The sequence below is a fragment of the Streptomyces sp. NPDC059897 genome (assembly GCF_042730865.1).
Taxonomy (GTDB): domain Bacteria; phylum Actinomycetota; class Actinomycetes; order Streptomycetales; family Streptomycetaceae; genus Streptomyces.
Window position 1 is genome coordinate 1 of record NZ_JBHWKQ010000020.1, and the last position, 113,252, is coordinate 113,252.

At 70.8% G+C, this 113,252-nt stretch carries 102 protein-coding genes (1 of these 102 running past the window's edge); 54 read left to right on the forward strand and 48 right to left on the reverse strand.

What is annotated here, in order from left to right:
- Nucleotides 1-92: 92 nt before the first annotated feature.
- Both ACFV9W_RS22140 and ACFV9W_RS22145 read right to left on the reverse strand, forming a co-directional pair.
- Nucleotides 93-503, reverse strand: coding sequence for a hypothetical protein (locus ACFV9W_RS22140; protein WP_385763701.1), 411 nt, complete (start codon nt 501-503; stop codon nt 93-95).
- A 126-nt stretch (nt 504-629) separates the two neighbouring features.
- Nucleotides 630-1,841 (reverse strand): pyridoxal phosphate-dependent aminotransferase, encoded by a 1,212-nt coding sequence (locus ACFV9W_RS22145; RefSeq protein WP_385763448.1) that lies wholly within the window; start codon nt 1,839-1,841, stop codon nt 630-632.
- Between the two features lie 251 nt (nt 1,842-2,092).
- On the opposite strand from ACFV9W_RS22145, the gene ACFV9W_RS22150 reads away from it, so the two are divergent.
- A complete protein-coding gene (locus ACFV9W_RS22150) occupies nt 2,093-2,710 on the forward strand; it encodes an alpha-ketoglutarate-dependent dioxygenase AlkB (RefSeq protein ID WP_385763450.1) in 618 nt (205 codons plus the stop codon).
- 76 nt (nt 2,711-2,786) lie between these two features.
- Nucleotides 2,787-3,425, forward strand: coding sequence for a hypothetical protein (locus tag ACFV9W_RS22155; protein ID WP_385763452.1), 639 nt, complete (start codon nt 2,787-2,789; stop codon nt 3,423-3,425).
- Between the two features lie 9 nt (nt 3,426-3,434).
- Here the strand turns inward: ACFV9W_RS22155 and ACFV9W_RS22160 are convergent, their stop codons facing one another.
- Together ACFV9W_RS22160 and ACFV9W_RS22165 are read right to left on the reverse strand one after the other, a co-directional pair.
- A complete protein-coding gene (locus ACFV9W_RS22160) occupies nt 3,435-5,039 on the reverse strand; it encodes an amidohydrolase family protein (protein ID WP_385763454.1) in 1,605 nt (534 codons plus the stop codon).
- Nucleotides 5,040-5,266: 227 nt separating this feature from the next.
- Nucleotides 5,267-6,538: an amino acid deaminase gene (locus ACFV9W_RS22165; RefSeq protein WP_385763703.1), complete on the reverse strand. Its 1,272-nt coding sequence runs from the start codon at nt 6,536-6,538 to the stop codon at nt 5,267-5,269.
- 253 nt (nt 6,539-6,791) lie between these two features.
- Between ACFV9W_RS22165 and ACFV9W_RS22170 the strand changes: the two genes are divergently transcribed.
- From ACFV9W_RS22170 to ACFV9W_RS22195, 6 genes are all read left to right on the forward strand, one after another.
- A complete protein-coding gene (locus ACFV9W_RS22170) occupies nt 6,792-7,778 on the forward strand; it encodes a sugar kinase (RefSeq protein ID WP_385763705.1) in 987 nt (328 codons plus the stop codon).
- Complete coding sequence (locus tag ACFV9W_RS22175; RefSeq protein ID WP_385763456.1) at nt 7,775-8,548, forward strand: IclR family transcriptional regulator; 774 nt, start codon at nt 7,775-7,777, stop codon at nt 8,546-8,548. Before ACFV9W_RS22170 ends, ACFV9W_RS22175 begins: the two co-directional genes overlap by 4 nt.
- Before the next feature lie 52 nt (nt 8,549-8,600).
- Nucleotides 8,601-9,011, forward strand: a complete 411-nt coding sequence (locus ACFV9W_RS22180) for a RidA family protein (protein WP_385763458.1) — start codon at nt 8,601-8,603, stop codon at nt 9,009-9,011.
- A 141-nt stretch (nt 9,012-9,152) separates the two neighbouring features.
- Complete coding sequence (locus ACFV9W_RS22185) at nt 9,153-10,634, forward strand: GntP family permease (RefSeq protein ID WP_385763460.1); 1,482 nt, start codon at nt 9,153-9,155, stop codon at nt 10,632-10,634.
- Between the two features lie 84 nt (nt 10,635-10,718).
- Nucleotides 10,719-11,243 (forward strand): hypothetical protein, encoded by a 525-nt coding sequence (locus tag ACFV9W_RS22190; RefSeq protein WP_385763462.1) that lies wholly within the window; start codon nt 10,719-10,721, stop codon nt 11,241-11,243.
- Nucleotides 11,244-11,315: 72 nt separating this feature from the next.
- Nucleotides 11,316-12,647, forward strand: coding sequence for an Nramp family divalent metal transporter (locus ACFV9W_RS22195; protein ID WP_385763464.1), 1,332 nt, complete (start codon nt 11,316-11,318; stop codon nt 12,645-12,647).
- 63 nt (nt 12,648-12,710) lie between these two features.
- Here the strand turns inward: ACFV9W_RS22195 and ACFV9W_RS22200 are convergent, their stop codons facing one another.
- Entirely contained in the window at nt 12,711-13,748 is a 1,038-nt protein-coding gene (locus ACFV9W_RS22200) for a chitinase (protein WP_385763466.1), read from the reverse strand.
- Nucleotides 13,749-14,029: 281 nt separating this feature from the next.
- Between ACFV9W_RS22200 and ACFV9W_RS22205 the strand changes: the two genes are divergently transcribed.
- The 7 genes from ACFV9W_RS22205 (at nt 14,030) to ACFV9W_RS22235 (ending at nt 21,047) form a co-directional block, all read left to right on the forward strand.
- Nucleotides 14,030-14,971 (forward strand): hypothetical protein, encoded by a 942-nt coding sequence (locus ACFV9W_RS22205; RefSeq protein ID WP_385763468.1) that lies wholly within the window; start codon nt 14,030-14,032, stop codon nt 14,969-14,971.
- Between the two features lie 46 nt (nt 14,972-15,017).
- Nucleotides 15,018-15,737, forward strand: a complete 720-nt coding sequence (gene cpaB / locus ACFV9W_RS22210; protein ID WP_385763470.1) for a Flp pilus assembly protein CpaB — start codon at nt 15,018-15,020, stop codon at nt 15,735-15,737.
- Between the two features lie 94 nt (nt 15,738-15,831).
- Nucleotides 15,832-17,415, forward strand: a complete 1,584-nt coding sequence (locus tag ACFV9W_RS22215) for a CpaE family protein (protein WP_385763472.1) — start codon at nt 15,832-15,834, stop codon at nt 17,413-17,415.
- Nucleotides 17,412-17,798 (forward strand): TadE/TadG family type IV pilus assembly protein, encoded by a 387-nt coding sequence (locus ACFV9W_RS22220; RefSeq protein ID WP_385763474.1) that lies wholly within the window; start codon nt 17,412-17,414, stop codon nt 17,796-17,798. The genes ACFV9W_RS22215 and ACFV9W_RS22220 overlap by 4 nt, the downstream gene beginning before the upstream one ends.
- Nucleotides 17,799-17,810: 12 nt before the next feature.
- The gene (locus tag ACFV9W_RS22225; protein ID WP_385763476.1) at nt 17,811-19,184 is read left to right on the forward strand and encodes a CpaF family protein; all 1,374 of its coding nucleotides are present in this window, start codon (nt 17,811-17,813) and stop codon (nt 19,182-19,184) included.
- Nucleotides 19,181-20,137 carry a type II secretion system F family protein gene (locus tag ACFV9W_RS22230; protein WP_385763478.1) on the forward strand — a complete coding sequence of 319 codons (957 nt, stop codon included), beginning with the start codon at nt 19,181-19,183 and terminating at the stop codon, nt 20,135-20,137. Before ACFV9W_RS22225 ends, ACFV9W_RS22230 begins: the two co-directional genes overlap by 4 nt.
- Before the next feature lie 7 nt (nt 20,138-20,144).
- On the forward strand, nt 20,145-21,047 hold the full coding sequence (locus tag ACFV9W_RS22235; RefSeq protein ID WP_385763480.1) for a DUF5936 domain-containing protein: 903 nt from the start codon (nt 20,145-20,147) through the stop codon (nt 21,045-21,047).
- 6 nt (nt 21,048-21,053) lie between these two features.
- On the opposite strand, the gene ACFV9W_RS22240 is transcribed toward ACFV9W_RS22235, so the two are convergent.
- The 3 genes from ACFV9W_RS22240 to ACFV9W_RS22250 are packed head-to-tail and all read right to left on the reverse strand — an operon-like array spanning nt 21,054 to nt 23,713.
- Complete coding sequence (locus ACFV9W_RS22240) at nt 21,054-21,749, reverse strand: hypothetical protein (RefSeq protein ID WP_385763482.1); 696 nt, start codon at nt 21,747-21,749, stop codon at nt 21,054-21,056.
- Between the two features lie 4 nt (nt 21,750-21,753).
- Nucleotides 21,754-22,134, reverse strand: coding sequence for a hypothetical protein (locus ACFV9W_RS22245; RefSeq protein ID WP_385763484.1), 381 nt, complete (start codon nt 22,132-22,134; stop codon nt 21,754-21,756).
- A 58-nt stretch (nt 22,135-22,192) separates the two neighbouring features.
- Nucleotides 22,193-23,713, reverse strand: coding sequence for a zinc ribbon domain-containing protein (locus tag ACFV9W_RS22250; RefSeq protein ID WP_385763486.1), 1,521 nt, complete (start codon nt 23,711-23,713; stop codon nt 22,193-22,195).
- A 293-nt stretch (nt 23,714-24,006) separates the two neighbouring features.
- Here ACFV9W_RS22250 and ACFV9W_RS22255 point away from each other — a divergent pair, with 293 nt between their 5' ends.
- The 4 genes from ACFV9W_RS22255 to ACFV9W_RS22270 are packed head-to-tail and all read left to right on the forward strand — an operon-like array spanning nt 24,007 to nt 26,068.
- Entirely contained in the window at nt 24,007-24,228 is a 222-nt protein-coding gene (locus ACFV9W_RS22255) for a hypothetical protein (RefSeq protein WP_385763487.1), read from the forward strand.
- 41 nt (nt 24,229-24,269) lie between these two features.
- Nucleotides 24,270-24,836 carry a pilus assembly protein TadG-related protein gene (locus ACFV9W_RS22260; protein ID WP_385763707.1) on the forward strand — a complete coding sequence of 189 codons (567 nt, stop codon included), beginning with the start codon at nt 24,270-24,272 and terminating at the stop codon, nt 24,834-24,836.
- A 21-nt stretch (nt 24,837-24,857) separates the two neighbouring features.
- Nucleotides 24,858-25,445 (forward strand): hypothetical protein, encoded by a 588-nt coding sequence (locus tag ACFV9W_RS22265; RefSeq protein WP_385763489.1) that lies wholly within the window; start codon nt 24,858-24,860, stop codon nt 25,443-25,445.
- Between the two features lie 2 nt (nt 25,446-25,447).
- The gene (locus ACFV9W_RS22270) at nt 25,448-26,068 is read left to right on the forward strand and encodes an OmpA family protein (RefSeq protein WP_385763491.1); all 621 of its coding nucleotides are present in this window, start codon (nt 25,448-25,450) and stop codon (nt 26,066-26,068) included.
- A gap of 29 nt (nt 26,069-26,097) precedes the next feature.
- Here the strand turns inward: ACFV9W_RS22270 and ACFV9W_RS22275 are convergent, their stop codons facing one another.
- The gene (locus ACFV9W_RS22275) at nt 26,098-27,408 is read right to left on the reverse strand and encodes a cytochrome P450 (RefSeq protein WP_385763493.1); all 1,311 of its coding nucleotides are present in this window, start codon (nt 27,406-27,408) and stop codon (nt 26,098-26,100) included.
- Between the two features lie 207 nt (nt 27,409-27,615).
- Between ACFV9W_RS22275 and ACFV9W_RS22280 the strand changes: the two genes are divergently transcribed.
- Both ACFV9W_RS22280 and ACFV9W_RS22285 read left to right on the forward strand, forming a co-directional pair.
- Nucleotides 27,616-28,479 (forward strand): methyltransferase domain-containing protein, encoded by an 864-nt coding sequence (locus ACFV9W_RS22280; RefSeq protein WP_385763495.1) that lies wholly within the window; start codon nt 27,616-27,618, stop codon nt 28,477-28,479.
- 63 nt (nt 28,480-28,542) lie between these two features.
- The gene (locus ACFV9W_RS22285; RefSeq protein ID WP_385763497.1) at nt 28,543-29,235 is read left to right on the forward strand and encodes a DUF6882 domain-containing protein; all 693 of its coding nucleotides are present in this window, start codon (nt 28,543-28,545) and stop codon (nt 29,233-29,235) included.
- A 31-nt stretch (nt 29,236-29,266) separates the two neighbouring features.
- Here the strand turns inward: ACFV9W_RS22285 and ACFV9W_RS22290 are convergent, their stop codons facing one another.
- Complete coding sequence (locus ACFV9W_RS22290; RefSeq protein WP_385763499.1) at nt 29,267-29,617, reverse strand: ArsR/SmtB family transcription factor; 351 nt, start codon at nt 29,615-29,617, stop codon at nt 29,267-29,269.
- Nucleotides 29,618-29,697: 80 nt separating this feature from the next.
- Between ACFV9W_RS22290 and ACFV9W_RS22295 the strand changes: the two genes are divergently transcribed.
- Nucleotides 29,698-31,641 (forward strand): heavy metal translocating P-type ATPase, encoded by a 1,944-nt coding sequence (locus ACFV9W_RS22295; RefSeq protein ID WP_385763501.1) that lies wholly within the window; start codon nt 29,698-29,700, stop codon nt 31,639-31,641.
- A gap of 483 nt (nt 31,642-32,124) precedes the next feature.
- Here the strand turns inward: ACFV9W_RS22295 and mgrA are convergent, their stop codons facing one another.
- Nucleotides 32,125-33,162 carry an L-glyceraldehyde 3-phosphate reductase gene (gene mgrA, locus ACFV9W_RS22300; protein WP_385763502.1) on the reverse strand — a complete coding sequence of 346 codons (1,038 nt, stop codon included), beginning with the start codon at nt 33,160-33,162 and terminating at the stop codon, nt 32,125-32,127.
- Nucleotides 33,163-33,270: 108 nt separating this feature from the next.
- Here mgrA and ACFV9W_RS22305 point away from each other — a divergent pair, with 108 nt between their 5' ends.
- The 4 genes from ACFV9W_RS22305 to ACFV9W_RS22320 all read left to right on the forward strand — a co-directional run bounded on the left by ACFV9W_RS22305 (nt 33,271) and on the right by ACFV9W_RS22320 (nt 38,302).
- Nucleotides 33,271-34,044 carry an isoprenyl transferase gene (locus ACFV9W_RS22305; RefSeq protein WP_385763504.1) on the forward strand — a complete coding sequence of 258 codons (774 nt, stop codon included), beginning with the start codon at nt 33,271-33,273 and terminating at the stop codon, nt 34,042-34,044.
- Between the two features lie 304 nt (nt 34,045-34,348).
- Nucleotides 34,349-35,674, forward strand: coding sequence for a PhoH family protein (locus tag ACFV9W_RS22310; protein WP_385763506.1), 1,326 nt, complete (start codon nt 34,349-34,351; stop codon nt 35,672-35,674).
- 399 nt (nt 35,675-36,073) lie between these two features.
- Nucleotides 36,074-36,814, forward strand: coding sequence for a lytic transglycosylase domain-containing protein (locus ACFV9W_RS22315; protein ID WP_385763508.1), 741 nt, complete (start codon nt 36,074-36,076; stop codon nt 36,812-36,814).
- 108 nt (nt 36,815-36,922) lie between these two features.
- Nucleotides 36,923-38,302 carry an AI-2E family transporter gene (locus ACFV9W_RS22320; RefSeq protein ID WP_385763510.1) on the forward strand — a complete coding sequence of 460 codons (1,380 nt, stop codon included), beginning with the start codon at nt 36,923-36,925 and terminating at the stop codon, nt 38,300-38,302.
- A gap of 79 nt (nt 38,303-38,381) precedes the next feature.
- Here the strand turns inward: ACFV9W_RS22320 and ACFV9W_RS22325 are convergent, their stop codons facing one another.
- Together ACFV9W_RS22325 and ACFV9W_RS22330 are read right to left on the reverse strand one after the other, a co-directional pair.
- Nucleotides 38,382-38,912: an alkyl hydroperoxide reductase gene (locus ACFV9W_RS22325; RefSeq protein ID WP_385763512.1), complete on the reverse strand. Its 531-nt coding sequence runs from the start codon at nt 38,910-38,912 to the stop codon at nt 38,382-38,384.
- Nucleotides 38,913-38,914: 2 nt separating this feature from the next.
- Nucleotides 38,915-39,469, reverse strand: a complete 555-nt coding sequence (locus tag ACFV9W_RS22330; RefSeq protein ID WP_385763514.1) for a peroxiredoxin — start codon at nt 39,467-39,469, stop codon at nt 38,915-38,917.
- A gap of 132 nt (nt 39,470-39,601) precedes the next feature.
- Between ACFV9W_RS22330 and ACFV9W_RS22335 the strand changes: the two genes are divergently transcribed.
- Nucleotides 39,602-40,564, forward strand: coding sequence for a LysR substrate-binding domain-containing protein (locus ACFV9W_RS22335; protein WP_385763516.1), 963 nt, complete (start codon nt 39,602-39,604; stop codon nt 40,562-40,564).
- Between the two features lie 6 nt (nt 40,565-40,570).
- Here ACFV9W_RS22335 and ACFV9W_RS22340 read toward each other — a convergent pair whose 3' ends face one another.
- The 5 genes from ACFV9W_RS22340 to ACFV9W_RS22360 all read right to left on the reverse strand — a co-directional run bounded on the left by ACFV9W_RS22340 (nt 40,571) and on the right by ACFV9W_RS22360 (nt 45,509).
- The gene (locus tag ACFV9W_RS22340) at nt 40,571-42,967 is read right to left on the reverse strand and encodes an FtsX-like permease family protein (RefSeq protein ID WP_385763518.1); all 2,397 of its coding nucleotides are present in this window, start codon (nt 42,965-42,967) and stop codon (nt 40,571-40,573) included.
- Nucleotides 42,964-43,662 carry an ABC transporter ATP-binding protein gene (locus ACFV9W_RS22345; protein ID WP_385763520.1) on the reverse strand — a complete coding sequence of 233 codons (699 nt, stop codon included), beginning with the start codon at nt 43,660-43,662 and terminating at the stop codon, nt 42,964-42,966. The genes ACFV9W_RS22340 and ACFV9W_RS22345 overlap by 4 nt, the downstream gene beginning before the upstream one ends.
- Nucleotides 43,659-44,186, reverse strand: coding sequence for a PadR family transcriptional regulator (locus tag ACFV9W_RS22350; RefSeq protein WP_385763522.1), 528 nt, complete (start codon nt 44,184-44,186; stop codon nt 43,659-43,661). The genes ACFV9W_RS22345 and ACFV9W_RS22350 overlap by 4 nt, the downstream gene beginning before the upstream one ends.
- Nucleotides 44,187-44,364: 178 nt before the next feature.
- A complete protein-coding gene (locus ACFV9W_RS22355) occupies nt 44,365-44,577 on the reverse strand; it encodes a hypothetical protein (RefSeq protein ID WP_385763524.1) in 213 nt (70 codons plus the stop codon).
- Nucleotides 44,574-45,509, reverse strand: coding sequence for an SPFH domain-containing protein (locus ACFV9W_RS22360; protein ID WP_385763526.1), 936 nt, complete (start codon nt 45,507-45,509; stop codon nt 44,574-44,576). The genes ACFV9W_RS22355 and ACFV9W_RS22360 overlap by 4 nt, the downstream gene beginning before the upstream one ends.
- Before the next feature lie 287 nt (nt 45,510-45,796).
- Between ACFV9W_RS22360 and ACFV9W_RS22365 the strand changes: the two genes are divergently transcribed.
- A complete protein-coding gene (locus ACFV9W_RS22365; RefSeq protein ID WP_385763528.1) occupies nt 45,797-48,031 on the forward strand; it encodes a transglycosylase domain-containing protein in 2,235 nt (744 codons plus the stop codon).
- Nucleotides 48,032-48,036: 5 nt separating this feature from the next.
- On the opposite strand, the gene ACFV9W_RS22370 is transcribed toward ACFV9W_RS22365, so the two are convergent.
- Both ACFV9W_RS22370 and ACFV9W_RS22375 read right to left on the reverse strand, forming a co-directional pair.
- Nucleotides 48,037-49,296: an amidohydrolase gene (locus ACFV9W_RS22370; RefSeq protein ID WP_385763530.1), complete on the reverse strand. Its 1,260-nt coding sequence runs from the start codon at nt 49,294-49,296 to the stop codon at nt 48,037-48,039.
- On the reverse strand, nt 49,293-50,570 hold the full coding sequence (locus ACFV9W_RS22375; protein ID WP_385763532.1) for an MFS transporter: 1,278 nt from the start codon (nt 50,568-50,570) through the stop codon (nt 49,293-49,295). The genes ACFV9W_RS22370 and ACFV9W_RS22375 overlap by 4 nt, the downstream gene beginning before the upstream one ends.
- Nucleotides 50,571-50,658: 88 nt before the next feature.
- On the opposite strand from ACFV9W_RS22375, the gene ACFV9W_RS22380 reads away from it, so the two are divergent.
- Nucleotides 50,659-51,696, forward strand: a complete 1,038-nt coding sequence (locus ACFV9W_RS22380) for an Lrp/AsnC family transcriptional regulator (RefSeq protein WP_385763534.1) — start codon at nt 50,659-50,661, stop codon at nt 51,694-51,696.
- Here the strand turns inward: ACFV9W_RS22380 and ACFV9W_RS22385 are convergent.
- The 5 genes from ACFV9W_RS22385 to ACFV9W_RS22405 all read right to left on the reverse strand — a co-directional run bounded on the left by ACFV9W_RS22385 (nt 51,693) and on the right by ACFV9W_RS22405 (nt 58,506).
- Entirely contained in the window at nt 51,693-52,157 is a 465-nt protein-coding gene (locus ACFV9W_RS22385; protein WP_385763536.1) for a hemerythrin domain-containing protein, read from the reverse strand. The two genes, ACFV9W_RS22380 and ACFV9W_RS22385, sit on opposite strands and share 4 nt — an antisense overlap.
- Nucleotides 52,158-52,167: 10 nt before the next feature.
- Nucleotides 52,168-54,174, reverse strand: a complete 2,007-nt coding sequence (locus ACFV9W_RS22390) for a SpoIIE family protein phosphatase (protein WP_385763538.1) — start codon at nt 54,172-54,174, stop codon at nt 52,168-52,170.
- A gap of 418 nt (nt 54,175-54,592) precedes the next feature.
- Nucleotides 54,593-55,270 carry a DUF402 domain-containing protein gene (locus ACFV9W_RS22395; RefSeq protein WP_385763540.1) on the reverse strand — a complete coding sequence of 226 codons (678 nt, stop codon included), beginning with the start codon at nt 55,268-55,270 and terminating at the stop codon, nt 54,593-54,595.
- A 73-nt stretch (nt 55,271-55,343) separates the two neighbouring features.
- On the reverse strand, nt 55,344-56,741 hold the full coding sequence (locus tag ACFV9W_RS22400) for a class II fumarate hydratase (RefSeq protein WP_385763542.1): 1,398 nt from the start codon (nt 56,739-56,741) through the stop codon (nt 55,344-55,346).
- A gap of 88 nt (nt 56,742-56,829) precedes the next feature.
- Nucleotides 56,830-58,506 (reverse strand): fumarate hydratase, encoded by a 1,677-nt coding sequence (locus ACFV9W_RS22405; protein ID WP_385763544.1) that lies wholly within the window; start codon nt 58,504-58,506, stop codon nt 56,830-56,832.
- Between the two features lie 189 nt (nt 58,507-58,695).
- Between ACFV9W_RS22405 and ACFV9W_RS22410 the strand changes: the two genes are divergently transcribed.
- Both ACFV9W_RS22410 and ACFV9W_RS22415 read left to right on the forward strand, forming a co-directional pair.
- On the forward strand, nt 58,696-59,382 hold the full coding sequence (locus ACFV9W_RS22410; protein ID WP_385763546.1) for a DUF1707 domain-containing protein: 687 nt from the start codon (nt 58,696-58,698) through the stop codon (nt 59,380-59,382).
- Between the two features lie 170 nt (nt 59,383-59,552).
- Nucleotides 59,553-59,918 (forward strand): WhiB family transcriptional regulator, encoded by a 366-nt coding sequence (locus tag ACFV9W_RS22415; RefSeq protein WP_385763548.1) that lies wholly within the window; start codon nt 59,553-59,555, stop codon nt 59,916-59,918.
- An 85-nt stretch (nt 59,919-60,003) separates the two neighbouring features.
- On the opposite strand, the gene glpX is transcribed toward ACFV9W_RS22415, so the two are convergent.
- Entirely contained in the window at nt 60,004-61,038 is a 1,035-nt protein-coding gene (gene glpX, locus ACFV9W_RS22420) for a class II fructose-bisphosphatase (protein WP_385763550.1), read from the reverse strand.
- A gap of 213 nt (nt 61,039-61,251) precedes the next feature.
- On the opposite strand from glpX, the gene ACFV9W_RS22425 reads away from it, so the two are divergent.
- Complete coding sequence (locus ACFV9W_RS22425; RefSeq protein ID WP_385763552.1) at nt 61,252-61,785, forward strand: DUF4245 domain-containing protein; 534 nt, start codon at nt 61,252-61,254, stop codon at nt 61,783-61,785.
- A gap of 71 nt (nt 61,786-61,856) precedes the next feature.
- On the opposite strand, the gene ACFV9W_RS22430 is transcribed toward ACFV9W_RS22425, so the two are convergent.
- The 4 genes from ACFV9W_RS22430 to ACFV9W_RS22445 form a co-directional block, all read right to left on the reverse strand.
- A complete protein-coding gene (locus tag ACFV9W_RS22430; RefSeq protein ID WP_385763554.1) occupies nt 61,857-62,447 on the reverse strand; it encodes a malonic semialdehyde reductase in 591 nt (196 codons plus the stop codon).
- 139 nt (nt 62,448-62,586) lie between these two features.
- Nucleotides 62,587-62,835, reverse strand: a complete 249-nt coding sequence (locus ACFV9W_RS22435) for an exodeoxyribonuclease VII small subunit (protein ID WP_385763709.1) — start codon at nt 62,833-62,835, stop codon at nt 62,587-62,589.
- A gap of 14 nt (nt 62,836-62,849) precedes the next feature.
- Nucleotides 62,850-64,076 (reverse strand): exodeoxyribonuclease VII large subunit, encoded by a 1,227-nt coding sequence (xseA, locus tag ACFV9W_RS22440; protein ID WP_385763556.1) that lies wholly within the window; start codon nt 64,074-64,076, stop codon nt 62,850-62,852.
- A 66-nt stretch (nt 64,077-64,142) separates the two neighbouring features.
- Complete coding sequence (locus ACFV9W_RS22445) at nt 64,143-65,531, reverse strand: APC family permease (protein ID WP_385763558.1); 1,389 nt, start codon at nt 65,529-65,531, stop codon at nt 64,143-64,145.
- A gap of 75 nt (nt 65,532-65,606) precedes the next feature.
- On the opposite strand from ACFV9W_RS22445, the gene ACFV9W_RS22450 reads away from it, so the two are divergent.
- Together ACFV9W_RS22450 and ppgK are read left to right on the forward strand one after the other, a co-directional pair.
- On the forward strand, nt 65,607-66,671 hold the full coding sequence (locus ACFV9W_RS22450) for a 4-hydroxy-3-methylbut-2-enyl diphosphate reductase (protein WP_385763560.1): 1,065 nt from the start codon (nt 65,607-65,609) through the stop codon (nt 66,669-66,671).
- Between the two features lie 29 nt (nt 66,672-66,700).
- Entirely contained in the window at nt 66,701-67,450 is a 750-nt protein-coding gene (ppgK, locus tag ACFV9W_RS22455) for a polyphosphate--glucose phosphotransferase (protein ID WP_385763562.1), read from the forward strand.
- A gap of 30 nt (nt 67,451-67,480) precedes the next feature.
- Here ppgK and ACFV9W_RS22460 read toward each other — a convergent pair whose 3' ends face one another.
- A complete protein-coding gene (locus ACFV9W_RS22460) occupies nt 67,481-68,110 on the reverse strand; it encodes a DUF6542 domain-containing protein (protein WP_385763564.1) in 630 nt (209 codons plus the stop codon).
- A 161-nt stretch (nt 68,111-68,271) separates the two neighbouring features.
- Here ACFV9W_RS22460 and ychF point away from each other — a divergent pair, with 161 nt between their 5' ends.
- From ychF to ACFV9W_RS22480, 4 genes are all read left to right on the forward strand, one after another.
- Nucleotides 68,272-69,360, forward strand: coding sequence for a redox-regulated ATPase YchF (gene ychF, locus ACFV9W_RS22465; protein ID WP_385763567.1), 1,089 nt, complete (start codon nt 68,272-68,274; stop codon nt 69,358-69,360).
- Between the two features lie 104 nt (nt 69,361-69,464).
- Nucleotides 69,465-69,749 carry a hypothetical protein gene (locus tag ACFV9W_RS22470; protein WP_385763569.1) on the forward strand — a complete coding sequence of 95 codons (285 nt, stop codon included), beginning with the start codon at nt 69,465-69,467 and terminating at the stop codon, nt 69,747-69,749.
- On the forward strand, nt 69,731-70,144 hold the full coding sequence (locus tag ACFV9W_RS22475) for a DNA-binding protein (RefSeq protein WP_385763571.1): 414 nt from the start codon (nt 69,731-69,733) through the stop codon (nt 70,142-70,144). The genes ACFV9W_RS22470 and ACFV9W_RS22475 overlap by 19 nt, the downstream gene beginning before the upstream one ends.
- A gap of 175 nt (nt 70,145-70,319) precedes the next feature.
- The gene (locus tag ACFV9W_RS22480; protein WP_385763573.1) at nt 70,320-71,321 is read left to right on the forward strand and encodes a helix-turn-helix transcriptional regulator; all 1,002 of its coding nucleotides are present in this window, start codon (nt 70,320-70,322) and stop codon (nt 71,319-71,321) included.
- 31 nt (nt 71,322-71,352) lie between these two features.
- On the opposite strand, the gene ACFV9W_RS22485 is transcribed toward ACFV9W_RS22480, so the two are convergent.
- The 6 genes from ACFV9W_RS22485 to ACFV9W_RS22510 all read right to left on the reverse strand — a co-directional run bounded on the left by ACFV9W_RS22485 (nt 71,353) and on the right by ACFV9W_RS22510 (nt 79,058).
- Nucleotides 71,353-71,634, reverse strand: a complete 282-nt coding sequence (locus ACFV9W_RS22485; protein ID WP_385763575.1) for a DUF7010 family protein — start codon at nt 71,632-71,634, stop codon at nt 71,353-71,355.
- Between the two features lie 165 nt (nt 71,635-71,799).
- Nucleotides 71,800-73,320 carry an APC family permease gene (locus ACFV9W_RS22490; RefSeq protein WP_385763577.1) on the reverse strand — a complete coding sequence of 507 codons (1,521 nt, stop codon included), beginning with the start codon at nt 73,318-73,320 and terminating at the stop codon, nt 71,800-71,802.
- A gap of 110 nt (nt 73,321-73,430) precedes the next feature.
- Complete coding sequence (locus ACFV9W_RS22495; RefSeq protein ID WP_385763579.1) at nt 73,431-74,795, reverse strand: aspartate aminotransferase family protein; 1,365 nt, start codon at nt 74,793-74,795, stop codon at nt 73,431-73,433.
- Between the two features lie 26 nt (nt 74,796-74,821).
- On the reverse strand, nt 74,822-76,150 hold the full coding sequence (locus ACFV9W_RS22500; protein ID WP_385763581.1) for an ArgE/DapE family deacylase: 1,329 nt from the start codon (nt 76,148-76,150) through the stop codon (nt 74,822-74,824).
- Nucleotides 76,147-77,622, reverse strand: a complete 1,476-nt coding sequence (locus ACFV9W_RS22505) for an aldehyde dehydrogenase (protein WP_385763583.1) — start codon at nt 77,620-77,622, stop codon at nt 76,147-76,149. Before ACFV9W_RS22505 ends, ACFV9W_RS22500 begins: the two co-directional genes overlap by 4 nt.
- Nucleotides 77,619-79,058: a purine-cytosine permease family protein gene (locus ACFV9W_RS22510; RefSeq protein WP_385763585.1), complete on the reverse strand. Its 1,440-nt coding sequence runs from the start codon at nt 79,056-79,058 to the stop codon at nt 77,619-77,621. Before ACFV9W_RS22510 ends, ACFV9W_RS22505 begins: the two co-directional genes overlap by 4 nt.
- Before the next feature lie 113 nt (nt 79,059-79,171).
- On the opposite strand from ACFV9W_RS22510, the gene ACFV9W_RS22515 reads away from it, so the two are divergent.
- A complete protein-coding gene (locus tag ACFV9W_RS22515) occupies nt 79,172-79,783 on the forward strand; it encodes a TetR/AcrR family transcriptional regulator (protein WP_385763587.1) in 612 nt (203 codons plus the stop codon).
- A gap of 3 nt (nt 79,784-79,786) precedes the next feature.
- Here ACFV9W_RS22515 and ACFV9W_RS22520 read toward each other — a convergent pair whose 3' ends face one another.
- From ACFV9W_RS22520 to ACFV9W_RS22545, 6 genes are read right to left on the reverse strand one after another with little or no spacing between them, the layout of a single operon-like run.
- Nucleotides 79,787-80,704, reverse strand: coding sequence for a LysR substrate-binding domain-containing protein (locus ACFV9W_RS22520; RefSeq protein ID WP_385763589.1), 918 nt, complete (start codon nt 80,702-80,704; stop codon nt 79,787-79,789).
- A gap of 42 nt (nt 80,705-80,746) precedes the next feature.
- The gene (locus ACFV9W_RS22525; RefSeq protein ID WP_385763591.1) at nt 80,747-82,081 is read right to left on the reverse strand and encodes an MFS transporter; all 1,335 of its coding nucleotides are present in this window, start codon (nt 82,079-82,081) and stop codon (nt 80,747-80,749) included.
- 2 nt (nt 82,082-82,083) lie between these two features.
- The gene (locus ACFV9W_RS22530) at nt 82,084-83,238 is read right to left on the reverse strand and encodes a M20 family metallopeptidase (RefSeq protein ID WP_385763593.1); all 1,155 of its coding nucleotides are present in this window, start codon (nt 83,236-83,238) and stop codon (nt 82,084-82,086) included.
- The gene (locus tag ACFV9W_RS22535) at nt 83,235-83,912 is read right to left on the reverse strand and encodes a DUF1028 domain-containing protein (protein WP_385763595.1); all 678 of its coding nucleotides are present in this window, start codon (nt 83,910-83,912) and stop codon (nt 83,235-83,237) included. Before ACFV9W_RS22535 ends, ACFV9W_RS22530 begins: the two co-directional genes overlap by 4 nt.
- Nucleotides 83,913-83,914: 2 nt before the next feature.
- The gene (locus ACFV9W_RS22540; protein WP_385763596.1) at nt 83,915-84,364 is read right to left on the reverse strand and encodes a RidA family protein; all 450 of its coding nucleotides are present in this window, start codon (nt 84,362-84,364) and stop codon (nt 83,915-83,917) included.
- A 10-nt stretch (nt 84,365-84,374) separates the two neighbouring features.
- On the reverse strand, nt 84,375-85,661 hold the full coding sequence (locus ACFV9W_RS22545; RefSeq protein WP_385763598.1) for a flavin-containing monooxygenase: 1,287 nt from the start codon (nt 85,659-85,661) through the stop codon (nt 84,375-84,377).
- Nucleotides 85,662-85,818: 157 nt separating this feature from the next.
- On the opposite strand from ACFV9W_RS22545, the gene ACFV9W_RS22550 reads away from it, so the two are divergent.
- The 4 genes from ACFV9W_RS22550 to ACFV9W_RS22565 all read left to right on the forward strand — a co-directional run bounded on the left by ACFV9W_RS22550 (nt 85,819) and on the right by ACFV9W_RS22565 (nt 90,068).
- Nucleotides 85,819-86,820: an Lrp/AsnC family transcriptional regulator gene (locus tag ACFV9W_RS22550; protein WP_385763600.1), complete on the forward strand. Its 1,002-nt coding sequence runs from the start codon at nt 85,819-85,821 to the stop codon at nt 86,818-86,820.
- A gap of 88 nt (nt 86,821-86,908) precedes the next feature.
- Nucleotides 86,909-88,342, forward strand: a complete 1,434-nt coding sequence (locus ACFV9W_RS22555) for an amidase (RefSeq protein WP_385763602.1) — start codon at nt 86,909-86,911, stop codon at nt 88,340-88,342.
- Between the two features lie 38 nt (nt 88,343-88,380).
- Nucleotides 88,381-88,611, forward strand: a complete 231-nt coding sequence (locus ACFV9W_RS22560) for a hypothetical protein (protein ID WP_385763604.1) — start codon at nt 88,381-88,383, stop codon at nt 88,609-88,611.
- Nucleotides 88,608-90,068 (forward strand): sodium:solute symporter, encoded by a 1,461-nt coding sequence (locus ACFV9W_RS22565; protein ID WP_385763606.1) that lies wholly within the window; start codon nt 88,608-88,610, stop codon nt 90,066-90,068. The genes ACFV9W_RS22560 and ACFV9W_RS22565 overlap by 4 nt, the downstream gene beginning before the upstream one ends.
- Here ACFV9W_RS22565 and ACFV9W_RS22570 read toward each other — a convergent pair.
- Nucleotides 90,005-92,626 (reverse strand): discoidin domain-containing protein, encoded by a 2,622-nt coding sequence (locus ACFV9W_RS22570; protein ID WP_385763608.1) that lies wholly within the window; start codon nt 92,624-92,626, stop codon nt 90,005-90,007. The two genes, ACFV9W_RS22565 and ACFV9W_RS22570, sit on opposite strands and share 64 nt — an antisense overlap.
- A gap of 245 nt (nt 92,627-92,871) precedes the next feature.
- Between ACFV9W_RS22570 and ACFV9W_RS22575 the strand changes: the two genes are divergently transcribed.
- From ACFV9W_RS22575 to argG, 8 genes are all read left to right on the forward strand, one after another.
- Nucleotides 92,872-93,987 carry a threonine synthase gene (locus ACFV9W_RS22575; protein WP_385763610.1) on the forward strand — a complete coding sequence of 372 codons (1,116 nt, stop codon included), beginning with the start codon at nt 92,872-92,874 and terminating at the stop codon, nt 93,985-93,987.
- Nucleotides 93,988-94,169: 182 nt separating this feature from the next.
- Nucleotides 94,170-94,922 (forward strand): GntR family transcriptional regulator, encoded by a 753-nt coding sequence (locus tag ACFV9W_RS22580; RefSeq protein ID WP_385763612.1) that lies wholly within the window; start codon nt 94,170-94,172, stop codon nt 94,920-94,922.
- Nucleotides 94,923-95,138: 216 nt separating this feature from the next.
- Nucleotides 95,139-96,857 (forward strand): purine-cytosine permease family protein, encoded by a 1,719-nt coding sequence (locus tag ACFV9W_RS22585; protein ID WP_385763614.1) that lies wholly within the window; start codon nt 95,139-95,141, stop codon nt 96,855-96,857.
- A 232-nt stretch (nt 96,858-97,089) separates the two neighbouring features.
- Nucleotides 97,090-97,284 carry an SPOR domain-containing protein gene (locus ACFV9W_RS22590; RefSeq protein ID WP_385763616.1) on the forward strand — a complete coding sequence of 65 codons (195 nt, stop codon included), beginning with the start codon at nt 97,090-97,092 and terminating at the stop codon, nt 97,282-97,284.
- Between the two features lie 127 nt (nt 97,285-97,411).
- Nucleotides 97,412-97,819, forward strand: coding sequence for a (deoxy)nucleoside triphosphate pyrophosphohydrolase (locus tag ACFV9W_RS22595; protein ID WP_385763617.1), 408 nt, complete (start codon nt 97,412-97,414; stop codon nt 97,817-97,819).
- A gap of 144 nt (nt 97,820-97,963) precedes the next feature.
- On the forward strand, nt 97,964-98,389 hold the full coding sequence (locus tag ACFV9W_RS22600; RefSeq protein WP_385763619.1) for an ATP-binding protein: 426 nt from the start codon (nt 97,964-97,966) through the stop codon (nt 98,387-98,389).
- 187 nt (nt 98,390-98,576) lie between these two features.
- The gene (locus ACFV9W_RS22605; protein ID WP_385763621.1) at nt 98,577-101,357 is read left to right on the forward strand and encodes a SpoIIE family protein phosphatase; all 2,781 of its coding nucleotides are present in this window, start codon (nt 98,577-98,579) and stop codon (nt 101,355-101,357) included.
- Between the two features lie 101 nt (nt 101,358-101,458).
- Nucleotides 101,459-102,904, forward strand: a complete 1,446-nt coding sequence (gene argG / locus ACFV9W_RS22610) for an argininosuccinate synthase (protein ID WP_385763623.1) — start codon at nt 101,459-101,461, stop codon at nt 102,902-102,904.
- A 92-nt stretch (nt 102,905-102,996) separates the two neighbouring features.
- Here argG and ACFV9W_RS22615 read toward each other — a convergent pair whose 3' ends face one another.
- From ACFV9W_RS22615 to ACFV9W_RS22630, 4 genes are all read right to left on the reverse strand, one after another.
- On the reverse strand, nt 102,997-103,770 hold the full coding sequence (locus tag ACFV9W_RS22615) for a succinate dehydrogenase/fumarate reductase iron-sulfur subunit (RefSeq protein ID WP_385763625.1): 774 nt from the start codon (nt 103,768-103,770) through the stop codon (nt 102,997-102,999).
- On the reverse strand, nt 103,767-105,698 hold the full coding sequence (locus tag ACFV9W_RS22620; protein WP_385763627.1) for a fumarate reductase/succinate dehydrogenase flavoprotein subunit: 1,932 nt from the start codon (nt 105,696-105,698) through the stop codon (nt 103,767-103,769). Before ACFV9W_RS22620 ends, ACFV9W_RS22615 begins: the two co-directional genes overlap by 4 nt.
- Entirely contained in the window at nt 105,698-106,540 is an 843-nt protein-coding gene (locus ACFV9W_RS22625; RefSeq protein ID WP_385763629.1) for a hypothetical protein, read from the reverse strand. Before ACFV9W_RS22625 ends, ACFV9W_RS22620 begins: the two co-directional genes overlap by 1 nt.
- A gap of 68 nt (nt 106,541-106,608) precedes the next feature.
- On the reverse strand, nt 106,609-106,905 hold the full coding sequence (locus ACFV9W_RS22630; RefSeq protein ID WP_385763631.1) for a hypothetical protein: 297 nt from the start codon (nt 106,903-106,905) through the stop codon (nt 106,609-106,611).
- 329 nt (nt 106,906-107,234) lie between these two features.
- Between ACFV9W_RS22630 and ACFV9W_RS22635 the strand changes: the two genes are divergently transcribed.
- The 3 genes from ACFV9W_RS22635 to ACFV9W_RS22645 all read left to right on the forward strand — a co-directional run.
- A complete protein-coding gene (locus ACFV9W_RS22635; RefSeq protein ID WP_385763633.1) occupies nt 107,235-109,631 on the forward strand; it encodes an ABC transporter family substrate-binding protein in 2,397 nt (798 codons plus the stop codon).
- Between the two features lie 174 nt (nt 109,632-109,805).
- Complete coding sequence (gene typA / locus ACFV9W_RS22640; RefSeq protein WP_385763635.1) at nt 109,806-111,713, forward strand: translational GTPase TypA; 1,908 nt, start codon at nt 109,806-109,808, stop codon at nt 111,711-111,713.
- Between the two features lie 644 nt (nt 111,714-112,357).
- Nucleotides 112,358-113,252, forward strand: the 5' portion of a protein-coding gene (locus ACFV9W_RS22645) for an ABC transporter permease (protein ID WP_385763637.1). Its footprint extends 137 nt past the window's final position; only the first 895 of its 1,032 coding nucleotides appear in the window; the start codon lies at nt 112,358-112,360; its stop codon lies beyond the right edge, outside the window.

Genomic DNA, 113,252 nt, shown 5'->3' on the forward strand with positions numbered 1-113,252 from the left:
GTGGGGGCCCGGGCGGGTATTGCGCGTTGTCAATTTACCCGGGGGGGCGGGGCCCCCCCCCCCCCTTCTTCATGTCTGCATGTTCACGTCGGTCACACAGCGACGAGATCCCCCGCGGAGGCGTGCGCCTCCATGCGCCGCGCCGCCAGGATCGCGGCCGCCGTGTCCGCGCGGGACGCCGCGACCACCAGGGCGCGGCCCGCGAGGGCGTGCGCCCGCTGGTGCAGCGATGCGACGTGCGGCTCGTGGACCGAGGCCGCCACGGCCGAGCGGACCGGGGTGTGGCCGCCGCGGAGCCGGGCGACCTGTGCGGCCAGTGCGTCGGCCGCCTCGTCCAGGTCGGCCGAAGGGCCCAGTGCGCGCAGCTCGTCGGTGATCGCGAGCAGCGCGCTCAGGTGCCCGGCGAGCTGGATGTCCAGCTCCTCCTCGCGGGAGCGGTGCGGGAATTCGCCGCTGTCGGCCGCCGTCGAGTGGACCGACTTGGTGCGGATCGGCTCGTACATGGGGGGCCTCCAGGGCATGCGTGTCAGCTTGGCCTCCATCGTACCTTAGATCGTGTCTAAGTTAGAACCTGTCCAAAGTAGGAGTGTCACGACTGGAGTAGTGCTGTCACGACTGGCGCAGCGCCGTCACGGCTGGCTGTACCCGTCCAGGAAGTTCCCGATCCGGGTGACCGCCTCCGTCAGCTGCCGGGTGTCGGGCAGTGTGACGACGCGGAAGTGGTCGGGCTCCGGCCAGTTGAAGCCGGTGCCGTGCACCACCATGATCTTCTCGGCCCGCAGCAGGTCGAGCACCATCTGCCGGTCGTCCTTGACCTTGAAGACCTTCGGGTCGAGGCGCGGGAACAGGTACAGCGCGCCCTTCGGCTTCACGCACGTCACGCCGGGGATCTGCGTCAGCAGCTCGTACGCGACGTCCCGCTGCTCCTTGAGGCGCCCGCCGGGCAGCACCAGATCGTTCACCGTCTGGCGTCCGCTGAGCGCCGCGACGACGCCGTGCTGGCCCGGCATGTTCGCGCACAGGCGCATGTTGGCGAGGATCGTGAGGCCCTCGATGTACGACTCCGCGTGCGCGCGCGGCCCGGAGATCGCCATCCACCCCACCCGGTAGCCGGCCACGCGGTACGCCTTCGACATGCCGTTGAAGGTGAGCGTCATCAGGTCCGGGGCGATGGCGGCGGTCGGGGTGTGCGTGGCGCCGTCGTAGAGGATCTTGTCGTAGATCTCGTCGGAGCAGACGAGGAGGTTGTGGCGGCGGGCGATGTCGGTGATGCCGCGCAGCATCTCGTCGCTGTATACGGCGCCGGTGGGGTTGTTGGGGTTGATGACGACGATCGCCTTGGTGCGGTCGGTCACCTTGCGCTCGATGTCGGCGAGGTCCGGCATCCAGTCCGACTGCTCGTCGCAGCGGTAGTGCACGGCGGTGCCGCCGGAGAGCGAGACGGCGGCGGTCCACAGTGGATAGTCGGGCGCCGGTACGAGCACCTCGTCGCCGTCGTCGAGCAGCCCCTGCATGGCCATCACGATCAGCTCGGAGACGCCGTTGCCGATGAAGACGTGCTCGACGTCGGTCTCCACGCCGAGGGTCTGGTAGTGCATCATCACGGCGCGGCGGGCGGCGAGCAGGCCCTTGGCGTCGCCGTAGCCGTGCGCGTCCCCGAGGTTGCGGAGCATGTCCTCGAGGATCTCGGGCGGGCACTCGAAGCCGAACGCCGCCGGGTTGCCGGTGTTGAGCTTCAGGATGCGGTGCCCTGCCGCCTCCAGCCGCATCGCTTCCTCGAGAACCGGGCCCCGGATCTCGTAGCAGACGTTGGAGAGCTTGGTCGACTGGATGAGCTGCATCCCCAAACTTTACGGCCGCGTTTCGGAATGCCGCGCACCCTTTGTCGGCCGCTGGAGCGGTCCCGGCGGCGCCGGTTACGGATGCGGTGGCACGGGGTGCCGGATACCTCCGGAACGGCGGGTTCCGGGGTGGGCGCGGCTTTGATGGGGCGGGTCGGCGGGGTGGGTGAGATGGGCCACGCCCTCGCCCGCACGGGCGGCACGGAGCGACTAATCGAGCGAATGTTCGAAACATTGGTTACGGTGGAGACATGCTTCAGGGATCGCTGTTCGACCAGGGGGAGGCGGTGGCGCTCGGGCCGCTCGACGATGTGCGTCGCACCGTGCTCGGGGACGGGGCCTGGATCGATGTGTTGCCGGGGTGGCTGGGTGGGGCCGATGAGGTGTACGAGCACCTCGCGACCCGTGTGCCCTGGAAGGCCGAGCGGCGGCAGATGTACGAGCGGATGGTCGACGTGCCGCGGCTGCTCAAGTTCTACGGGGCGGGGGAGCGGCTGCCGCACCCCGTGCTCGACGCGGCGCGGGACGCGCTGTCGGCGCACTACGCGCGGGAGTTGGGCGAGCCGTTCAGCACGGCGGGCCTGTGCCACTACCGGGACGGGCGGGACAGTGTCGCCTGGCACGGTGACCGGATCGGGCGCGGCGCCCGTGAGGACACGATGGTCGCCATCCTGTCGGTGGGCACGCCGCGCGACCTCGCGCTGCGGCCCGTCGGTGGCGGTCCTGTCGTGCGCAGGGCGCTCGGGCACGGCGATCTGATCGTCATGGGCGGGTCCTGCCAGCGGACCTGGGAGCACGCGATCCCCAAGTCGGCCCGCGCGGCCGGGGGCCGGATCAGTGTCCAGTTCCGGCCGCACGGGGTGCGTTGAGGCCGGTTCGCGCGGTCTGTGAAGGTATCGCCGACGGCTGTCCCAGGGACCCCCACAGTCCCTACACTTCGCCCTCATGTCCTCGCAGCACCCTCGTCCCGGTGACGAGCCCGTCGTTCCCGGCGTCGTCTACGACCCGGACAGGGCGGCCCACGCGTACGACGGGTACGTGGATCCGGCCGCCGCGCACGGCTGGCAGGAGCCGGCCGACGCCGCGGGCGACACGGCCCCGCTCCCGCGCGTACCGGCCAAGGGGCCCGCGCACGCGCGCGACAACGCGGTGTTCGCCGGCGGCTCCGGCCGTCGGCGCCGCCTCATGCGGGTCGGCGGCGTCACGCTCGGGGGTGTCTGTGTCGTCTTTCTCGGCGCCGTCGTCACCGGGCTGTTCGGGTCGGATCCGTCGAGCGGGCCGCTGCCCTGGAGCGGCGACGAGGACGCCAGGAAGCAGCGGGCCGAGCACTCGGCGCCCGCGTCGACGGGCCCCGCGCCCGACCCGAGCGGCTCCGTTTCGCGGCCCGGCCCGTCCGCCACGCCGACCGGCACGGCCGGACCCTCGGCGAAGGAGAAGGCCGCGGACCCGGCCGCCTCGCCGTCGACGTCCACGACCGCGGCGCCCACGGCCACGGCGTCCACCACCGCACCCGCCCGGGGGAACTCCGGGAACAACCCCGGACGGGGGAACACCTCACCGGGAGCCGGAAAGGGCCCCAAGTGACGGCGGCGCTCAGCCGCTGACGGTCCTGCGCACCGAACGGCCCGCGAGGACGTCCGTGCGCTTGCCGTCCTCGATCACGAACTTTCCGTCGACGAGGACGTGCGGGATGCCGACCGGCAGCGTCCGCGGCGCCTCGAACGTGGAGCCCGCCGCCACCGTCTCCGGGTCGAAGAGGACCAGGTCGGCGCGGTAGCCCTCGCGGACCAGGCCGCGGTCCGGCAGGCGCAGGCGGGCCGCCGGACGCGAGGTCAGATGGGCGACCGTCTCCTCGAGCGACATGACGCCGAGGTCGCGGGCGTAGTGGCCGAGGTAGTGCGGGAACGTGCCGTACGCGCGCGGGTGCGGCTTGTAGCCCTGGAGGATGCCGTCGCTGCCACCGGTGTGCACCGGGTGCTGCATGATCGCCCGCACGTTCTCCTCGTGGCCGACGTGCTGGAGGATCGACGAGCCGAGCTTGTCGCTGATCAGCAGGCGGCGCGCGGTGACCCACGGGGCCTCGCCGCGCTCGGCGGCGGCCTGCGCGACCGTCTTGCCGACGCAGGACGCGAGGCCCGGGTCGGAGACGCCCGAGATCTCGATCTTGTCCCACTCGATCGGTACGCCGTGGCAGCCGTCCGCGCCGATCTCCTCCACGTGGTGGCGGATCCGCTCGGCCGTCTCGTCGTCCTTGAGCCGCGCGAGGGTGGCGTCGGGGCCCCCCTCGTTGGCCCAGCTCGGCAGCATCGCCACGAGCGTCGTCGCGCCGGGGGTGTACGGGTACGTGTCGAGGCTGATGTCGGCGCCGTCCGCGATGGCCCCGTCGAGGAGGGCCAGCAGGTCGACGCCCTTGCCCTTGTTCACGCCGAAGTTCATGGTGGCGTGCGCGAGGTGCAGGGAGCAGCCCGCGGTGCGGGTCAGCTCCACCATCTCCCGGTACGCGTCGAGCGCGCCGGCGCCGTAACTGCGGTGGTGCGGGCAGTAGTAGCCGTCGTACTGGGCCACGACCCGGCACAGCTCGGTGAGTTCGGCGTCCTTGGCGTACATGCCCGGGGTGTAGGTCAGCCCGGAGGACATTCCTACGGCGCCCTGCTCCATGCCCTCGGCGACGAGCCGCTTCATGTGGTCCAGCTCGGCCGGGGTGGCGTCCCGGTCGTCCCAGCCGACGGCGTACATCCGGACGGTGCCCTGCGGGATCAGGTACGCGGCGTTCACCGCGATGCCCTGCCGGTCGATGCGGTCCAGGTACTCGCCGACCGTGCGCCAGTCGAAGTCGATGTCCGAGCCGTCGCCGTTCCAGCCGGTGATGGCCTGGCGGACCTGGGCGAGGGTGCGGTCGTCCACGGGGGCGTAGGAGAGGCCGTCCTGGCCGAGGACTTCGAGGGTGACGCCCTGGGCGGCCTTCGCGCTGTGGTCCGGGTCGCGGAGCACGGCGAGGTCGCTGTGCGCGTGCATGTCGATGAAGCCGGGGGAGAGGACGAGGCCTTCGGCCTCGATGGTGCGGGTGCCGCTGGGGCGGGGGCCGTCCCCTTCACGTCGGATCTCGGCGATCCGGCCGTCCTTCACGGCCACGTCGGCGCGGTACGAGGAGTCGCCGCTGCCGTCGATGACGCGGGCGTCGCGGATGACCAGGTCCATGGGGGTGCCTCTCTGGGGCGGATGGTGCGGTTCTGCCGTGTCGGGGTTGGGGCCGTCGTGTCGGCGTGCGGCACCGGGGTGCCGCCTTGCCCACCCTGCCGCCCAAGGCGGCAGATTGCCCAAGGCGGGGGCGGCATGATCAAGCCCGCTTGTCGGACGAGAGCCCGCGGGGTCCGGGGCGGAGCCCCGCGGCCTGGGCGGCGGTGCGGGCCGAGGTCGACGGGTGCCTAGAAGTACGTGCGGATGTAGTCCACGACCGTGCCGTCCGATTCCACCAGGGGGATCAGCTGCCACTTGTCGAAGGACGTGCACGGGTGCGAAAGACCCATGCCGAGCCAGTCGCCCACCTCGACGTCGGCGCCCGGCTCCGTACGAACCCATCCGTGCTGGTCGGAGAGCCCGGTCACCGCGACACCCGTGGCCTCGCGCACCTCGCCGGTCCGCGCGTCCCGCACGACCTGTGCCTCGGGCAGGTCGATGTCGTACGCGGCGTCCCGCTTGCCCGCGTTGGTGAACGCCTGCCCGTCGTTCGGCCGGGATACGAACTGCGCCCACAGCCGGAACGCGGGCTCAAGGGCACCCTCCTCCGGGACCCGGTTGAACGGGGTCAGGTGCCGGTAGTGCCCGTCGTCGTGCGAGACGTACGCGCCGGAGCGCAGCAACTTCAGGACAGGGACGCTCAGTTCGGGGATCTCGGCGAACACGTCCGCCACCGCGTCGAACCACGCGGAGCCGCCCGCGCTCACCACGATCTCGTCGAGGCCGGAGAAGCGCCCCGCCTTGTCGAAGTCCGCCGCGAGCGTCACGAGGCGGCGCAGCCAGGCGCGCACCCGCTCGCCGTCGGCGTCCGGCACCTCGCCCTCGTAACCCGCGACACCGGCCAGGCGCAGCTTGTCGGCCGAGGCAACCGCGTCCGCGATCTCCGCGCAGTCCGCCTCGGAGCGGGCGCCGGTGCGCGCGCCGTCGCCCGCGCCCAGCTCCACCACGACGTCGACCGGGCGGCCCGCGCCGGCCTCGGCGAGCGCGGCCTGCATCAATTCGACGCCGCGCACGGAGTCGACGTAGCAGATGAAGCGGAAGGACGGGTCGGCGTCGAGCTCCTTGGAGAGCCAGCGCAGCGCCGACGGGTCGACCAGCTCGTTCGCCAGGAAGATCCGGTCGATGCCGAACTCCCTTGCCACGCGCACCTGGTGCGGCACCGCGAGGGTGATGCCCCACGCGCCGTGCTCCAGCTGCCGGTGGAAGAGCTGCGGGGCCATCGACGTCTTGCCGTGCGGGGCGAAGGCGAGGCCGTGCCGGGCCGAATAGGCCTCCATGAGCGCGAGGTTGTGCTCCAGGCGCTCGGCGGAGAGGGCGAGGACGGGCGTGGTGAAGCCGTCCGTGAAGAGGTTCAGGCGGCGGGCGGCCAGCTCGCCGACCGTCGCGCCGTCCGCCTCGGGCGGCAGTCCCTTGAAGCGGAAGTCCACCCGCTCCGTCGCCAGCTCCTCAAGACGAGCGATACGGCGCTCGACGGCATTGTCGGCGTTCTGGGCGGTCACGGCGCCTCCTCCAGGCAGCCCGTTGCACCATTTGCAACGGTCATTGCGTATGTCGCTTCATGCTGTCTAACATCCGAGCCAATGTCGGGTCAACGGAGCCCGAAGACCCCTGCCGCGAGGAGTGCGACCCACCGTGACCGCCACCGGACCCGCAGTACCGACCAGCGCCGGCGATGTCGTCGATGGCGCCGATGTAGTCGCGCTCGGCGAGTCCATGGTCACGTTCCGGCCCACCGTCCCCGGGCGGCTCGCCGACGTGCCCTCGTTCGATCGCGGGATCGGCGGCGCCGAGTCCAACGTGGCGTGCGTCCTGGCAGCCGCCGGGCACCGCTCCGCCTGGGTCAGCCGGGTCGGCGCCGACGGCTTCGGCGACCACCTCGTGGAGGCCATCGGCGCGTACGGCGTCGACACCTCCGCCGTCCGCCGCGATCTGCACCGGCCCACCGGCATCTACTTCCGCACCGCGGGCGACCGGGCCACCGCCGCCCACGAGGTCGCCTACTACCGCGCCGGGTCCGCCGCCTCCGCGATGTCCACGGCCAACCTGGACCTGGACGCGCTGCGCTCCGGCCGGATCCTGCACCTGTCCGGGATCACCGCCGCGCTCTCCGGCAGTTGCCTCGGCCTGCTGCGCGAGCTGACCGCCCCGCGCGCCGGCCGCCCCCTCGTCTCCTTCGACGTCAACTACCGGCCCGGCCTGTGGGCCGGGTCGGCCGAGGGCCCCGAGGTGCTCCTGGAACTCGCGCGCGGCGCCGACATCGTGTTCGTCGGCGACGACGAGGCCGAGGACGCCTGGGGCATCACCGGCGGCCCCGACGCCATCCGCGACGCGCTGCCCGAACCGGCGCTGCTCGTCGTCAAGCGCGGCGCCGACGGAGCGGTCGCGTACGACGCCGACGGACGCCACGAGGAGCCCTCGCCGCGCGTCGACGTCGTCGCCGCCGTGGGCGCGGGCGACGCCTTCGCCGCCGGATTCCTCTCCGCCACCCTGCGCGGACTGCCCGTCGCCGAACGGCTGCGGCACGGCCACCTCTGGGCCGCCGTCGCCCTCACCGAGCCCGGTGACCTCGCCGCCCCGCCGAGCCGCGCCCGGGCGGACCGCCTGGTCGGCCTCGACGCGGACCGGTGGGGGACACTGCACGTCGGCCCCGGTTGGGCAGCAGCCGACGACGGGGCGGACGAGGAGGTACGTACGCCATGAGCCAGACCGTCGACCGCGCGCTCAGCATCCTGCCGCTGCTCGCCGAGGGACCCGCCGACCTGGGACAGGTCGCCGACCGTCTCGGGGTGCACAAGTCCACGGCGCTGCGCCTGCTGAGGACGCTGCACGAGCACGGCCTGGTCTACCGCCAGACCGACCAGCGCTACCGGCTCGGCGCCCGCCTCTTCGCGCTCGCCCAGGAAGCCGTCGAGAACCTCGACGTCCGCGAGATCGCCCACGCACACCTCGTCGAACTCAACGAGAAGGTCGGGCACACCGTCCACCTCGCGGTGTACGCGGAGAACGAGGTCCTCTACATCGACAAGGTCGAGAGCCGCTACCCGGTGCGCATGTACTCGCGCGTCGGCAAGCCGGTCGCCATCACCGTGGCCGCCGTCGCCAAGCTGCTGCTCGCCGACCTCTCCGAGGCCGAGCGCCGCGCCCTCGCGGAGAAGCTCGACTACCCCATGTACACGGCCCGTTCGACCCCCAACGCCGCAGCGTTCCTGCGGGAGCTGGAGAAGGTGCGCGAACAGGGCTGGGCCACCGACCTCGGTGGCCACGAGGAGTCCATCAACTGCGTCGGCGCCCCCATCCGCGGCGCGGACGGCCGGGTCGTCGCCGCCATGTCGGTCTCCGCGCCGAACGTCGTCGTCACCGCAGAGGAACTCCTCACCCTGCTCCCGCTGGTGCGCCGCACGGCGGAAGCCATCAGCAGGGACTACTCCGGCACCCCCGCGAAGCAGTCCCCGGCAAGCCCCCCTCAGTAACACCCCTCAGTAGCACCCCTCAGTAACACCCCTCAAAAGAAAGCCAGTTCACATGTCTGAGAAGACCGCCCTCACGCCCGCCACCCACACCACCCCGCCGGCGAAGTTCTCGCACGGCGTCAAGAAGGGCAACATCCTTCAGGTCGCAGGCCAGGTCGGCTTCCTGCCGGCCGAGGAGGGCAAGGCCCCGACCCCCGCGGGCCCGACCCTCAAGGAGCAGACCCTCCAGACCTTCGCCAACGTCAAGGCGATCCTCGAAGAGGGCGGCGCGAGCTGGGACGACGTCATGATGATGCGCGTCTACCTGACGGACGTCGACCACTTCGCCGAGATGAACGCCATCTACAACGAGTATTTCGAGGGCCAGGGCCTCAAGGAGGCCCCCGCCGCCCGCACGACCGTCTACGTCGGTCTGCCCAAGGGCCTGCTCATCGAGATCGACGCGCTCGCCGTCCTGAGCTGAGCCCCCTGAGCCCACCGGGCTCCATCTGAATCGCGCACGTCGTCACGGTGCGGCCGCCCCCGAGGGGGCCGCACCGCGATCCCTCCTGCCTGGAAACGCTGGAAACGCCCCACACTCCCCCATGTACTTACGAGGTCAACGATGTCCCCGTACGCCACCCTCGCGTCCGCCGCCGCGGACCAGCCAGAGCACACCGGTGGTCTGCTCCTCCTGATACCCGGCACCGCCGGCCTGCTCACCGCCGCCGTGCTCGGCATCGTGCTGCTGCTCTTCCTGATCATCAAGGCCAGGCTGCAGCCCTTCGTGGCCCTCCTGACGGTCTCCATCGCCGTCGGCCTCGCGGCCGGCCTCTCCGTCACGGAACTCTTCGGCACCGTCCAGAAGTCCGCCGCCACCTCCGTCATCGAGGACGGAATGGGCGGCACCCTCGGCCATATCGCGATCATCATCGGCCTGGGCACCATGCTCGGCGCGATCCTCGAGGTGTCCGGCGGCGCCGAAGTACTCGCGTCCCGCCTGATCAACCTCTTCGGGGAGAAGCGCGCCCCGCTCGCGATGGGCCTCACCGGCCTGATCTTCGGCATCCCCGTCTTCTTCGACGTCGGCATCTTCGTGCTCGCGCCGATCGTCTACGCGGCCGCCAAGCGCGGCGGCAAGTCGATCGTCCTCTACTGCATGCCGCTGCTCGCCGGCCTGTCGATGACGCACGCGTTCCTGCCCCCGCACCCGGGGCCCGTCGCCGCGGCCGGTCTGCTCCGCGTCGACCTCGGCTGGGTCATCCTCATGGGCATCGTCTGCGGCATCCCGGCCGTGCTCGCCGCCTGGGCCTGGTCCGCCTGGATCGGCAAGAAGATCTTCGTGCCCGTGCCGCAGGACATGGTCGAGGCCGCCGACGAGGCGAAGGCCGCGCTCGCCGAGGAGCAGCGCAAGGACGGCATCACGCCCCGCGAGGACCCGGTCCCGCTCGGCCTCGTCTTCACGATCATCGCCATCCCGCTGGTGCTGATCCTGGCCGCCACCTTCTCCTCGATCGCCATGGACCCCTCCACGGCCCGCTCGGTCATCGAGTTCTTCGGCAACCCGTTCGTGGCGCTCACCATCGCGCTGTTCGCCGCCTACTACCTGCTCGGCCTGCGCCGCGGCTGGTCCCGCAAGTCCCTGGAGACGGTGTCCACCGCTTCCCTGAAGCCGGTCGCCAACATCCTGCTCGTCGTCGGCGCGGGCGGGGTCTTCGGCGCCGTCCTGCAGGCCAGCGGCATCGCGCAGGCGCTGTCCGACACGTTCAGCAGCATCGGCCTGCCGATCATGGTCCTCGCGTATCTGATCTCGCTGGTGCTGCGCGTCGCGCAGGGTTCGGCGACGGTCGCCATCGTCACCACGGCCGGCATCGTCGGCCCGCTGCTCCAGGCCGGCGACTACTCGCAGCCGTACACGGCCCTCGTCATCATGGCGATCTCGGCGGGCTCCATCTTCGCCTCGCACGTCAACGACGGCGGCTTCTGGATGGTCTCCAAGTACTTCGGGATCTCCGAGCGGGACACCCTGCGCACGTGGACGGTCCTGGAATCGGTCCTCTCGATCGCCGGGTTCGTGGTCGCGCTGGTGCTCAGCTTCTTCGTCTAGCGCCCCGCGCCCAGCGCCCCGAGCCTGTGCCGCACCCACCCCTGGGGGAGGTGCGGCACAGGCTTGTCCGCCATACTTCCGCCCGTGGAGCAGCGTATGGAGAACGAGAAGGTCACGCCCGTCACCGGTGCCGGCTTCGACCCGGCTCACATCCCCGGCCTGACGCCCCCTGTCCGGGAGCCGGAGGCCGAGGAGGCCACGGAGGCCACGGAACCGGCGAAGGAGGTGACGCCGGAGCCCGAAGAGCCGGAAGCGGCCGAAGTGGCCGAAGCGGCCGAAGCGGCCGAGGAGGTCGAGGAGGCCGAAGAGGTCGCAGCGGAGGCCGAGGCCGACGCCGACGGCCCCGTCATGGAGGCCAAGGACCGCCGCGGCTCCATCACCGTCGACGCGAAGGGCGTCCGCTTCACGCTGGACGACCAGGAGGCCGACTTCACCTGGGACGAGATCAGCGCGGTCGAGTTCGGCACCACGCGCAAGCGCCTCACGGTGACGGTCCACATGCCCAACAGCCGCTGGTTCCCGAACGACGTCGAGGCCCCCGACAAGGCCCGCCTCACCGAGTGGACGGACCAGCTGGACAAGGCGCTGGACACGTACTTCGAGGAGTGAGTTCCTGCTTCGAGGGGTGAGTTCCTGACGGGCCTCTTGCCAGCGGCGCCGCTTTGCGCACCCTTGGTGTTCATGGCGGACACCACGGGCACCCCAGGAACCGGCAGCACCACCTCCTCCGACCCAGGCCCCCGCAAATCCAGTTGGAAATACATCGGCCCCGGCATCGTCGTCGCCGCGACGGGTGTCGGGGCGGGCGACCTCGTCGCCACCCTCATCGCGGGCAGCAACTTCGGCTACACCCTGCTCTGGGCCGCCGTCCTCGGCTGCCTCGTCAAGATCAGCCTCGCGGAGGCGGCGGGCCGCTGGCACCTGGCCACGGGCCGCACCCTCTTCGACGGCTGGGCGAGCCTCGGCAAGTGGACCACGTACTTCTTCGTGATCTACGTGGTGATCTGGGGCTTCGTGTACGGCGCGGCGGCGATGTCGTCGAGCGGACTGCCGCTCCAGGCGCTGTTCCCCGACGTGTTCCCGGCCGACTGGTCGATCAAGCCGTGGGCGATCCTGTCCGGCGTGGTCGGCCTGGTCTTCGTCTGGCTGAACAAGTACAGCGTCTTCGAGAAGGTCATGACGGTGCTCGTCGGCGTCATGTTCGTCGTCACCGTCTATCTGGCGATCCGCGTCACCCCGAACCTCGGCGACGCGTTCGCGGGCCTGCTCCCGGTCCTCCCCGACGAGAAGGACTCGATCCTCAACACGCTGGGCCTGATCGGCGGCGTCGGCGGCACGATCACGCTCGCCGCCTACGGCTACTGGGTCAACGCGAAGGGCTGGACCAACACCTCCTGGATGAAGGTGATGCGCCTCGACAACCGGGTCGCGTACATCACCACCGGCATCTTCGTCGTGGCGATGCTGTTCGTCGGCGCGGAACTGCTGCACGCGTCGCACACGGCGATCGCCGAGGGCGACAAGGGGCTCGTCGACCTCTCTAAGATCCTGGAGGCCGAGTACGGCACGGCGACGGCGAAGCTCTTCCTGGTCGGCTTCTTCGCGACGTCCTTCACCTCGCTGATCGGCGTCTGGCACGGCGTGAGCCTGATGTTCGCCGACTTCGTCGAGCGCTACCGGCTCTCCCGCGTCGTCACCGGCGAGGAAGTGGCGCGCGGCGACCGCGAGAAGGGCTGGCCGTTCCGCGCGTTCCTGCTGTGGATGACGTTCCCGCCGATCATCCTGCTCTTCCAGGGCCAGCCGTTCCGCCTGGTCATCATCTACGGAGTCCTGGGCGCGGCCTTCATGCCGTTCCTGGCGCTCACCCTGGTCTGGCTCCTGAACTCCTCGCGTACGCCCGCCAGTTGGCGCAACGGCTGGCTGAGCAACAGCATGCTGACGCTCGCGGGCCTGCTGTTCGTCGTCCTGTGCGTGAAGCAGATCTGGGACCAGCCCTGGTCGGAGTTCTTCTGATCCGTACGGGGCCCGGGTGCGGGCAGCGCCGCCGGGGGAGCGGTGGCGCTGCCCGCGCGGGGGCTACAGGCCGTCGACGTGCGGTCCGACGGCCGAGGACCACGCGTTGCCGGAGCTGGCGTCCCAGTTGGTCGACCAGGTCATCGCGCCGCGCAGGCCCGAGTAGGTCTTCGACGGCTTGAACGAACCGCAGTTCGTGCCCTTGGTGAGGCAGTCGAGCGCGTCGTTCACGACGGAAGGCGCCACATACCCGCCGCCCGCCGCGCTCGACGAGGCCGGCGTGCCGATGCCGACCTGCGAGGGGTCGAGCCCGCCCTCCAGCTGGATGCAGGCGAGGGCGGTGAGGAAGTCCACCGTCCCCTGGCTGTAGACCTTGCCGTCGCAGCCCAGCATCGAACCGCTGTTGTAGTACTGCATGTTGACGACGGTGAGGATGTCCTTCACGGCCAGGGCGGTCTTGAAGTACTCGGCCGAGGTCGACTGCATGTCGATGGTCTGCGGCGCCATGGTGAGCACGAAGCCGTCCCCCGCCTTCCCGGCGAGCGACTTCAACGCCTGCGACATGTACGTCGAGTTGAGCCCGTTCTCCAGGTCGATGTCGACGCCGTCGAAGCCGTACTCCTGCATGAGCGCGTACACGGAGTCGGCGAAGTTGCCCGCGGAGGCCGCGTCGTTGACCTGGATGGTGCCCTTCTCGCCGCCGATCGAGATGATCACGGACTTCCCGGCCGCCTGCTTGGCCTTGATGTCGGCCTTGAAGGCGTCCTCCGTGTAGCCGCCGAGCCCCGCCGAGTCGAGCGTGAAGTCGACGGCGCCGGGCGTCGCCGTGGCGTCGGCGAAGGCGATGGCAACGATGTCGTACGCGTCGGGGACATCGGCGAGTTTCTGCACGGTCGCGCCGTTGTCGAAGTTCTGCCAGTACCCGGTGACGGCGTGCGCCGGGACGGCGGCCGCGGAACTCTTCGCCGTGCTCACCGCGCCACCCGTACTCGCCGCATCGGCCGTACTGGTCGTGGCGAGAGCGCCCACGGCGAGCGCCGCCGCTGTGAACGCGCCAAGAAGTGCGCCCATCCGGGACCGTCTGCGATAGGAATGCGCCATTTCTTCCTCCAAGTGGGGGGAGGGCTCCCGGCACCGAAGTGGGGGAGATGTGGGGGGAGTTGGGGAAGCAGCTGCTGGCCGTACAAGCTGGTCCAGACCATTGAACTTGTCAAGGGTTGTCACCGGCACTTCTTCGCCAACCGGCCACGGGACCGCTCCGATCGCCCCGTGAACAGTGCGAAGTGGGGTGTTGCGGGGCGGCTGCGTGGATATGGTGCTGGAGCAATGGCACCGCGAGGTGCCGCTGGAGGGACGCAGAGCGACGACCGGGGGGTTCACGCGTGCCGACCGCCATAGCCGTGACCGACCCCGACCTGGTCCTCGCCTCACCGGACCGGCACACACCGACCGCCACCGTGCTGCCCGTGGGCGAACCGCAGCAGAAGTACCCGCTCGACCGGGCCCTGACCGACGTCCACACGCTGATCGAACAGCACGGATACGTGATCGTGCTCTGCCCGGACTCGGCGCCGGACACGACCGTGCACCGTCTGCATTCGATCCGTTCGGTGCTGGAAACCGACCGAATGGCGATCCTCCGCCCCGCGCTCCCGCCCCTCGGCATCGCCGTCCTGGCGCTGCAATTGCGCCAGTTGTCGATCTGCGACTTCAGCCCCGGGGTGCTCGCCTCCTCGGCCCGCCTGCTCGCGCACTACGTGCACGCGGGCGCGGTCGTCGGCTCGGTCACGAAACTGGACCGGGTCCCGGTCTCCCTGAAGGCGCACGCGAAGTCCTGGTCACCGAACGCCCAGTTCGCGGTGGTCGCCTCACCGCAGCCCCAACTCCTGCGCCTGACCGGCTCGGAGACCCCCACGGGACCCGCCTTCGGCACCCGCATGGTCTACGCCGTCGGCCAGCACACCCCGGACTGGCTCACCGGCGTCCTCGCCCCCGCCTGGCGCGTCCAGGGCGTGTCGCGGACGCGGCTGCCGGCCGACTCGCCGCGTTGGTGGGCGACGGGCAAACCGGGCAGCCCCGGCCGGATCGTGGAGTTCGCGGCGGCGATCCCCGACATCTCGGTCCTCTACCAACTCGTCTCATCGGTCCGCCGCGAGCAGTGCCACTGGTGCGGCCTCGAACTCATCGGCGACCGCTGCGGGTTCTGCTCCGCACCGCTGGCCGGCGAGTCGCCACCCGAGGGCACGGGCGCGACGGCGCGCTCCGCGCTCGCACCGGCGGCGGGCTCCACCCGAACGGCGCTCCCACGCTCGAGCCACCACTGACCCCACCACCGACCCACTGGCCCCTACCAACGAGGTTCCTCGGTCCATGAACTCACGTCAGCGCCGCGGCGTCATACTCCTGGTCGTCTCGGCCCTGTGCGCCATCGGCGCGTTCGCCGGTGTGCTGGCCGTGATCCGTGACGTGGACTCCAAGGTGGGGTCGGAGGTGGACGCGTACGAGCTGAAACAGGACGTGTCCCCGTACAAGCAGCTCACGGAGGACCAGTTCGAGAAGGTGCGGATGCCGAAGCGGTGGCTGTCGGACACGGCCGTCACCGACCTCGGCGCGATCCGCGGCAAGATCGCCGTCACGCAGCTCAAGAAGGGCTCCCTGCTCCAGTCCGACATGATCGTCGACCGCCCGAAGCTGGAGACGGGCCAGCAGGAGATCGCCATCATGATCGACGCGGAGACCGGCGTCGCCGGAAAGATCAACCCCGGTTCGAAGGTCAACATCTACGCCACCTTCAAGGCCGAGAACGACAAGCAGCGCGACCAGTCCAAGGTCATCGTGGAGAACGCCGGGGTCATCGACGTCGGCAAGCTCACCCCGATCGACCAGCAGGGCGCCGCCGACAGCGAGAACTCCACCCGCAGGCAGGGCGAGGCGGTCCCGATCACCTTCGCCCTCGGCCCCGCGGACGCCCAACGAGTGGCCTACGCGGAGTCGTTCGCGACCCACGTCCGCCTGGCCCTGGTCGCCCCCGGCGACAACGAAGAGATCACCCCGGAGGACCGCTCGTACACGCTGGAGGGCGACAAGTGAGCCCATGTGAAGCCCCTGCGGCGATTGAGCAGCGGGGTCCGGGGCAGAGCCCCGAGTCCGCGACCATGGTGCCGGTGATCGGAGCGTCCCGCCCATGACCACCCGTATCCTCCCGGCCGTCGCCGACCCGGATACCGCGAGGGCCCTCGTGACCCTGCTCTCCCAGCTCCCCGACGCCGAACCCGCCCCACCCGTCGCCGACGCCACCGCACTCCTCGACACCCTGGCCGGCCTCGCCGCCGAGTCCCTGGACGAACTCCCCGAGGTCGTCCTGGTCCACGAACGGATCGGCCCGGTCCCCGCCCTAGACCTCATCCGCGACCTGGTCCTCCGCTTCCCCGCGGTGGGCGTCGTCCTGCTCACCGCCGACACCGGCCCCGCCCTGCTCACTGCCGCGATGGACAGCGGAGCGCGCGGCATCGTGGCGTTCCCGCTCGGCTACGACGCCCTCGCGGAACGCGTCCAGGCGGCGGCATCCTGGTCGGCCGGCATGCGCAGGCACCTGGTGGGCGGCACCGGCACGGAACTCGTACCGGCGGGCGGCGGCGGCCGGGTCGTCGCGGTGGCGGGCGCGAAGGGCGGCGTAGGAACAACGGTCACGGCAGTCCAACTCGCCCTCGCCGCAAGGGCATCGGGCCGCACGACGGCGCTGCTCGACCTGGACCTCCAGTCCGGCGACGTGGCCTCCTACCTCGACGTCCAGTTCCGCCGCTCCGTCGCCGACCTCGCCGCGATCCGCGACATCACGCCACGCGTCCTCCAGGACGCCGCCTTCGTCCACGAGTCCGGCGTCGACCTGATCCTGGCCCCCGCCGACGGCGAACGCGGCGAGGACGTCACGGACCGCGTGGCCCGCCAGGTGATCCACGCCCTGCGCGCCCGCTACGACGTGGTGGTCGTCGACTGCGGTACGCAGATGGGCGCCGCGAACACCACGGCCGTCGAACTCGCCGACCAGGCGGTCCTCCTCGTCACCCCGGACGTCGTGGCGGTACGCGCGGCGAAACGCATGGTCCGCCTCTGGGACCGCCTCCAGGTCCGCAAGGCGGAGGAGACCCTCACGGTCGTCAACCGGCACGCCCGCTCGGCGGAGATCCAGCCGTCACTGGTGGAACGCGTCACGGGCACGAAGACGGCCCGCACCTCGATCCCGGCCGCGTACAAGGAACTCCAGGCGGCGGTCGACGCGGGCCGCATGCAGGACCTCGACAACCGCTCGACGGTCAAGCAGGCGATGTGGGCGCTGGCGGCGGACCTGGACCTCGTGGCGACACCCGCACCCCCGACGTCCGGCCGCCGGGCCCGCCGCCGCGGCGACAAGGGCGCGGTGACCCTCGAATTCGCGGCGATGTTCCCGCTGGTCCTGGCGGTCATGGGCCTGATGTGGCAGTGCGTCCTGTGGGGCTACACGTACTCCCTGGCGGGCAACGCGGCGGACGAAGCGGCGCGCGCGGCGACATCGGCTGCCGCGGGTACCGGGAACATGGCGGGCGCCTGCGACGCGGCGGGCCGCAAGAACCTGCCGGGGTCCTGGCAGGACGCCCAGATCACCTGCACGGACGACGGCACGGTGACCCGAGCCACGGTCCAGGTCGACGTCCCCCTCTTCTTCCCGGGCGTGAACCCCGGCTGGTCGGTAACGGGCGAGGCGGGCGCGGCAACGGAGGCGACACGATGAGGGCCCGCGCAAGGCCGCTGCGGCGAAAGCTGTCCGGCGACCGCGGAGTCTCCATGCTGGAGTTCGCCGGCTTCCTCCCTTTCCTCCTGGTCATCGGCATGGCCGCGATCCAACTCGGCCTCGTCGGCTACGCCGCCAACCAGGCCGGATCCGCCGCCCGCGCCGCGGCCCGCGCCGAATCCCTCACCCCCGGCACCGCCCAGACGGCGGCCGCCGCCTCGACGAGCGCCTGGCTCAAACCCCAGGCGGAGCCGAACGGCGGCGACGACACCGTGACGTACACCGTCACCGTGCGCGTCCCCCCGGTCATCCCGCTCTTCGACGGCTGGAACATCCACCGCACCGCCACCATGCCGAACGACCGTACAGACGCAGGAAGTTGAGGTGGCGAGGAGATGAGCCTACGTTCCCGGGTGGTCGCCACCCGCGACACCCCGGAGGGAACCGCCACCCCCGCCGACCGCGACGAGGGCCTCGTCGCCGTCTACCGCACCAAGCTGCTGGAGGAGATCGACCTCGCGGAGATGTCGTCCCTCCAGGCCGCGGAACGCCGGGTCCGTCTGGAACGCGTACTCGGCCACATCATCAGCCGCGAGGGCCCGGTCCTCTCCTCGACCGAGCGCACCCAGCTGATCCGCCGCGTCGTGGACGAGGCACTCGGCCTCGGCATCCTCGAACCCCTCCTCGCGGACGCCTCGATCACCGAAATCATGGTGAACGGGCCGGACTCGATCTTCGTGGAACGCGCAGGGCGCGTCGAACAACTGCCCCTCCGCTTCGCGTCGTCCGAGCAGCTCATGCAGACCATCGAGCGCATCGTCTCGACCGTCAACCGCCGCGTCGACGAGTCGAACCCCATGGTCGACGCCCGCCTCCCCACCGGCGAACGCGTCAACGTGATCATCCCGCCGCTGTCGCTCACCGGCGCCACGCTCACGATCCGCCGCTTCCCGCGCGCGTACAGCCTGAACGAACTCCTGGAACTCGGCTCGCTCGACGAGCACATGCTGATGTTCCTCGCGGCCTGCGTCCGCGCCCGCTTCAACATCATCGTGAGCGGCGGCACGGGCTCCGGAAAGACGACGCTCCTGAACGCCCTCTCGGCGCTCATCCCGTCCCACGAACGCATCATCACGATCGAGGACTCGGCGGAACTCCAACTGCAGCAGGATCACGTGATCCGCCTCGAATCCCGCCCCGCGAACGTCGAGGGCAAGGGCCAGATCACCATCCGCGACCTCGTCCGGAACAGCCTGCGCATGCGCCCCGACCGCATCATCGTCGGCGAGGTCCGCGGCGGCGAGACCCTCGACATGCTCCAGGCGATGTCGACGGGCCACGACGGATCGCTCGCCACGGTCCACGCGAACACGGCGGAGGACGCCCTCACCCGCCTCCAGACCCTCGGCTCGATGTCGGAGGTCGACGTCCCCTTCGAGGCCCTCCGGGACCAGATCAACTCGGCCGTCGACGTCCTCGTCCAGCTCACCCGCGCCGCCGACGGCTCCCGCCGCGTCACGGAGATCGCCCTGCTCATCTCGCACGGCCGCGAACAGTTCCGGATCGCGACCGCCACCCGCTTCGTCGCGCAGCCCTACGTCTCCGGGGCCACGGACGACGAGATCCGCCGGGTCCGCGGCTACTACGAGCACCTCCCGCTGCCCCGCCTCCTCGCCGACCGGCTGTACGTGGCGGGAGAGGCGGTGCCCCCGGCGTTCGGCGTCGTGGAGTCGGTGGACGTACTGAACACGAGGGAGGCGACGGGATGACGACCGCTGTCCTGCTGGCCCTGGGCGCCACGGTCCTCGCCTGCGTCGTCGCCATCGCTGGCGTCCACGCGCTGGCGTCGGGGCGGGCCAGGAGCCAGGAGCTGGCCGACCGCCTGGACGCGTATCCGGCGGGCGGCGGCCCGGCCGCCGCTGGAGCGGGCGGCCGGGCCCGCCGCTTCACCACCATCGACCGCCGCCTGCGCCGCACCCGGCTCGGCCGCTCGGTGCACCTGCGCCTGTCGGCGACGGGCCTGGACGTGACGGCGGGCGAGTTCTCGGTCTACGTGGCCGTGGTCGCGGTGGGCCTGTGGCTGCTCGCGGCGTCGGCCCTGGCGCCGTTCTTCGGCCCCATCGCGGCACTGGTGACCGTCTACAGCGCGCTCATCTTCCTCAACTGGCAGCGCCAGAAACGTATCGAGGCCTTCATCAACCAGCTCCCCGACGTCGCCCGCCTCCTGGCGAACGCGACGGCCGCGGGCCTCGCCCTGCGCACGTCGCTGGCGATGGCGGCGGAGGAGCTCGAAGCGCCCGCGGGCGAGGAACTGTCGCGCGTGGCCGACCAGTTGGCGCTCGGCCGGTCCGTGGACGACGCCCTGGACGAGCTGGCGACCCGCCTGCCCTCCCGCGAACTGGTCGTCCTCGTGACGACCCTGGTCCTGTCCAACAAGGCGGGCGGCAGGGTCGTCTCCTCCCTGCGCAACCTCACGAAAACCCTGGAGGACCGGAAGGAGACCCGCCGCGAGATCCGCACGATGCTCTCCGAGGTCAACGCGACGGCCTTCACGGTCCCGCTCCTCGGCCTCGGCTCCCTCATCATGGTCAACGCCTCGAACGACGGAGCACTGGCACGGGTGACGGACTCCGGGGTGGGCCGCACGCTGATCCTGATCTCCCTCGGCCTCTACGGCATCGGCTTCTTCCTGATCCGCCGCCTCGGCCGAATCGAGGTGTGAGAAGACGATGTCGACAACGATGGTGGGCGTACTCCTCGCGGCCCTCGCGGGGGCGGCGGTCCTCGGCATCTGCCTCGGCGTCCGCATGTACCGGGCGGACGCCAAGGTCCCCAGCGACCTGGCCCTCGCCCTGGAGGTCGGCGCCAGCCGCGTCTCGACCACCGGGTCGGCGGTCGACCGCCTCGGCATGCGATTCGCGCCGCTGGTGCTGCGCCTGATGGGCCCGCGCCGCGTGGACGCGAAGCGCCGCAAGATCGACCAGGCGGGCAACCCGGGCGGCCTGACGATCGACCGCTACGCGGCGCGGCGCGCGGTCTACGGAGCGTTCGGCCTGGTGATGGGCCTGGTCTTCCTCTCCGCCGACAGCCCCCTCTTCGGCCTCCTGACCCTCGCGTTCGGCGCGCTGGCGGCGGACGCGCTCATCTGGCAGGCGGTCCGGGACCGCAAGGAGGTCATCGACCGCACGCTCCCGGACTTCCTGGACGTCCTCGCGGTCGTCGTCTCGGCGGGCCTCGGCTTCCGCCAGGCGCTCGACCGGGTATCGGAGAAGTACGAGGGGCCCTGGGCCGACGAACTGCGCATCACCCTGCGCCAGATGGACATGGGCGTCCCCCGCCGCCAGGCCTTCGACGAACTCCGCCGCCGCAACGCCTCCGAGCAGGTCGCCCAGTTCGTCTCCGCGCTCCAGCAGGGCGAGGAACTCGGCTCCCCGATCGCGGACACCCTCATCCAGCTCGCCACGGACATGCGCCGCACGGACGCCCAGAACTCCCGCCGCCGGGCGGCGAAGACGATCCCGAAGGCGACGATGGTGACGCTGGTGTTCATGCTGCCGGCGACGATGATCCTCATCGGGACGGGCATGTTCCTGGGGTCGGGAACCAACTTCGGTTCGATCCTCGGGCGTTGACCGCCGCTAGGGGGCCTGTTGGATCTCGGCAGCGGTGATCTCCCCGTCCGTCACGGTGTACGTCCCCTGGTACCGCTCCGTCGTGCCGTCGGTCAGGGTCGAGGTGATGTAGACGTCGACCTCGTCGAAACCGTCGTCGGTGGCGTCGACCGTGATGCTCCGCGTCGTGCGGAAGCCGGAGACCCACTCGTCGTACGTCTGCTCCGTCGCGATGTTCGAGCCGCCCCGGTCCCAGGCGGCGCCGAAGTCACCGGCGTTGAGGTCGGCGTAGTACGACTCCACCACCGATGCGGCCGTCTCGGTGTCCTGCGCCTCCTGCGTCTCCTCCGGCTCAGTGGGCTCGGTCGGCAGCTCGGGCTCGGGCCCGGTCGGCACCGACTCGGTGGCGGTGTCCTCGAAGGCGGGCGAGGAGAACGAGGCGAGGGTCGAAGGAGGCGGGCCGGTGTCGTCGTCCCTGTTCGCGAGGGTGACGCCCACGGCCGTGCCCGCCGCGACGAGCACGGCGAGCAGAGCCACGGGGAGCAGCCGCGGCAGCCTGGTGGGGCCGACCCGGATGTACGCGGAGGGGTCGTCGGCGGTGTCGGCCGGTCGCGGCGCGGGCTCCTGCCCTTGACCGGCGTACGCCGTGCCGCACCGCGGGCAGAACGACAGCCGGGCGTCCTCGGTGCCGGCGCCGCAGCGGATGCAGTAGCGGGTGGCCATGCGGCTACAGGTTCCGTACGGCTTCTTCGATGGTCACCGCCAGCGAGGCGACCCCGGCGATCCCGGGCACGGCCTCCACCAGCGCCCGCGCCACGCGGCGCAGCTTGCCGGTGCGCGGCGCGTCCGAGGCCAGCTCCTCGCGGGCGTCCTCGGCGAACTCGACCAGGTCCTCCCGGTCGGGGTGGTCGGACCGGTGCAGCCCGTCGATCAGCTGCGCGAGCAGCTCACTGATCTCGGCGGGCGCCAACTGCCCTCCCGTGCACCCCTGTTCACCGGCTTCGGTGACCTGGTAGTCGACACGCGCCCGGTCCCCGGAGGCGACCGCCACGTGGGAGACGGTCGCCTTCTCACCGGCGATCACGCCCTTGTTGATGCGCTCTTCCATGTCCGTTCTCGTCCTTTGTCCGGGGCCGGTCCCGGACCGGCCCGCCATGGGAAGGTGCTCAGTCCGTCTTGGGCCGTGGGATCCGCTTCAGCACGGTCGAGATCCGCGACCGGTCGCCCGAGGCCACCGAGCTGGACTCCACCCTGGCGCCCGCGGACGCGATGATGCCGTTGTTGATGATCGTGTCCTGGCGGCGCCTGAGGTCGCCCGGATCGATGCCGTGGTCCTCCGCGAACTCCACCAGCGCGTCGAGGATCCGCCGCTCCACGGTCTTGAGGACCATGCCGGAGTCGGCCTTCTGGAAGTACCGCTGGTGGTCCCGGGACGCCGCGAGCTGCCGCACGCTCTGCCGCGCGCCGTAGTCGAACGCCTTCAGGCTCACGATCCGCCGGCGCTGCCGGCTGCGCCTGCGCCGCATCCGGAAGTCGGGCGAGAACCCCGTGACCGCCCGGACCGGGGCCGCCAGCAGGACGAACGGGGTGCTGAACACGCTCTGCCCCAGCAAGCCCATGAACTCGCGGAAGGTCGGGCTCGGCATCAGCGAGTCGATGGCCCGGTACCGGTCCTGCAGCGGGCACAGCACGGTGGGCACGGCCTCCACGTACAGGTTGGAGTCCGAGCGGACGCAGCGCAGGAACACCGACGTCACCAACTCGCCGCCCCACCCCGTGGAATGGACCGCCAGATAGGCGCGGGCCGTCTCCTCCGGAGCCCGCTTCAGCGCGTCCACCTGCCCGGCACCCACCCGGGGGACGGGCCGCCCCAGCGGATCGGGCAGGAACCGCTTGTCGTGCAGCAGCGCCGAGCCCTCCACGAAGACCCGCTCCTCGATCTCCAGACACGGCAGCGACAGCGCCCCGACCCGCCGGGCCACATACGCGTACAGCTCCGCGACATCGAAGTCCCGCGGCGGGACCCCCTCGGTGTCGGGGGCCGTGACGTCGAAGGTCAACGACCACGAGTCGAGTTCCTGCCCGTACCCGGTGAAGGGCGAGAAGCCGCTGTACGCGCTGACGTTCCCGTCCGCGTACCCGTCGATCTCCGCGAGCCGCCGGGCGGCGTCCTCGTTGGGCGCCTCGGGCGCGGCGGCGGGATCGAACCGGTCGGGCCGCAACCGCTGAAGCCGTTCGCCGTACAACGTGGACAGGGTGAAGCCGAAAGTCGTCACCCACCCGAGCACCAATAGCAGCAGAAACACCACATTCAGAAAACTGCCGGTCAGCAGCATGACGACCAGCCCCAGACACAGGGCCGCCAGCAGCAGGTCCCGCGCGTGCCGCCTGGCGTTCGCCGCGTACGCGAACCGCAGCACGACCGGCACGTCACAGCCGGGAGCGGGCGCCGCACCGAGATGCGGCTCGGCCGCGATGTCCCTGATCAGGGCGTCCGCGTACGAGCGGTCGAGGAAGACGGCGGCACACAGGTACCGCGTCAGATCCGCCCGCCCGCCCCATCGCGGCGCGGCGACCACCCGCGAGTCCTCCCGGACGACGAGCGAGGCCCCGCACTCACCGCAGAACGCGGCCCCCTCGACCGTGACCGCGGAGCAACCCACGCACGTCTCGATCACCTGACTCATCACACCCCCCGTGTGAGCGCCGCCACCGTGAGTATCAAGTGCACCACCGATACGGCACGAAGCGGTGCCCGGTGCCCCATCAAAGGTTCATCCTTACAACACCTTCACCGCAACTCCCGTACGGCGGGAGGCAGTTGATGATGCCGCATGGCTGCGGCTCCCCGGGCCCCGGGAAACAAGGCGACAGATTCCGGCCAAGAGCTGCACTTTTGTGCGCGAAACCGAGTGCGGAGGGTGGCAGTTCGCGTACGTTGCGGATGGTGCTTCGGCTGCGGCAGAGACAGGGAGATCCCGTGATCAAGGACCGGCTGATCGGGGTGTGGGTGACGTGGACATACGCGCTGGGGGAGCGGGTTCGGGGGGCTCGGCGGGATTCGGGGGCCGGGTTTGTGGAGTATGCGGGGTTGATGATTCTGATCGCGGGGATTTTCGTGGCGATCGATCAGTTGGGGCTGGACGGGAAGATCGGTACGGCCATTGGGACCGCGGTCGGCCGCGTTACGGGCGGTGGCTGAGCCGGCGCCTGCCGCAAGGCGATCGCGGCTCGACCCTGCCGATCTACATCTGGCTCACGGGCATTCTGCTGTTCGCCGCGTTCGCCTTCTTCGCTTTCGCCCAGGCGGCATCCACCCGCAACGGTGCTCAGTCCGCCGCTGACGCCGCGGCGTTGGCGGCGGCGCAGTCCGCTCGCGAGGAGCTGATGCTCGGGCTGGGCGACGCACTCGGGGGAGACGGCAATTGGCTGGACTGGCTGGACGGCCGGGACCCTGCGCAGGACGGCCCGGCGGGGGCCGCGGCGAGTCGCCTGGCTGCGGCCAATGACGCCCGGGTTGTGGACGGCCCGGCCTTCACGAAGGTCAACGACTACCCGGGTTACGAGGTGGGCGTGGAGACCCTCCACACGGTGGGCGACACGATCATCCCCGGCACGGAGAACCGGCGGGCGACGGCGCACGCCACAGCGGTGGTCCAGCCCCGCTGCGACGTTCCGCTGGACGCCGACCCGAAGAAGCCCCTGGAGCTCACCTGCGACGGCAAGGAGCTGGACTTCGACCCTGAGAACTTCGACCTGGACGACCTGCCGGACGCGTCCGACCTGTTTGCCGTCCACCTTGCCGACTGACGAGAGAGGGAAGCCGCAGCGATGAACCTTCGGCGTACGACGACCACCCGCCGGGCACTGGCTGCGGCGACTGTAGCGGCGGGCCTGGTCCTGTCCGTGACCGGCTGCGGAGGTGACGGCGACAAGGGCGAGGGGGACGATGCGAAGTCCTCGGCTCCTGCGCAGCAGGGAAGCGACGGCAAGTCGAAGCCCTCCGCGCCCGCGACGGACAACACGTTGACCGAGGTGAAGAGCAACGGCATCACGCTCGCTGTCACGTCGGCGACGCGTGATCAGGGCGGTTTCCTCAACATCACGGGAACGGTCACCAACGGGACTTCCGCGCTGTGGCTCGGTACGGATTGGAAGAGCGACGAGACCGAGCTCCAGGGCAACGGCGGCTCCATCGCGGGGGCGAGCCTGGTGGACCAAGAAGGCAAGAAGAAATACCTGGTCCTCCGCGACACCCAGGGCCGCTGCCTCTGCACGAAATTCGAGGGCGGCATCGACCAGGGCAAGAGCACCGACTGGTTCGCCCAGTTCCCGGCCCCACCCGAGGGAACGAAGTCGGTCCAGCTCCAGGTCCCCACCATGCCCCCGGCCCAACTCACCATCTCCGAGGGCGAGTAACCATGCCCCGACCCCACCGAACCGCCACGATCCTCACCGCCGCAACCGCCCTCCTGCTCACCACAGGCGTGGCGGTCGCCGACGACGAACCCACCGGCGCCCCACCCGGCAGCACCAGCAGCTCCCCGCCGCCGTCCGTGGACGCCAACAGCCCGGGCCTGAAGCTCGCCGACGGTGCCACGCTCGCGCCCGCCAAGGTGCTGGACATCAAGTCGGTCGTGGAGGACCTGTCCGGCGACGAGCGGCGGACGGACACCAACGAGGACGTGACGTTCGCGCTGCAGGCCGAGGTCCTCTTCCCCAAGGACAGCGCCAAGCTGAACCCGGACGCGAAGTCCCGGATCCAGGCCATCGCGGACGAGATCGAGAACCAGAAGGCAAGTTCCGTACGGGTCTTCGGGTTCACCGACAACCTCGGCTCGTACGCCCACGGCCTCAAGCTGTCCAAGAACCGCGCGGAATCGGTTCACGACGCCCTGACCGCGGCGCTCGGCGCCAAGGGCGGGAACATCACGTTCCAGGTCAGGGGCTACAGCGAGGACTACCCCATCGCGGACAACGGTTCGGAACAGGGCCGCAAGAAGAACCGCCGGGTGGAGGTCTCCCTCCCGAAGTCCAACTGAGGGAGGGAGGGGGGCGGGCGCAGGCCCGGTCAGTCCACGTGCACCGGCAGCCGGTCCACCCCGTACACGATCGACAGCTTCCGGAACTCCAGCTCCGACGGCTCCACCGCGAGCCGCAACTCCGGGAAGCGCCGCACGAGTTGGGGGAAGGCCGCGCGCAGCTCCATCTTGCCGAGTTCCGCGCCGATGCAGCGGTGGATGCCGTAGCCGAACGCCAGGTGGGAGGAGGCGGGCGGACGCGAGGGCAGGAAGGCGTCCATGTCGTCGCCCTCCCCGCCGAGCCGGGGATCGCGGTCCGCCGCGCTCAGCGAGACGATGACTATGTCGCCGGCGGCGAGCGGCACCCCGCCGATCTCGGTGTCCTCGCGTGCGAAGCGGGGGAAGGCGGTCTGGACGACCGTGAGGTGGCGCAGGAGCTCGTCGACGAAGGGGGCCGCGACGGTCGCCGGGTCCTCCGCGTCGCGCAGCGCCGTGAAGTGCTCCCGGTCCTTCAGCATGATCATGGTGCCGAGGGCGATCATGCTCGCCGTCGTCTCCAGGCCGCCGGTCAGGACGCCGTCCGCGAGGCCCGTGAGCTCCTCGTCGGTGATGTTGTCGCCGTGCTCGCGGACCAGCATGCCGAGCAGCCCGTCACCGGGGTCGCGGCGCTGCTCCGCGACGACGCCGCGGAGGTAGTCGAGCGACTGGGAGACCGCGCCGAAGGAGGCTCCCGCGCCGCCCAGCACGTCGAAGCGGGCGACCGAGAACTGCTGGAACGCGTCACGCTCCTCGTAGGGGACGCCGAGCAGCTCGCAGATGACGAGCGCGGGGACGGGCATCGCGAAGTGCTCGACGAAGTCGGCCGTGCCGTCGGGGGACTCCCGGGCCGCCTTCTCCAGCTGTGCCAGCTGCTCCTCGATGATCGCGTGGATGCGCGGCGTGAGCCTGGACAGGCGGCGCATCGTGAACTCGGGCGTCAGGAGGCGGCGCAGCCGCGTGTGGTCCGGCGGATCGCAGAAGCCGAGGCCACCGGGGTGCTGCTCGGCCTCGGCGCCACCCACCCCCACCAGGTTCCGGAAGTCGTTGCTGAACGCCTTCGCGTTGCCGAGGACCTCCTTCGCCTCGTCGTATCCGGACACCAGCCATACCGTCATGCCGGGGATCGGCAGTTTGCTCACGGGTTCCCGGTCGCGCAGCACGCCGATCTCGGGAACGGGGTCGACGCCCTCGCGGCGCAGCGGCAGCAGTGCGGCGTCGGGGAGTTTCGACAGTACGGAGAGGTCCAGGCTGCCCCCCTTCTTGCGCAGCCGTGAGAAGTAGAGGCGGGTCAGCCAGGTCGCTATCGCGGAACGTACGGACATGTGCTCGCATTTCTGCGGTGAGGCGGTAGGACGGACGGGCCTGATGGAGGTATGGGGGTTGGGGAATGCCAGTGGGGAACGCCAAGGGTACGTGCGATCCCCCTGTTGCACGGAAGAGGGGCAACCCCCGACCCCACCCGGGGGCTACCCCTAGGGCAGGCGAAAACGAGATGAATCAGACCCGGAGCGACTGCGATCATGCGTGGCATGACCACTTCCGACAACTTTCGTCCCGCGCAGGCGGCCGATCCCTATGGGAACCGTCCTGACACGGACCGACCTCACACGGACCGTCCCCACGCCGCACGTCACGCCGACCGCCCCTATGACGAGCTCGTCGCCGAGGCCGTCGCCGCGCCCACCGAGGGCTGGGACTTCTCGTGGTTCGACGGGCGTGCCACCGAGGAGCGGCCCTCGTGGGGGTACGCCCGCCTCATGGGGGAGCGGCTCGCCCGCGCGGAATCCGCCCTCGATCTGCACACCGGTGGCGGCGAGGTGCTCAACCTGGCACCGAAGCTGCCGCCGCTGATGGCCGCGACGGAGGGCTGGCCCCCGAACGTCGAGAAGGCCACCCGGCTCCTGGGCCCCCGCGGCGTGGTCGTGGTCGCCGCGCCCGACGACGCCCCGCTGCCCTTCGCCGACGCCGCCTTCGAGCTGGTCACCGCCCGGCACCCCGTGAAGGCCCACTTCCCGGAGATCGCCCGCGTACTGCGCCCCGGCGGCACGTACTTCGCCCAACACGTGGGCCCCAGCAGCGTGTTCGAGCTGGTCGAGTACTTCCTGGGGCCGCAGCCCGCCGAGGTGCGCGCCGGCCGTGACCCGGAAGCGGAGCGGCGCGAGGCCGAGGCGGCGGGCCTGGAGATCGTCGATCTGCGCGCCGAGCGACTGCGCATCGAGTTTCACGACATCGGCGCCGTTGTCCACTTTCTGCGCAAGGTTGTGTGGATGGTGCCGAACTTCACGGTTGACGCGTACGAACCCCAACTCCGGTCCCTGGACCGGCAGATCAGAGCGGACGGGCCGTTCGTGGCGCACAGCACCCGGCATCTCTTCGACGCCCGCAAGCCGTAGCGGCGGCCGCGGGAACCTCCGTAAATCTGGCCTCTACAGCCGTCTCGCGTAAGGTCCCGCCCCATGAGCCACACGCAATTCAGCCAAGCTTTCCTGTACGAGACCGAGCGGCACGCGGCGTGGGGTGGCGCTCAGCTCGAAGCTCTCATGGGGTTCCTGCCCGAAGGGGCGTCGTGGACGGCCGACCTGCCGACGTGCCGGTACCGGCAGGGCCACGTGGACCTGCGCGTCGGTGTCCTCGGCACGTATGACGCCGCCCAGCGGTCGTGGATGTGGGGCTGGGCCAACCCCGAACTGCGCGGAACGCCGATCGCGGCGCTCTCCGAGCAGGTGGGGCGTTTCGGCCAGAGCCAGGGGATATCCGAGTTCACGACCCAGGTGCTCGACCTGTCCGGCTTCCCCGACCCCCGCCGGGCCGCCGAGACGCTCGCCTTCGCGGGGATGGGCGTGACGGGCGCGCCCGGCTACATCGGTGTGCCCGCGAACCCCGAGACCCAGGTCTACTTCCTCCCCGAGGACCCGCAGGTGCCGCGCGCCGCCCTCGACCCGGTCACGCTGCCGCGCACCCTCGTGCAGGCCGAAGGGCTGCTCGGCGTCGACGCCCGGCGCCTGGTCACGGGCTTCTTCGACCATCACGGGGTGGCCTACCGGGACAACGGCGGGCAGATCGCCGCGGAGCTGCCCGGCTCCGTCCCCGCCGAGATCGGCTTCGACGAGGCGGGCCGCATCGCGGGCATCCGCCTCGCCTTGCACTGAAAGCCTCCGAAGGAGGCACGACCGCAGGAAGCTACGCCTCGTCGCGCAGTCCGAGGCGCAGGTGCTCCACATGGAAGAGCGCCTGGTCGAGCAGCTGCGCGACGTGGTCGTCATACAGCGCGTAGACGATCGAGCGCCCCTTGCGCTCACTGTTGACCAGTCCGAGATTGCGCAGCAGCCGCAGCTGGTGCGAGCACGCGGACTGTTCCAGGCCGGCCGCCTCCGCGAGGTCGCCGACCGCGCACGGCCCCTCCTGCAGGCGGGCCAGGATGCGCAGCCGCGACGGGGTCGCGAGGGCCTGCAGCGTCGCCGCGACATCGGCCGCGCCCACGGCGTCGAGCCGCTCGCGCGTGCTGCTCTTGTGATCGATTCCATGGCCCATGGGCTCATCGTATCCAGCCGGTGGCCGTCTTCCATGGTACGCATGAAGAGGTCTTCATGTGTTCCTGTATCGTGAGCCCCATGCCTGCACCCGTGTCCGCCTCCGCACCGGCCGAGGCCGCCGCACCCGCCCCCGCCGCGCCGCGCGCCGCCCGCGGCGCCCGCACCCCCGTCCTGGCCCTCCCCGAGGCCCGCTGGGCGGCCGTCGCCACCGTCGCCTTCCTCCTCGCCCTCCCGCTCCAACTCCTGGACACCACCGCCTGGTTGTGGGGCCCGCTGTACGCCGTCGCCTACGCGGCCGGGGGCTGGGAACCCGGACTCGAAGGCCTCAAGGCGCTGCGCGAGAAGACCCTCGACGTCGACCTGCTGATGGTCGTGGCCGCGCTCGGTGCCGCCGCGATCGGGCAGGTCATGGACGGCGCCCTGCTCGTCGTGATCTTCGCGACCTCCGGCGCCCTGGAGGCCCTCGCCACCGCCCGCACCGAGGACAGCGTGCGCGGACTGCTCGACCTGGCCCCCGCGACCGCCACCCGGCTCGCCGCGGACGGGACGGAGGAGACCGTCGCGGCCTCCGAACTCGCCGTCGGCGACGTGCTGTTGATCCGCCCCGGCGAACGCGTCGGCGCGGACGCCCGCGTCGTCGAAGGGGACAGCGACGTCGACCAGGCCACCATCACCGGCGAACCCCTCCCCGTACCCAAGGGCGCCGGCGACGAGGTGTTCGCCGGCACCCTCAACGGCACCGGCGCGCTCCGGGTCCGCGTCGTGCGCGACCCCTCCGACACGGTCATCGCCCGCATCGTCGCCCTGGTCGAGGAGGCCACCCGCACCAAGGCCCCGACCCAGCTGTTCATCGAGCGCGTCGAGCAGCGCTACGCCCTCGGCATGGTCGCCGCGACCCTCGCCGTCTTCCTGGTCCCGCTCGCCTTCGGCGACGCGCTCACGGACGCGCTCCTGCGGGCCATGACGTTCATGATCGTGGCCTCGCCGTGCGCCGTGGTGCTCGCGACGATGCCCCCGTTGCTGTCGGCGATCGCGAACGCCGGGCGGCACGGCGTGCTCATCAAGTCGGCCGTGGTGATGGAACGCATCGGACGCACCGACACGGTCGCCTTCGACAAGACGGGAACCCTCACGGAAGGCGTCCCCCAGGTGACGGAGGTCCGCCCGGAACTCCCGTACACAGAGGACGAGTTGCTGACCCTGGCGGCGTCGGTGGAGCAGCGGAGCGAACACCCGGTGGGGCGCGCGATCGTGCTGGCGGCGAGGGAGCGGGGGCTGTCCCCCCACCCCGTGGAGGCTTTCGAGTCGATGCCGGGCAAGGGAGTCTCGGGCAGGGTTCTCAAGGGCGCGGGACTCGACATCGCGGCGGGCTCCCCGCACCACTTGGGCGTCGAGGCCACAGCCGCCCCCGGCACGGAGGTGGCCGTCCAGGTGGACGGCAGGCTCGCCGGCCGCCTCACCCTCACCGACACCCTCCGCCCCACCGCACCGGAGGCGGTCCGCGCGCTGGCCGCCCGCACGGGCACCGCGCCGGTCCTCCTCACCGGCGACCACGAGCACGCCGCGGCCGCCGTGGCCCAGCGGACCGGCATCGCCCCCGGCGACGTACGGGCGGGGCTGCTGCCGCACGAGAAAGCGGCCGCCGTCCGTGAACTGGCGGACGCGGGCCGTACCGTCCTCCTGGTCGGCGACGGGGTCAACGACGCCCCCGCGCTCGCCGCGGCGCACACCGGCGTCGCCATGGGCCGCGGCGGCTCCGACCTCGCCCTCGAAACCGCGGACGCGGTCCTCGTACGGGACGAGCTGGGTGCCGTCGAGCGCACGGTGGCACTGTCCCGGCGCGCACGCCGCCTGGTCGTCCAGAATCTCGTCATCGCCGGGGTGTTCATCGCCGGACTGGTGATCTGGGACCTCGCGGGGCACCTGCCGCTGCCGCTCGGCGTCGCGGGGCACGAGGGCTCGACCGTCCTGGTCGGCCTCAACGGCCTGCGGCTGCTGCGCGAACGCGCCTGGACACGCTGAGCGGCCGATCCGGATCGTTATCGATACGCGATCGAATGCGGCCTAAGAATCACGTAAGTTCAGACCAACGGCAATTCGCGTGAGCAAAGCTGCGCGTCGGTACCGCGCAGTGGAGGGGGCTGCGCGGTACCCCGGCCGTACATCGCGCCGTTCCTCCGCGCCAGGGCCCGGGCCGCCGTCCGGGTGTCAACCACGCGCGTGACACGGGAGAGGGACGCCACGCCGGGCGCGCCGGCCCCGCCGATCCCCGGGATTCCGGGCCGCGCACCCCTCGAACCTGCTGCGGGACGGCTTGAAAGCCACCTCCGGGCGTCGCCGGACGACTTCGGAGAGTAGTTGTGGCACGCCGATGCGAGCGGCGGCACTTACGAAGGGTTATGGTGGAAACCCCCCCTCGGGCCGGTCCGTATCCCCCCCCCACGGACCGGCCCGTTTTTCTGTCCCGGGACCGCCCGGGCGAATCCCCGCTCCCGGCACGGGAGTTCAGCGCCGGCCGTTCCAGATGTTGGTGCCGGCCGTGGAGACCGCGAACGAGTCGATTTCGGTCAGCTCCTCGTCGGTCAGCTTGGGCCCCTCGAGCGCCGCCAGGTTCTCCTCCAGCTGCTTGACGCTGGACGCCCCGATCAGCGCCGACGTCATCCGCTCGTCCCGCAGCACCCAGCTCAGCGCCAGCTGCGCGAGCGACTGGCCGCGGCGCTGCGCGATGCCGTTCAGCCCGTTCAGCCGGCGGACGACGTCCTCGCTCAGCAGGTCAGGGTCGAGCGACTTGCCCTGCGTCGCGCGCGACCCCTCCGGGATCTCCTTCAGGTACTTGCCGGTCAGCAGGCCCTGTGCGAGCGGCGCGAAGGAGATGCAGCCCATCCCGGCCGCCTCCAGCGTGTCGAGCAGATTGTCGTCCTCGGTCCAGCGGTTGAGCATCGAGTACGAGGGCTGGTGGATGATCGCCGGGACACCCATCTCCCGGAGCAGCCGCGCCGCTTCGGCCGTCTGCTCGCTGCTGTACGAGGACACGCCCACGTACAGCGCCTTCCCCTGCTGGACGGCGGAGGCGAGCGCGCCCATCGTCTCCTCGAGCGGGGTGTCCGGGTCGAAGCGGTGCGAGTAGAAGATGTCCACGTAGTCGACGCCCATCCGCTTCAGGGACGCGTCGAGCGACGACATCAGGTACTTGCGGCTGCCCCACTCCCCGTACGGGCCGGGGTGCATCCGGTAACCCGCCTTCGTCGAGATGACGAGTTCGTCACGGTAGGGCGCGAAGTCCTGCGCGAAGATCTTGCCAAAGTTCAACTCCGCGCTGCCGGGCGGCGGCCCGTAGTTGTTCGCGAGGTCGAAGTGTGTGACGCCCAGGTCGAAGGCGCGGCGCAGGATCGAGCGCTGGCTCGCAAGTGTGCGGTCGTCCCCGAAGTTGTGCCACAGTCCGAGGGAGACGGCGGGGAGCTTGAGACCGCTGCGGCCCGTGCGCCGGTACTCCATGGAACCGTACCGGCCCGCCGAGGCGACGTAAGGAGAGGTGTCGTTCATGGCTACGAAGCTACGTCAGGTCCCTGACACCCCATAGCCGACACCTAGCTACGCCCGAGTAGGCTTCCGCCTTCTGGGGCTCCCATCTGCACGGAGGGCAAAGAGACCGTGAACCTGCGCGACAGGCTGCGCGGCCTGCTGGTCAGGCTGTACGCACGCCGGGTGGAAGGCCACCTGGACCACGCCCAGGTGCCCAAGCACATCGGCGTCATCATGGATGGCAACCGCCGCTGGGCCAAGGCCGCCGGATCCACCACCGCCCAGGGCCACCAGGCGGGCGCGGCGAAGATCGAGGAGTTCCTCGGCTGGTGCAGCGAGACGGATGTCGAGGTCGTCACACTCTGGCTGCTCTCGACGGACAACTTCGACCGTCCCCAGGAGGAGCTGGTCCCGCTCCTCGGCATCATCGAGGACACCGTGCGCACGCTCGCCGAGGACGGCCGCTGGCGCGTGCAGCACGTGGGCAACACCGACATCCTCCCCTCGGGCATGCAGACCGTGCTCAAGGAGGCCGAGGAGTCCACCGCGGGGCGCGACGGAATAGTGGTCAACGTGGCGATCGGCTACGGCGGCCGCCAGGAGATCGCCGACGCCGTCCGCTCGATGCTGCTCGACGCCTCCGACAAGGGGAGCTCGATCGAGGACGTCGCCGAGACGGTCACCGTCGACGCGATCGGCAAGCACCTCTACACCAAGGAGCAGCCCGACCCGGATCTGGTCATCCGGACCAGCGGCGAGCAGCGCCTGTCCGGCTTCATGCTCTGGCAGACGGCCCACTCCGAGTACTACTTCTGTGATGTCTTCTGGCCGGCCTTCCGCAAGGTCGACTTCCTGCGCGCGATGCGCGACTACGCGGTGCGCCACCGCCGTTTCGGGGGCTGACCCCGGTTCCCCGAGAGACGTACGTCACCAGGAGTTAACGAACGCGCCGTCATGTGCCTTTGCATGGCGGCGCTTGTTCGAGGGAATAAGCCTTCCAAGTCGGTGCCCGATACCTGAGGACACCGCATCTCAGCGGGCAGCACGGGCTGTCCGCCCGGGAGGCCCTTTGCACCAGGACGACCGTACGCAGATGGGTACGGAAGACGACTTGGAGGGCCGGTTCTCGGCCCGCGCATCGCGGCCGATGAACCGGCCCCGAAAAATCCGTCGCTCCCCGACCTCATCCGAGGGGGTACGTCCTTCCGTGGTGACCAGCAACAAGCGCCTTCCCAAGCCCGACCGGCGCACCTATGTTCTCGACACCAGCGTCCTGCTGGCCGATCCGAACTCCATGACCCGATTCGACGAACACGAAGTGGTCCTTCCTGTCGTCGTGGTCACGGAACTGGAGGCCAAGCGGAATCATCCGGAGCTGGGTTACTTCGCCAGGCAGGCACTGCGCCTGCTCGACGACTACCGGATCCGCCACGGACGCCTGGACGCGCCGATTCCTACCGGCGAACTGGGCGGCACCCTGCGCGTCGAGCTCAACCACTCCGATCCCAGCGTGCTGCCCTCGGGCTACCGCCTGGGCGACAACGACAGCCGCATCCTGGCGGTCGCCCGCAATCTGCAGGCCGAGGGGTACGACGTCACCGTCGTGTCGAAGGACCTGCCGCTGCGGATCAAGGCGTCCTCCGTGGGGCTCCTCGCCGAGGAGTACCGCGCCGAACTCGCCATCACGGACTCCGGCTGGACCGGCATGTCCGATCTGACGCTGCCCGCCGAGCAGGTCGACCTCCTCTTCGAAGAGGACACCCTCTACGTTCCCGAGGCCGCGGACCTGCCCGTGCACACGGGCCTGACGATCCAGTCCGAGCGCGGAAAGGCGCTCGGCCGCGTCACGCCCGAGGGCAACGTCCGGCTGGTGCGCGGCGACCGGGAGGCCTTCGGCCTCAAGGGGCGCAGCGCCGAGCAGCGGATCGCGCTCGATCTGCTGCTCGATCCGGACGTCGGGATCATCTCGATGGGCGGCCGGGCCGGCACCGGCAAGTCCGCGCTCGCGCTGTGCGCGGGCCTGGAGGCCGTCCTGGAGCGGCGCCAGCACCAGAAGGTGATGGTCTTCCGTCCCCTCTACGCGGTCGGCGGTCAGGAGCTCGGCTATCTGCCGGGCAGCGAGGCCGAGAAGATGGGCCCGTGGGCGCAGGCGGTCTTCGACACGCTGTCGGCCGTCACCTCGCGCGAGGTGATCGAAGAGATCACCGCGCGCGGGATGCTGGAGGTCCTGCCGCTCACCCACATCCGCGGCCGCTCGCTGCACGACGCGTTCGTGATCGTGGACGAGGCGCAGTCCCTTGAGCGGAACGTCCTTCTGACGGTCCTTTCGCGCATCGGGGCGAATTCGCGTGTCGTCCTCACCCATGACGTCGCGCAGCGCGACAACCTCCGGGTCGGCCGGTACGACGGGGTGGTGGCGGTCGTCGAGAAGCTGAAGGGGCATCCGCTCTTCGCGCACGTCACGCTCACCCGATCGGAAAGGTCGCAGATCGCGGCCCTGGTGACCGAAATGCTGGAGGACGGTCAGATCTAGCCCGTACAGGGCCTGTTCGTCCCTTTTGGCGCCGTTCGGCAAGGCGGGAGAGCCTAGCCGGGCGGCGCCGCGGCGTGTGCTCGTTTCCGAAAATCCCGGGGAGCAAACGAGGTGTGACCTTTCACACGCGGTGGGGAATTGCCTTGCCACGCTCCGATACGGCAGAGTCACGGTCCTGTCAGGCCCCGCATACGACACTTGCGTGCCCCCAGCGGTACGAAACCACAGCAGCACCTGCTGTACCTGAACTACATAGAGGCCGTCGTATGCCGCCCGAGCACCACGCGGCGCTCCCGTCACGGGAGTTGTCCACCGGGCCCGTGTCTCCCGTGACCCCGCAGTTGGGAGACCAGTGCCAGGGGCACGATTGCGTCCGCGACGGTCACACTCAAGCGGGCGATGCTGGAAGGAAACCGTGTGAGCCGGATTTCGGTCCGGGGATTCGCAGTGGCCTCGGCCACCGCGGTCACCACCGTCGGCGCTGTTGTTGGTGTTGCCTCGGGCAGCACCGGTCAGCCCTCTCACGAGGCTGAGGCAACGGCGAGCGACGCGACTCTCCTCGCTGACATCCCCGCTGGACAGCAGGCGCAGGTGCAGACCTCGTCGCTGAAGCAGCAGGCGCAGACCCAGGCCATCGCGGCCGACACGGCTGCGCAGAAGACCGCCGAGGAGTCCGCCCGGAAGCAGGCAGCCGAGGACGCGGTCGCGAAGCAGCAGGCCGCACAGGACGCCAAGGCGGCCAAGGAGAAGGCCGAGCAGGAGGCCAAGGAGCGGGAGGCGGCCAAGAAGGCGGCCGCCAGCCGTTCGGCCACCCGCGACGCCTCCGACTTCGCCACGCAGTCCTCGTACAGCGTCGCCCAGGTCCAGTCGATGGCGCGTCAGATGGTCCCGTCGGGCCAGTGGCAGTGCTTCAGCAACATCGTGGACCACGAGTCCAGCTGGAACTACAAGGCCGTTAACGCCTCGTCCGGCGCCTACGGTCTCTTCCAGGCGCTGCCCGGCACCAAGATGTCGTCGGCCGGCGCGGACTGGCAGACCAACCCGGCCACGCAGATAAAGTGGGGCCTCGGTTACATGAACGACCGCTACGGCAGCCCCTGCGAGGCGTGGTCGTTCTGGCAGGCCAACAACTGGTACTGAGCGACCAGTAGTTCGCAACCTCGCGAAGCCCCTCACCGTCCTCACGGTGAGGGGCTTCGGCGTTTCCACGCGGTACGGTCGGTGCCAAAGGCTCAAAGAGGACGGATGATGTCGCGAGTTCCAGGGTGGCTCGGCCGGGTCGGCGCGGGAATCAGCAAGGTGGGCGAGCGCCTGGACGAGCGCCGCGCGGAGGCCGAGCGCGCCGAGGAGGCCGAGCTGCCGCCCAGGCCGACGCGCGCGCCGGACAGGGTCCCCGACCCGGAGTCGGAGGCGCGGGTCCCTGACGAACCAGGGGCCGGGCACGAGACGGAGCGGGTGCCCGCCCCGCCCGCGTACAGGCCGTCGGTGTCTCCGCGGCCCGAGCCGGCCGTCGCCGTGCCGTGGGGCCTGCGGGTGGCGGCGGAGGCGGGCTGGCGGCTCCTGGTGCTCGCCGGGACGCTCTGGGTGCTGATGAAGGTCATCAGCTCGGTGCAGCTGGTGATCTTCGCGTTCATCGCGGCGCTGCTCATCACCGCGCTGCTGCAGCCGACGGTGGCGCGGCTCATGCGCCGCGGCGTGCCGCGCGGGCTCGCCACGGCCCTGACCGCGATCCTCGGCTTCGTCATCATGGGACTCGTCGGCTGGTTCGTGGTCTGGCAGGTCCAGGAGAACATCGACCAGCTCTCCGAACAGGTCCAGGACGGCATCGACGATCTGCGCCGCTGGCTGCTCAACAGCCCGTTCCATGTGACCGACGGCCAGATCAACGAGATCGCCAAGTCGCTGCGCGACGCGGTCGGCGCGAACACGGACGAGATCACGTCGGCGGGCCTGGAGGGCGTCACCGTCATCGTCGAGGCGCTGACGGGCGTGCTCCTCACGATGTTCTCGACGCTGTTCCTGCTCTACGACGGCCGGCGGATCTGGCAGTGGACCCTGGGGCTCGTCCCGGCGCAGGCCCGTCCCGGCATCGCGGGCGCGGGTCCACGGGCCTGGCGCACCCTCACCGCGTACGTCCGCGGAACGGTGATAGTGGCCCTGATCGACGCCATCTTCATCGGCCTCGGCATCTTCTTCCTGGGCGTGCCGATGGCGGTGCCGCTCGCCGTCTTCATCTTCCTGTTCGCGTTCATCCCGCTGGTGGGCGCCGTCGTCTCGGGCGCGCTCGCGGTGGTCGTCGCGCTGGTGACGCAGGGCGTGTTCGCCGCGGTGATGACGCTGGCCGTGGTGCTCGCGGTGCAGCAGATCGAGGGCCACATCCTGCAGCCGTTCATCCTGGGCCGCGCGGTCCGGGTGCACCCCCTGGCCGTCGTCCTCGCGGTCGCGGCGGGCGGCATGGTCTCCGGGATCGGGGGAGCGGTGGTGGCGGTGCCGCTGGTCGCGGTCACGAACACGGTGGTCGTCTACCTGAAGGCGTGGTCCCGCGAGGCCCACCTGGGCGACACACCCGAGCCACGCGGCGCGACAGCGATCGACGCGGCGCCCAAATCAAGCCCCGCCGGCGATTGAGGCGCGGGGTCCGGGGCAGAGCCCCGAGACGCAGGAAACGGGGGCCGGAACACTCCGGCCCCCGTTTCCGAGCGACGTGTTACGCGAGCGCCGCTTCCGCGTCGAGGGTGACACCGACCGCCTGGATCACAGAGGCGATCTTGAAGGCCTCCTGGACGACCTCACGGTCGACGCCGGCCTTGCGCAGCACCTGCTCGTGCGAGTCGAGGCACATCCCGCAGCCGTTGATCGCGGAGACCGCGAAGGACCACAGCTCGAAGTCGACCTTGTCGACGCCCGGGTTGCCGATGACGTTCATCCGCAGACCGGCGCGCATCGTCCCGTACTCGCTGTCCGAGAGCAGGTGGCGCGTGCGGTAGAAGACGTTGTTCATCGACATGATGGCGGCAGCCGACTTCGCGGCGGTGTACGCCTCGGCCGACAGGTTCGCCTTCGCCTCGGGCTCCAGCTCGCGCAGCACGCGCGGGGACCGGGAGGCGATGGCGGTCGCCAGGACCGTGCCCCACAGCTGCTGGGCCGGGAGGTCCGAGTTGCCGATGACCGAGCCCAGGTTGAGCTTCAGGTCCTTGGCGTAGTCCGGAACGGCGGACTTCAGCTCATCGAGGGCCATGCTCACTCACCGGCCAGCAGCGCGACCGGGTCGAGGGTGTCCTCGCCGGAGGTCCAGTTGCACGGGCACAGCTCGTCCGTCTGGAGAGCGTCGAGGACCCGGAGGACCTCCTTGGGGTTACGGCCGACGGAGCCGGCGGTCACCATCGTGAACTGGATCTCGTTGTTCTGGTCGACGATGAAGACGGCGCGCTGCGCGAAGCCGTCGTCGCCCTCGATGCCGAGGTCACGCATGAGCTCGTGCTTCGAGTCGGCCATCATCGGGAAGGGCAGGTCCGTCAGGTCCGGGTGGTCCTTGCGCCAGGCGTGGTGCACGAACTCGGAGTCGCCGGAGAAGCCGAGGATCTGGGCGTCACGGTCGGCGAACTCCTCGTTCAGCTTGCCGAACGCGGCGATCTCGGTGGGGCACACGAAGGTGAAGTCCTTGGGCCACGCGAAGACGATCTTCCACTTGCCCTCGTAGGTCTTGTGGTTGATCTGCTCGAACTCAGAGCCCTTCTCCAGCGAGACACAGGCGGTCAGGTCGAACTCGGGGAACTTGTCACCGACAGTGAGCACACGAACTCCTTGCAGTAGGAGACATCCCTTTTGGGGGTGTTTCCATGGGTTGGACTGCTCAAGATCGTGGCACAGGGTGCATTGATTATGGAAATAGCTAGACTCGGTCATGTTGATCGGAGGTGGCTATCAGTGGCCGTACAGAACGGAAAGCCCGTCGGGGCCCGGCGCAGGCAGCCGAGCCTGGCGCAGCTGCGGGCGTTCGCCGCGGTCGCGGAGCATCTGCACTTCCGGGACGCGGCGGCCGCGATAGGGATGAGTCAGCCCGCGCTCTCGGGCGCGGTCTCCGCGCTCGAGGAGACGCTGGGGGTGACCCTTCTCGAGCGTACGACGAGAAAGGTGCTGCTCTCTCCGGCCGGGGAGCGGATCGCGGTGCGGGCCAAGGCGGTGCTCGACGAGGTCGGCGCGCTCGTCGAGGAGGCCGAGGCGGTGCGGGCACCGTTCACGGGCGTGCTGCGGCTCGGGGTGATTCCCACGGTGGCGCCGTATCTGCTGCCGACGGTGCTGCGGCTCGTCCACGACACGTATCCCGACCTGGACCTCCAGGTGCACGAGGAGCAGACGTCCTCGCTCATCGAGGGCCTGGGCGCCGGGCGGCTCGACCTGCTGCTGCTCGCCGTGCCGCTCGGGGTGCCGGGCGTGACCGAACTCCCGCTGTTCGACGAGGACTTCGTGCTCGTCACGCCGCTCGACCACTGGCTCGGCGGCCGGGAGGGCATTCCGCGGGAGGCGCTGCGGGAGCTGAACCTGCTGCTGCTCGACGAGGGGCACTGCCTGCGCGACCAGGCCCTCGACATCTGCCGGGAAGCGGGCCGCGACGACGCCCCCGTCGCCACGACCGCCGCCGGACTCGCCACGCTGGTCCAGCTCGTCGCGGGCGGCCTCGGGGTGACGCTGCTGCCGCGCACCGCCGTGTCCGTCGAGACCAGCCGGAGCAGCCAGTTGCTCACCGGGTACTTCGCGGAGCCCGCCCCCTCGCGCCGCGTGGCCTTCGCCATGCGGACGGGGGCGGCGCGCTCCGCGGAGTACGAGGAGCTGGCCGCGGCCCTGCGGACGGCCTTGCAGGGCCTGCCGGTCCGGATCCTCGGCGGCTGACCCGCGTCACTCCGTGCGCAGGCCCTCGGCGCGCATCATGCGGTACAGCGGCGGCAGGGACAGCAGGGTCACCGCCGCGACGAGGGCGGCCGCCACCCCGCTCAGCGGGAGGAACACCAGCCAGTCGGTGACCGGCTTGCCGACGAGGCGCAGCATCAGCCAGCCGAGCGCAAGGCCGCCCGTCACGGCCACCGCCATGCCGAGGAGCACCGGGATCGCCGTCTGCCACAGCACGGACCAGGCGAGCGTCGAGCGCTTCGTGCCGTAGGCGACGAGCACCGACAACAGCCGCCTGCGTTCGCGGAGTTGCTCGATCTGCGAGACCAGCATCGACGCCGCGATGATCACCATGGTGAGGGCCGCGGCCGTGAAGAGGGCCGTGCGGATGCTCGCGTACTCCTTGTCGCGGGTCGCCAGCTCGTACGTCCACACGTGCATGCCCGGGTCGACCGCGAACGCGGTGTTGCGCACCTGGTCCGCCGCGTCGGGCACCCTCGGGTCGACCTGGATCTGCGCGCTGGTCGACGCGGTGTGCAGGGTCGCCGGGTCGAGGGCGCCGGGCGTGGCGAGGATGCCGCCGTAGTACTCGCCCGCCGGGTCCTTCCGGGAGTCGACGGTGCGCACGTCCCCGGGCAGCTTCCAGTGCACCGGCTTCAGGCCGGGGCGGTCCGCGTCCTCGGGGTCGTCCACGACCAGCCGTCCGCCGGGCACGGCGACCTTCTCCAACTCGCCGTCGAGGTAGGAGTCGTGGGAGCGGGTGACGCGGAAGACGTCGCCGTCCGAGCACGACGGCAGGTGGGCCAGCTCGCGCAGCGAGGGGCAGGAGCCGACGGACAGCGAGACGGACGGCGCGTAGCCGTCCGCGTCCGGCTTGGCGCCCACCAGCTCGGCCGAGGTGCTGACCGTCCCGATGACCTTCGTTACGCCCTTGGTGGTCCGGAACTCCTGGACCATCCGGTCGGCCAGCGCACCGCTCGGGAAGTCGGTGTTCGCGCCGATCTGGGCGCGCTTGGGGTCCTGGCCGGTCGAGCTGCTGAAGCCGTCGTTGATGCCGACGGTGAACATCTGCAGGGCGATGCCGCCGGCCACCGCGATGGTGATGCCGGAGATCGCGCGGGTGGCGCCGCTGCTGCTCAACTGGAGCCTGCGGGTCGCCAGTTGCCAGGGCACGGAGCCGCCCCGCAGCCGGCTCACGACGGCCTCCACCAGCCACGGCAGCACCAGCACCAGGCCGACGAGGGTCAGCAGGACGCCTCCCGCGATCACCACCATGTCCAGCTGCGACGAGCCCTCGCCGAAGCTCGACAGGAGCAGGACCAGGACGCCGGCGACGGGGACGGGCAGCCGCCACCACAGCTTGCGGCTGCGGGTGCGCCCGCCCCGTACGACACCGAGCGGCTCGATCGCGACGGACCGCAGGGCGAACACCGTGACGGCGATCGCGGCCAGCGGCACCGCGAGCAGCACCACCGCGGCAAGCACCGGCACCGGGGTGAAGTCGTCGGGGAACGCCGACAGTCGCCACACCTCGACGTGGGCGAACACCTGCCTCCCCGCGAAGAAGGTGATCAGGCCGAACCCGAGACCGACGAGCGTGCCGAACAGCGCCTCACCGGCGGCCACCCACCGCGTCATCCGCGCGTCGGCGCCGACGAGCCGCAGCGCGGCGAGCCTGCGGTCGCGCCGCTCGCCGCCGAACCGTACGGCGGTCGCGATGAAGATGGCGATGGGCGCGAGCAGCACCACACAGCCCAGCAGGATCATCAGCACCAGGGCCGGGTCGAGCGGGTTGTCGTTGGCCGCCCGCCCGAAGCCGTCGACACGGGTGGCGCCGCGGTCGGTGCTCAGGCTGTCGCTGCCCGCGTACATGTACAGGTCGAAGGGGTCGCTCAGGCCGGCCTCGTGGATGGTGCCGACGTCGCGGAAGTCGTAGCGCTTCTTGAGCAGTTCGCCATCGGGGGAGGCGAGGAGGTCGCGCAGCGCGGGGGAGACCAGCATCTCGCCGGGGCCCGGCAGCTTGTCGATGCCGGGCGGCAGGGCGGGGTGCCCGCCGTCGGCGTCCAGCATGTAGCCGCCGACCGAGACGTCCCGGTACGTGGAGGAGGTGTCGAGCGTGAGCAGCGTGCGGTCCGACGGCCGCACGCTCTTCTCGCTGAACTCGATCGAGCGGGCGTCGTAACGGGCGTCGCGGCCGCTCGTGAAGTTCGGCACCGACGCGGCGCCCAGCAGCACGGCGACGCCGAGGCCGACGCCGAGCGCGGTGAGCAGCGTACGGACCCAGCCCTCGCGGCCGCCGGAGAAGCCGAAGCGGACTCCGAGCGCGAGATCGCGCAGCCGGCCCGCGATGCCGTGCTCCGTGGGGGCGGGCGCGGCCTGGGCGGGACGGTCGTCGAGGAGTGTCATCGGGCGAACTCCATGTCCCGGGCCCGGCCGTCCCGTACGACGATCTCGCGGTCCGAGTAGGCGGCGACCCGCGTCTCGTGGGTGACCAGGACGACGGCGGCGCCCGTGCTGCGGGCGGCGTCCGTGAGCAGCTCCATGACGCGCTCGCCGTTGAGCGAGTCCAGGGCGCCGGTGGGCTCGTCGGCGAAGAGCACGCGCGGCCCCGTCACCAGGGAGCGGGCGACGGCGACGCGCTGGCCCTGGCCGCCGGAGACCTCGCCGGGGCGCTTGCCCGCGAGGTCGTCGACCTCAAGGCGCTGAAGCCATTCGGCGGCCCGGCGCTCGGCCTCCTTGCGCTTGACGCCGTTCAGGCGCAGCGGGAGCGCGACGTTCTCGACGCAGGTCAACTCCGGTACGAGCTGGCCGAACTGGAACACGAAGCCGAACTCGCCGCGGCGCAGCGCGCTGCGCTCCGCGTCGGACATGGCGGTCAGCTCGCGGCCGTTGTACGTGATGGTGCCGGAGTCCGGCGTGACGATCCCGGCGAGGCAGTGCAGCAGCGTCGACTTGCCCGAGCCGGAGGGGCCCATGACGGCGACGACCTCGCCCGGGTGGACGGAGAACGAGGCACCGTCGAGGGCCGGGGTCGGCCCGTACGTCTTGTGCAGGCCGGTTGCGGTCAGCAGGGATCCGGCGGGAGCGGTGGGGGAACTCATGACGGACGTACCTCCGCGGCGAGCTTGTCGAGGCGCGCGGCGGTCAGTTCCAGCCAGCGCAGGTCGGCTTCCAGGTGGAACAGGGCGTGGTCGCAGATGAGCTGGTCGGCTAGGTCGCCCTTGCGCTTGCGGTCCGTGAGGATGCGCATCAGGCGCAGGTGCTCGGAGTGCTGCGCGTCGAGCAGTTCGGTGGCGTCGCGCCGGGTCAGCAGGGCGAGGACGACCTTGGTGTAGAGGGTCGACTGGAGGTACGGCTCCGGCTTCTCCGGCGTCGCGAGCCAGCGCTGTACGTCGGTGACGCCGGCGTCGGTGATCGCGTACCGCTTGCGCTCGGGGCCGCCGCCGGCCTCGATCCCGTCGACCTCGACGAGGCCGTTCTTCAGGAGGCGGGACATGGTCGAGTAGACCTGCCCGTAGTGCAGCGGCTTGTCGTGCCCGAACGTCTCGTCGAAGGTGCGCTTGAGGTCGTAACCATGGCGGGGCCCGGATTCGAGCAGCCCGAGGAGGGTGTGGCCGATGGACATGCGAGGGACTATACACACCACGTATACACGGTGTGTATAGCTGGCCATGAGAACGCCGCAGGAGCTTGATTCATCAAGCCCCTGCGGCGATTGAGCGGATCCGGCCCCGCCGGCGATCGAGCAGATCCAGCCCCGCCGGCGTTTGAGGCGCGGGGTCCGGGGCGGAGCCCCGTGTCGTTCAGTCGGTCTCGCCGGCCGGGGGCCGCCCCCGCCGCGGAATCGGCTTCGTCGAACCCGGCAGCCTGCCCACCTCTGCGAGCGCCTTGCGCAGCAGGAACTCGATCTGCGCGTTGGTCGAGCGCAGGTCCTCGCCCGCCCAGCGCGCGAGCGCATCGTGCACGGCCGGATCGAGCCGCAGCAGGACCTGTTTGCGGGGCGCTCGCGGGCTCACTGGTAGAGCGTTCCCGTGTTCAGGACCGGCTGGGCGGCGCGGTCTCCGCAGAGGACGACCAGCAGGTTGCTCACCATGGTCGCCTTCCGCTCCTCGTCCAGCTCCACGAAGTCCTGCTCGGCGATCCGGGCGAGCGCGGCCTCGACCATGCCCACCGCCCCGTCGACAATCTGGCGGCGGGCCGCCACGACCGCGCCCGCCTGCTGGCGCTGGAGCATCGCCGACGCGATCTCGGGGGCGTACGCGAGGTGCGTGAAGCGGGACTCGATGATCTGGACGCCGGCCGCCTCCACGCGCGCGTGCAGTTCGAGGGCGAGCTTCTCGGTGATCTCCTCGGCGTTGCCGCGCAGGGACAGGCCCTCCTCGTCGTGCGCGTCGTAGGGGTACTCGATGGCGATGTGCCGGACGGCCGCCTCGGTCTGCGTCGAGACGAACTCCAGGAAGTCGTCGACCTCGAAGGTCGCCTGGGCCGTGTCCTCGACCTTCCAGACGACGACCGCGGCGAGCTCGATCGGGTTGCCGTACGCGTCGTTGACCTTCAGGACGGCCGTCTCGTGGTTGCGCACACGCGTCGAGATCTTGGTGCGCGAGGTCAGCGGGTTGACCCAGCGCAGGCCGTCCGTGCGGATCGTGCCCCGGTAGCGGCCGAAGAGCTGCACGACGCGCGCCTCGCCCGGCGCCACCATGTTCAGGCCCGCCATGGCGAAGACCGAGCAGATCGCGACCACGACACCGGCCGCGATGAGCGCGCCCTTGGCGCCCCCGGAGTCGGTGGAACCCGCGATCGCAATCAGGCCCGCGCCGACGATCAGGCCCACGAGGCCGAGCAGCAGGGCGAGTCCGCCGCCGATGCTGTGGGCCGTGAACTCGCGCACCTGTGCCTTCGGCATCTGTACGTCTGGAGTGTTCGGTGTGGCGTCCGTCTCGGGCATGACTGTCCCCGTTTCTCTGAGCTGGTCGTTCGTCGCCGCGAGGCCCCGAACGTGGTCTAGCAAAGTGATATCACTTTATCGCGTCCGGCAACCATCCGCACCTCTCGCTCGTCGGTTCCCATGGGGCAGGTGCTGATTGTCACGTCCGATATGGCCGAATCAACGGAGATTCGACATAAGTGACGGGTTAGGTTCTTGAGCCGATTCAGCACGATCGTGAGAACTGGGTTCGTACTCGTACGCGAAGGCGTACACGGACAAGGACAAGAAGCGGAGCGACTGAGGTCATGGGCCGAGCGGATGCGAGGAAGGCGCGCAAGCGCGCGGCGCGGCCGTCGGGCATACGCCGCTTCTTCGGCTGGAAGAAGCTTCTGGGCACGTTCTTCGGGCTCGTGCTGCTGTGCATGGGCGCGTTCGTCGTGCTGTACCTGGTGATCGACGTACCGGAGGGCAATCCCGACGCCCAGGTGCAGAGCAACATCTACAAGTACAGCGACGGCTCGACGATGGCCCGCACCGGCAAGGTGAACCGGGAGCTCGTGGACCTCGCCGAGGTGCCCGAGGGCGTCCAGCACACCTTCGTCGCCGCCGAGAACAAGACGTTCTACACGGACAAGGGCATCGACCTGAAGGGCACCGGCCGCGGCGTGCTCAACACCGTGCTCGGCAAGGGCAAGCAGGGTGGTTCGACGATCACCCAGCAGTACGTGAAGAACTACTACCTGACGCAGGAACAGACCGTCTCCCGCAAGCTCAAGGAACTGGTCATCTCGCTGAAGGTGGACCAGAAGCAGTCCAAGGACGACATCCTCGCCGGGTACATCAACACCAGCTACTACGGGCGCGGCGCCTGGGGCATCCAGGCGGCGGCCGAGGCCTACTACGGCAAGGACGCCTCGAAGCTGTCCGTGGAGCAGGGCGCGTACCTCGCCGCGCTGCTCCAGGCCCCGAACCAGTACGACTGGGCGATCGCCTCCGACACCGGGAAGCAACTGGCCAAGGCGCGCTGGAACTACGTGCTCGACAACATGGTCGACATGAACTGGCTGGACGCGAGCAAGCGGCAGGGCATGACGTTCGACAAGCCGAAGCCGCCGAAGGCCGTGTCCGGGCTCCAGGGCCAGGAGGGCTACCTCTACGAGGCCGCCAAGGACGAGGTGATGAAGGACCTGAACCTCACCGAGGCGCAGTTCACCGCGGGCGGCTACACGATCACGCTCAACGTCGACCGCAAGAAGCAGAAGCAGCTGGAGAAGTCGGTCGAGGAGCAGCTGAACGACAAGCTCGACCGCAAGGACAAGAAGGCCGACGCGCGCGTGCAGGCCGGCGCCGTCTCCCTCGCCCCGAAGACCGGCAAGGTCCTCGCGATGTACGGCGGCGAAGGGCTCAGCGAGCACTACGTCAACAACGCGACCCGCACCGACTACCAGCCCGCCTCCACGTTCAAGCCGCTGATCCTCGCGGCCGCCCTGGAGCACGAGGCCACCACGCAGTCCGGTCAGCAGATCACCGCGGACACGATCTACGACGGCACCAGCAAGCGCCCGGTCGTCGACAACGGCGAGAAGGTCGGCTTCGCCCCGCCGAACGAGGACAAGAAGAGCTACGGCCCGGTCACCGTCCAGACCGCCATGAACAAGTCCGTGAACTCCGTGTTCGCGCAGCTCGGCGTCGACGTCGGCATGGACCAGGTGATGGCCACGGCGAAGGAGCTCGGCATGGACGCGGGCGACCTCAAGCCGTTCCCCGCGCAGACCCTCGGCACCATGGGCGCGAGCCCGATGGAGATGGCCGGCGTCTACGCGACCCTCGACAACCACGGCAAGAAGGTCACCCCGAAGATCGTGAAGGCGGTGTCCAAGGAGGGCCAGAAGGTCGAACTGCCGGAGCCCGCCCAGGAACAGGTGATCAGCCGCGGCGCCGCCGACTCGGTGACCTCGGTCCTCACTGGCGTGGTCGACGACGGTACGGCGAAGGCCTCCGTGCGCGACAACCCGGCCCGCGCGGGCCAGCAGGTCGCGGGCAAGACCGGTACCTCCGACGACAACAAGTCGGCCTGGTTCACCGGGTACACGCCGGACCTCGTCACGTCGGTCGGCCTGTTCGGCGAGGGCGCGCTGAAGTCGTCCGAGGCGGGCGCGCACGTGTCCATGGAGGGCGCGGGCGGACTGCCCCGCGTCGACGGCGGCAGCTTCCCCGCGCAGATCTGGGCGCAGTACACGTTCAACTCGTCCAGCGCGAACGGGAAGTTCGACCTGGACACCGACATGGGCAAGGCCGTCCAGCCGACGAAGACGGCCCCGGCCACCCCGACCGAGGAGCCGTCGACCGATCCGACGCCGAGCGAGACGGAGTCGACCGAGCCGACGCCCACCCAGTCGACGCCGAGCGAGACGCCGACCAGCGAGACGCCGACGACGGAGCCGACGCAGACGCTCCCGGTGCCGACCGACAGCCCGACCGAGAGCTGGCCGGAAGACCCGATCGACCCGGAGAACGGCGGCGCCAGGCCCCGGGACTGACGTCGCTACGCGCGGGCGCCGAGCCAGGTGCGGGCCGCTCCCAGCAGGGCCCGCACCCCCAGCTCGATCGTGGGGTCCTGGAGCGGCGCGTACTGCGGCGAGTGGTTCACCGGGATCTCGGCGGGCAGCCCGCGCGAGGCGAGCGTGCCCGCGTCGAGCCCCGCGAAGGCGGCCGGGTCGGCCCCGCCGAAGTGCCAGAACACCGAGGGCACGCCGAGTTCCTTGCCGAAGAGGCCGAAGTCCTCGCTGCCGTTGATCGGCTGCGGCAGCACCAGGACTCCGTGCTCGCCGAGCGCCCCGCGCAGCCCCTCGATCGTCGTGGCGGTGGCGTCGTCGGTGTTCTCCGTGACGGGGAACGAGCCGAGCGAGGTGAACTCCGGCTCCTTCGGCGAGCCCGAGGCCTCCGCCTCCGCCCGTACGATCCTGCGCACCGCGCCGAGCACCCGCTCGCGCACCACCGGGTCGACCGAGCGGATGTTGAGCTTCAGCTCGGCCTCGTCGGCGATGATGTTCTCCTTCGTGCCGGCGTGGATCGAGCCCACCGTCACGACGGCCGCCTGCGAGGCGCCGACCTCCCGCGAGACCACGGTCTGCAGGCGCATCACGACGGCCGCGGCGAGGACCACCGGGTCGACCGTCGACTCGGGCGTCGAGCCGTGCCCGCCGCGCCCGAAGAGGCGTACGCGGTAGCTGTCGGAGGCCGCCATCACCGCTCCGGGCCGGGTCACCGCGACGCCCGTCGGGAACGGTCCGACGTGCTGCCCGAGGCACACGTCCGGCTTCGGGAAACGCTCCGCGAACCCGTCGTCCAGCATGTCCCTGGCCCCGCGGCCGATCTCCTCCGCGGGCTGGAACACGGCGACGACGGTGCCGCGCCAGGTGTCCCGCTCCGCCGCGAGCAGCGCCGTCACGCCCAGCAGACACGTCACGTGCATGTCGTGGCCGCAGGCGTGCATGACCGGTACGTCGTTGCCGTCGCGGTCGGTGGCGCGCGCCACGGACGCGTAGGGCAGGCCCGTCGCCTCCAGGACGGGCAGCCCGTCCATGTCGGCGCGCAGCAGCACGGTCGGGCCCTCGCCGCCGCGCAGCACCCCGACGACGCCGGTGCCGCCGACGCCCTCGGTCACCTCCCAGCCGCCCTGCTCGCGCAGCCGGGCCGCGACGATCCCGGCGGTGCGGGTCTCCTGGAGGGAGAGTTCGGGGTGGGCGTGCAGGTCCCGGTAGAGCTCGCGCAGGGACGGCAGCAGGCTGTCGAGAGTGGTCATCGGGGCTCGCTTTCTACGGGTCCTGCGGATACAGGAACGGGGTCCGCGTCGGGCAGCCGCAGCGCCCGGCGGAAGGTGAGCGTGGTCTGCGGGGTGACGCAGGCGAGGACCGCGGCGAGCACCGCGCCGACGACGAGGAAGCCGAACGCGGCGCCGAACCCGGCCGAGTCCGCGAGCAGCCCCATCGCGGTCGGCGCGACGACGCCGCCGGCCTGCCCGCCGAACGTGATCAACCCGGCCGCCGCGCCGGTCAGTTCGGGCGGCAGGCTGCGCAGCGGCACCGCGAAGATCGGCATGTAGCCCAGCGAGGCGGACGCGATCGCCACCGTCATCCAGCCGATGAACGCGGCCGTGCCGGAAGCCGTCGACATGAGGATCAGCGCGACCGAGGAGACCGCCATGGCGGGCACCACGATCTTGCGCTGGTTGCCCTCGAAGCGGTCCGCGAGCCGCCCGCCGACGATCACGGCGACGGTCGCCGCGCCCGCGGGCAGGATCGACAGGGCGCCCGCCGACGTGAGCGCGAGGCCACGCTCCTCGTTGAGGTACGAGGGCACCCAGGTGTTCAGGCCCCACACGATGATGTCGTAGCCGAAGAACATCCCGGCGAACGCCCACATGGTCCACGAGCGGAGCACGGTGCGGGTGCCTGTGCCCGCCTTCGTGACGGCCTCCGGCCGCTCCCGCTCCGGCAGCCACAGCTGGACCGCCGCGTACACGAAGACGCCGACGGCGGCGACGGTGAAGAACGCCGAGCGCCAGCCGAAGTGGGCGATGAGCGGCGCGGCGATGAGCGGCGCGATGACGGCTGCGACGGCGTTCGAGGACTGCACGACGCCGTTGGCGCTCATCCGCTGACCGGGCGTGGTCCGTTCGCTCACCGCCTTCATCGAGGCGCCCGGGAAGATCCCCTCGGCGACACCGAACAGGAAGCGCACCACCAGGAGGATCGCGAACGAGCCGGCGAGCCCGGTGATCGCGGTGAACGCGGACCAGATGAGCAGCGCCCAGCAGGTGACGCGCTTGGCGCCGAACCGGTCGGCGAGCATGCCGCCCGGGATCTGGCAGACGGCGTACGCCACGAAGAACACGGAGACCGCCATGCCCTGCTGGGCGCGGCTGAGGTCGAATTCGCGGCCGATCGAGGGCAGGGCCAGATTGATGACGAGACGGTCGATGTAGTCGATGAGCCAGGCGGCGAAGAGCAGCGTGACCGTGATCTTGGCGCCTCTGTCGAGGCGTTCACGTACGGGGCCTTGCGAGGGTGGGACCACAGGCACTCCTTCTAGAGTGGGCGTGCTGGTGTGGGGGCGGCTCGGAAGTGGGGACAGAATCCGGCCGCCGTGCGAGAGGGGGCCTCAAATGCCGGAAAGCGGCTTCGCGCTCGGTCTGGTGCCGGAATCCGCCGCGTTCGAGGAGGCCGACCTCGCCCTGATCGACGCCCTGCAGACCGATCCGCGCGCACCGTGGAGCCGGGTCGGCCCGGCCGTCGGCGTCGACGCGACGACCGCGGCCCGCCGCTGGGCCCGCCTCGAAGAAGCGGGCCTGGCCTGGGTGACGGCGTACGCGGGGCCGACGACGGCCACCGTCGCGTACATCGAAGTGACCTGCACCCCGGGCGAGTTGGAGGAGCTGACCGCCCGCCTCGTACGGCTGCCGTGGGTGTTCAGCGCCGAGCACGTGGTCGGCGACTACGACCTGCTGCTCTCGGTCGCCGCACCCGACCTGCCCGCGCTCGGGCGCCGGGTCAGCGACGACCTGGGCCGGCTGCCGGGCGTGCGCGGCACGCGGACCCGGCTGAGCATGCGGCTCTACCAGGAGGGCAGCGGCTGGAAGGTGCGCGCCCTCGACCGGGCGGGCCGCGCCCGGCTCAGCACGGCGGGGCCCGGACCCGGCGCACCGTCGCGTGCGTTCCGGCCCCGCGACGAGGTCGACCTGGCGCTCCTGCGCGAACTGGGTGCGAACGGCCGTGCCGGGTACGCCGAGCTGGCGGCGGTCGTCGGCGTCGGCGAGTCGACCGTGCGGCGCAGGCTCGCCCGCGAACTGCGCGACCGGGAGATCCTGCTGCGCTGTGATCTGGCCCAGCAGCTGGCGGGCTGGCCGGCCCTCGCCACATACCGGGCGACCGTCCCGCACGGCGAGCTGGACCGCACGGGCTCGGCGCTCGCCCGGCTCCCGCAGATGCGCCTGTGCACCTCGGTCACGGGCTCCTGCAACCTGCTCTTCCAGGTCTGGCTCCGCGACCTCGACGGCATGGCCACCCTGGAGGCCCAACTGGACGGCCGGTTCCCCGCCCTGCGCGTAGAGGACCGCACGGTGACGCTGCGCACGGCGAAGCGGATGGGCCGCGTGCTCGACGACCGGGGGCGGGCCACCGGGTATGTGCCGGTGGGCTTCTAGCCGTCGCTGTGCGAAGGGTGCGCCGCCCGCCACGCCGCCATCGACGCGTCCCAGCCGTCCCCGGACAGCGCCGTCAGCGACGCCGGGAAGAGGCCGTCCTCCTCCTTGGCGATGTGCCGGTGCAGCTCGTCCGTCTCGTCCTTCAGGCGCTGTACGTCGCCGGGGTCCGTGAGGTCGAGGGTGGGCAGCAGCGCGCCGAGGTCACGATGCTCGGCGACCAGGGCGTCGATGTAGCCCGCGTACTCCGGGTCGTCCCGCATCACGGCGAACAGGCCGTCCTCCTCGCCCTTCCAGTGCGAGGCGAGCTCCCGCGCCATGGTGTCGACGAGTGCCCGCGCGGCCGCCACGTCGCCGCGCTCAAGGGCCCGCAGCGCGTCACCGGCGGCGTCGGTGACGCGCTCGTGCTCGGCGATGAACTCCTTGATGAGCGGGATCTCACGGCATCCGCAGTAGTGGCACATGGCCACATGTCTACGGCACCGGAAGCTCGAACCAGACGACCTTGCCGGTGGACAGGCGCGTCGCACCCCAGCGCCGGGCGAGCCGGTTCACCAGGTAGAGGCCACGACCGCCCTCGTCCGTCGCCCGCGCCTGCCGAAGCCGGGGCAACTGCGGTACGTCGTCGCCCACTTCGCAGCGCAGCACGTCGGTCCGCAGCAGGCGCAGGGTCACCGGACGCGTGGCGTAGCGCACCGCGTTCGTCACGACCTCGCTCACCAGGAGCTCCACCGAGTCCGTGAGCTCCTCCAGGCCCCAGCGGTCCAGGGCGCTGCGGGCCAGGCGGCGGGCCCGGCCCGGCGCCGCGTCCTCCGGTTCCAGGGTCCAGTACGCGACGTCGCTCGGTGCGATCCCGTCGAAGCGGGCGGCGAGCAGCGCGATGTCGTCGTCCCGGTCGCCCGGGCCGAGCATGTCGAGCACCTCGTCGCACAGCGCCTCGAGGGGCGGCGGATGGTCAGGGCCCGTCAACTGCGCGGTCGCGGCGAGCCGTTCGCGCAGCTGCTCTATCCCGGTCCACACGTCCCGCAGCCGCGACTCGACGAGCCCGTCCGTGTAGAGGAGCAGCGTCGCGCCCGCTGGGGCGTCCAGCTCGACCGCCTCGAAGTCGACGCCGCCGACGCCGATCGGGGCGCCCGGCGGCACCCGCAGCACCTCGGAACGGCCGCCCAGGTGCAGCAGGACGGGCGGCGGATGCCCGGCGTTGGCGATGGTGATGCGGTGCGCGACCGGGTCGTACACGGCGTACATGCAGGTCGCCATGCGGTCCGTGCCGAGCCGCTGGGCCTGCTCGTCGAGGTGGTGCAGGACCTCCTGCGGGGGCAGGTCGAGCCCGGCGAGGGTCTGCGCGGTGGTCCGCAACTGGCCCATGATGGCCGCCGACGTCATCGAGTGCCCCATGACGTCGCCCACGACCAGCGCGACGCGGCTGCCCGGCAGCGGGATCGCGTCGTACCAGTCGCCGCCGACCCGCGCCGTCTCCGCCGCCGGCAGATAGCGGGAGGCGAGCCGCACTCCGGTCGGGCGCGGCAGCGTCTCCGGAAGCATCGTGCGCTGCAGTTCGTCCGCGATGTACGCCTCGCGGCCGTAGAGGACCGCCTTGTCGATGCCGAGCGCGCTGTGCGTCGCCAACTGCCCGGCCACCAGCAGGTCGTCGGCGTCGAACGCGAGCCGGTCGGGGCGGCGCAGGAACACCGCGGCCCCGATCACCCGGCGCCGGCCGCGCAGCGGGGCCAGGATCGCGCGCTGGCCGCCCGGCAGCGCCCGCTCGGCGCCCAGGAGTTCGGGCAGCGCGGCGAGCGCCGCGGGCGAGTCGCCGAACACCGGGCGCACCCCGCGCAGCACCTCGGCGAGCGCGCCACCGGAGCGCACCTCGCACAAGTCGGCGCAGCCCGCGGTCAGTTCGAGCTGCGGGGTGAGCGGGACCGTGAGTCCCGCGCCGTCCGTGTCCGTGTCGCCCGCGGTGTCGGTGGAGTCGGGGATCCGGTCGGTGCGGCGCAGGCGCAGCACCATCTGCCCGGTCGGCCGCTCGTCGCCCACCGGCAGCGGCTCGCGCAGATACACGAGGATCGCGTCGGAGAACGTGGGCACCGTCGCCCGGCACAGGCCCATCACGATCTCGTCGAGGTCCAGGCCGCGGGCGATCCGCCGGGTCGCGGCGCCGACGAAGCGCAGCCTGTCCCCGTCCCGCCGCATCGCCGTCGGCTGCCCGGCGGGGCGCGGCTGGCCCGTGCGGCGGTCGGCCCCGTCCGGCGGCCCCGGGCGCACCGGCTCGGGGGACGGCGCCGCGGGCTGCGCGTGCTCGGCATCGGCCGCGGAACCGGCAGGACCGGCGGAGCGCCGTGGCTGTTCCGGTAAGCCGCCGGAGTTCTCGCCCGAGGGCGTGGAGGTCTCCGGGGTGTGCCGAACCGCCCCGCGGGCATCGGCGGGGCGGGCCGCCGTGCCGTGGTGGCGGCCTTCGTGGGAGGTGGGATACTCCGTCACGCGTGTCGATTCCGTCCGTCCGGGGCTGCGCGCCGCGTCACTGGCCAGTGCGCCGGCAGTTGGGGATCAGCTGGGGCCAGGGCCTGTCGGGGGTGGCGCCGCTGCCGGTGACCTGCGGCGTGTCCCGTAGGGGAGCGAATACCCGGAACCCGTGCTCCGGGAACGGAATCCGTACGGGCGTCCGTGCCGGGGACCTGCGGACAGCCGTGCTCGCGGTCCCGGCGACCGGATCCTCCCGGCCCGCCCACTGCGTCGTCTCACCCACGTTCACGGTCCAGCCGCCCCTCGATGACCTCGTTGACATCGTGTCAGACCAGTTGTGCGTGCCAAGAGTTGTCCGTAGAACCCGCACATTCGGACCGGTGCTCTCTTGCGGAGGACGATCCTACGGTTCCCCCAGGGGGGCGCATCAAGGGTCTCATGAGGACACGTGCGCGGGCGTACGGTCCCAGTCGGCCGGCAGGGCGGGAACCGGCCACGCCGGGTCCGGGCGCCAGTGCTGCCAGCCGTCCGAGAACGGCCGCCGCCAGTTCTCGATCGCCTCGATGGCCCGGTGCCCCGCGGAGCGCACCTCGGCCGCCTGACCAGGGCTCATCAGGCCGACGGCCTGCGCCTGCGCGAACTCGTCCTCGTCGTGCCAGCGCCAGCTGCCGTCCGGGTACACCGACAGGTCGAGGAAGTGGTCCTCGGAGTCGATGCCCGCGGCCCAACGGGCGCGCGGCGCCTCCAGGTTCACGTACCAGTTGCGGAAGTTCCAGCCCGGCTCCCAGAACAGCCAGACCGACCAGGGGTCGCCGGGGCGCGCGAGCTTCAGCACGCCCGTGCCGAACCAGCGGTCGCGCTGCAGGGTGCGGGGCTTGGTGTAGCGGGTGGCGAGCGGCTCGCGGTGCACGGGGGTGCCGTCGGCGAGCACGGGCTTCACGCACTCGGTGCCCGGCGCCATCCACACGGCGAGCAGCTCGTCGGTGTCCTGGACGACGGTGACCGGACGGCAGATGTGGAAGCCGTCGCCCCCGTTGGCGCGGTAGCGCCACAGGATCGGCTCACCGGGCGCCCAGCGCCCTCCACTCTCGGTCATCCGGTACTCGTCTGTCATGCACAGATATTAGGTGCCAACGGCATACGACGCTGCGGTGCGTGTCACGAATACGCCAACTGGCCACGCGCGGTCACGGCCGCGTCATCCGAAGGACATCGAGCGCCTCGTCGAGCTGTTCCACGGTGAGGTCGCCGCGCTCCACATAGCCGCCGTCGAGCACGACCTCCCGGATGGTGCGCCGCTCGGCGAGGGACTTCTTGGCGACCTTGGCGGCCTCCTCGTAGCCGATGTACTTGTTGAGCGGCGTGACGACGGAGGGCGAGGACTCGGCGTACTCGCGGGCGCGTTCGCGGTTGGCGGTGATGCCGTCGACGGTGCGGTCGGCGAGCAGCCGGGAGACGTTGGCGAGCAGCCGGATGGACTCCAGGACGTTCTTGGCGATCACCGGGAGCATCACGTTCAGCTCGAAGTTGCCCGCGGCGCCGGCCGCGGCGACCGTCGCGTCATTGCCCGTGACCTGGGCCGCGACCATCAGCGTCGCCTCGGGGATGACCGGATTCACCTTGCCGGGCATGATCGACGAACCGGGCTGCAGATCGGGGAGGTTGATCTCCGCGAGGCCCGTACGGGGGCCGGAGGCGGCCCACCGCAGATCGTTGGCGATCTTCGTGAGGCCGACGGCGATCGTGCGCAGCTGCCCGCTCGTCTCCACGATCCCGTCGCGCGCGCCCTGCGCCTCGAAGTGGTCGCGGGCCTCGGTCAGCGGCAGCCCCGTCGTGCGCGCGACCTCGGCGATGACGGCGGCAGAGAAGCCGGGCGGGGTGTTGATGCCCGTGCCGACCGCGGTGCCGCCCAGGGGGAGTTCGGCGAGGCGGGGGAGCGAGGCGGTGAGCCGCTCCACTCCGTAGCGGACCTGCGCCGCGTAGCCGCCGAACTCCTGACCGAGCGTCACCGGCGTCGCGTCCATCAGGTGCGTACGCCCCGACTTCACGACGTCGGAGAACTCGGCCGCCTTGCGCTCCAGGGACGCGGCCAGGTGGTCGAGGGCCGGGATCAGGTCGTGGGTGACGGCGGCGGTGGCGGCGATGTGGATGGAGGAGGGGAACACGTCATTGGACGACTGCGAGGCGTTCACGTGGTCGTTCGGGTGCACGTCGCGGCCGAGGCGCTCGGTGGCGAGCGTGGCCAGCACCTCGTTGGTGTTCATGTTCGACGACGTACCGGAGCCGGTCTGGAACACGTCGACCGGGAACTCGTCGTCCCAGCGGCCCGCGGCGACCTCCTCCGCCGCCGCGGCGATGGCTTCGGCGATGTCCTTGTCGACCACCCCCAACTCCGCGTTCACCGTCGCCGCCGCGCCCTTGATGCGGGCCAGCGCCTCGATGTGGGAGCGCTCGATGCGCTGCCCGGAGATCGGGAAGTTCTCCACGGCGCGCTGCGTCTGGGCCCGCCACTTCGCGGCGGCGGGGACGCGGACCTCGCCCATGGAGTCGTGCTCGATGCGGTATTCGCCGGCGTTGTCGCTCATACCCCGTACAGCGCATACGAAGGTGGGGTTGTTCCGGACCGCCGGAACAACCCCACCATCGTGTGATGCCGTGGCTACTGCCTGCCGGTTACGAGAGGCCGGGGCCGCGCACCGGGATGTGCGTGAAGGTCGGCTCGGGCGCAGGGGCCTGGAAGAAGTCGTTGCCCTTGTCGTCGACGACGATGAACGCCGGGAAGTCCTCGACCTCGATCTTCCAGACGGCCTCCATGCCGAGCTCCTCGTACTCGACGACCTCGACCTTCTTGATGCAGTCCTGCGCGAGGCGCGCGGCCGGGCCGCCGATGGAGCCGAGGTAGAAGCCGCCGTGCGCGTCGCACGCGTCGGTGACCTGCTTGGAGCGGTTGCCCTTGGCGAGCATGACCTTGGAGCCGCCCGCGGCCTGGAACTGCTCGACGTAGGAGTCCATGCGGCCGGCCGTCGTCGGGCCGAACGAACCGGACGCGTAGCCCTCGGGGGTCTTCGCCGGGCCCGCGTAGTACACCGGGTGGTCCTTCAGGTACTGCGGCATCTCCTCGCCGGCGTCCAGGCGCTCCTTGATCTTGGCGTGCGCGATGTCGCGCGCCACGACCAGCGGTCCCGTCAGGGAGAGGCGGGTCTTCACCGGGTGCTTGGCGAGCTCGGCGAGGATCGCGTCCATCGGCTGGTTGAGGTCGATCTTCACGACGTCGCCCGACTCGTCCTCGGAGAGGTGCTCGTCGGTCGTCTCCGGCAGGAAGCGCGCCGGGTCCGTCTCCAGCTGCTCCAGGAAGACGCCCTCGGCGGTCACCTTCGCGACGGCCTGGCGGTCCGCGGAGCAGGACACGGCGATGGCGACCGGGCAGGAGGCGCCGTGCCGCGGCAGGCGCACCACGCGCACGTCGTGGCAGAAGTACTTGCCGCCGAACTGCGCGCCGATGCCGATCTTCTGCGTCAGCTCGAAGACCTTCTGCTCCAGCTCCTCGTCCCGGAAGCCGTGACCGAGCTCGGAGCCCTCGGAGGGCACGTTGTCCAGGTAGTGCGCGGAGGCGTACTTGGCGGTCTTCAGGGCGTACTCGGCGGAGGTGCCGCCCACCACGATGGCGAGGTGGTACGGCGGGCACGCGGCGGTGCCCAGCGAGCGGATCTTCTCCTCCAGGAACTTCATCATGGAGCCCTCGTTGAGGACCGCCTTCGTCTCCTGGTAGAGGAACGACTTGTTGGCGGAGCCGCCGCCCTTGGCCATGAAGAGGAACTTGTAGGCGTCGCCGTCCGTCGCGTACAGCTCGATCTGCGCCGGGAGGTTGGAGCCGGTGTTCTTCTCCTCCCACATGTTCAGCGGGGCCATCTGCGAGTAGCGCAGGTTCAGGTTCTGGTACGCGTCGTAGATGCCCTTGGAGAGCGCCTTCTCGTCCTCACCTTCGGTGAGGACGTTCTGCCCGCGCTTGCCCATGACGATGGCGGTGCCGGTGTCCTGGCACATCGGGAGGACGCCCGCCGCCGCGATGTTGGCGTTCTTCAGCAGGTCGAGCGCGACGAACTTGTCGTTGCCCGAGGCCTCGGGGTCGTCGACGATGCGGCGCAGCTGCGCGAGGTGCGTCGGGCGCAGGTAGTGCTGGATGTCGTGGATGGCCTCCTCGGCGAGCTTGCGCAGCGCCTCCGGCTCGACCTTCAGGAACGTACGGCCGTCCGGCCCCTCGGCGGTGGAGACGCCCTCGGAGGTCACCAACCGGTAGTTGGTGGTGTCCTCACCCTGGGGAAGCAGATCGGTGTACGCGAACTCAGGCATCTCGCCCATTCCTCACTCGACAGACAGCAGCTGGCATCCGTTGGCAGCGCCAACCAGCGTAGAACCTGGTCGGGCGGCCGGTCCTGTGAGGTAAGGCTCAGTTGGCCCGGGTGCCCCGCGGCAGGGGTTCACGGCAGGGGTCCGCGACAAGGGGTGTCGCGATCTATCGCGTTTCGGTACTCTGCTGTCGTGGACCTTCAAAAGCGCCCTTCGCAGCCCGCGCCCAGCGCTCCCGAGGCGGAGCCGACCGACCTGCGCGCGTCCGACGCCGACCGCGACCGGATCGCGGACGTCCTGCGCGAGGCACTCGCGGAGGGCCGGCTCGACGCGGAGGAGCACGCGGAGCGGATCGACGGGGTCTACCGCGCCAAGACCGTCGGTGAGCTGGAACCGCTGGTGCGCGACCTGCCGGGCGCCCACTCCGCGCCCCGCCCCGCGCCCGCGCCGGGCCCCGTTCCGAACCAGCCGGCGCCCGGCACGGTCCCGCCGGTGGCCGACGAGAATCTGGTGGCGGTCCTCAGCTCCACGACGCGCAAGGGCCGTTGGCGGATCGGCCGCCGCACGCACGCGTACGCGATCTTCGGCAACGTGGAGATCGATCTCAGCGAGGCGATCTTCGAGTACCCGCAGATCTACATCAAGGCGGTGTCCGTGTTCGGGAACGTCGAGGTCCGCGTCCCCGAGAACATCTCGCTGCGCGGCAGCGGCGCGGGCGTCCTCGGCAACTTCGAGGTGGACACGCTGGACGCGCACGAGGCCGGGGCACCCGTCGTGTACGTCGACGGCTATGCGGTCCTCGGGAACATCGAGGCGAAGCCGAAGCGCGGCAAGCTCATCCAGAACCTGGAGAAGCACCTGCGCAAGCACCTCGGCTGACGGCCGCGGGACGACCGCGCCCCGGTGGCTGCCGGGCGGTGAACTCCCCTGTGCGCTCGGGAACTTCCGTGCTTCGGAACTCAGTGCATAGGAGCCGACACAGCGGGTAGAGCTTGCTGCATCGTCGCCCGCTCGCGAAAGCCGTCGTCAGCCGTCGTCAGGAGTAGACCGTGCTGCACCCGCCGCATCAGTCCCTGCAGGTCACCGCCGTCCCGCAGCAGCGCGAGCCAGTCAGGGGCAGGGACCAGGACGCTCCATGGCACACGGAGGCGGTGTGCAGGCGCGACGAGGCGGGACTCTTCTTCGCCCCTTCCAAGGAACCGACCGCCGCGCGCCTCGCGCGTGAAGAGGCGGCCAAGCGGGTCTGCGCCCGCTGCCCCGTCATGGTCGAGTGCCGCGAGCACGCCCTGCTCCAGCCGGAGCCGTACGGCGTCTGGGGCGGCCTCACAGCGGCGGAACGCCGGGTGGTCCTGGCGAGGCGCCGCCGCCGCGAGGTGGAACTGAAGAAGGCGCCGCGAACGGCTCTGGCCGGGTAAGCCTGGTTCTCTCAAGCCCCTGCGGCGATTGAGCAGCGGGGTCCGGGGCAAGCGCCCCGAGGCGTCAACCCCGGACCCCCGCAAACTACTTGGCCCGGTCGAAGTCGATCGCGCTGTAGGCCCGCAGCTTGCTCAGCCGGTGCGTCGAGTCGATCTGCCGAATCGTCCCGGACTTCGACCGCATCACGAGCGACGACGTGTGCGCCCGCTCGGAGTCGTACCGCACACCCCGCAGCAGCTCGCCGTCGGTGATCCCGGTGGCGACGAAGAAGATGTTCTCGCCGGAGACCAGGTCGTCCGTGGACAGCACGCGGTCCAGGTCGTGCCCCGCGTCGATGGCCCGCTGCCGCTCCGCGTCGTCCTTCGGCCACAGCTTGCCCTGGATCACACCGCCCAGGCACTTGATCGCGCAGGCCGAGATGATGCCCTCGGGCGTACCGCCGATGCCGAGCAGCAGGTCGACGCCGGAGCCCTCGCGTACGGCGAGGATCGAACCGGCGACGTCGCCGTCCGAGATCAGCTTGATGCGGGCGCCGGTCTCCCGGACCTCCTTGATGATCCCCTCGTGCCGCGGCCGGTCGAGGAGGACCACCGTGATGTCCTCGGGCGCGCGCTTCTTCGCCTTGGCGACGCGGCGGATGTTCACCGACACCGGGGCGTTGATGTCCACGTAGTCGGCGGCCTCGGGGCCCGTGACCAGCTTGTCCATGTAGAACACGGCGGACGGGTCGAACATCGTGCCGCGGTCGGCGGCGGCGAGCACGGCGATCGCGTTCGGCATGCCCTTCGCGCAGAGCGAGGTGCCGTCGATCGGGTCGACGGCGATGTCGACCTCGGCGCCCGTTCCGTCACCGATGTGCTCCCCGTTGAAGAGCATCGGGGCCTCGTCCTTCTCGCCCTCGCCGATGACGACCACGCCGTTCATCGAGACGGTGGAGACGAGTGTGCGCATGGCGCGCACGGCCGCGCCGTCCGCGCCGTTCTTGTCGCCGCGGCCGACCCAGCGGCCGGCGGCCATGGCGGCGGCTTCGGTGACCCGGACGAGTTCCAGGGCGAGGTTGCGGTCGGGGGCCTCGGAAGGGACCTCGAGTTCGGACGGAAGCTGGTGATGCTCGGTCATCGAGACGCACCTTTCTGTTCCGGGATTCACCGGATTGTTCGGCTTCACCGGGATACGACGACGGCCGGACGAGGGGTTGGTATGGGAGGACTCTATCGTCAGTCCGACAATCTGAGCAGACCGCCCCACGGATGAGCGGGCCGGTCGATGTCGGACCGCGTGAATCCGGACCTCCCGGCAGAGATCATCCGGCGACCTGCGACGATGGGGCGCGTGGCAGCAAGAAACGGTAAGAAAACGGTCGGCAGCCTGGTCCTCTCGCTCGGCGTCTGCGTCGTCGCGGCCGGCGTGATCTACCTCTTCGTCCCGCACGACGACTCCGGGCAACCGCAGGTCAAGCGCGTCGACTACAAGGTCGAGCTGTCGACGGCCCGCCGTGCGGCGCCGTACCCGGTGGCCGCGCCCACGGGCCTTTCGCGCGACTGGAAGCCGACCTCCGTGCGCTACCAGGGCACCGCGAACGACGCGTGGCACCTCGGGTACCTCGACCCGGAGGGGCAGTACGTCGCCGTCGAGCAGGGGACCGGGCGGTCGAAGAAGTTCATCAACGAGGTGAGTCACGGCGCTTCGGCGACCGGCCGCACGCAGCGGATCGGCGACGAGACCTGGGAGCGCTACAAGGGCGAGAAGTACGACGCCCTGGTGCTGAAGCAGGAGGGCTCCACCACGCTCGTGACCGGCACGGCCGACTTCGGCCAGCTGACGAAGATGGCCGAGGCGCTGGAGATGAAGCGCGAGAAGGCGTAAGCGCTCCACTCGCCGCAGACATGAGGAAGGGCCCCGGCCGAAGCCGGGGCCCTTCCTCATTGCGGTGTCGCTCAGACGGTCGTGATGACCTGCTCCTGCTCGAGGCGCGGGGAGCGCGGGAACCAGGCGTCCTCGCCCGGCTTGCCGATGTTGACGACCATCAGCGGGGTGTGGTCGTCGTCCAGGAACTCCTTCTGGACACCGGCGAAGTCGAGGCCGGTCATCGGGCCGGCGGACAGGCCCGCGGCGCGGACGCCGATGATGAAGTAGGCGGCCTGCAGCGTCGCGTTCAGCGTGCCGGCCTGCTCGCGGACCGGGCGCTCCGAGAAGAACATGTCGGCGATGCCCGGGGCGTGCGGGAAGAGCTGCGGGAGCTCCTCGTGGAACTCGTGGTCCGCGGAGAGGATCGCGACCAGCGGGGCGGCGGCGGTCTTCGGCTGGTTGCCCTCGGCCATGTGCTTGACGAGGCGCTCGCGGGCCTCGGGGGAGCGGACCAGGGTGATGCGCAGCGGCGACTGGTTGAAGGCGGTCGGGCCGTACTTGACCAGGTCGTAGATCGCCGCGACCTGCTCGTCGGTCACGGGCTCCGAGGAGAACGTGTTCGCGGTGCGGGCCTCGCGGAACAGCAGGTCCTGCGCGGCGGGGTCAAGAACGAGAGACATGGATCAACCTTCTCGGTGCGACGGTCACGGCTGCGGCGATCCGTTCTGCCCGGATCGGCCCACACGAAGACCGTACGCCGATGAGGTTCAACCTTCAACCAAACGCTTCGTGATGCTGTTCACAAGGGGACGCCCCCGCTCACTCCTCCTCGTCCGCCTCCGCCGCCTCCTCGTCGTCCCCGGCCTCCTCCGCGAGCGCCGCGTCCAGGCGGGCGCGCGCGCCGTCCAGCCAGCGGCGGCACACCTTCGCCAGCTCCTCGCCGCGCTCCCACAGCGCGAGGGACTCCTCCAGGGACGTGCCGCCGGCCTCCAGGCGCCGTACGACATCGATCAGTTCGTCCCGCGCCTGCTCGTAGCCGAGCGCCTCGTCGGCCGCCTTGGTCGTCATGTCGTGGTCCGTCCTCATGCTTCGGTTGCTCGTACTTCGGTTGCCCGTACGGTGAATTCGCCCTCGGCGACGCGGGCCCGCAGCTCCTCGTCCGCAGCCACCTCGTCCGGCGCGCGCACCACGTGCCCGTCCGGCTTCTGCAGCACCGCGTACCCCCGCTTCAGGGTGGCCGCGGGGGAGAGCGCGACCACGCGCGCGTGCGTGTGCGTCAGCTCCGACTCGGCGCGGTCCAGGAGGTGGCCGAGGGTGCGGCGGGAGCGCTCGGTCAGCGCGGCGATCTGCTCCTCCCGCTCGTCGATCATGCGGTGCGGGTCCTCTATCGAGGGCCGGGCGAGCGCCGCCGCGAGCCCCCGCTCCTCCCGCTCCAGGAGCGACTCGACGCTGCGCCTGGCCCGGTCCCGCAGCCAGCGCACCCGCTCGTACTCCTCGCCGACGTCCGGCACGACCTTCTTCGCCGCGTCCGTCGGCGTCGAGGCCCGCAGGTCGGCCACGTAGTCGAGCAGCGGGTTGTCCGGTTCGTGGCCGATCGCGGAGACGACGGGCGTACGGCAGGAGGACACCGTCCGCACCAGCTGTTCGTCGGAGAACGGGAGCAGGTCCTCCACGCTGCCGCCGCCGCGCGCCACGATGATCACGTCTACGTCGTCGATCGCGTCCAGTTCCTTGACGGCCTGGACGACCTGGGAGACCGCGTGCACGCCCTGCACCGGTACGTTGCGCACCTCGAAGCGGACCGCGGGCCAGCGGTGCCGCGCGTTCTCCAGGACGTCCCGCTCGGCCGCGGAGGCCCGGCCGCAGACCAGGCCGATGAGCTGCGGCAGGAACGGCAGCGGCTTCTTGCGGTCGTCCGCGAACAGGCCCTCCGCGCCCAGGGCCTTCTTCAGCTGCTCCAGGCGCGCGAGCAGCTCACCTACGCCGACCGGCCGGATCTCGGCGGCCCGCAGCGAGAGCTGACCGCGCGGCGCGTACCACTCCGGCTTCGCGTGCACGACGACGCGGGAGCCCTCGCGCACCACGTCCGCCACCGCGTCGAACACCTGCCGGTAGCAGGTCACCGACACCGAGATCTCGTGCGAGGGGTCGCGCAGCGTCAGGAACACGACGCCGGCGCCCGGTCTGCGGGACAGCTGCGTGATCTGCCCCTCGACCCACACGGCGCCGAGCCGGTCGATCCATCCCCCGATGAGCCGCGACACCTGGCCGACGGGCAGCGGGGCGTCCGCGGACGTGTTGACAGCCATGCCGTGAGCGTAGTCGCAGGCACCGACAACGCAGGTGGTCCCGGGTGCGGGTGCCCCGGAACGGATTCAGTCGGCCGTGCCGCCGTCCCGCGCGGGCAGCGACGGCTCCCGGCCCCGCTGCGCCGCCAACACCACGAGCCCCACAGCCAGCCAGATCGCGCCGACCACCTGAGCCGTTGGGGACGCCTCCACGATCACCGCGATCGTGATCGCCGCACCGATCACCGGAATCACGAGGTGCCGCCACCAGCTCACCTCGCCGCCCCGGCGCCGCACCGCGAAATACCCCACCACGCTCGCGTGCAGCAGCGTGAAGGCCGTCAGGGCGCCGATGTCGACGACCGAGACGAGGTGGTCCATGCCGTCGTCCCGGCTGGCCGCCCACACCGCCGCGACGAGCGTGATCACCGCGGCGAGCAGCAGCGCCACCCGCGGCACCCCGGAGTACGTCCGCGCCAGGGCCTTCGGCAGCCGCCGGTCGCGGGCCATCGCGAACAGCAGCCGCCCGGCCGCCGCCTGCCCGGCCAGCGCCGCGAACGCCGCGCCGATCGCCTTGCTCACCGCCACCAGGTCGTGCAGCCACCCGCCCACCGACGCGTCCACGGCGTCGTAGAAGGCGCTGCCCTGCTTGCCCGGTTCGGCGGCGAGCTCCGCCGACGAGGTGGGTTCGAGCAGCGCCACCAAGTAGGTCTGCGCGACGAACAGCACACCGGTGAGGACGAGGCAGAACAGCACCGCCCGCGCGACCTTCGCCGAACCCCCGGTGACCTCCTCCGCGAACGAGGCGATGGCGTCGAAGCCCAGGTAGGAGAGGACCGCCACGGACACCGCGCCGAGCACCGCCGACAGCGCGAACGCGCCCTGCGTGCCGTCGCCGGTCAGCGGCGACAGCCAGTCGCGCCGCGGCCCGTCCGTGGCGAGGACCACGACCGCCGCGACCACGAAGACCAGCAGGACCACGATCTCGAGCGCCAGGACCGCGAACCCGACCCGCGCCGCGGCCCGCACGCCCCACAGGTTGAGCAGCGTCGTGACGACCACCGCGATCGCCGTCCACACCCACTGGGAGACCGACGGCACCAGGGAGTTCATCGCGATGCCGGCGAAGAGATACGCGACCGCGGGGATCAGCACGTAGTCGAGCATCGCCATCCAGCCCGCGATGAACCCGGGGCCCTTCCCGAGACCCGCGCGCGCGTAGGCGAACACCGAGCCCGCCTGGGGGGCCACCTGGACCATCTGCGCGTAGCTGAACGCGGTGAACGCCATCGCGATCGTCGCGACGATGTAGACGAGCGCCACAGCGCCGTGCGATTTCGCGTCCAGGGTGCCGAAGACGCCGACGGGCGCCATGGGGGCGATGAAGAGGAGCCCGTAGACGACGAGGTCCCGGAAGCCGAGACTGCGCCGCAGCCCCGCCTCTTCCGGCGTGTGGGGGGTGAGGTCGGTGGACATCGTGCCTCCGTGTGTCGCGCAGACCCCCAGTCTCCCCACCGGGACGATCTTTAGCCCCCTGGGCTCGCCCTTACGATGGGGAGCATGACTGCAACTCCCGGCCCGCCGCCCGCCACCACCCCAAGCGGAGACGCTCCGCGTCGCAGTGACAACCGCCGCGTCCTGCTCGCCGCCCCCCGGGGTTACTGCGCCGGTGTGGACCGTGCCGTGATCGCCGTCGAGAAGGCCCTCGAGCAGTACGGGGCCCCCATCTACGTCCGCCACGAGATCGTGCACAACAAGTACGTCGTGGAGACCCTGGAGCGGAAGGGCGCCATCTTCGTCGAGCAGACGGAGGAGGTCCCCGAGGGCTCCATCGTGATGTTCTCGGCGCACGGTGTCGCACCGACCGTCCACGAGGAGGCCGAGCGCGGCAAGCTCGCCACCATCGACGCCACCTGCCCCCTGGTGACCAAGGTCCACAAGGAGGCGATCCGCTACGCCCAGGACGACTTCGACATCCTCCTGATCGGGCACGAGGGCCACGAGGAGGTCATCGGCACGTCCGGCGAGGCCCCCGAGCACATCACGCTCGTCGACGGCCCCGAGGACGTCGCCAAGGTCGAGGTCCGCGACCCCGAGAAGGTCGTCTGGCTCTCCCAGACCACGCTGTCCGTCGACGAGACGATGGAGACCGTCGGCGCCCTGAAGACCAAGTTCCCCGGCCTCGTCTCGCCGCCCAGCGACGACATCTGCTACGCGACCCAGAACCGCCAGCTCGCCGTGAAGCAGATGGGCGCCGAGTCCGACCTCGTCATCGTCGTCGGCTCGCGCAACTCCTCGAACTCCGTGCGGCTCGTCGAGGTCGCGAAGCTCGCCGGCGCGCGCGAGGCCTACCTGGTGGACTACGCGTCGGAGATCGACGAGTCCTGGCTGGAGGGTGTCGGCACCGTCGGCGTCACCTCCGGTGCCTCCGTCCCGGACGTCCTCGTCGAGGAGGTCCTGGAGTATCTGAAGCAGCGCGACTACGCCGACGTGGAGATCGTGAAGGCGGCCGAGGAGTCGATCACGTTCTCGCTGCCCAAGGAGCTCCGCCGCGACCTGCGCGCGGAGGCCGCCTCCCTGGTCGGCGAAGGCGGGGAGTCCGCTTCCAAGGAGTGACTGTCGGTCTCCCGTCGTAACGTGGAGTCATGCAGATCTTCGGTGTGGACATCGGCGGATCCGGGATCAAGGGCGCCCCGGTCGACCTGGAGCGCGGCGATCTCGCCCAGGAGCGGCACAAGGTGCTGACCCCGCACCCGGCCACGCCCGAGGGCGTGGCCGACGGGGTCAGGCAGGTCGTCGAGCACTTCGCCGACGTCCGGCCCGACCGGGTGGGCATCACGTTCCCCGGCGTCGTCACGGGCGGCTCGACGGTCCGTACGGCGGCCAATGTCGACAAGAGCTGGATCGACGTGGACGCGCGGGCCCTGCTGAGCGAGAAGCTCGGCGGGCTCCCGGTCACGGTGCTCAACGACGCGGACGCGGCGGGCGTCGCCGAGATGCACTTCGGCGCGGGCCGCGGCCGCAAGGGCACCGTGCTCCTGCTCACCTTCGGTACGGGCATCGGCAGCGCCCTGTTCTCCGAAGGCGTCCTGGTGCCGAACACGGAACTGGGCCACCTGGAGCTGGACGGGCACGACGCGGAGAAGCACGCCTCCACGAAGGCCCGCGAGGACCACGACCTGAGCTGGGAGAAGTGGGCGCACCGCGTCCAGAAGTATTTGGCGCACGTGGAGATGCTCTGCTCGCCCGAGCTGTTCATCATCGGCGGCGGCATCAGCCGCAAGGCGCACAAGTTCCTGCCGCTGATCGAGGGCATCAAGGCCGAGATCGTCCCGGCGGAGCTGCAGAACAACGCGGGGATCGTGGGGGCGGCGATGGCGGCATCGCGCGCGTAGTGCCTCGCGGGGTGTCCCGGTGCGGGCGGTCTACGCGGTGCGTCGGCGCGGGCCCGGCGCCTGGGACGAGGACTTGCCGCCGGACGCCTGCTGCCGCCCGCCGGCCCGGCGCACCGCGGCCCGCCGGGCCATGAGCCGCAGCTTGCGCACGGTCACGATCGCACCGGTGACGAGCGTCCCGGCGTACAGCCAGATCGCGTTCATGGCGAGCGTCGTCGCGAGTCCCATGAACTGCTGGCCGAAGCCGCCCGTGCCCTCGGAGATCGGCACGATGCCGACGGCGAACGCGATCGGCACCACGACCGGCGCCGTCACCAGGTCCGCATTGCGCACCCACACCGCCGTAAGCCCGCCGACCAGCAGGAACAGCAGGCCGAAGAGCACGCCGGAGCTCCCGAACAGCAGCCGGTCGAGGAAGCCGACCACCAGCATCGCGACGAGGCAGAACAGCCCGCTGCCCCGCCCGGTGAGCCGTGGGTTCGGGAAGCGGAAGGACCGGCGCGGGCCACCGGTGGGCGGCCGGACCGAGCGGGCGGCCCGGTACACGGTGGCGGACTCGGCGGACGGCACGGCGCCGTCCTGATCGCCCTGCGCCTGCGGCGGAAGCGGTGCTGTGCGGCGGGGCCTGGCCTGCGGGGTACGCGTCCTGGGTTGCTCCACAAGGCCAAGATAGATGCGCTTATGTGCCCAATGGCCCAAGAGACACGCCCTTTGGCAGAGCTTGACCGCACTTGGCGCAAGTCTGTCGGGTCGGGCGAGGCCGTAGACTGGTGGACTGCCCAGCCCCACACCCACCCACACCACGTACGGGAAGTCGCAACGTGTCGCTCACGATCGGAATCGTCGGTCTGCCGAATGTCGGCAAGTCGACCCTGTTCAACGCCCTGACCAAGAACGACGTGCTCGCGGCCAACTACCCGTTCGCCACGATCGAGCCGAACGTGGGTGTGGTCGGCGTCCCCGACACCCGCCTCACCAAACTGGCCGAGATCTTCTCCTCCCAGAAGGTCCTCCCGGCCACGGTCGACTTCGTCGACATCGCGGGCATCGTGCGCGGCGCCTCCGAGGGCGAGGGCCTGGGCAACAAGTTCCTGGCGAACATCCGCGAGTCCGACGCGATCTGCCAGGTCATCCGCGCCTTCCAGGACGAGAACGTCGTGCACGTCGACGGCAAGGTCGCGCCCAAGAACGACATCGAGACGATCAACACCGAGCTGATCCTCGCCGACCTCCAGACCATCGAGAAGGTCCTCCCGCGCCTCCAGAAGGAGTCGCGCATCAAGAAGGACATCGCCCCGAAGGTCAAGGCGGTCGAGGCGGCCAAGGAGATCCTGGAGCGGGGCGACACGCTCTCCTCCCAGGGCATCGTCCAGGGCTCGGGCAACGAGGAGCTCCTCCACGACCTGCACCTCCTCACCACCAAGCCCTTCCTCTACGTCTTCAACGTCGACGAGGACGAGCTGACGGACGACGCCTTCAAGGCCGAGCAGAGCGCCCTCGTCGCCCCCGCCGAGGCGATCTTCCTGAACGCCAAGCTGGAGGCGGACCTCGCCGAGCTCGACGAGGAGGAGGCCCTCGAACTCCTCCAGTCCGTCGGCCAGGAGGAGCCGGGCCTCGCCACGCTGGCCCGCGTCGGCTTCGACACCCTGGGCCTCCAGACCTACCTGACGGCAGGCCCCAAGGAGTCCCGCGCCTGGACGATCAAGAAGGGCGCCACGGCCCCCGAGGCGGCCGGTGTCATCCACACCGACTTCCAGAAGGGCTTCATCAAGGCCGAGGTCATCTCCTTCGCCGACCTGGTCGAGACGGGCTCGGTCGCCGAGGCCCGCGCGGCCGGCAAGGCGCGCATGGAGGGCAAGGACTATGTGATGCAGGACGGGGATGTGGTGGAGTTCAGGTTCAACGTGTAGCGGTTGACGTCAGAGAGGGCCCGGCTCTTCGGAGTCGGGCCCTTGGCGTTTCTTAAGCGGCACGAAACGTGGCAGGTTTCCTACTCGTTTGACACAATCGGGCTATGGGTGAGCCGACGTACAGCATCGGGGAGGGGCCGGCGACGCGGGTGAGTCTGTCGCTGCCCGAAGGGACCGCGGAGGCGATCCGGGCGCGGGTGGGCAAGCGGGAGTTCTCGGCGTTCATCGCGGATGCGGTGGAGCGGGAGCTGCGCGGACAGCTCCTCGACGAGTATCTGGCCGACTACGAGAGCCGCAAGGGGCCGGTCTCCGAGCAGGCTCGCCAGCGGGCGCGGCAGGTCTTCGACGAGGTGTTCGCCGAGGAGGGCGAGTGGCCCGCCGCAGGCTGACTCACGAAGGGACCCTGGTCCTCGACAGTGAGGGGTTTTCGAAGCTGCTGACCGACGACGAGCAGGTGGTGGCCCTGGTTGCGGAGGCGCGCTCGCGTGGCATGGAGGTCGTGATCAGCGCGCTCGCCATCATCGAAGCCGTCCACGCCCGAACGAACAAGTCCCGCCTGAATTGGGTGCTTTCGGGGCTGCGGGTCGTCCCGGTCGGTGACGAGGAGGCGAGGGCTGCCTCGAAGCTGCTGATGGATGCCGGGTTGCACGGGCACAAGTACGCGATCGACGCGGCGGTCGCGGAGGCCGCGCTGCGCCAGCACCGCCCTGTAGTCATGTTGACCTCCGATACCGACGACCTGACCAAGCTCTGCGGCGGCCGAGTTCGCATCGTAGAGGTTTGACGCCGTACACCGCTCACTGTCTGATGTGAAAAGAAAACGCCAACCCTGCTCGCAGTTGTCACTCAATCGCTAGCAAGGGGAGGAAATTAGCAATCATCCCGGTCCTCGGCTGGACGTCGGCTGCGTGAGGCGGCATATCCTCCTCACCCTCGGAAAGACGGTCCCGGAGGAATAGATGGTGCCTGACGTTTTTGATTTGGTGGCAGCGTACGTTCGTGACGCTTGTGGTGATGACCCTCTCTGTGTCCACGTGGATGACGTGGCAGGGTGTCAGATCGAACGGCATCCGAAGTATGAGAAATTCCGCTCACAGGCCGTAACGGCCCGTATGGCAAGAAAAGGAGTTCGCCTTTGGGAGTCAATGGTTTCCATGGGGCGGATGTCCGACCTGCGTGGCGAAAGCAAGTGGCGCATGATTGTGGTGGACTGCTTGACTCCATTCCTTCGTGCGCATTCGCGGTTGATCTCTCGTGAGTTTTATCGTGACCCGGAAGATGTTCGATCGGACATGCTTGAAGCTGCGCTCACCACCTGGAAGGAGACGGCCAAGGGTGTTCCTCCCAGGGACGTTCCGGAGTTGATGGTTAAGTCGGCCATACGGGTCGCCTATCAGCGCGCAGGCGGGCGAAGTGCTGAACGGTTGACCAGTGATGTGGAGGAGCTTTTGGCCTTGGAGGAGTCATTTTTGGATTCCTCGATTGCTGCATCATCGATCATCTGCGACGCCAATCCGCGTGACCCTGCTGTTGCGGAGCAAATTCGAGGCGAGCGTACCGGTGCGCTGTGGCAGAGGTACGGGCTTTCCGACAGGTTCAATCACCATCACAAAGATCTGCGTGAGGGGCGTAGGGTGGGCGTGAGGAGCGCTCTTGCATCGGAAACTATGTTGGCTCGCACGTTTGTGACCGGTTGCAACTCCTACTACTACACCTCTGACATCTATCCTAAATTTGTTGATCTTCCGGCTGCTGCGGAAGCGATGGGAATCGCGAAAACCACTGCTTACACAATGGTGAGGGCCGGCTCGTTCCCCTGCCCTCCTATACGTATGGCGGGTAGGTATCAGGTGATCACTCAGGCGCTGATGCAATCTCTCCGCGTGCCGGACGTCATTGTTCACGCGGACGATGTGGAAAATGGGGCGGATCATGCCAGCCGGGGGCATCTGATCGCATAGTTTGTTTCTGGGGGAACGTTCTCGTCGTGGCTCAGCCGCGCAAGGCCAGGTGGTACGCCGAGGCCCACAGGGTTGCCGCGGAGGCGAGGCCCACCGTGGCGCGGACCGCTTCGTCCGGGGTGCCGGTCGCGTAGAGCGCCAGGCCCGTGAGGGCGATTGCTGTGAGGAGGGCGGCGGTCCAGCGGTACTGGTGCTGGTCGTACAGGCGGGACAGCGGGAAGAAGTGCAGGCCCTCGACGAGGGCGATGGCGGCGGGGATCAGTCCCGGGTGGTCGGAGGCGTTGGCCGCGGCGATCACCGCGAAGATGGCCACGAGTTCGGCGACGTTGACGATGCCGACGGCGCGGGCCCAGTTCTGCGGCAGGTCGACCGTGCGCGGTGAAGGCGCCGCGTTCTTCCGGTAGCCGAGGTAGACGGCCGCCGCCTCGAGGGCCAGTGCGGCCGAGCCCGTTCCGGAGGATCCGGCAGGCCAACGGTGTCAGGCGGGTTCGCGGATCTCCGGTGACGGGCGTCCGGAGCGCTTCGCCGCCACCAGTCCCGCCACCCCCACAAGGAGTAGCACCACGATCGTCCCCAGCGTGAACGTCTCGAACGTGGTGCGGGAGACGCCCCAGACGTCCGTGAAGTCGTAGTCGATGCCGAAGGCGGACTCCAGGACGCCGGGGAAGAGGGCCGACCAGGAGCCGACCAGGATCCAGGCGTAGACGAGGGTCGCGCAGGCCATGAAGCCCTTGTTGCCGAAGGGGACCCGGTAGGGGCGGGGGACCTCGGGGCGGCGCAGGCGCAGGACCACCAGGGCCGGGACGACCAAGAGGTAGGAGAGCAGGAGCGTCGTCACCGCCACCGTCAGGACCACGCTGAAGATCGCGCCCGTGTCGCCGCGAACCAGTTGCATCGCCGCCAGCATGAACACCGTGGCCACCGCGCCGGACAGCAGGTTCGTGCGGACTGGGGTGCCGAGCTTCGGGTGGAAGGCGCCCAGCGCGCGGCTGAAGAAGCCGCCGTCCGCCGCCGCCATCGCCTGCATGCGGTCGCTGACGATCATCCACGCGCTGCCCTGGGTGAGGAGCGCGAAGACGAACATCACCGCGGTGCAGGTCAGGAGCGGGCCCGCCGCCGGGCCGTAGACGCCGAAGACCAGGCGGACGCCTTCCATGAAGCCGCCGATGCCGGTGACCTTCGAGGCCGGGACGACCGCCAACAGGGCCAGGATCGGGAGGAGGTAGCAGGCCGCCGCGATCGTCGCCGAGCGGCCCAGCGCCGCCGGGACGTCGCGCTGCGGGTCGTGCATCTCCTCGCCCGCCGCGTTCGGCGCCTCGAACCCGACGTAGGCGAACAGGAGGATGGGGACGAGGGCGAGGAAGCCAGCCGTCGACGGGGCGAAGTTGGCGGTCGCCAGGCCCTGGAAGCCGTGTTCGGCGCCGTACAGGACCGCGGTGACCGTGAAGAGGGCCAGCGAGAGGACCTTCACCGCCGCGCCCGCCGTCGTGATCCACTTGCCGCGGCTGAGCGAGACGATCGCCGTGAGGATCGCGATCCACACGAAGAGCAGCTTGAACGTGTAGTCCGCGAACGTGCCCGACCCCAGGTGGAAGACGAAACCGTCCCACGTCTCGGCGGCCAGGAAGACCAGCGAACCGCCCAGCCAGATGGGGTTCGTGACCCAGTAGAAGAGGGTTGTCAGCGCCGCCGCCGAGCGGCCCAGGGCCAGTTTCACCCAGACGTACGGGCCGCCCTCCTGCGGGAACGCGGCGCCGGTCTCGGCGAACAGCAGGGCGTAGGGGAGCAGGAAGAACAGGGCGATGGCGGCGGTCCAGGTGGCCGCCTCGCCGCCGCCCGTCGCGATCTGGCCGATGGTGTCGAAGGAGATCACCGCGGCGACGGCCATCGCCGTGATGTCGAAGCGTTTCAGGCTGCGCTTCAGGTTCGAGTCCGAGGCGGCGGCGCCGGGCGGTGTCTGTGGTGTCTGTGGCTCTGCGGAGGGGAGGTTCGTCGACACGGGCAGTTCCTAGGGAGGGAGTCGGGGACTGCGAGCGGTGTACGGGCTGACTGTGTGCGGGCCGGCCATGTGGGCCGGGGCCCGGCGGCGTACCGCCGGGCCCCGTTCTGTCACGCCTCCCGGATCTCGCCGGAGGCGTCCGTGCGCTCCAGGACGCCGCGCAGCGCCGACGCGACCTCCTTGGTCTCGGCCTCCGCCATGATCAGCGGCGGGGACAGGACCAGGCTGTGCGCGGAGTCGCGGACGATGACGCCGGTCTCGCGGCGGATCACGTCGTGCGGCATCCGGTCCGGGTGCAGGGGGAGTGGGGCGCGCGTCGTGCGGTCCGCCACCAGTTCGACCGCGAGCATCATGCCGACGGAGCGGATCTCGCCGACGATGGGCAGGTCGCCCAACTGGGCTTCCAGCTCGGCGTGCAGCGTCGCGCCGATCGTCTTCGCCCGGCCCAGCAGGCCCTCCTTCTCGATGACGTCGAGGTTGGCGAGGGCGACGGCGGTGGCGACCGGGTGGCCGTTGTACGTGTAGCCCATCGGGAAGCCGTGGTCGCGCAGCAGCACCTCGGCGACGTTGTCCGCGACCATCAGCGCGCCCAGCGGAACGTACCCGGACGTGATGCCCTTGGCGGTGACGATGATGTCCGGCGTCACGCCGAAGTACTGGGCCGCGAACCACTCGCCGACGCGCCCGTACGCCGTGACGACCTCGTCGAAGATCAGCAGGATGCCGTGCCGGTCCAGGACCTCGCGCACCCGCGGCCAGTAGTCGGCCGGCGGGACGAGCATGCCGCCGACGCCCATGATGGGTTCGCCGATCATCGCCGCGATGTTCTTCGCGCCGATCTCCGCGATGCGCTCCTCCAGTTCGCGGATGAGGAAGTCCGTGGGATCCTCGCCGTTGTACAGGTCCGTGCGGTACGGCCACGGCGGCGTGAGGTGCGAGACGTGCGGCATCATCGGGGCGAAGCCCTCGTGGTACAGCGGGAATCCGGTGGCCGAGCCGCCGCCGTAGCCGATGCCGTGGTACGCCTTGTCGCGCGCCAGGATCCACGTGCGGTCGGTGTCGCCGCGGCGGTGGTGGTAGTAGCGGGCCATCTTGATGGCGGCCTCGTTGCCCTCCGAGCCGCCGGATGTGAAGTAGACGTGGTTCAGCGGGTCCGGCGCCAACTCGGCGAGCCGGGCGGCCAGTTCGATGGCGCGGTCGTTGGAGAACTCCCAGAAGCTGGTGAAGTACTCCAGCTTCTTCATCTGCTCGTGGGCGACGTCCGCCAGGTCCTCGCGCCCGTGACCGACCTGGGCCAGCCACAGGCCGCCGGTGGCGTCGAGGTAGCCGCGGCCCTCGGAGTCGGTCAGACGGCAGCCGGAGCCGGCCGTCATGATCACCCGTTCCTCGGCGGCGCCGGGGAGGTAGGGGTGGATGAGGTGGGCGCGGTCGGCGGACAGCAGAGCCTGGTGGCTCTGGAGGTTCTGGTGGCTCATGGGGGAGTCGTCCTTCCGTACGGGAGTCAGGCTGCGGGCGCCGTGAGGTCGAGGGCGGCGAGGGCCAGGGCCTTCGCCGTGGCGAGCAGATCGTCGATCTCGATGTACTCGTCGATGGTGTGGAGGGTCGGGGAGCCGTCGGGCCGGGTCGCGGTCGGGCCGAGGCAGACGGCGGGGGTGTCGGCGAGGCGGGTCAGGGTGGCGGCGTCGGTCCAGGACGGTTCGCCGAGGATGCGGGGCGCCCGGCCGAGGGCTCCGGCCGCGCCCTCAAGTGCCTTGACCACACGCTGGGTTCGGCCCACCTCGGCGGGCGGCAGTTCGGTTTCCCAGGTCAGGCGAGGTGGGTGCGCGGTGAGCCAGCCGTCGGCGGCGCACGCGTCCCGTACGACCGCCTCGATCTCGGCCCGCACCTTGCTCGCCCAGCCGTCGGCGTCGGCCTGTACCGGGAGGTATGTGACGTCCAGGCTCACCTCGCACGACGCGGGGTAGGTCACCCACCACTCGCCGCCCTTGATGGTGGTCGGCACGATCGAGGGCGGGGGCAGCAGCGGGTGGGTGTGGGCCGGGTCGCCGGCCCAGCGTTCGCGCAGGGCCTGGAGCGCGGTGAGCGCCGGGAGGGTCTTCTCGATGGCGTTGACGGCGCCGCCGGTGCGCCAGTCGCCGGGCGGGTACTCGGCGTGCCCGGGGCGGCCGTCGACCGTCAATGTGCCGCCCAGGATGCCGCGTTGGGCCGTGACGACGTCCAGGTCCGTGGGCTCGGGGACGATCGCCGCGTCCGCCTTCACCCCGTACGCGAGGGAGGCGAGGGTGCCCGCGCCGTTCCACTCCTCGTCGGTGGCGGTGTTGAGCAGCAGGTCGCCGGGGAGGCGGATGCCGAGGGCGGCGAGGGTCTCGGCCGCGATCACCATCGCGGCGATGCCGCCCTTCATGTCGCAGGTGCCCCGGCCGTAGAGACGGCCGTCGCGGACCTCGGCACGGAACGGGTCGCTCGACCACGCTCGACGAGGCTCCGCCGACACGACGTCGATGTGGCCGTTGAAGAGCAGGGATCGGCCGCCGCCGGTGCCGGGGAACCGGGCGATCAGCTGCGGCCGTCCGTCGAAGCCGAGGCCCTCCGGCGTCTGCGGGGAGCGCGGCAGGTCGGACGGCTTCGGCGTGAAGACGTCGACCGTGGCGCCCGCCGCGCGCAGTCGGCCGGCGAGGTGGTCCTGGAGGTCGTGCTCGGCCCTGTGCCGCTCGTCGGCGGAGCCGCGGACAGTGGTGTCGAAGGCGACGAGCTCCGACGTGAGAGCCACCAACTCGTCGCGCTTGCCGTCGAGTTCGGCCAGTACGCGTGTAGCAACGGCCTCGCTCATCCGTACGTCACCCACGTCGTCTTAAGCCCCGTGTACTTGTCGAAGGCGTGCAGCGAGAGGTCGCGGCCGTAGCCGGACTGCTTGAAGCCGCCGAACGGGGTGGCGGGCGAGAGCGCGTCGACCGTGTTGACCGAGACCGTGCCCGCCTGGAGGGCCTCCGCGGTGCGGTGGGCGCGGGACAGATCCCTGGTCCACACCGAGGCCGCGAGCCCGTACGGGGAGTCGTTGGCGAGGCGGACCGCCTCCGCCTCGGAGTCGAAGGCGTGCACGGTGAGGGCCGGGCCGAAGAGTTCCTCGCGGGCCAGTGGGGCGTCCGGGGCGAGACCCGTGACGACCGTCGGGTGGACGTAGGCGCCGGTCAGGTCGGGGCGGGTGCCGCCGCACACCACGGTGCCGCCGGACTCGGCGACCGCCTTGGTCACGCGGACGGCCTGCGCCTCGTCGACGAGGGGGCCGAACGTGGTGGCGGGGTCGAGCGGGTCGCCGGGGGCGAACGCGGCGGCGTGCTCGGCGACGCGCGCCGTGAATTCCTCGGCCACCGAACTCTCCACCAGCAGGCGGGTGTTGGCGGAGCAGACCTGGCCGGAGTTGTAGGCGAAGCCCGCGGCGGCGGCCTCGGCGGCCGCGTCCAGGTCGGCGTCGGCGAACACGAGGTTCGGGCTCTTGCCGCCCGCCTCCGGCCACACCTGCTTGAGGTTGGACTCGGCGGCGTAGCTCAGGAAGCGGCGGGCGGTCGCCGTGGAGCCGGTGAAGGCGATGGTGTCCACGTCCTCGTGCCGTCCGAGGGCCTGACCCGCCTGCTCCCCGAGGCCCGGGACGACGTTGAGGACGCCCGCGGGGAGCCCGGCCTCCACGGCCAGCTCCGCCAGGCGCAGGGCGGACAGCGGGGACTGCTCGGCGGGTTTGAGGACGACGCTGTTGCCCGCCGCGAGGGCGGGCGCCAGCTTCCAGCTCGCCATGTCCAGCGGGAAGTTCCACGGCACGACCGCGCCGACGACACCGAGCGGTACGCGCCGCACGAGCGCCAGGTTGCCGGGCGGCGCGGGGGCCACCTCGTCGTACAGCTTGTCGGCGGCCTCGGCGTACCAGGCGAAGACCCCGGCCGCGCCGGGCACATCGGTGCCGTACGTCTCGGCGATCGGCTTGCCCATGTCGAGGGTGTCGAGGAGGGCCAGCTCGCGCCCGTGTTCCTCGATGAGGGCGGCGAGCCGCAGCAGTACGCGCTTGCGGGTCGCGGCGTCCGCGCGGGACCAGTCACCGGCCTCGAAGCTGCGGCGCGCGGCCCGTACGGCGGCGTCGACGTCCGGGGTGTCGCAGGAGGCGACCTCGGCGACGGTGCGTCCTGTGGCGGGGTCGACGGTGGCGAAGGTGGCGCCGGAGGCCGCGTCGCGCCACTCGCCGCCGATGAACGCACGGGTGCGGAAGTCGAGTTGACCGGCGAGGGTCGCCCAGTCCTGGTGCGTGTACGTCATGCTGCGGGCACTCCTGTGGTCGGTGCGGGGGCGGGTGTGCGGCGGCTCGTGCCACGGGCCGCGAGCAGCCAGTAGAGGGGGACGGTGACGACAAGGCCCGCGATCCAGCCGAGGTCGGTGTCCCCGAGGGCGTGGGCCAGGGGCCCGGCGTAGAGGGACTGCGCCATGAACGGGATCTCGGCGAGGATGCCGATCGCGTAGACGGTGAGCGCCGTGCCGTTCCAGCGGCCGTAGATCCCACCGTCACGGGCGAAGAAGGACGCCACGTCGTACGAGCCGTGGCGGATCAGATAGAAGTCGACGAGGTTGATCGCCGTCCAGGGGATCAGGACGTACTGAAGTACGTAGATCAGGTTCAGGTAGTTCGTCATGAAGCTGTCGGCGAGCGCCAGGGCGAGGGCGACCGAGAGGGCCGTCAGGGCCAGGCCGAGCACCGCCCGCCCCGTGGCGCGGGGCAGCCAGCGGTGGGCGAAGGTCTGCACCGCGGTGACGGCGCACAGCACCGCCCCGTACAGGTTCATGGAGTTGGTCAGCATCGTGACCAGCGCGAAGCTCCAGAGCGTCAGTTGGCCGAGCGTCGAACCCAACAGGTGGTTCAGCGCCGCGATCGGGTCGCCGTCGCCCGCGATGCCGATCGCCGCGCCGACGACCATCGGGATGACGCTGCCGAGGACGCACCCCGCGTAGGTGCACCAGAGGGTGGAGCGGATGCCGGCCCGGTGGGCGGGCATGTAGCGGGAGTAGTCCGAGACGTACGGCGCGTACGCGATCTGCCAGAGCGCGCCGACGGACACCATTCCGAGGAACCCCGCGAGGCTGAACCCGCCCGTGGTCAGGAAGTCCGAGGGGAGTCCGCCCGTGAACAGGTAGGCGGCGCCGATGATCTGGATCGCACCGAACGCCCACGTCGTCCACGCGCCGATGCGGTGCATCAGGCGGTAGCCGACGACCGCGACCACGAGGCTGACCGCCGCGCACAGCAGCACGCCCGTGCTCTCGCCGACAGAGGTCACCTGGCCGAGCGACTGCGCGCCCACGACCAGGTTCGAGGCGAAGAAGCCCTGGTACATGACGATCACCACGAGCACCACGGCGAGGGCGCCGACGCTGCCGAACTGGCCGCGGCTCTGGATCATCTGCGGGACGCCGAGCTGGGGCCCCTGCGCCGAGTGCAGCGCCATCAGGAAGCCGCCGCCGAGGTGCCCCACGAGCAGCGCGGCCAGGCTCCAGAAGAAGGAGAGCCCGAACGCGGTCGGCGCCAGGGCGCCGGTGACGACGGTGAGCGGGCCGAGGTTGGCGCTGAACCAGATGGTGAACAGGTCCCGGGTGCGGCCGTGACGCTCGTCCGCGGGGACCACGTCGATGGTGCGGTGTTCGATGCGCTCGGGCGCCGGGGCGGTGTCGCCGCCGGGCGTACGCGCTGGCTGACCGTCCATGCCGCCTCCACGAGTTCTTTGAGCTGAGATTCAAACAATGGGCCGGGAAGTCGTCAATGGGTAGCGCGGCATCAACTTGCCTTATCTGAACTGCGTAACAGAGAATTAACCGCATGGGTAAACCGGGGAGACCGAAGAACCAGACCGCGCGGCGCGAGGCGCTCGTGGACGCGGCGGGGCGGGCCATCACGGAGCGGGGCCTCGACGGGCTGCGCATCAAGGACATCGCGGCGGAGGCCGGCATGTCCGCGGGCTCGGTCCTCTACTACTACCCGGAGCTGGACGAGCTGGTCCTGGAGGTGCACCGGGGCGCGGTCGAGCGGTTCATCGCCGCGCGGCACGCGGTCACCGACGAGGTGGGCGACCCGGTGGCCCGGCTGCGGGCGCTGATCGCCTCCGGGCTGCCGTCCGACCCGGGCGACGCGACGCACGGCCTGCTCTTCGAGCTGCACCGCAGGGCCGACCGCAGCCCCGGCCACGCGGAACTGATGGCGTCACTGTTCGCCAGCGAGGTGGGCCTGTACGCCACCGCGCTCGAAGTGGGCGCCGCGACCGGGGAGTTCACGCTGACGGCACCCGTGGGGGATCTCGCCAGGAATCTGGTGGCGCTGGAGGACGGCTACGGCCTGCACATCGTGAGCCGCAACGCCGCCCTGACGCGGGAGGAGGCGCAGCGCCTGATCCGCGTGCACGCGCGCGTGGTGACGGGGTGCGCGGACCTGTAGGGGCTACAGCCCGTCCGTGTTCTCCCGCAGTACGTCCATCACCGCGCGGGCCCGCGCGCTCTGCGTCATGCCGCCGAGCGAGGCGATCCTGACCTCCAACGGACGCCCGGCGTCCCGGAGTTCGAGCTCCGCGATCTCGCCGCCGCCGTAGGTGCGGCCGGTCGCCGGGCGCTGGTTGAGGACGGAGTAGCCGAGGCCGCGGGCCACCATCGAGCGCACGGTCTCGTAGCTGCGGGTGCGGTAGCGGACGTCGGGGGCGGTGCCGGTGGCGGCGACGAGGGAGCGGAAGTAGTCGCGGCTGTGCGGGAGGTCGAGGAGGACGAGGGGCTCCGTGGACAGGTCGGCGAGGGACACGCTGCCCCGGCCGGCCAGCGGGTGGTCGGCGGCCACGATGACGTACGCGGGGGCGCGGGCGATCGTCTCGCTGCGCAGCTCCGGCTCGGTCGACAGGCCGAGGTCGTAGGTGAGGGCGAAGTCGATGCGGCCCGTCGTCAGGGCCTCGACGAGCTCGTCCGCCTCGGCCTCCACCACGTCGATCTCGATGCCGGGGTGGCGGCGCGTGCACTCGCTGAACAGGCGTGGCAGGTAGTACGGGGCGAGGGTCACGAAGCAGCCGACCGTAACGGGCCCGGACAGCTCGGCGCCGTCCCCGCGGGCCTCGCGCTCGACCTCGCGCGCACGGGCGAGCAGGTCCCGGGACTGCGCCCGCAGCCGCTCCCCGGCGGGGGTCAGGGTCAGGCCCCGGCCCCTGCGGCGGATGAACAGCTGCACCTGGAGGTCGCGTTCCAGGTTGTGGATGGCGGCGGACACGGCGGACTGCGCGATGTGCAGCTCCGCCGACGCCTCCGTCATCGAGCCGCGCTCGGCGGCGACCAGGAAGTAGCGCAGCTGAACGAGCGTGAAACCGAGCGGTGACGTCATGCGAGGAGCCTTCGTGCCGGGCGACCTGGTGTGCGCCCGACTCTAAGCGGCCTCGCCCTCCCGTACGTCCTCCGCGTGCAGCAGCGCCGAACCCGCCGTCTCCTTCAGGGACAGCGCCGCGACGAGCCCGCCCACGGCGAACACCATCAGGTACGGGCCGGGCACCAGCGTGCTCCCGGTCGCCGAGATGAGCAGCGTCATCAGGTACGGCACGGTGCCCGCGAACAGCGCCGCCGTCACGTTGTACGAGATGGAGAGCCCGCTCTGCCGGGTGCGCGTGGGGAAGACCTCCGCCGACCACACCGCGTACGTGCCGAGGATCGCCGCCAGGATCGCGCCGAGCACGAGCCCGCCGACCCAGGTCCCGGCCATCCCGGTCCGCATCAGCCAGAACGCGGGCGTGGAGAGGACCAGCAGGGCCCCCGTCGCCCCGATGAACACCGGCTTGCGGCCCACCCGGTCGGACAGCGCGCCGAACAGTGGCACGAGCACCAGGCCGAGCAGCGAGATCACGGTGGAGAGCAGGGCCGCGCTGTCGGCGGAGTGGCCGAGGTGGTCGGTCTCGTACGTGACGAGGTAGGTGAGGACCGCGTAGAACGGCACGTGCATGGCCGTCATCAGGCCCGCCGCCTGGAGCAGTTGGCGCTTGTGGGTGCGCAGCAGTTCGCGGGCGGGGCTGCGCGGGACCGTGTCGTTCGCTTCGAGGGCCCGGTACTCCGGGGTGTCCTCGATCTTGTTGCGGATGACGACGCCGATGATGCCGAGCGGCGCCGCGATCAGGAACGGGATCCGCCAGCCCCACGAGGTGAGCTGGGCGTCGTCGAGCCCCGAGGACAGCAGCAGGAAGACGAACGAGCCGGCCAGGAAGCCGAGCAGCGAGCCGACCTCCAGCCAGCTCACACCGAAACCGCGGCGGCGGCGCGGCGCGCTCTCGGCGAGGAAGCTGGCCGCGCTGCCGAACTCGCCGCCCGCCGCGAAGCCCTGGACCAGGCGGAGCGCCACCAGGAGGATCGGCGCGGCGATGCCGATCGAGTCGTAGCCGGGGAGCAGCCCGATCGCCAGCGTGGCGCCCGACATCATGAAGATGACCAGGGACAGCGTGCGCTTGCGGCCGATCCGGTCGCCGAGCGGCCCGAAGACGAGGGCGCCGATCGGCCGGACACCGAACGAGACGGCGAAGACGCCGAACACGGCGAGCAGCCCGGTCGTACTGTCGTCGGCGGGGAAGAACACGGTCGCGACGGTGCCCGCGAGATAGGCGTACGCCGCCCAGTCGAACCAGTGGACGAAGACGCCGACGGCCCCGGCCGCGACGCTCCTGCGCAGGGTGGCGACGTCGGTGGTCACCTCGGTCCCGGACTGCTCGGTCACGGTCATGGCTACGCCTCCTCGGAAGGTCCGGCCCGGTCCACGCCCGTCCACGCCAGCGCGACCGCCGCGTCGAGCAGTGCCCGCTCGGCGGTGGACCCCACGCAGTACGCGGCGAACTCGTGCTGGTGGTTGGTGGCGGGCAGGGAGCCGATGCCGATGTAGGGGTGGATGGCGGGCACCACCTGGGACACGTTGCCCATGTCGGTGGAGGCGCGGTTCATGCGCGCGGCCTGGCCGGGCGGGGCGAACTCCCGGCCGAGCGCGAGGGCGTTGGCGCGGTAGTGCGCGAGCGCGGTCTCGTCCGCGCGGAACTCCGCGTACGGCTTGCTCTCCGGTTCGATCTCCAGGTCGCAGCCGGTCGCGAGGGAGCCCGCCTCGAAGGCGCGCATGACGCGCGGCTCCAACTCGGCGAGTTCGGCCAGGGTTTCGGCCCGCACGTACCAGCGGCCCGAGGTGCGCTCGGGGATGGCGTTCGGGGCGTCCCCGGCGTGTGTCACGACGCCGTGCACCCGTGCGGAGGACGGGAGCTGCTGGCGCAGCAGGCCGATGGCGACCTGCGCGACGGTGAAGGCGTCGGCCGCGTTGATCCCGGCCTCCGGGTAGGCGGCGGCGTGCGCCGATTTGCCCGTGTACGACACCTTGGAGTGGCTGACCGCGAACGGCTGCGCCTCGGCGACGTCGACCGGCGCCGGGTGCGCCATCATCGCGAGGTCGACCCCGGCGAAGGCGCCCCGGTCGAGCAGCTCGATCTTGCCGCCGCCGCCCTCCTCGGCGGGGGTGCCGTAGACCTCGACGGTGAGCCCCAGGTCGTCGGCGACGGCGGCGAGGCCCAGCGCGGCGCCGATGGACGAGGCCGCGATGAGGTTGTGCCCGCAGGCGTGGCCGAGGCCGGGCAGAGCGTCGTACTCGGCGCACAGCGCGATTCGGCGCGGCCCGCTGCCGAAGGTGGCGTGGAAGGCGGTGTCCAGGCCCAGGTACTTCGATGTGACGTCGAATCCGGCCCGGTCGAGGAGCTGCGGCACGGCGGCCGCCGCCCGGTGCTCCTCCCACGCGGTCTCCGGGTCGGCGTGCAACTGCTCGGAGAGCGCGATCAGTTGCCCGGCGTGCCGGTCGACCTCCTTGCGGGCGGCGTCCTTGAGAGCCGTGTCCTTGAGCGCACTCATCGTTCGTCCCCGGGGACGCCGTACGAGGGTGAGCTCGCCGGGTCGAGGCCGCGCGTCACGTAGTCGTCGCGCTGTGGCAGCCATACGTCGAGGAGTTCGCCGAGCCGGTCGATCGGGTCGTCCGCCCAGTCGATCCGCAGGTCGGTGACCCGCCAGCCGACGTCGGCGACGACCGACAGGCCCGCCGAGTGCACCGGGCCCGCCTCGCCGCCCGCCGCCATGGCGGCCTTCATGGCGGCGATCAGGCGCTCCTCCAGCTCACCGGTGGCCTCCTGGTACGCCTCCAGGAGCACGCCGGGGATGTGGGCCCCGGAGAGCATGTTCCCGGCCGCCACCGCGCCCTCGGCGGTGGCGGTGGCGTACGTGCCGAGGGTGTGCGGGCCGCTGTACGCGAAACCGGGCCCTGTGCGTCCGAGGACGGTCAACTGCCGGTAGGCGATGGTCTTTTCGTGCCGCGGGTCGCCCGTGACCCCGGCCAGCGCGCGCTCCGCGTCGCCGTGCTCGGAGAGACCGTCGAGCAGCGCCGTGCCGAGCGTCGGGTCCGTGATGTTCTGCGAGGACGCCGCGCCGACGCCGGGCCGCAGATGGGCGATGCGGGCGGCGACCGCGGGGCTCGACGAGCTGCCCGCGATGCCGAACCGCTCACCGTCGCGTACGACGAGGGAGAACGTCATGGCTAGGCCTCCTTCGACGACTGCGGGATCACGGCCACCGCGTCGATCTCGCACAGCCACTCCGGGCGGGCGAGCGCCGAGACGACGATGCCGGTGGAGATGGGGTGGACGCCCTTGGTCCAGCGGCCGACCGTGCGGTACACGGCCTCCCGGTAGCGCGGGTCGATCAGGTAGATCGTGAGCTTGACCAGGTGTTCCATCCGGCTGCCGGACTCCTCCAGCAGCATCTTGATGTTCGCCATGGCCTGCTCGGCCTGCGCCTCCGCGTCGCCGACGCCGACGTTCTCGCTGGTGTCGAGGTCCTGGCCGATCTGGCCGCGGACGTACACCGTGTCGCCGGCGACGACGGCCTGGCAGAGGTCGTTGTCGAGGTTCTGCTCGGGGTAGGTGTCGCGGGTGTTGAACGGCCGGATCCGGGTGTGCCCGCCGGCCACGATCGGGGCGTTGGCCATGGTCTTCTCCCTAGTTGCTGCCGTACGCGAGGTATCCGCGCCGGGTCGTGATGTGGTCGGCGACGTACTTGGCGTCGTGCCAGACGCCCCAGATGAAGCTCGACCCGCGCCGGGACAGCCACGGCAGGCCGAGGAAGTAGACGTCGGGCTCGGTGGAGACCCCGCGGCGCTGGTCGGGGCGGCCGTTCTCGTCGTACGCGTCGACGTCGAGCCAGCTGTAGTCGGCGGCGAAGCCGGTGGCCCAGACGATCGAGGTGACGCCCGCCTCGGCGAGGTCGAGGGCGAGGCGCGGGTCCGTCATGCACTCCGGGTCGGGGCCGAGGACGTGCGCCTCGGGCTCCTCGGGCAGGTCGAGCCCGTTGCGCTCGATGTACGCGTCGGCCGCCCGCAGCAGCTCCAGGTACTTCTCGTCGCCGAGCGCGATGTTCTCGGCGAGGTCGGGCGCGAAGCGCAGCACCCCGCCCGTGCCGGCGTCCCCGACCTCGTACGCGTCAGTCATGCCGAGGAGTTCGATGCCGGTGCCCGCCAGCTCGCGGAAGTCCACGGAGTGGCCGCCGCGCGCCCCGCTGACCGCGATGGTCACGTGGGCCGCGCCCTGCGGCGGCGTCGTCAGGTCCCAAAGCCCGAGCACCCCGAGCCACCAGCAGAAGTCCCGCCCGCGGTACTGCCGCGGCGGCCGGTCGTGCGGCCCCACGGACAGGAACACGCGGCGTCCCGAGCGGCGCAGCTCGTCGGCGATCTGCACGCCCGAAGAGCCCGCACCGACCACCAGTACAGCGCCCTCGGGCAGCTGCTCCGGATTGCGGTACTCGCTGGAGTGGAGCTGCGTGCGCACCGCGCCCTCCGGCACGATGGGCGGGATCACGGGCCGCTGGAAGGGGCCGGTCGCGGCGACCACGAACCCGGCGTCGATGGTGCCCTCGGACGTCTCGACGCGGAAGCCGGGGCGGCCCTCGTGCTTGCGCACCTTGGACACCTCGACGCCGCACCGCACCGGGGCGTCGATCTTCTCGGCGTACCGCTCGAAGTACTCGGCGACCTGCTCCTTCGTCGCGAAGGCGTCGGGGCCGACGTCGGGGAACTCCAGGTTCGGGAACCGGTCGTGCCAGGCGGGCCCGTTCGCGACGAGCGAGTCCCAGCGCTGGGTGCGCCACCGCTCGGCGATCCGGTCCCGTTCGAGGACGATGTGCCGGATGCCCAGGTTTCCCAGGTGCTCGCTCATCGCGATACCGGCCTGGCCGGCGCCCACGACGACGACCTCGGTCTCCTCGCCGGGCAATGCAGCTTCATTGGGCATTAAAGCCTCCACTTGAGCGGTAGTTGGTCCATCGCTGGTTCCGCGGCACCGCACGAGACATCTTTCGACGCGCTCTCAACCCTGTCCAACAGATGTTTCCGGGGTGAGTGATCTGTTTTTCAGATGTGGAACGGGAGGGCTGGACTAGGGTCGTCCCGTGACCACCGAGCTGAATCCGACCGTGCCCCCCGCCCCGCTCGACGAGCTCGACCGCCGTATCGTCGCCGCCCTGCAGGTCGACGGGCGGGCCTCCTGGCGGCGGATCGCCGATGTGCTGGGGGAGCCGGAGCGGAAGGTGGCGCGGCGCGGGCACCGGCTCGTGGAGAGCGGGGACGTCGCGGTGCGCGGGCTCGTCGTGCGCGGCGAGACCGTGATCCTGCGGATGAACTGCCGGCCCGGATCGGTGCGGGAGGCCGCCCTCGCCGCGGCCCGCCGGCCGGATGCCATCTTCTCGTACGTCCTCACGGGCGTCGCCGACTGCGCGGTCGAACTCCAGTGTCCGCCAGGGCAGTTGGGGCGTCTCGTGCTGGACGAGGTGCCCGCCCTGCCCGGCCTCGTGCAGCAGCAGGTCTCGCCCGTCCTGCGCTACTTCCGGACCGTGCACGAGTGGTCGCCGGGCATCCTCGACGCCGCCGAGGCCGAGGCGCTCGGGGGCGGTGAGCGGCAGGACGACCGGGTGGGCCTCGACGACGTGGAGCTGGCGCCCGACGAGGAGGCCATCCTGCGCGCCCTCGCGGCGGACGGGCGGTGCACGAACGACGAGCTCGCCGCCGTCGCCGGGGTCTCGGTCGCCACCGCGCGCCGCCGCGTCGAGTCGCTGAGCCGCGCCGGGCTCGTCAGCATCCGCGCGGTCGTGGAGCCCGCGCTGCTCGGCCTGCCCGTGCAGGCGCTGCTGTGGATCAGGACCCGGCCCGGCGAGGTCGAGGAGGTGGGCCGGCTGCTCGTCGAGTCACCGCTGGTGCGGTACGCGGCCGTGGTCATGGGGGAGCATCAGCTGCTCGTCGACGTGACCCAGCCGTCGAAGGAGGCGCTGCACACCTTCCTGACGGAAGCGGCATGGGTGCGCAGGGCCGAGTCCGTGCAGTCGCACCTCGTGGTCGAGGCGTGGAAGCGCAGCGGAGTGACCGTAAATGCCAACTCTGCCAATCTGGCGTCTTAAAAGTTCATCCAGTACGAGCCATTGACTTAAAAGGTCAGACCGCCGCAGTGTGAGGGCGCACACAGTCGCCTCCTGCCCGAGGACGGTCATGCCCGTACGCCCCACCGATTCCGACGCCCTCTGCGGGCTCGACGCCGTCGAGCTCGCCGCACTGCTCCGCCGCCGCGAACTGTCGGCGCGCGAGGTCGTCTCCGCCCACCTCGACCGCATCGAGCGCGTGAACCCCGCGCTCAACGCCATCGTCACGCTCGACGCGGAAGGCGCGCTGGCGGCGGCCGGAGCGGCGGACGAACTGGCCGCGTCGGGAGCCGAGTTGGGGCCGCTGCACGGGCTGCCCATCGCCTTCAAGGACACCCACCTCACCCGCGGCATGCGCACCACGCACGGCTCGCCGCTCTTCGCCGACCACGTGCCCGACGAGGACGAACTCCTCGTCGAGCGGGTCCAGGGGGCCGGCGCCATCCGCATCGGAAAGACCAACGTCCCCGAGTTCGCGGCCGGTTCGCACACCTTCAACCCCGTCTTCGGCGCGACCCGCAACCCGTACGACACGACCCGCTCGGCGGGCGGCAGCAGTGGCGGCGCCGCCGCCGCGCTCGCCGCCCGGCTCACCCCGATCGCCGACGGCAGCGACATGGGCGGCTCGCTGCGCAACCCGGCCTCGTTCTGCAACGTCGTCGGCCTGCGCACCACGCCGGGCCGCGTGCCCTCGCTGCCCACGAACGACCTCTGGGAGACGCTCGGCGTCGCCGGGCCGATGGGCCGCACCGTCGCCGACGTCGCGCTGCTCCTGTCGGCCATGGCGGGCCCTGACCCGCGCTGCCCGCAGTCCCTGGAGACGCCCGGCTCCGTGTTCCGCGCGCCGCTGGAGCGCGACCTCAAGGGGCTGCGCGTTGCCTACGCCCCCGACCTCGGAGGCCGCGTCCCCGTCGACCCCGAAGTCCGTGAACTCGTCGCCCAGCAGGTCAAGGTGTTCGAGGCGGCGGGCGCCCACGTCGTCGAGGACTGCCCCGACCTCGACGGCGCCGAGGACGTCTTCCGCGTCCTGCGCGCGCAGGCCTTCCGCACCGGGCTCGGCCCGCTCCTGGAGACCTCCCGCGACCAGCTCAAGCCCAGCCTGGTCTGGAACATCGAGGAGGGCCTCGGGCTCACCTCGGCCGACCTGGCGCGCGCCCGCACCGAGCACAGCCGCCTGCACCTCGCGGGCGTCGCCTTCTTCGAGCGCTACGACGTGCTGATCGCCCCGGTCAGCCAGGTCCTGCCGTTCGACGTAGACCTGGAGTACCCGACCGTCATCGACGGCCAACCGCAGCACAGCTATCTCGACTGGATGCGCTCCGCGTATCTGCTCACCGTTCTGGGCGCACCCGCCCTCTCCGTCCCCGCCGGCTTCACCGACGCCGGACTTCCGGTCGGCCTGCAGATCGTGGGCCCGCCGCGCGCCGAGCGCACCGTCCTGGAGATCGGCGCCGCCTACGAGGCCGCCACCGGACACGGACGCCGCGCACCCAGGCTTCCCTAGCCCCCCAGGGCCCTTACTCCCCTTTTGCTGGAGCCCCGATGAGATCTCCGCACATGTTGTGGGCCGCCGTGCCCGTTCTGGCCTTTCTCAGCACTCCGTTCCTGCCGTTCGTCAACGGGCCCCACCTGTGGTTCGGAATTCCCTCGGTCCTGGCTTGGTGCCTGCTCTGGACGGTGGGCACCACCGTGGCGCTCGCCGTCGTCGACCGGCTGGTGTTCGCCGGCCGGCCCGAAGAGGAGGACGTGGAGGACGAGGTGGCGGCCGCATGAACAGCACCATGGTCATCACGGTCCTCGGCATCGTCGCCATCGCGGCCGTCGGCGTCACGGGCCGCCGCGCGCCCAGCAAGGAACTGGGGGAGTGGACCGTCGCCAAGCGCGGCTTCTCCACCTTCACCACCTGGTTCCTCCAGGCGGGCGAGGCCTTCACCACCTTCAGCTTCCTCGGCCTCGCGGGCATCGCCTTCGGCGGCGGCGTCGCCGCGTCCTTCGCGGTCTGCTACCTCGCCATCAACTTCATCCTCCAGTACTTCACCGCTCCCCGGATGCGCCAACTCGGCCAGCGCGGAGGGTACTTGACGCAGGCGGACTTCTTCGTCGACCGCTACCGCAGCCCGCTCCTCGGCAAGGTCGTCGCCGTCGTCGGAGCCGTGTTCCTGCTGCCGTATCTGCAACTCCAGATCACCGGTCTCGGCATGATCGTGCAGCTCGCCACCGGCAGCACCACGGGCGGCAACCTGAGCATGGTCCTCGCCACCGTCCTGACCGTCGTCTTCGTCCTGTGGTCCGGCATCCGCGGCATCGCGCGGGTCGCGTACCTCAAGGACGCGCTGATGATCATCGGCCTCGTGGTGCTGGTCGCGGGCGTCGCCCTGTCCGTCAACGGCGGCATCGGCGGCCTCTTCGACACGCTCCGCGACAGCCACCCCCAGCTCCTGACACTCGATCAAGAGGGCTACGACAGCACGTTCTTCGTCACCGCCGTCATCATCTCCGGCATCGGCGGCGGCCTCGGCACCATGGCCCACCTGTGGCCGCCGGTGCTCGCCGCCCGCAGCGGCCGGGTGCTGCGCTCCAACGCGATCTGGCTGCCCCTCTACCAGGTCGCCCTGGGCATCCCGATCATCATCGGCTTCGCGGGCGTCCTGCTCGCGAAGAAGGGCACCGAGCCGAACGGCGTGGCCCTCACCCTCGCCGGTCAGACCCTGCCGGGCTGGCTCGTCGGACTCGTGGCGGTCGCCGCGGCCTCCGCCGCGATGGTGCCGTCCGCCGCCATCGTCGTCGGCATCTCCAGCCTGCTCTCCCGCAACCTCCTGAGCGTCCGCAACGAACGCACCCAGCTGCGCACCAACCACCTGTGCGTGGTGGCCGCGGCGGGCCTCGCCCTCGTCCTCGGCCTCACCCGCCCCGGCCTCCTCTCCGACCTGCTGCTCCTGACCTACGGCGGCCTGACCCAGCTCGCCCCGGCGATCGTGATGGGCCTGGCGAGGAAGGTCAGGCTCGGGGCGGTGCCCGCGCTCATCGGCATCCTGTCCGGCGTCGCGGTTCTCGCCTGGCTGACGTTCGGCTCCGTCGACGTAGGCACCGTGGACACCGGCCTGATCGCGCTGGCCGTCAACATCGTCGTCACGACCGGTGCCCAGTTCCTCGTACGCTCCCGGCCTCAGGAAACCGTCAACTCGCCGACGGACTCCGCCGATTCGCCGGTCTCGGTGAGCCGCACGTAACGCCCTTCGGCCCCGGCCTCGAACGGCGCCCACCGCTCACCGTCCACCGACGTCTCGAGCCGGTACTCCTTCGCCCCGGTCACCCGCACCCGGTCCACCGGGCGCACGCCGCCGAGATCCACGGTGAGCGAGGCGCCCGGTGCGGCCGGGTGCCAGGTCGTCGCCGGGTTGCCGTCGACGGCGGCGCCCGCGTACTGACCGGGGTCCTCGGACGTGGCCTTCGCGGCCTTGCAGCGGGCGAGGTCGGCGGTCGGCGCGAGGTCGGGGCGGCGCGTCGGCAGGGTGAGCCCTGCCCCGGTCACGGTCTCGCGCCCGCCCGGAGTGTCGACGGCGAAGGGCGCACCACCGGTGAGCCGCACATGGGTCTCCTTGGGCCCGATCTCGACGTCGTACGTCCGCCCCCGCCACTGAAGTCCCTTGACCTCCACGCCCGTTGAGAGCTGCGGCGGCAGCATCGGATCGAGCCGCACGGCGTCGCCGTCCTGGAGCCGCATGCCCGTCAAGCCATGCGTGAACACTTGCAGGAAACCGCCCTTGCCGGTGAGGAAGTCCTGCGCGGGCGTCCCCGCGAGCGCGTCCCCCGCGCCCGCCTTCTCGCCGCGCGACTCCGAGAACGTGCCGAACGGCCCCCGGAAGAACGGCCGCGAGGCCCGCTCCAGGAAGGTGTACGTGGAGCAGCCCGGCTCCCCGATCCGCGCGGCGGCGACCGCGTGCACCGAATCGGTCATCGCCGGTCCGTCGCGGTCGGTGTGCGCCGCGTAGTAGTCCAGGGTCGCGGCCGCCGCGCCCTTCGGCATCGGCTTCCAGTCCAGCGGATACAACAGCAGCACGGCGTCCGCCTGCTTGATGTCGGCGCCCTTGTCGATGTCGTAACCGGCGTACTGGAGGAAGACCTTGCGGTCGCGGTCGTACGGGATGCGGAGCCGGCCGGCGATCTCGTTCCACTCGGCCGGGGCCTCGGCGCCCACCAGCTCCGCGGCCTTCGCGGCGTTCCGCAGGGAGGTCGCGGCGACGGCGTTCGTATACACCCCGTCGTCGACACCGTTGCTGTACTCGTCGGGCCCGGCGACGTCCTTGATGGAGTACGAATCGTCGCCCTTGTTCGGGGTGACGCGCCCGCTCCAGTACGTGGCGAGCCCCTTGAGCAGCGGCCAGCCCCGCTCGCGCAGCCACGTACGGTCCCCGGTCGCCTGGTAGTACTGCCAGGCCGCGAGCGCGATGTCGCCCTGGAGGTGGTTCTGGGTGACGCAGTGCGGCGGGTTCCAGCTCTGGCACTCCTTCCACAGGTCGCCCGAACTCGCGCTGGTCCAGGGGTACATGAACCCCTTCTGCGAGGTCTTGACCGCGTTGCGGGCGGCGGCGCCACGCGTCCGGTACCGGTACTCGAGGACCGGCTCAGCCAACTCGGGCCGCGTCGCGAGCATCGACGGATACATCCACGTCTCGGCGTCCCAGAAGACCATGCCCGCGTAGTTGTCGCTGCTCAGGCCGGTCGGCGCGATGCTGTTGCGGGCGCCGGGCCGCAGCGAGGACAGCAGCCCGTACTGAGCGGCACGCAACCGCGACTGCAACTCGGGGCGTCCGGGCATCTCGACGTCGGCGGCCCAGAGCTTCCGCCAGGCGGCGTTGTGCCGCAGGACGAGCGCGTCCCACCCGGCGGCCGCGGCGCGCTTCGAGGCCGCCAGCGCACCGGCCCTCGGATCCTTCGACGTGAGACCGGTGTCCACCCCCACGAACTTCGTGACGTCGTACGTGCCGCCGTCGACCGCGCGGAAGTCGGCGGACTGGCTGGTGCCGAGCGAGTCCTTCGCGGGGCGGGCGGTGTGGGTGCGGCCGGGGGAGCGGAGGGTGGAGGCGACGGTGCCGGCGGTCCCGGACCCGTCCGTGCGGAAACCGACGGCGGCCGTGCGCTTGCCCGCCGGGCCGCTGCCGGTGCCGCTGATCCGGCGGGCGCCGCGCCCGTCGATGCGGTCGGTGACGGCGACCTCGCCCGACCAGTGCGGCGTGACGCGCAGCCGCACGGCGCCGACATGCGGATTCGCCCGGTCGGCGAGCACCTCGAACGCGAGGCCGGTGCGCTTCCCGTCCCCGTGCACCCACGTCACCTCGGTCCGCACGACGCCGCAGCGCATGTCGAGCGTCTGCCGATAGCCCACGGTGCGACTGCCAGGACCGTACGTCTCGCCCCGCGCCCGCACATCGAGGCCGCTCCATCCGGGAAGCGCGGCGACGGCCTCCCGGTGGGCGGTGTTCTTCGGCCCGCGCCCATAGAGCCCGGAGACGAACGCCCCGTCGTACGGAGGCGTATAGAGCGGCCACCCGGTCTTGTCCCCACCCCCACCGGTTCTCGCATAACCACTCCCCACGGGCGGCACCCGCACACCGAGATACCCATTCCCGACGTAGGCGTGGTACGGACTCTCGGGGTCGGCGGTACGCGTACTCAGGGCCCATCCGGGCCCACCGCAACCGGGGGCTCCGGGCGCCGCGTGGGCGGTGGGAACGAGCGTGGCACCGACGACGAGCGTGGCGAGAGCGAGGAAAGGCGCTGGCTTCATGGGGAGAGGGTGAGCCGCGCAGGCTCGCCGCCGGCGGACCCGCGCCGCGGGAGTCCCTCAATCTGCGGGTGGCTGCGCAACGCCGGTTCGGCAAATCAAGCCCCGCTCTGGGACGAGAGCCCGCGGGGTCCGGGGCAGAGCCCCGATCTTTTCCAGCCCCGCCGGCGATTGAGGCGCGGGGCCCGGGGCAGAGCCCCGCGACCGCAACACCGTCCCACCGCAACACATCGGCCTAACCTCACCGCATGAGCCTGACCACCTACTGCCCCGCCGACGGCACCCGCATCGCCGCCGGCTCCCTCACCTGGCGCTGCCCCACCTGCCACGGCCCCCTCGACCTCGACCACTCACCCACCCCCGGCCCCCTCAAGTCCCTCACCGGCCGCACCAGTTCGATGTGGCGCTACGCCGAATGCCTCCCCCTGCCTCGCCCGGACTGCACCCTCGGCGAAGGGCGGACGCCCCTCGTCCCGCTCACCGACGAGGTGGACGCCAAGCTGGACTTCCTCAACCCCACGCTCTCCTTCAAGGACCGCGGCGCGGTGATGCTCGCCGCGCTCGCCGTCCGCCTCGGCCCCGAGCGCGTCATCGCCGACAGCAGCGGCAACGCGGGCACGGCCGTCGCCGCCTACTGCGCCCGCGCCCGCCTCGCCTGCACGGTCTACGTCCCCGAGAGCACGTCCGAGAAGAAGCTGGAGCAGATCCGCGCCCACGGCGCCCGCCTCGAAGTGGTCCCCGGCGACCGCGAGGCCACGGCCCGCGCGGCACGCGCCGCCGCCGACGAGGACGGGGTGTTCTACGCCAGCCACGTCTACAACCCGTACTTCCTGCACGGCACCAAGACGTACGTCCACGAGATCTGGGAGGACCTGGGAGGCCGCCTCCCCGAGGTGCTGGTCCTCCCCGTCGGCAACGGAACCCTGCTGCTCGGCGCCGCACTCGCCGTCGCCGAACTGCACCACGCCGGGCTCATCGACCGCCGCCCCGCCCTGCACGCCGTGCAGTCCGCCGCGGTCGCCCCACTTGCACGCGCCTGGCAGGCCGGATCGGACGAGATCGTGGTCGACGACGCCCCGGCCCCGACCGCCGCCGAGGGCATCGCCATCCCGAACCCGCCGCGCGCCCGCCAGATCCTGCGCGCCGTACGGGACTCCGGCGGCGCCTTCCACACGGTGACGGAGAGCCAGATCCGGCACGCCCAGCTCGACCTGGCATCCCGCGGCCTGTACGTCGAGTCGACCAGCGCGGTGTGCTGGGCCGCGACCCGGGAGGGCGGCGCGCTCGGCGGCCGGAGCACGGTGGTCCCGCTGTGCGGCGCGGGACTGAAGTCGGGCCTCGCCCCCGACCCCGGAAACGTATGAATGCTCGAAGCGTGCTCCGATGTGTGAATGATGCACTACCTGGGCAAAGTCGCTGCGTAAAGGCCTCCGACGTCGGAAGTCATCACATCGAGTGATTCTTTGGCCTTTGCTTGCACGCCTCAACCCACGGTTGCCACGCTGTTGCTGTCTGTCAATCTGATGGGGATCTGAGGGGACGACCAGTGACATTCGGTGAGCAGCCGGCGTATCTCCGCGTTGCGGGCGACCTCCGCAAGAAGATCGTCAGTGGATCGCTGCCGCCGCACACCCGCCTTCCCTCACAGGCCAAGATCCGTGAGGAGTACGGGGTTTCGGACACGGTGGCGCTGGAGGCCCGCAAGGTCCTGATGGCGGAGGGGCTCGTCGAGGGCCGGTCCGGTTCGGGGACCTATGTGCGCGAGCTGCCGGTCCCGCGCCGCGTATCGCGCTCCGGCTACCGGCCGAGCAGTGGTTCCACACCGTTCCGGCAGGAGCAGGCCGACCCTGACGCGCGCGGAACCTGGGAGTCGCGCAGCGAGCAGATCGAGGCGGTCGCCTCCGTCGCGGAGCGGCTCGCGATCCGCGCGGGCGACCGCGTGATGCGCACCAAGTACGTGTACCGGGACGCGGGCGAGGCGATGATGCTCGCGACCTCGTGGGAGCCCCTCGCCGTGACGGGGCGCACGCCGGTGATGCTCCCGGAGGAGGGCCCGCTCGGCGGCTGCGGGGTGGCCGAGCGCATGGCCGCGATCGACGTGATCGTGGACAACGTGACGGAGGAAGTCGCCGCCCGCCCCGGCCTCGCCGAGGAGTTGAGCGCGCTCGGCGGCGTGCCGGGCCATGTCGTGATCGTCATCCACCGGACCTTCTTCGCCTCGGGCCGGCCGGTCGAGACGGCCGACGTCGTCGTCCCCGCGGACCGCTACCGCATCGCATACCACCTGCCGGTGAGATAGCCCGGTGGGACGGCCCGGGGAGACGGCCCGAGCGTGCCCGCGGGAGTGCCCGATGGCCGGGTCCCGCCGTCCGGGCCGTGTGATCCGGAGTTAACCGCGCCCCAACTCCCGTAACAGGCAGGCAATCGGGCGCTGCCGCAGTTTGTCATGTACGGCTCCTACCTTCCCTCTCCGTACGCAGTTGGTATACCGCCGACGGAGGAACGGGTAGCCGCCATGACCGAGACCGCCGTACCCCACGCAGACCCGGCGTCCGGGTCGCCCGCTTCAGGGCCCGACGGGCGGGCCCCCAAGCGCAGTTACGCCAAGCTGGCCGCCGACGAGTCCCGCGAGGACTTCTCGCTGCGCTACGCCCCGCACTCCTACCGGCGCTGGTCCGAGACCACGGTCGCCTCCACCGCCCTCGGCGGCATCGCCTATCTCGCGGACTTCGCGATCGGCGCGTCCATCGTCTTCACATACGGGTTCACGAGCGGGCTCGCCTCGATCCTGTGCGCGGCGACGATCATCTTCACCACCGGCATCCCGATCGCCCGCGCCTGCGCCAAGTACGGCCTGGACATGGATCTGATCACGCGCGGCGCGGGCTTCGGCTACTTCGGCTCGACGCTCACGTCCCTCATCTACGCCTCGTTCACCTTCATCTTCTTCGCGCTCGAAGGCTCGATCATGGCGCAGGCGATGCACGAGGTCGTCGGGCTGCCGCTGCCCATCGGGTACTTGGTGACCACGCTGATCGTCATCCCGATCGTGTTCCGCGGGATGGGCGCGCTCGCCAAGGTGCAGGCGTGGACGCAGCCGATCTGGCTGATCGGCCTGGTGCTGCCCTTCGTGATCCTGCTGTTCGACTCTCCCGGTTCCTTCGGCGACTTCACCAGCTTCGGCGGCACCGAGGGCGCGGGCAGCGGATTCTCCTGGATCGGCTTCGGGCTCGGCACCGGCGTCGCGCTCTCGCTCATCGCGCAGATCGGCGAGCAGGCCGACTACCTCCGCTTCATGCCGGCCAAGACCGAGGCGAACAGGAAGCGGTGGAATCTGGCCGTTCTGGCGGCGGGGCCCGGCTGGGTGATCATCGGCGCCGCCAAGCAGCTCGGCGGCGCGCTCCTCGCCTTCGTGGCCCTTGAGGCGGTCGGCAAGACGCACGCCCTCGAACCCATCGCGCCGCAGGTCGAGGCGCTCAAGCCGTGGCTCGGCTCGGTCGCCCTGCCGGTCGCCGCGCTCTTCGTGGTGGTGTCCCAGATCAAGATCAACGTCACCAACGCGTACAGCGGTTCGCTGTCCTGGTCGAACTTCTTCTCCCGCGTGACGCACCGGCACCCCGGCCGCGTCTGGTACATCTTCCTCAACCTCGCCATCGCGCTGACGCTGATGGAACTGAACATGTTCGCCGCGCTGAACAAGCTGCTCGGCTTCTACTCGAACGTGGGCATCGCCTGGATCGTCGCGGTCGCCGCCGACCTCGTCATCAACAAACGGGTGGGCTGGAGCCCCAAGTACATCGAGTTCAAGCGGGCGTACCTGTACGCGGTGAACCCGGCCGGATTCGGCGCGATGGTGGTCGCCTCGACCGTCTCGATCCTGGCGTTCTTCGGGATCTTCGGCGAGTACGCCGAGGCCTTCTCCACCTTCATCGCCGCCGGCCTCGCACTGGTCCTGTGTCCGCTCATCGCCTGGGCCACGAAGGGCAGGTACTACCTGGCGCGGCCGAACCCGGTGAACGGCCCGGACGTCGAGGTGGAGGACATCACCGCGACCCACGTCTGCACCGTCTGCGAGACGGCGTACGAACTCCCGGACATCGCCGACTGCCCGGCCCACTCCGGCCCGATCTGCTCGCTCTGCTGCTCCCTCGACGCCGACTGCGGCGACGTCTGCACCAAGCAGCCGACGGGGGAGCCGGTGCTGATGCCGATGCCGGAGGTGCGCACGCCCTGAGGGGCGCGACCGGACGACGGGCGGAGGGGGCGCACCCACGGGGGGCGCCCCCTCCGCCCGTCGTCCGCGTGTTCGGCCGGTGGCTTGTTGCGTATCTCTTTGTGCCAATCCGTATCCGGTGCGTAAAGGTCAGGCGTAGGCTCGGGCATATGCGGTTTGCGGTTTCCTCGGGGATGGGAGGCAGGGCGCGATGCGAGTCGAGGCCGGTGCGGCCAGGGAGGGGCGGGGCGCGATGAGCGACAGCACGGCCACACTTCCGTGGCAGGTCATCCGCGAGGACGACAACGGCAACCGCTACCGGGTGGGCCGTTACGCCACGAAGGCCGAGGCCCAGCGCATGGCCGACAGCCTCGACGACCGCAGGGGCCACGAGCCGACGTACTGGGTGGAGCGCCTGGGCCAGGGGCGGAACGGCACAGCGGTCTGACGGGGTCCTGGGGCCTGTCGTCAGACTCCCGTCTGCGTCGCGACGCCTGGCACGCACGCACCAGACGCCGCGACGCCGCCCTACGGGCGACGACGGGAGTCTGACGACAGGCCCTAGGCTCCGGCGCATGCCCCCTGAGTCACCAGCACCGACCGTCGTGGTCGCCGCGGCCCTGTACGACACCGATGAGCGGCTGCTCGCCGCCCGGCGCAGCGCGCCACCCGAACTCGCGGGCCGCTGGGAACTGCCCGGCGGCAAGGTCGAGCCGGACGAGAGCCCGGAGCGGGCGCTCGTCCGCGAACTGCGCGAGGAACTCGGCGTCGAGGCCGAACCGCTCGCCCGGGTGCCGGGGGAATGGCCCCTGAAGGCCGGATACGTCCTGCGGGTCTGGCGCTGCCACCTGCGCTCCGGCACCCCGCGCCCCCTTCAGGACCACGACGAGCTGCGCTGGCTCACGGCGGCCGAGGTCTGGTCCGTGGACTGGCTCGACCAGGACGTTCCCGCGGTGAAAGAGGTCCTGCGGGATCGCAGCTGACGGGGGCTTGTGCCCGCCTCCCACGCGCCACGCCTACGCCGTCCGTGCCACGGCGCACCCCACTTCGCGATAGCGCGCCACTCCGTCCGGGTATATCCCGATTAACCCTCTGAAACCGGACAGGGTCCTTCGCGGGCCAGGGATGTGATCCGCGTGCTCCACACTGAAGGCGACTGCGTCGAGTGGGCCTTTCCCGCCGACCCGTCGGCCGTTCGCAGGGCGCGCGCCGAGGTGCGTACACAGCTCGCCGACTGGGGGCTCGGGGAGCTCGCGGACCTTGCCGCGCTGCTGGTCAGCGAGCTGGTGACCAATTCGCTGCGGTACGCGTCCGGGCCCATCGGCGTACGGCTCGCCTGCCCGCCCGGCACCCCCCAAGTGCTCCTGGTGGAGGTCTCCGACCCGCTGCCCGACCCGCCGTGCGCCCGCACCGCGGCCCCCGACGAGGAGGGCGGGCGCGGGCTGCAACTGGTGACGGAGGTGTCCCGGCGCTGGGGTACACGGCCGGGCGGGGAGCGCTCGGGAGGGAAGACCGGGAAGACCGTGTGGTTCGAGCTGGCGCTGCCGGATTAGGAGCGGCCCGAGTGGGACAGACGCCGGTGTGAGGAAGCGGGTGTGAGATGCCGTGTGTGGGCGCACCCGCACCCTGGGTACGGAAACAGTCGGTCCCGACGGGCCAAAAAGCGTCGGGACCATGGTGTGATCGTGAACACCGTGTTGCGCGGCTCCGTAGTGCTGGATACTGCGTGCAGCCGCCTCGGTGACCGGTGCCGGACGCGGTGAGCTGGAGGGGACGGTTCGCGTGAGCGAGATACCAGCGAAGGGCAGGCTGTCCGAGGGCCGCTCGGACGCGGCGTCGGCGCCGCGCGCTGAGCGGGTGCCGCCGGGCGGTGACGCTCCCGATGCCGCGGGCACGGAGCGGGCGGAACCGATCCCGGAACCGGAAGCGGGCGCCCCGTCGGCGCTTCCCGAGGAGTCCTTCGGCCGGACCGACCTCTGGCAGGCGAGCCCGCCGGGTTCGATCTACGACTACATCAAGGTCGCCTCCTTCTCGATCGGCTCCGACGGGGCGATCGACCAGTGGAGCAGGCGGGCCGCGCAGCTCTTCGGGATTCCGGCCGAGGAGGCCGTGGGCAAGGACCCCATCGAGGCCTTCGTCGCCGCGGACCTGCGCGAGCGCGGCCACCGCAAGATGGCGGAGATCCTGGACGGGCAGGAGTGGACGGGCGTCGTCCCGTTCCGGGTGCCGGCATCCGCCCCCGCCGGGGAAGCGGAGCGGGATGCGGAGGCGCCGCGCACGGCGGGCGCGGGTGCGACGGGGCTCGCCGAGATCTACGTGATGCCGACGACCACCGAGTCCGGCGAGCGGGCCGCGGTGTGCATCGTCGTCGACGTGCGGACGCTGCGGCACATCGAGACGGACCTCGCCGCCTCGCAGGCCATTTTCGGCCAATCTCCCTTCGGCTTCCTGCTGTTCGGCACCGACCTCAAGGTCCAGCGCACCAACCGCACCCTGACCTCGGTCTTCGGCGGACACGTCGACGACCACCGCGGCCGCACCGTCCACGACTACCTGCCGCGCCACGAGGCGGACCGCGTGCAGGGCGCGCTGCGCCGGGTCCTGGAGACGGGCGACGCGGTCACCGACATGCAACTGGTCGGCCCCGCCCCGGAGTCCACCGAGCGGCGGCACTGGTCCATCAACCTGTACCGCGTGCACAGCGGTTCGGGCCGCCCCATCGGCGTCGCCGGACTCGCCACGGACGTCACGCGCAGGCACGCCGCCGCCCGCGAGGCCGCGCACGCCCGCCGCAACCTGGCGCTCCTCAACGAGGCGGGCTCCCGGATCGGCAACTCCCTCGACCTGGAGACCACCGCCCGCGAACTCCTCGACGTCGTCGTCCCCGGCTTCTGCGACCTCGCCTCCGTCGACCTGTACCAGGGCCTGCTCGCCGGCGACGAGACGCCGCCGGGCCTCGCCGACGGCAGCGCCGAACTGCGCAGGGTGGCCGCCGCGAGCGCCGTCGCCGACGTGCCGTTCCTCGATCTGGGCGGCGAGGCCCCCGTCAACGTAGGGGCGGTGCACCGCTTCCCGTTCAACTCGCCCTGTGCGGACGCGCTGCGCACCGCGCGCCCGCAGACGCTGCCCACCGAGCAGCGCGGCCTCGTGCAGTCCACGCTCGCCGTGCCGATGGTCGCGCACGACACGGTCGTCGGGCTCGTCCAGTTCTCCCGGACCAAGGGCAGCGAGCCGTTCAACGAACGGGACCGGGCGCTCGCCATGGAGCTGGCCGCGCGCGCCGCGGTCTGTATCGACAACGCGCGCCTGTACCGCCGCGAGCACGAGCGCGCGCTGATCCTCCAGCGCTCCCTGCTGCCGCCGGACGACCCGGAGGCGGCCGGCCTCGACATCGCCTGCCGCTACCGGCCGGGCAACGCCGCGACCGAGGTCGGCGGCGACTGGTTCGACGTCATCGAACTCCCCGGCCACCGCACCGCGTTGGTCGTCGGCGACGTCATGGGCCGCGGCCTGCGCGCCGCCGTCGCCATGGGTGAACTGCGCACCGCCGTACGGACCTTGTCCCTGCTCGACCTCGAACCGGCCGAAGTGCTCAGCGCCCTGGACGAGATCGCCCGCGGCCTCGGCACCCCCGGCGGCGCCCAGCAGGGCACCCGCCAGGCCCGCACCGCCCGCTCCTTCGGCGGCGAGGACCTCTCCGAGGTGTACCTCGCCACCTGCGTCTACGCCGTGTACGACGCGGTCACCCGGCGCTGCACGTTCGCCAACGCGGGCCATCTGCCGCCGGTCCTCGTCGAGCCCGGCGAGAGCGCGCTCATGCTCGACGTGCCGCCGGGGATGCCGCTCGGCGTCGGCGGCGAGCCGTTCGAGGAGGTGGAGGTGGAGCTGCCGGAGGGCTCGCTGCTCGCCCTCTACACGGACGGCCTGGTGGAGTCCCGCGACCATCCGCTCGACGAGGGCCTCTCGGCCTTCCGCAACGCGCTCGACGATCCCTCCCCGGCTCTTGAGGACGTCTGCGACCACGTCCTCAACACCCTCGACACGCATCACGGCGAGGACGACATCGCGCTGCTCATGGCCCGGGTGGAGGGGCTGTCGAGCGGGAACGTCGGCGACTGGACGCTGCCGCGCGAGCCGAAGTCGGTGGGCCGCGCCCGCGAGTACGCGCGGGCGCAGCTGCTGAGCTGGGACATGGAGAGCCTCGTCGACACGACGGAGCTGCTGGTCAGCGAGCTGGTCACCAATGCGCTGCGGTACGGCGAGGGAGACATCAGGCTGCGCCTGCTCCTCGACCGGACGCTGGTGTGCGAGGTGTGGGACGCGGGCCTCGTGCAGCCGCGGCGGCGCCGGGCGCGGGACACGGACGAGGGCGGTCGCGGACTTCAGCTCGTCGGGCTGCTGAGCGCGGCGTGGGGCTCGCGCCGGACGCCGCGCGGGAAGACGGTCTGGTTCGAGCTGCCGCTGCCGGACGGGGAGACGGGCCTGGCGGATCCGACGGAGGCGCTGCTCAGCCTGTTCTGACGGGGGCGCCCGTCGGGCCGCTCACTCGTGGACGTGGTGACGCCGACCACATCCCCACGACCCCCTTTGCATGGTCATGCATCATCATGCATACTCTTCCTATGTCCAAGGTCCTCACATCCCTCCCGGCCGGCGAGCGCGTCGGCATCGCCTTCTCGGGCGGCCTCGACACGTCGGTCGCCGTCGCGTGGATGCGTGACAAGGGCGCCGTCCCGTGCACGTACACCGCCGACATCGGCCAGTACGACGAGCCCGACATCGACGGCGTACCGAGCCGAGCGAAGGCGTACGGCGCCGAGATCGCGCGTGCCGTCGACTGCAAGGCCGCCCTGGTCGAGGAGGGCCTTGCCGCGCTGACCTGCGGCGCGTTCCACATCCGCTCCGGCGGTCGCGCGTACTTCAACACGACGCCGCTCGGCCGCGCGGTCACCGGCACGCTCCTGGTGCGGGCGATGCTGGAGGACAACGTCCAGATCTGGGGCGACGGCTCGACGTACAAGGGCAACGACATCGAGCGGTTCTACCGCTACGGCCTGCTCGCCAACCCGAACCTGCGGATCTACAAGCCGTGGCTCGACGCGGACTTCGTGACCGAGCTCGGCGGCCGCCAGGAGATGTCGGAGTGGCTGGTCGCGCACGGCCTGCCCTACCGGGACTCGGCGGAGAAGGCGTACTCCACGGACGCCAACATCTGGGGCGCCACGCACGAGGCGAAGACCCTCGAGCACCTGAACGTCTCCCTCGAGACGGTCGAGCCGATCATGGGCGTCAAGTTCTGGGACCCGTCGGTGGAGATCCCCACCGAGGACGTCACGATCGGCTTCGAGAAGGGCCGCCCGGTCACGATCAACGGCAAGGAGTTCGCCTCCGCCGTCGACCTGGTGATGGAGGCCAACGCGATCGGCGGCCGCCACGGCCTGGGCATGTCCGACCAGATCGAGAACCGGATCATCGAGGCCAAGAGCCGCGGCATCTACGAGGCGCCGGGCATGGCCCTCCTCTTCGCCGCGTACGAGCGCCTGGTCAACGCGATCCACAACGAGGACACGGTCGCGCAGTACCACGCGGAGGGCCGGCGCCTCGGCCGCCTCATGTACGAGGGCCGCTGGCTCGACCCGCAGGCCCTGATGATCCGCGAATCGCTCCAGCGCTGGGTCGGCGCGGCGATCACCGGCGAGGTCACGCTGCGCCTGCGCCGCGGCGAGGACTACTCGATCCTCGACACGACGGGCCCGGCGTTCTCGTACCACCCGGACAAGCTCTCCATGGAGCGCACCGAGGACTCGGCGTTCGGCCCGGTCGACCGCATCGGCCAGCTGACCATGCGCAACCTCGACATCGCCGACTCCCGCGGCAAGCTCGAGCAGTACGCGACCCTCGGCCTGCTCGGCGAGGGCAGCCCGGTCGCCGGCGCCGCCCAGGCCGCGGTCACGGGCCTGATCGGCACCATGCCGGAAGGCGGCGCCCAGGCCATCGCCTCCCGCGGCGAAACCTCCGCGGAGGACGAGGCCCTGGACCGCGCGGCCATGGAATCCGGCACGGACTGACTCCGTCAGGTGACCAAAATCTAGCCCCTGCGGCGCTTGAGCAGCGGGGTCCGGGGCGGAGCCCCGAGTCGTGAGCGCCGTCGCGGCGGGGATCAACTCCCGCCGCGGCGGCGGATTTTATTGCCCAGCCAGACCACCGGATCGTACTTACGGTCCGCAGCCCGCTCCTTCAGGGGGATCAGGGCGTTGTCCGTGATGTGGATGCCCTCGGGGCAGACCTCCGTGCAGCACTTGGTGATGTTGCAGTAGCCGAGGCCGTGGTCGTCCTGGGCGGTTGTTTTGCGGTCCAGGCCCGTGTCGGCGGCCGCGTCCAAGGGGTGCATGTCGAGTTCCGCGACGCGCATCAGGAAGCGGGGGCCCGCGAAGGACGCCTTGTTGTCCTCGTGGTCGCGGACGACGTGGCAGGTGTCCTGGCACAGGAAGCACTCGATGCACTTGCGGAACTCCTGCGAGCGGTCGACGTCCTCCTGCATCATCCGGTACTCGCCGGGCTGCACCCCGGCGGGCGGGACGAAGGCCGGGACCTCGCGGGCCTTGCGGTAGTTGAAGCCCACGTCGGTGACGAGGTCGCGGACCACCGGGAAGGCGCGCAGGGGCGTCACCGTGATCGTGTCGGTGCGTTCGAAGACCGACATGCGGGTCATGCACAGCAGGCGTGGCCGCCCGTTGATCTCCGCCGAGCACGAACCGCATTTGCCCGCCTTGCAGTTCCAGCGGACCGCCAGGTCGGGGGCCTGCGTCGCCTGCAGCCTGTGGATGATGTCGAGGACCACCTCGCCCTCGTTCACCTCGACCTTGAAGTCCTCCAGGCCGCCCCCGCCGACGTCGCCCCGCCACACCCGGAAGGCCGCCTCGTAGCTGCTCACTCGAAAAGCTCCTCTTCGGCCAGGTACTTCACCAGCTCCTCCTTCTCGAACAGGGCGAGCAGGTCGGGGCGGATGGGTTCGGTCGTCTCACGGGTGAGGGTGATCTGGCCGCGAACCGGGTCGGTGGCCGCCAAGCCGCCCGTGGGGTCCCGGAGCTGGCAGAGCAGGTTCGCGCGGCGCCACTCCCGGTTCATCCCCGGGTGGTCCTCGCGGGTGTGCCCGCCGCGCGACTCCGTGCGCTCGAGGGCGGCCCGCGCCACGCACTCGCTGACCAGCAGCATGTTCCGCAGGTCCAGTGCCAGGTGCCAGCCCGGGTTGAACTGCCGGTGCCCCTCCACCCCGGCCCGCCGCGCCCGCACCCGCAGATCCGCGAGCTTGCGCAGCGCCTGCTCCATCTCGCCCTCCCGCCGGATGATCCCGACGAGATCGTTCATCGCCTGCTGGAGTTCCTGGTGCAGCGTGTACGGGTTCTCGGGCGTGACGCCCTCCTCCTGGCCCTCCGCCGAGAAGGGGCGAAGCGCCTCCGCCGCCGCCGTGTCGATCTGCTCGTCGCCCACGACCGGACGGGCGACGCGCGAGTCCGCGTACGACGCCGCGTGCAGCCCCGCCCGCCGTCCGAACACCAGCAGGTCGGAGAGCGAGTTGCCGCCGAGCCGGTTCGACCCGTGCATGCCGCCGGCCACCTCACCGGCCGCGTAGAGCCCCGGCACACCGCGCGCCGCCGCCGTGTCCGAGTCGACCGCGATACCGCCCATCACGTAGTGACAGGTCGGCCCGACCTCCATCGCCTCCGCCGTGATGTCGACGTCCGCCAGCTCCTTGAACTGGTGGTACATGGACGGCAGCCGGCGCCGGATCGTATCGGCGGGCATGCGGGTGGAGACGTCGAGGAAGACGCCGCCGTGCGGCGAACCCCGGCCCGCCTTCACCTCCGCGTTGATGGCCCGCGCCACCTCGTCCCGCGGCAGCAGCTCAGGGGGCCTGCGGTTGTGGTCCGGGTCCTCGTACCAGCGGTCGCCCTCCTCCTCCGACTGCGCGTACTTCTCCTTGAAGACATCGGGCACGTAGTCGAACATGAACCGCTTGCCCTCGGAGTTGCGCAGCACACCACCGTCGCCGCGCACCGACTCGGTGACCAGAATCCCCTTGACCGAGGGCGGCCAGACCATGCCCGTCGGGTGGAACTGCACGAACTCCATGTTGAGCAGCGGCGCCCCGGCGAGCAGCGCGAGCGCGTGCCCGTCGCCCGTGTACTCCCACGAGTTCGACGTCACCTTGAAGGACTTGCCTATCCCGCCGGTCGCGAGGACCACGCTCGGCGCCTCGATGACGAAGAAGCGGCCGCTCTCGCGCTCGTAGCAGAAGGTGCCGGAGACCGCGCCCGCCTCGTCCTTCAGGACCCGGGTGACCGTGCATTCCTGGAAGACCTTCAGCCGGGACTCGTAGTCGCCGGTCTCCTTGAAGTCCTCCTGCTGGAGCTGGACGATCTTCTGCTGGAGCGTGCGGATCAGCTCGAGTCCCGTACGGTCGCCGACGTGCGCGAGCCGCGGATACTCGTGCCCGCCGAAGTTCCGCTGCGAGATCCGCCCGTCCCTCGTCCGGTCGAACAGGGCGCCCCAGGTCTCCAACTCCCATACGCGGTCGGGTGCTTCGCGCGCGTGCAGCTCCGCCATCCGCCACTGGTTGAGGAACTTGCCGCCGCGCATCGTGTCGCGGAAGTGCACCTGCCAGCTGTCCCCGGAGTTCACATTGCCCATGGAGGCGGCGATGCCGCCCTCCGCCATCACCGTGTGGGCCTTGCCGAACAGCGACTTGCAGATCACCGCCGTACGCGCCCCTCGCTCACGCGCCTCGATCGCGGCCCGCAGCCCCGCGCCACCGGCGCCCACCACGACAACATCCCACTGCTGCCGCTGCACTACAGACATCAGAAGAACCTCGGATCATCGAAAGCACCGGACGCGACCAGATACACGTAGAAGTCGGCGAGTGCGACGCTCACCAACGAGGCCCAGGCAAGCAGCATGTGACGGGCGTTCAGCTTCCCCACCCAGCCCCACAGCCGGTAGCGCACCGGGTGTTTCGAGAAGTGCTTGAGGCGTCCGCCCACGATGTGCCGGCACGAGTGGCAGGAGATCGTGTACGCCCAGATCAGCACGATGTTCAGCAGGAAGACCAGCGTGCCGAGGCCCATGTGGCCCCACTCGTAGTTCTCGTCGCGGAACGCCAGCACCGTGTCGTACGTCAGGATGCAGGCGACGAGAACGGCCGCGTAGAAGAAGTAGCGGTGGATGTTCTGCAGGATCAGCGGGAACTTCGTCTCGCCGCTGTACTTCTTGTGCGGCTCCGCCACCGCGCAGGCCGGCGGCGACGCCCAGAAGCCGCGGTAGTAGGCCTTGCGGTAGTAGTAGCAGGTCAGCCGGAAGCCGAGCGGGAAGATCAGGATGAGCAGGGCGGGGGACAGGCCCCACCAGCCGCCGAAGATCTCCCAGTTGGGGCCGCCCCGCATCGGTTCGCAGTTGTCCGCGAGGCACGGCGAGTAGAACGGCGAGACGTACGGGGCCGCGTAGTAGTCGGCGTTCGCGAAGGCCCGCCACGTCGAGTAGACGATGAAGGCGAGCAGTCCGCCCGCGGTCACGGCCGGGGCCAGCCACCAGCGGTCCGTGCGCAGATGGGGCGCGGCGATCGCGGCACGCGTCCGGCCTCGGACGCCGGTGCCGCCTTCGGTATGGGGGTCTTCGGTACTGGTGGGTTCCGTGCCGGTGGCCAACGAAGCCTCCGCTCGCAGGGACGGGGGACGGGGAGTGCAAAGAGAGCGGTGCGGACGGTGCGGACGGATCAGGGCGCGTGCCGGTCCCGCGCGCCGAGCCCCTCGTCGTCCGTGTCGGTCCACAGGGAGCTGTCGTACGGGGCGTCGGGGATCGTCACGAGGTCGGGGCGGCGCGGCGTGTCCGGGCTCGCGGCCGACTCGCGCAGCAGGGCGACGCTCTCCCGCAGATGCGCGGTGTCGGCGCGCACCCGGCGCAGATCCGGGCCGCCCGCGACGCCCTCGAGCTGGGGCTGCAGGCGCCCGACGGCGCGTGCGAGCTCGTCGACGCAGCGCTGAACCGCCGTCAAGTCGTCGTGCAGGGACATGACTTGGCCTCACTTCCGCTGGTGCGGCGGAGTTGCTCATGCGCCTGCGAGTGTCGCGCGTCACATTGCCGTTTGTGAAGGGATCCGTGCGGATTGCCGGTGTACGCCGTGGTGCGCGCCCGCGAATTCACGCCTTCGGGGCGGGGGCGCGGCGGAATCGGGAGCAGGGCCTGGGTGGCGCCCCTTTGGGCCGCACGGGTGGCTTCCGGGCGGTCTGCGGGCGTGTCGGGCGGCACCCCACCCCGCATCCACTTCAGTTGGCCGATAGATGTGATCAGCTCCATATACCGCCAAACGAGACAAACCGGCCAGCCCCGGAGGTACCCGTGATGCCCCACGTCCCAAGGCGCCCAGGAGCCGCCGCACGCTCGGCCGCGTTCCTCGTGAGCGGCGCGCTCGCCGTGACCGCGCTCGCCGGGTGCGGCTCCAGCGACGAATCGGGCCGGCCCGCCGCCGCCCCCGACGTCGCCTCCGCCGCCCGCACGCAGGTCAAGGACGGCGGCACGCTGCGGTGGGCGATCGACGACGTGCCGCAGACCCTCAACGCCTTCCAGGCCGACGCGGACGCGGCCACGAGCCGGGTCACCGGGGCCGTGCTGCCCTCGATGTTCCGGCTCGACGCGCAGGGGCGCCCGCAGGCCGACTCCGACTACCTGGAGAAGGCCGAGGTCATCAAGACCGAGCCCAAGCAGGTCGTGCTGTACAAGCTGAACCAGCAGGCGGTGTGGAGCGACGGCCGGGAGATCGGCGCCGCGGACTTCGCCGCGCAGTGGCGCGCCCTGTCCGGGAAGAACAGCGCGTACTGGACCGCCCACAACGCGGGCTACGACCGCATCGAGAACGTCGAGCGCGGCAAGAACGACCTGGAGGTGCGGGTCACGTTCGCCAAGCCGTACGCGGACTGGCGCTCGCTGTTCTCGCCGCTGTACCCCAAGGACGTCATGGGGACCCCGGACGCCTTCAACGAGGGCGCGCGCGACACGCTCAAGGTGACCGCGGGCCCCTTCGGGCTCGGCAAGGTCGACCGGGACGCCGAGCAGGTCACGCTGGACCGCAACCCCCGCTGGTGGGGCCGCCCGGCCAAGCTCGAGAAGCTCGAACTCACCGCGGTGCCGCGCGACGAGCGGCCCGCCGAGCTCGCCGCCGGCAAGCTGGACCTCGCCGATGTCGACCCGGAGGCCGCCGAGCGCATCGCGTACGCGGCCCGCGACAAGGGCGCCTCGGGGCCGCTCGCGCACGGGCCCGGCACCGGCGTCACCTCCGGTGAAGCGCTGCGCTCCTGGGCGCGGGCGCACAACGAGGACTGGGAGATCGCCGAGGCCGAGCTGGAGGCCCGCGAGAAGACCCGCAAGGCCGTGAAGAAGTACGCCAAGGAGCAGGCGGGGCTCAACGGCTTCGTCGTCCGCAAGTCGCTCGAACCCGCCTACACGCAGCTCGCCCTGAACGGTTCGACCGGTCCGCTCGCCGACGAGCGGGTGCGCCAGGCCGTCGCCCGCGCCCTCGACCGGGGCAAGCTCGCCCAGAGCGTGCTGAAGCCGCTCGGCCTTCCGGCCAGGACCGTCGGCAGCCACCTCGCCCTGTCCGGGCAGGACGCCTACGCCGACAACAGCGACGCGCTCGGCAAGCAGGACGCCGACAAGGCGCAGGCGCTGCTCGCCGAGGCGGGCTGGGTGCGCGGCGGCCCGGTCGAGGGGCAGAAGGAGAAGCCCAAGACCGCGGGCGGCAAGGCGGAGGGCGCCGCGGCCGAGTCCGGGTCCGGGTCCGACGACGGCACGTACATCATGGGCGAGGACGACCAGAAGCCCGGCGACGCCGCCAAGCCAGCCGCCGACGCCAAGCCCGCCGCCGACGCCAAGCCCGCCGCCGACGCCAAGCCCGCCGACGACGCGAAGCCCGGTGACGCCGCGCCCCCGCTGCTCGGCCCCGGCGCCCTCGCCGCCGCCCAGCACTCCGCGCTGCTGCACCAGGCCGACGCCGCGAAGGTCCGCTCCGCCGAGCGGGAGGGCAAGCACGCGGGCGACGCCAAGCAGGGCGCGGCCCCCGGCGCGTACGCCCCGAAGGGGACCCCCGCCCCGCAGCAGGCCGCCGCGAAGGACGCGGGTGAGGCCGGTGGCAAGGAGGGCGCCAAGGCCGGTGCCGCCGCCGCGGGACAGCTCGCCAAGGACGGCAAGCCGCTGACGCTGAACTTCGTGCTGCCCGCCGGGCCCGACGCCGAGCAGTTGCAGTCCGTCGCCGACCGGATCTCGGCCATGCTGCAGAAGATCGGCGTGCGCACGGACATCACGAAGGTCGACGACGAGACCTACTTCAAGGACCACATCGCGGCGGGCGAGTACGACCTGGCGCTGTACTCGTGGCCCGGCACCGCCTACCCGGCCACCGACGCCCGTCCGATCTACGCCAAGCCGGTCCCGGCCGCCGACGGCGAGCTCACGGTCGAGCAGAACTACACGCGGGTCGGCACCGACCACATCGACCAGCTCTTCGACCAGGCCGCGGGGGAGCTCGACCAGGAGAAGGGGCGCTCGCTCGTCCGGCAGGCCGACGAGCGCATCTGGGCCGCCGCAGGATCGATTCCGCTCTACCAGCGGCCCGAACTGGTGGCGGCGAAGGCGAATCTGGTGAACGCCGGGGCGTTCGGCTTCCAGGAGCCCTCCTACGAGGACATCGGCTTCCTGAAGCCGGGCGGGAAGCTCGGCGGCCAGCCCGCGCAGGACGCGGGCTGACCTGCGGTTTCTTCGGGCGGGCCGCTGCTTGGGGAGCGGCCCGCCCGGCCCGGCTGAGCCGCAGGGCGCCAAGACACGTAGCATGGGGTGAGGCCGTGGCATGTCCAGCCCGGCAGGGCCCGCGCAAAGCAACGTATGCGCAGCCGACCACTCACTCCAGGAGTACGCCTCACTATGGCCACGCGCCACGACATCCGTAACGTCGCCATCGTCGCCCACGTCGACCACGGCAAGACCACCATCGTCGACGGCATGCTGAAGCAGGCCGGTGCCTTCGCCGCCCACCAGCTGGAGTCGGTCGACGATCGCGTGATGGACTCGAACGACCTGGAGCGTGAGAAGGGCATCACGATCCTCGCCAAGAACACGGCGGTGAAGTATCACCCCAAGGCCGGCGAGGACCCGATCACGATCAACATCATCGACACCCCCGGCCACGCCGACTTCGGTGGCGAGGTCGAGCGCGGTCTGTCGATGGTCGACGGTGTCGTCCTGCTCGTCGACGCGTCCGAGGGCCCGCTGCCGCAGACCCGCTTCGTGCTGGGCAAGGCGCTCAAGCAGCGGCTCCCCGTCATCCTGTGCATCAACAAGACGGACCGCCCCGACGCGCGCATCGACGAGGTCGTCAACGAGACGTACGACCTCTTCCTCGACCTCGACGCGGACGAGGACCAGATCGAGTTCCCGATCGTCTACGCCTGCGGCCGTGACGGCGTCGCCTCGATGACCAAGCCGGAGGACGGCACGGTCCCGGCCGACTCCACGAACCTCCAGCCGTTCTTCACGACGATCCTGGAGCACATCCCGGCTCCGACGTACGAGGAGAACGCCCCGCTCCAGGCGCACGTCACCAACCTGGACGCCGACAACTTCCTCGGCCGTATCGCGCTGCTCCGCGTCGAGCGCGGCGAGCTGCGCAAGGGCCAGACCGTGGCCTGGATGAAGCGCGACGGCGAGATCCAGAATGTCCGCATCAGCGAGCTGCTGATGACCGAGGCGCTCACCCGCAAGCCCGCCGAGGTCGCAGGACCCGGTGACATCTGCGCCGTCGCCGGTATCCCGGACATCATGATCGGTGAGACGCTCGCCGACCCGGAGAACCCGGTCGCCCTGCCGCTGATCACGGTGGACCAGCCCGCGATCTCCATGACCATCGGCACCAACACCTCGCCGCTCGTCGGCCGCGGTGGTGGCGGCAAGGGCGCCGACGCGAAGAACAGCGTCAAGGACCGCAAGGTCACCGCCCGCCAGGTCAAGGACCGCCTGGAGCGCGAGCTGATCGGTAACGTCTCGCTGCGCGTCCTGGAGACCGAGCGCCCCGACGCCTGGGAGGTGCAGGGCCGCGGTGAGCTGGCGCTCGCCATCCTCGTCGAGCAGATGCGCCGTGAGGGCTTCGAGCTGACGATCGGCAAGCCGCAGGTCGTCACCAAGGAGATCGACGGCAAGACGCACGAGCCGGTCGAGCGCATGACGGTGGACGTCCCCGAGGAGCACATGGGCGCGGTCACGCAGCTCATGGGCGTCCGCAAGGGCCGCATGGACAACATGTCGAACCACGGCTCCGGCTGGGTCCGCATGGAGTTCGTCGTCCCGTCCCGTGGCCTCATCGGCTTCCGTACGGAGTTCCTGACGAACACCCGCGGTACGGGTATCGCGCACTCCATCCACGAGGGCCACGAGCCGTGGTTCGGCACCCTGCAGACCCGTAACAACGGTTCGCTGGTCGCCGACCGCGCCGGCTCGGTCACCCCCTTCGCGATGATCAACCTCCAGGAGCGCGGTGTGCTGTTCACCGAGCCCGGCACCGAGGTGTACGAGGGCATGATCGTCGGTGAGAACTCGCGCGCCGACGACATGGACGTGAACATCACCAAGGAGAAGAAGCTCACCAACATGCGCGCCGCGTCCGCGGACTCCACGGAGAACGTGGTCCCGGCCCGCAAGCTCTCCCTGGAGCAGTCCCTGGAGTTCTGCCGCGACGACGAGTGCGTCGAGGTGACCCCGGAGGCCGTTCGCATCCGCAAGGTCGTCCTGGACCAGAAGGAGCGCGGCCGCAGCGCCTCGCGCGCCAAGCACAGCTGACCCGACAGCAGTTGGGCCCGGTACCCCTTCGGGGGGTGCCGGGCCCTTTGCGTTGCCGCTAGTCTTCACGCGGTCTACGCGCAGTGACGCCCGCGGCCGTCCTGTCTCCCAACAGAGGGTCAAAAGCCGGGCGAGCGCAAGTGATTAAGTCCATCCTGGAGTCCGGAATCCGGACGTGGATGGTCGATAGATATGTAACACGTCCGTTTCGTAACCCTCTATCTCGGATCCGTTTGTCCGGATTTTGGGAGAAGTACGCATCAGGTGTGATCGAACCGAGACCAAAAGAGTGTGGTCGCGACAGCGACTGTGGCTAATAGTGGTCCGCGTAGAGCTCGGGTCAAAGGGTCACGCGCTAAGGGGGGCGGCGACTCGCGAGCGCACTGAGGCAGCGTCAGCTTCGCCGTCAGGGGTGTCGACGGGGTGACGGTCTTCTGCCTCCACTTGCAGTGAACGAAGTGGACTCATGGGGAGGCGGTCGAGGTGGCGATCCGACGCTGCGAAGGTTTTTGACAGTTCCTCAGGGGTGGGCCTCACCCCAGTCGTTGGTCCCTCTCGCGCGCTTCGAGTGACGTACGCCGTGCGACGGCCGCCGGATCGATTTCGCTCCCGATGGCCTCCAATACCTGTGAAACGGACGAATCATGACAAGTCCAATCGAGATTGAGGGCGCCGAGACCTCTTCCGCCTTGGACAAGGAGAGCGCGCCGCAGGGCGACGCGAAGGAGCCCAAGAAGCTCGAGGGGCGCAGCCCCGGTCAGTTGATGTGGCGGCGCTTCAAGCGGGACAGGACGGGCGTCGTCTCCGCCTGGATCGTGCTGACCTTCTTCGCGATAGCCGCGCTCGCCCCGGTCATCTGCGGCCTGTACGGCAAGGACCCGTACACCTTCTACGGCCAGGACGACCCCACGCTCCTCAACGAGTTCAACCTGCCCGCAGGGCCCAACGGCGGTATGTCGCCCGAGCACTGGTTCGGCATCGACCCGAACTACGGGCGCGACGTCTTCGCCTACCTGCTCTACGGCATGCGTACGTCGCTCTACACCGCCCTGTGCGCGACGATCGGCATGGTGATCCTCGGCGTCGTGATCGGCCTGGTGGCCGGCTACTTCGGCGGCAAGATCGACTACTGGCTCGGCCGGCTCACCGACTTCATGATGGCGCTGCCCAACCAGCTGTTCATGGTCGCGGCCATGCCCGTCATCGTCACGGTCTTCGTGGCGCCGGACGAGGAGACGCCGGTCTACGTCCGGTTCCTCGCCATCACCGGCGTCATGTGGCTGCTCACCTGGATGAGCCTGTCCCGCCTGGTGCGCGCGGTGACGCTGTCGCTGCGCGAGCGGGAGTTCGTGGAGGCGGCGAAGGTCGCGGGCGCCTCGCCCTGGCGGATCATCCGCAAGGAGCTGCTGCCCAACCTGGTGACGCCGATCATCGTGCAGGGCACCTACCTGCTTCCCAGCACCATCCTCTCGGTCGCCTTCCTCTCCTTCGTCGGCGTCGGCTATCAAGACCCCACGCCCGACTGGGGCTTGATGTTCG

Bases quoted from the DNA above. Each gene is read 5' to 3' on its own strand.
- ACFV9W_RS22525 (WP_385763591.1), bottom strand. From the start codon at position 82,081: ATGACCGTGACCGAGCAGTCCGGGACCGAGGTGACCACCGACGTCGCC.
- xseA (WP_385763556.1), bottom strand. From the start codon at position 64,076: ATGGCTGTCAACACGTCCGCGGACGCCCCGCTGCCCGTCGGCCAGGTG.
- ACFV9W_RS22470 (WP_385763569.1), top strand. From the start codon at position 69,465: ATGGGTGAGCCGACGTACAGCATCGGGGAGGGGCCGGCGACGCGGGTG.
- ACFV9W_RS22250 (WP_385763486.1), bottom strand. From the start codon at position 23,713: ATGAGTCAGGTGATCGAGACGTGCGTGGGTTGCTCCGCGGTCACGGTC.
- ACFV9W_RS22360 (WP_385763526.1), bottom strand. From the start codon at position 45,509: ATGCCCGAGACGGACGCCACACCGAACACTCCAGACGTACAGATGCCG.
- ACFV9W_RS22540 (WP_385763596.1), bottom strand. From the start codon at position 84,364: ATGGCCAACGCCCCGATCGTGGCCGGCGGGCACACCCGGATCCGGCCG.
- ACFV9W_RS22495 (WP_385763579.1), bottom strand. From the start codon at position 74,795: ATGAGCCACCAGAACCTCCAGAGCCACCAGGCTCTGCTGTCCGCCGAC.
- ACFV9W_RS22350 (WP_385763522.1), bottom strand. From the start codon at position 44,186: ATGTCCATCGGCCACACCCTCCTCGGGCTGCTCGAATCCGGGCCCCGC.
- ACFV9W_RS22405 (WP_385763544.1), bottom strand. From the start codon at position 58,506: ATGCCTGAGTTCGCGTACACCGATCTGCTTCCCCAGGGTGAGGACACC.
- ppgK (WP_385763562.1), top strand. From the start codon at position 66,701: ATGCAGATCTTCGGTGTGGACATCGGCGGATCCGGGATCAAGGGCGCC.
- ACFV9W_RS22170 (WP_385763705.1), top strand. From the start codon at position 6,792: ATGGTCACGTTCCGGCCCACCGTCCCCGGGCGGCTCGCCGACGTGCCC.
- ACFV9W_RS22365 (WP_385763528.1), top strand. From the start codon at position 45,797: ATGGGCCGAGCGGATGCGAGGAAGGCGCGCAAGCGCGCGGCGCGGCCG.
- ACFV9W_RS22290 (WP_385763499.1), bottom strand. From the start codon at position 29,617: ATGGGCCATGGAATCGATCACAAGAGCAGCACGCGCGAGCGGCTCGAC.
- ACFV9W_RS22500 (WP_385763581.1), bottom strand. From the start codon at position 76,150: ATGAGCGAGGCCGTTGCTACACGCGTACTGGCCGAACTCGACGGCAAG.
- ACFV9W_RS22235 (WP_385763480.1), top strand. From the start codon at position 20,145: ATGTCGACAACGATGGTGGGCGTACTCCTCGCGGCCCTCGCGGGGGCG.
- ACFV9W_RS22140 (WP_385763701.1), bottom strand. From the start codon at position 503: ATGTACGAGCCGATCCGCACCAAGTCGGTCCACTCGACGGCGGCCGAC.
- ACFV9W_RS22565 (WP_385763606.1), top strand. From the start codon at position 88,608: ATGAACAGCACCATGGTCATCACGGTCCTCGGCATCGTCGCCATCGCG.
- ACFV9W_RS22225 (WP_385763476.1), top strand. From the start codon at position 17,811: ATGAGCCTACGTTCCCGGGTGGTCGCCACCCGCGACACCCCGGAGGGA.
- ACFV9W_RS22590 (WP_385763616.1), top strand. From the start codon at position 97,090: ATGAGCGACAGCACGGCCACACTTCCGTGGCAGGTCATCCGCGAGGAC.
- ACFV9W_RS22595 (WP_385763617.1), top strand. From the start codon at position 97,412: ATGCCCCCTGAGTCACCAGCACCGACCGTCGTGGTCGCCGCGGCCCTG.
- ACFV9W_RS22345 (WP_385763520.1), bottom strand. From the start codon at position 43,662: ATGAGTTCCCCCACCGCTCCCGCCGGATCCCTGCTGACCGCAACCGGC.
- ACFV9W_RS22560 (WP_385763604.1), top strand. From the start codon at position 88,381: ATGAGATCTCCGCACATGTTGTGGGCCGCCGTGCCCGTTCTGGCCTTT.
- ACFV9W_RS22385 (WP_385763536.1), bottom strand. From the start codon at position 52,157: ATGTGCCACTACTGCGGATGCCGTGAGATCCCGCTCATCAAGGAGTTC.
- mgrA (WP_385763502.1), bottom strand. From the start codon at position 33,162: ATGAACGACACCTCTCCTTACGTCGCCTCGGCGGGCCGGTACGGTTCC.
- ACFV9W_RS22435 (WP_385763709.1), bottom strand. From the start codon at position 62,835: ATGACGACCAAGGCGGCCGACGAGGCGCTCGGCTACGAGCAGGCGCGG.
- ACFV9W_RS22195 (WP_385763464.1), top strand. From the start codon at position 11,316: ATGGCGGACACCACGGGCACCCCAGGAACCGGCAGCACCACCTCCTCC.
- typA (WP_385763635.1), top strand. From the start codon at position 109,806: ATGGCCACGCGCCACGACATCCGTAACGTCGCCATCGTCGCCCACGTC.
- ACFV9W_RS22220 (WP_385763474.1), top strand. From the start codon at position 17,412: ATGAGGGCCCGCGCAAGGCCGCTGCGGCGAAAGCTGTCCGGCGACCGC.
- ACFV9W_RS22325 (WP_385763512.1), bottom strand. From the start codon at position 38,912: ATGGCCCTCGATGAGCTGAAGTCCGCCGTTCCGGACTACGCCAAGGAC.
- ACFV9W_RS22520 (WP_385763589.1), bottom strand. From the start codon at position 80,704: ATGACGTCACCGCTCGGTTTCACGCTCGTTCAGCTGCGCTACTTCCTG.
- ACFV9W_RS22630 (WP_385763631.1), bottom strand. From the start codon at position 106,905: ATGTCCCTGCACGACGACTTGACGGCGGTTCAGCGCTGCGTCGACGAG.
- ACFV9W_RS22155 (WP_385763452.1), top strand. From the start codon at position 2,787: ATGTCCTCGCAGCACCCTCGTCCCGGTGACGAGCCCGTCGTTCCCGGC.
- ACFV9W_RS22370 (WP_385763530.1), bottom strand. From the start codon at position 49,296: ATGACCACTCTCGACAGCCTGCTGCCGTCCCTGCGCGAGCTCTACCGG.
- ACFV9W_RS22200 (WP_385763466.1), bottom strand. From the start codon at position 13,748: ATGGCGCATTCCTATCGCAGACGGTCCCGGATGGGCGCACTTCTTGGC.
- cpaB (WP_385763470.1), top strand. From the start codon at position 15,018: ATGAACTCACGTCAGCGCCGCGGCGTCATACTCCTGGTCGTCTCGGCC.
- ACFV9W_RS22510 (WP_385763585.1), bottom strand. From the start codon at position 79,058: ATGGACGGTCAGCCAGCGCGTACGCCCGGCGGCGACACCGCCCCGGCG.
- ACFV9W_RS22180 (WP_385763458.1), top strand. From the start codon at position 8,601: ATGTCTGAGAAGACCGCCCTCACGCCCGCCACCCACACCACCCCGCCG.
- ACFV9W_RS22480 (WP_385763573.1), top strand. From the start codon at position 70,320: ATGGTGCCTGACGTTTTTGATTTGGTGGCAGCGTACGTTCGTGACGCT.
- ACFV9W_RS22295 (WP_385763501.1), top strand. From the start codon at position 29,698: ATGCCTGCACCCGTGTCCGCCTCCGCACCGGCCGAGGCCGCCGCACCC.
- ACFV9W_RS22340 (WP_385763518.1), bottom strand. From the start codon at position 42,967: ATGACACTCCTCGACGACCGTCCCGCCCAGGCCGCGCCCGCCCCCACG.
- ACFV9W_RS22450 (WP_385763560.1), top strand. From the start codon at position 65,607: ATGGGGAGCATGACTGCAACTCCCGGCCCGCCGCCCGCCACCACCCCA.
- ACFV9W_RS22245 (WP_385763484.1), bottom strand. From the start codon at position 22,134: ATGGAAGAGCGCATCAACAAGGGCGTGATCGCCGGTGAGAAGGCGACC.
- ACFV9W_RS22150 (WP_385763450.1), top strand. From the start codon at position 2,093: ATGCTTCAGGGATCGCTGTTCGACCAGGGGGAGGCGGTGGCGCTCGGG.
- ACFV9W_RS22585 (WP_385763614.1), top strand. From the start codon at position 95,139: ATGACCGAGACCGCCGTACCCCACGCAGACCCGGCGTCCGGGTCGCCC.
- glpX (WP_385763550.1), bottom strand. From the start codon at position 61,038: ATGACCGAGCATCACCAGCTTCCGTCCGAACTCGAGGTCCCTTCCGAG.
- ACFV9W_RS22445 (WP_385763558.1), bottom strand. From the start codon at position 65,531: ATGTCCACCGACCTCACCCCCCACACGCCGGAAGAGGCGGGGCTGCGG.
- ACFV9W_RS22240 (WP_385763482.1), bottom strand. From the start codon at position 21,749: ATGGCCACCCGCTACTGCATCCGCTGCGGCGCCGGCACCGAGGACGCC.
- ACFV9W_RS22505 (WP_385763583.1), bottom strand. From the start codon at position 77,622: ATGACGTACACGCACCAGGACTGGGCGACCCTCGCCGGTCAACTCGAC.
- ACFV9W_RS22280 (WP_385763495.1), top strand. From the start codon at position 27,616: ATGACCACTTCCGACAACTTTCGTCCCGCGCAGGCGGCCGATCCCTAT.
- ACFV9W_RS22635 (WP_385763633.1), top strand. From the start codon at position 107,235: ATGCCCCACGTCCCAAGGCGCCCAGGAGCCGCCGCACGCTCGGCCGCG.
- ACFV9W_RS22400 (WP_385763542.1), bottom strand. From the start codon at position 56,741: ATGAGCGACAACGCCGGCGAATACCGCATCGAGCACGACTCCATGGGC.
- ACFV9W_RS22620 (WP_385763627.1), bottom strand. From the start codon at position 105,698: ATGTCTGTAGTGCAGCGGCAGCAGTGGGATGTTGTCGTGGTGGGCGCC.
- ACFV9W_RS22285 (WP_385763497.1), top strand. From the start codon at position 28,543: ATGAGCCACACGCAATTCAGCCAAGCTTTCCTGTACGAGACCGAGCGG.
- ACFV9W_RS22315 (WP_385763508.1), top strand. From the start codon at position 36,074: ATGCTGGAAGGAAACCGTGTGAGCCGGATTTCGGTCCGGGGATTCGCA.
- ACFV9W_RS22185 (WP_385763460.1), top strand. From the start codon at position 9,153: ATGTCCCCGTACGCCACCCTCGCGTCCGCCGCCGCGGACCAGCCAGAG.
- ACFV9W_RS22430 (WP_385763554.1), bottom strand. From the start codon at position 62,447: ATGTCTCTCGTTCTTGACCCCGCCGCGCAGGACCTGCTGTTCCGCGAG.
- ACFV9W_RS22530 (WP_385763593.1), bottom strand. From the start codon at position 83,238: ATGAGTGCGCTCAAGGACACGGCTCTCAAGGACGCCGCCCGCAAGGAG.
- ACFV9W_RS22230 (WP_385763478.1), top strand. From the start codon at position 19,181: ATGACGACCGCTGTCCTGCTGGCCCTGGGCGCCACGGTCCTCGCCTGC.
- ACFV9W_RS22270 (WP_385763491.1), top strand. From the start codon at position 25,448: ATGCCCCGACCCCACCGAACCGCCACGATCCTCACCGCCGCAACCGCC.
- ACFV9W_RS22515 (WP_385763587.1), top strand. From the start codon at position 79,172: ATGGGTAAACCGGGGAGACCGAAGAACCAGACCGCGCGGCGCGAGGCG.
- ACFV9W_RS22160 (WP_385763454.1), bottom strand. From the start codon at position 5,039: ATGGACCTGGTCATCCGCGACGCCCGCGTCATCGACGGCAGCGGCGAC.
- ACFV9W_RS22265 (WP_385763489.1), top strand. From the start codon at position 24,858: ATGAACCTTCGGCGTACGACGACCACCCGCCGGGCACTGGCTGCGGCG.
- ACFV9W_RS22175 (WP_385763456.1), top strand. From the start codon at position 7,775: ATGAGCCAGACCGTCGACCGCGCGCTCAGCATCCTGCCGCTGCTCGCC.
- ACFV9W_RS22380 (WP_385763534.1), top strand. From the start codon at position 50,659: ATGCCGGAAAGCGGCTTCGCGCTCGGTCTGGTGCCGGAATCCGCCGCG.
- ACFV9W_RS22575 (WP_385763610.1), top strand. From the start codon at position 92,872: ATGAGCCTGACCACCTACTGCCCCGCCGACGGCACCCGCATCGCCGCC.
- ACFV9W_RS22320 (WP_385763510.1), top strand. From the start codon at position 36,923: ATGTCGCGAGTTCCAGGGTGGCTCGGCCGGGTCGGCGCGGGAATCAGC.
- ACFV9W_RS22395 (WP_385763540.1), bottom strand. From the start codon at position 55,270: ATGACAGACGAGTACCGGATGACCGAGAGTGGAGGGCGCTGGGCGCCC.
- ACFV9W_RS22570 (WP_385763608.1), bottom strand. From the start codon at position 92,626: ATGAAGCCAGCGCCTTTCCTCGCTCTCGCCACGCTCGTCGTCGGTGCC.
- ACFV9W_RS22215 (WP_385763472.1), top strand. From the start codon at position 15,832: ATGACCACCCGTATCCTCCCGGCCGTCGCCGACCCGGATACCGCGAGG.
- ACFV9W_RS22555 (WP_385763602.1), top strand. From the start codon at position 86,909: ATGCCCGTACGCCCCACCGATTCCGACGCCCTCTGCGGGCTCGACGCC.
- ACFV9W_RS22545 (WP_385763598.1), bottom strand. From the start codon at position 85,661: ATGCCCAATGAAGCTGCATTGCCCGGCGAGGAGACCGAGGTCGTCGTC.
- ACFV9W_RS22535 (WP_385763595.1), bottom strand. From the start codon at position 83,912: ATGACGTTCTCCCTCGTCGTACGCGACGGTGAGCGGTTCGGCATCGCG.
- argG (WP_385763623.1), top strand. From the start codon at position 101,459: ATGTCCAAGGTCCTCACATCCCTCCCGGCCGGCGAGCGCGTCGGCATC.
- ACFV9W_RS22275 (WP_385763493.1), bottom strand. From the start codon at position 27,408: ATGTCCGTACGTTCCGCGATAGCGACCTGGCTGACCCGCCTCTACTTC.
- ACFV9W_RS22145 (WP_385763448.1), bottom strand. From the start codon at position 1,841: ATGCAGCTCATCCAGTCGACCAAGCTCTCCAACGTCTGCTACGAGATC.